Source organism: Cupriavidus necator (genome assembly GCF_013141915.1).
Lineage (GTDB): Bacteria > Pseudomonadota > Gammaproteobacteria > Burkholderiales > Burkholderiaceae > Cupriavidus > Cupriavidus necator_B.
This window is the reverse complement of sequence record NZ_SROX01000003.1, coordinates 343,757-425,452: the sequence shown is the minus strand read 5'-3', so window position 1 is coordinate 425,452 and position 81,696 is coordinate 343,757. Positions and strand designations below refer to the sequence as shown.

Genomic DNA, 81,696 nt, shown 5'->3' with positions numbered 1-81,696 from the left:
CCGAGTTTCACAAGACAATGACTCCTCAACAAAGGCGCGAACTGCAGGGGAAAGCTCTCGCTTCCGGCTAGCGATTGCCAAATCAACAGCATATTCAAAGTCCTGGATGGCTCTGTAACAAACCTCCGGCTGTAGAAAATTCCGCATGGACTCGGGTATGACAGCCACGCCGTACCCAGCCGAAGCCAGACTGATCGCAGAGATGAAATCCGGAACACGATAGTCGAGGATTGCCGAGAATCCCCCTGCGAACCCCAACGTCGTGCGCGGCCTCCGCGGCGCGGGGACCGTGTTGCCCGAAGCCGGTAATCGAGCAGTAGACCAGCCACGGATTGATCTCCGCCAGGGCCGCATAGCCCAGTCCGAGGTGCTCCATCAGACTGGCACAATACTGTTCGATCAGTACGTCGGCATCCCGGATCAGCGGCGTCAGTTGGTCGAGCGCGTCGGGCGACTTCAGGTCAATGGCAATCGAACGCTTGCCGCGATTGAGCAGCACGAAGTTTGCACTGTCCGCGTCGACCTTTGGCTCATAGGCGCATCTCGTCACCACGCACCGTGCGCTCGAGCTTGATGACGTCGGCGCCCGCTTCGGCCAGCAGCAGGGAGCACAGTGGCCCGGGCAGGAGGGTGCTGAAGTCCAGCACCTCGACACCGCTCTGTGGCTGCATCATGGCATTCCCCGCTTGACCCGGTCATCACGCTCGGCGGCCACCCGCGCACGACGCGCAGGGGCGTAGGGCTCCTGCCCCAGCGCTTCATGCAGCGCCTGGGTGACGTGGAAATGGTGGACCAGGCCGGTGCGCTCCAGCAGCGAGATCGGTCCTTCCGGATAGCCCAGGCCCAGGCACAGGGTCTTGTCGAGGTCGTCCGCGCTGGCCAGCTTCTCGTCCAGCCGGCGCAGCGCCGCATTGAAATACGGGCGGATCAGCCTGTCGACGATACGTCCCGGGAAATCATTGCACACCGCCACGACCAGGCCGGCCGCCTGGAAGGCCGCCTTGGCCGCCTGCAGCGCAGCGGGATGCGTGCCGGGCTGCCTGACCAGTTCCACGAGGGGGCTGGGTTCGCCATCGCCCAGACGGAAGCGGGCGAAGCCCACCACGTTGGACCCTTCGAGACCCCGGCTTTCGCCGGTGTGGAAGCCCAGGCATTCGGCTCCCAGCTCAATGGCGACGAACGTGCGAGACGCGTGCCCGGCGCCCCGGCTGTATGCCCGACCTGCCTTGGCGCCCAGGTAACACAGGCCTTCGCCTTGTGGCGCGGCTTGCTCCAAGAACGCGTGGGCGGAAGGAAAGGAGCGGCTCTGGCCGGCTTGTACGATCTCGTAGCGCATATCAGGCTCCAAACATCTTGGTGTCGTCATAAGTGCGAAAACCCTGTCCGGTCTTCTTGCCCAGGCGGTTGGCCGCGATCATGCGTCGCACCAGCGGGGGGCAGGCCGCGCGCGGCTCGTGGGTGAGGCCGTGCATGGCTTCACACAGCAGCTTTTGCGTATCCATGCCGACCAGGTCCAGCAGTTCGAGGGGTCCCATCGGATAGCCCATGGCTGTCTTGATGGCGACATCGATATCGGCGGGCTCGGCCACCCCTTGTTCGACCAGACGAATCGCGTCGTTGTTGAAGGGAATCAGGAAATAGTTAAGGATGAACCCCGGCGTATCCTGCGTGGCCACGGGCTTTTGTCCCATGGCCTGGGCGAAGGCCCACGCCTTCTGGAAGGTGTCGTCCGAGGTGGCCAGGCCAGGCGACATTTCGATCAGCTTCATCAACTGTGCCGGCAGGCAGAAATGCATGCCCACAAAGCAGTCCGGGCGGCCGGATCCGCCGGCGATCTGGGTGATTGATATCGTCGACGTATTGGACGCGAAGATGGTGCTTGGCTGGCAAACCTCGTTGAGCTTACCGAACAATTGATGCTTGACCGACAAATCCTCGAAGATGGCCTCGATGATAAGGTCGCACTCGGCCAGCCCAGACAGCTCCGTCGTTCCTTTCCAGCGTTGCATCGCGGCAGCGGCGGCGCCTGCCGGCAGCTTGCCGCGCTGCTCAGATCTCGTCAGGAACGCTTCCGTCTGGCCCCGGGCACGATCCAGCGCTTCCTGTCGCATGTCGAACACAATGGTCCGGAATCCCGCGCGGGCCGCAACGATCGCAATGCCCGCCCCCATGGTGCCGGCGCCCGCGACGCCGACGGTTTGAATGGTTGTCATATCCGTCTCCTATTTCCTCAGGAAGCTGCGGCCAATCAACTGGCGGTGCACCTGATTGATCTGTAACCGTCAGCGGAACCCGTCTGGCGAGTAGAGGGCGGCGATGAGAAGGTAGGAGCTTCACGATCACTGGGAGTGAAGCGATGGCCAATCAGCGGGAAGGCAAGAGCGGACGAGCCGGGGCAAGGTATGACCGCCACGATGAAGCTTTCTGGCGCGATCTACTGGCGCAATGGGGGAACAGTGGCGGGAGCATCCGCGCCTTCTGCCGGAAGCACGGCTTGGCGGTCAGCACTTTCGGTTTGTGGCGCAAGCGCTTGAGCCACGAGCAGCAACTGCCCGTGGTGCCGCCAATGGCATTGACCGCGGACACGGCATTCATCGCCGCGGCAACGGTCGCAGTACCGACTGTCGTGTCGGCGAGCGACCCACTACCGTCGAAGTCTCGCGACCAAGTGGTCGTCACGCTCGGCGGCGCGCGTATCGAGCTGAGTGGGATGCATGCCGAACGCATCGTGCGCTTCGTGCTGGGGCAGTTGGGAGGCGGCCGGTGCTGATCGGCGGCGATGTGCAGGCTTTCATCTGCCGTGACGCGGTCGACATGCGCAAGTCCATCGACGGCCTATCGTATCTGGTGGAGCCGTTGCTGGCCAAGAGTCCGCTGTCGGGGCACTTGTTTGTCTTCGTCGGCCGAGATCGATCGAAGGTCAAGATTCTGTATTGGGGGACCGCACCGGCTTCGCGTTGTGGTACAAGCGGCTTTCGCACGGCCGGTTTCCCTCGCCCGCGACACTAGCCCAGCGTGGCTTCACACTGGCCGAATTGAACGCTTGGCTCGAAGGCATCGAGATCCCGGCGGTTCGACCCCACCGCACTGTCACGGCCACGCGCATCTCGTGACTTGTAAACCTGCCGGCGCTGGCGCATCATGGCGCCATGCTTCCGGTACTGACACCCTCCGACCTGCCAGCCGATCTCGAGGCGGTACGTACTCTCGCGCTGGAGCAGAACCGGGTCGCCCGCGCGCTGTGGGAGCAACTGGAGATATTGAAGCATCAGGTCGCGCAGCTTAACCGTGCGCGGTTCGGCGCCAGTTCCGAGCGCCTGCCGGGGCAGGCCGAACTCTTTACGCAGCCGCTGGACTTGCCATCACCGCCGGCGGCGCCGCAGGTCAAGGTGACTGGCCACATCCGCAAGGGCCGTCCTGCCTTGCCCAAGGACCTGCCACGCACGCGCATCGAATACGACCTGTCCGAGGCGCAGAAGGCAAGCTTCGACTCCCTGGAGCGCATCGGCGAGGAGCGCAGCGAGACGCTGCACTACGAGCCGGCCAGGCTCAGCGTGATCGAGCACATCCGCTTCAAATACGTGGCCACGAAGGGCGGCGAGTCCACCATCGTGACGGCTGCCGCGCAGCCCTCGCCGCTGCCCAAGAGCAACGCCAGCGCAGGGCTGCTGGCCAGCATTCAGGTCGACACCTTCGTGGACCACCTGCCGATCAATCGGCAGGAAACGCGCTATGCGCGCCTGGGGGTGCACCTGCCAAGGGCCACCCTGTGCGAATGGAAGCTGGCTTCTGCCGAGCTGCTGGCAACGCTGCTGCCGCCCTTGCGCAACCACGTCCTGCGAGCGCCGCGCGTGCATCTGGACGACACCACGCTGCCATTGCTCGAACGCGGTCGCACAAGCACACGGCAGGCCCATCTGTGGGGCTACCTCGGGGCCGGGCAGCGGCAGGAGAACGGGTTGTGGGTTGACCACCCGCCGGCGGTCCTGTTCGAGTTCGCCGAGTCCCGCACCGGGACCTACCTCCTGAACTTCCTGCGCGACTACCACGGCTACCTGCAGGCTGATGCCTACAGTGGCCACGATGCGCTTTACCGTACCGGTCGGATCATCGAGGTCGGATGCTGGGCGCATTGCCGTCGACGCTTCTTCGAGATCGCCAAAGCCCAGAAGACACCAGGGCTGGCGGCGCAGGCGCTGACGTGGATCGCCCGGCTGTATGCCATCGAGGCCGACATCAAGGACAAGTCACCGGAGCACAAGCTGGCGGCGCGCCAGGCCGAGGCTGTGCCGCTGCTGGCGCAGTTCCACCAGTGGCTGCAGGGCAATGCCCACGGCCTGCTTGCCAGGCAGCCGCTGGCACAAGCCTTCGGCTATGCGCTGCGGCACTGGCAGGCGCTGGTGCGCTACACCGAGAGCGGCATCCTCGAGCCCGATAACAACCGCCTCGAGCGCGCGATCCGCCCGATTGCCCTCGGCAGGGCGAGCTGGATGTTCGCGGGCGCGGCGGGCGCACTGCTGCCACGATGTATTCCTTGCTCGGGACCTGCCGCCTGAACGGCATCGAGCCCTACGGCTGGCTCAAGGACACGCTGGAGCGCCTGCCGGCCCACCCCACAGCCAGGTCCACGAACTGCTGCCGCTGGCGCGCTAACCGCTACACTGCGCGTCATGGACATCCTTGACGCCCTGCGCCTGGCCCCAAGTGCCGACCTGTACCGCCTGTATCTGACCATCGGGCGAATGATCAACGATCCCAAGCGTATCCTCGAGGCCCGCAGGCACCTGCATATCGGCATGACCGTGGGCTACGTCGCCGACGACCTGACCCAGCCGCTGCGCCAGGGGCGCGTCCTCGAGCTGCGTCAGACCCAGGCCCTGGTCCAGGACACCAGCAGCGGCCGCCACTGGATCCTGCCCTACGCCGCCGTGCTCGCCGAGCCCACTACCGCCGCGCAGCAACCACCGCACGCTTCACCGCCACCACCGCCCCGGGCGCAGCGCGCGGACTTCCGGGTCGGCGATACCGTCACCTTCACCGACCAGCACCTCAGCGAACGCATCGGCACCATCGTGCGCATCAACCAGAAAACCGCCTCCATCGAGTGCGACCCGAACGAAGGCCACTGGCGGGTCTCCTTCGCGCTACTGCGCAAGGTCGTCGACCTGTAGCCCCCACCGCTTACCGTCGCTCGCCAGACGGGTTCCGCTGACGGTTACATTGATCTCTTCCCAGATCTGGGTAATTTTGGCGTCGCGCAGGCGCTCAACGCGATAGTCGTGGTTGTCAATAGCCGTAGCCGCCGAACAACTGCGGCGCGTCGGTCGTGATGCGCATGGCAGGCGGATCTGAATCTCTTCGCCATAACGGAGATCCGCAGTATGGCAATGGCGCCCCCGAACCGCGATCACGGAGACAAGCTTGTATCACCCCGCTGCAGTGCCCGGGTATCCGAGGACATGCGACCACTTACCCGCGGGATGACGGGCTTCCGTCACGCGTCTGTGCGACGCGCCGCTTGCCTTACGCGTCGGCCGCGGTGGGATCCTGTCCCGCCAGTGTGCGCGGCAGGGCAAAGAGAATCAGCAACGCTGCCAGAAGGGTGAATGCGGCAACCGCATAGAGCCCGAGGGTCGTGTCGCCGGTCAGGTCTTTGACCTTACCCACCAGATAAGGGCTGATCATGCCGCCAAGATTGCCCACGGAATTGATCAACGCAATACCACCGGCTGCAGCCGTACCACGGAAGTACTTGGGAGGAAGCGTCCAGAACACCGGAAGACATCCCATGATTCCCACGGCGGACAATGTCAGGGCCGCCAGTGCGATTCCGGTGTGCGCACCAAATGCCGCAGAAATGATGTAGCCAATTCCCCCGGCTAGCACGGCAAGGCCCAGATGCAAGCGGCGCTCCCCTGTACGGTCCGACCGATGCCCAATCCACACCATCCCGATACCGGCTGCTGCATATGGGATGGCGCTCAACAATCCGACGACCTCGGTGCTGGCAATCCCCGTGTTCTTGATCAATTGCGGCATCCAGAACGTCAGCCCATACATGCCCATCAGGATGAACATATAAACGACTGCCAGAAAAATGGTGGCCGGTTGACGCAGGGCGAGACCGAACTTGTGTACCGATGTTCCGGTTGCATCGCCGGCCAAGTTGGCTTGCAGAACCCTCTTCTCCTCCTCGGACAGCCATGTCGCCAGAGCTGGCTTATCGGTTAGGCAGAACAGCACCACGAAGCCCAACAATGCGGTTGGTATTCCCTCAAGCAGGAACAGCCACTGCCACCCTGCCCAATCATTGATTCCTGCAAAATTGGTCATGATGATACCGGCAAGCGGCCCGCCCAATACGCCGGAAATCGGGATCGATGTCATGAAGTAGCCGGTGATACGCGCGCGCCGCGGGGCGGGAAACCAGTACGTGAAGTACAGGATTGCGCCCGGCAGAAAGCCGGCTTCAGTTGCACCGATCAGGAAGCGCAGGATGTAGAACCATGTTTCATTGGTGACGAACATCATGGCGGCAGAGGCGATGCCCCACGAGATCATGATGCGCGCAATCCATCTCCGCGCTCCAGTCCGGGCGAGTATCAGATTGCTAGGTACCTCAAATATGAAGTAGCCCACAAAGAAGATGCTGGCGCCCAGCCCATAGGCCGCGTCCGAGAACCCGAGATCGGCCTGCATCTGAAGCTTCGCGAAGCTGATATTGACTCGATCTAGATATGCAAAGACAAAGCAGACCGCCATCAGCGGAATGATTCGCCACATGACCTTGCGATAGGCGACGGTCTCCAGACTGACCAGCCCACTTGGGGATAGCGCTTCTATTCGTTGCATATGAGTCTCCTTGCGGACCGGCGGTCCGCGCATGATGGATGAGTAGCCGGCGGCGTGGTGACCTCACCAGACCCGGCAACAACAATCACTCCACCGCACGTGGCGGGGTGACCGGCGCTTCTGTCGGCGCCTTTTCGACGACAAGGTGAGAAACGCAGACAACGAGATCGCTCGGCCTCGGCACCAGGCGCCTACAGGTGACCGCTTCTCCAGCGTGAGAATCGCTGCAGATCAACGGATACCCATCGTTTGCGACGCCCGATCCCGGCAATGTCACGGCCTGCCTTGACCACCCGAAGTGCCAGCGAACGAAAGCAGGATAGGCGGCCAGATCGCCTGGCCGCCGACGGACCTACTGTCGTCGGCGGCGTTCGGCTTCATCCCATGCCATCAAAGCCTGATAGTCAGGAACCAGACTCAAGCCCTTCTGCATGTCTGAGGAAACCACCGATTGTGAGGTCACGACGTCGATCAAGGCCGGAGCATTGGCGAGTGCGCGCTCCAATGCGCCCACCATATCTTCTGGCTTCTCCACGCGTTCACCATGGGCGCCGAGTGATCGCGCCAATCCGGCGTAGTCGGAATGACGTAGGGTCGTCCCCACGACACGTCCGCCATAGTTCATTTCCTGATCGATTCGCTCAAGGTTCCAAGCCGCATTGTTGGAGACAATGAAGACCACCTTGGCGCCATGCCTGACCGCTGTGTCGATCTCCATCGCGTTGATGCCGAACGCGCCGTCTCCATTCACCGAGATCACTTGACGGCCGGGTTGCGCAAGCGCTGCGGCAATGGCAAACGGAACGCCCGCGCCGAGGCACCCAAATGCCCCCGAATCCATGTAAGTATTGGATTGCAGCCCGGTTCGCGCGAAGCTCAACAAGTCTCCGCCATCGGCAACGCCAATGTAGTCCTGAAATGCCACTTCGGCGATGGCATCGAAGATCACCCGCGGGTGGATCTTCCCGTCACTGCCGAGCGTTTCGCGTTGCTCCAGCGCAGCCGCTCTGGCCACCCGCGACAGATGCCGGTCGCGCACATTCGCGGCCCACGACACATCCACGGCTGCGGATCGACCGTCCGCCAGAGACAGCATCGATTCGATGGTCTCTCGTGCGGAAGCCAGAATTTCAGGACGCCCGCGCCGGTTGTCGAACAATTCACCAGGCGCGTCGGCAATGCGAATGAAGCGCGCATGCGGGAACACCGCGGGAGAACCATAGCCGAGTTGGTAGTCCAGCTTTCGACCGACCAGCAGCACCACGTCGGCGTCAGTCATCACCTGAGACCGCGCCGCGCCCACCGACGCCGGGTGGTCATAGGGCACGACGCCACGGCTCTCTTGCGTGTCGAGATACAGAGCGCCGGTGGCTTCCAGCAAACGGACGATCGCGTCCCCAGCGCCTTTCGCACCACGGCCGGTAATAACTACCGGTCGCTTTGCCGCCCAGAACACCTCCATGGCTTCGCGCGTCGCGACGGGATCCGGGTACATGGGCCGTCGCGGCGTGGGTTGCATCCAGTCATCAAGAATCAGTTGTGGCAGTATCGGGGTGCGCAGCACATCAGTAGGTACCTCAATGTATGCCGGTCCCGGTTCACGCACATAGCCAGCGGCACAGGCGAAGGCCTCATTGAATTCGCGCACGACATGGTCGGCGATGCGAGCCGTCCGCGAATAACGCGTGACGGGCTTCAGGATGTCGACGTGAGGGATGTCCTGCAACGGCCCCATATTTGACTGCTGCTGCGACGGGCAACCGCCGATTAACAGTACAGGTACACGCGATACAAAGGCGTTCGCCATAGCCGTAACGGTATTGGTGACGCCGGGACCGGCGGTGGCCAGTGCTACTCCAATCTGTCCTGTCAACTCCGCATGAGCATGCGCCATATAAACCGCGGCATCCTCGTCGCGCACATCGACAATCTGTATCCCGGTTCGACCGATATGGTCCCACAGCGGTTGCAGATAGCTGCCCTGCAGGCCGAATACACGATCGATACCCTGTGCCTTCAGAAATTTGGCGATCCAGGCAGCACAACTATTAACGTCCTGATTGACGTCCTGATGCTTATTGAGACTCATGACTACTCTCCTCGTGCGTCAATGATTGCCGTCGCGCTCGGCAAACCTTGTTCTTAATAGACGATGTTGAATTTTTCCGGTCGCGGTTCTGGGCATTTCGCCGTCACAGATGAACGAGACGGAGCGCGGCCTCTTGTAGCCCGCGATTCGGTCCTTGCACCAGGCAATCACCTCGTCAGGCGTCAGTGTTTCCCCCACGCGAGGGACCACCACCGCGTGTACCCGCTCCCCCCACTTCTCATCGCTCAAACCGATGACAGCAACGTCTCCGACTTTCGGATGGGCGGCAAGCATGGTCTCGACCTCTGAGGGATAGATGTTTTCCCCGCCAGAGATGATCATGTTGCTCTTACGGTCAACAAGATGAATGTAGCCGTCCTCATCTCTGAATCCGAAATCCCCTACGGTGCAGTATTCCCCACGGAAAGCATCTTGCGTCTTCTCTGGCAGCCCCCAATAGCCGTCGAATAAGTAGGGGTTGCTTGCATAGAGCTCGCCGGGCTGACCATCGGGAACCTCGTTGCCGTCTTGGTCAAGGAAGCGGATTCTCCGGCCTCCCACGCATTCCCTCCCAACAGAGCCGAGCTTCGAAAGCTGCTCATTCGGGTGAAGCATCGTCACCCAACCGGTTTCGGTGGATCCGTACATTTCGTACAAGCCGGAATTCTTGAAGTATTCGAGAATCTCCAGCTTGGTTTCGCGACGAGCTGGAGCTGATGAAATCATCAGCTTTCGGACTCGACTCACATCGTAGTGATTGCGAATCTGCGGCTCCAAACCGAGCATCATGGTGTAGTGCGTCGGCACCAGAGAGGTGAATGTACTCTCGCCTGTCGAGAAGGTTTGTAGCAGGTGCTCGGGATCAAAGCTCTTGCGACTGTAGACCGTACAGGTGGCGCCTGCATAGAGAAAGGCGCCGAAGAAGTACAAGGAGTTAGCGTGGCAGAGTGGCATGACGAGCAAGGCGCCGTCGTCATGGCTGAGCCCCATCTCAGCCAGCGTGGCAAGCGAAAGCGATGCGCTGCCCGCATGGCTTCGGAGCGCACCCTTAGGCTTGCCTGTAGTCCCCGACGTGTACATCAACGTCCAGGGATCATCCGCAGCGAGCAGTGATGCCGGCTCGGTGTCCGCTGCTGCAGCGATCAATGCTTCGTATTGACTAAAGCCGGCTGCTGGTTGACTGCTCCCAAAGACGATGCAGTTCCTTTCAGGCAAGGACAATTCCCTGCGCGCGTCTTCGAACGGCCCGAGCAATTCGGCTTGCACGAGAAATGCTCGCGCATCGCAGTTTTGCGCGATATAGGCAATTTCGGTACCAACTAGACGGAAATTGACCGGCACTGCGATGAGTCCCGCAATCGCCGTTGCGGCATAGATTTCTAACCACTCGATGCTGTTGTATGCGAGGACACAAACGCGATCCCCCTTCTTAAGCCCAAGCCCCAACAGCGCGTTGGCCAGCTTGCGGGACCGCTGATGCCACTGGCGAAACGTCAGACTTCGCTCGAGATCCTGCGCGCCGATCTTATTCGGCGTGCGCTGAGCGTGAAGGGACAGCATTTGGGGAAGACTTGCGATCGTTGCCATTTCATTGCTCCGCTGACGCACCCATCGTGACAAGGACTATTTGGCGTCGCGATCGCTCGGGCAGGTGATCACTTCCGTTATGTGTTTGTCGGACATGGGTCGTTAGACGCCATGCCATAGGACCTGATTGCATTGACTGGTCTCCTTTCAGGTTTCCGCATTAGTCGTTCGACGCACCTGTTAAAACTTGGCCCTACACGGTGCTGATTCCGCGCGTGCGGTCGCGGCTGTTCGCACTGGCGGGGTTCGGCTCTGGGCTGCGGCTTATTGCTGGCTCCAGAATCCGGGGTTCTGGATTCTGGGTTCTGGATCCAAAGAATAGGACAATGCATCGCCCTTGTATTTATGGGTTTACCCTTCTGCCGGAATCGAAATGGCGCTGCACTCACATTCAACGTTTGACGGTTGCTAGTGCGCGATGTACTCTGGATCCAGAGTACAAGGTACAAACTTGGAGGCCAGTGTGATCAAGCTGCAGAAGATTTCTGCCAGACCGGACTATGTGGAGGAGGTGTACAAGACGCTGTTGGATGCCATCAGCGATGGATCCCTCGAGGCCGGAACCCGCCTGAAGCAAGAGGAAATCGCGGAACAGATGCAGGTTTCCCGCTCGCCAGTGCTGAAGGCCCTCCTTCTGCTGAAGAAGGACGGCTTTGTGCAGGACGTCCCCGGTCGAGGTGTAGAGGTTGCGCCCATGGACGCCACCGCTATTTCCAACCTTTACATGATCCGCGGCGCCCTCGACGCGCTTGCCGCCCGCCTTGCCGCCGAGCGCCGCTATGAGATCGATCCCAAGCTCCTCGCGGCTGGACGACGGGTTATCAAGGGCAAGGACGTCAAGGCCATGGTCGATGCGGATATGGCCTTCCATCGGGCGATTTACGACGCATCCGGCAATCCCCTCATTGCAGAGAGCGCCGAGGTCTACTGGGCCCATCTGCGACGCGCAATGGGTGCCGGCTTGCAGTTCGCCACGCAGCGCGAACCGATTTGGGATGAACACGAGGCAATTGCCAAGGCAATTGCAGCAGGTGACAGCGCGCGCGCGGCCGAACTGAGCGAACTCCACACCACCCGCGCGCGGGAATTGGCCGTTCGGCTCAGCCAGTCTCAGGCGGAGCAGCGGTTGGCGATTGCGTAGCCGGACGCCATCGCGCATGGCCCACAGCTTGCCATTTGCTCAGCGGAAAGCGATTTGCGGCGAGCAGTGAAAGACGTTCGCGAAGCGACTCTCATCAAGGTCCCGTCTGCGAACCAGGAAGTTAGCAAGTACATGGGGGGAGCCTGAAGGCGTGATGACAAGCTTCACAGTTGCTGGCGGGCGCACACGTTTCCGCAGCGCCACACCGGGACGAGTAGGGCTTTCCAGTTGCTTAGCATATCCTTGTCATCGTGCTGTCGCGCCCCCCGCCGAAGTGAGATAGCCCTGTTGGTCAGCTTTCGGCTACCCATATTGCCTTCGCCTGTCTACTGAAGGCTCGGCCCTCGGATCTTCCACCCCAATGACACTCGGTTCCATAGTTTGTACAAATTTTCCGAGAGATTCTGCTCGAACATGGCGATGGTTTCGTCATCGCTGGACCATCTCGACGCCAACCAAGTGGTGTTGACGGGGTAATTACGATTCTTCAAGGCACTCCGTCTTGATGTCCGGACACAGTTGGACTCACAGGACCGCACAGGCGTGCGTGTCCGTTCCCGCCTTGCGGGCCATAATGTTCCAGCCGTCAGGCAGTACGATGCCATTCTTTACTGCGGTTAGTTCCGCGACGATCGAGACAGCGATTTCGTGAGGGGTCTTGCTTCCAATGTGAATCCCGATCGGTCCATGCATGCAGCGAGCCTGGTCTTCTGTGACGCCGAACTCAAGCAGGCGCTCACGTCTCATCCGGTTATTTGCGCGCGAGCCGATCGCACCGACATAAAAGGCGTCCGATTGCAACGCCTCCATCAACGCAAGGTCGTCGAGCTTAGGATCATGCGTCAGGGCAATCACCGCTGTCCTACGGTCAGGCCCCATGGCGATGACCGTGTCGTCCGGCATGGTTCTCACCAGCGTCGTTCCCGCCACGTCCCAATCGCCGACGTACTCGTCGCGAGGGTCGCAAACTGTCACCTGGTACTCCAATGCAACCGCCATGCTCGCCAGGAAGCTAGACAATTGCCCTGCGCCGATCAACAAAAGCCGGTACCGTGGGCCGTACACCGTCACGAGGTGCTGCGCATCGAGACTCAGGACATCATCGGGTTGCGCCGGTCGGAAGCAAATCGCACCAGACCTTAAATCGAGCACACGAGCAAACAGTTCGCGACGCTCTACCCGTTCTAGCATTTCTCCGATGCGGGCCAAGTCGCGATGCGATTCAAGTACGAGTTGAATCGTACCGCCGCAGGGCAAACCCATTCGCCGCGCCTCTTCCGCATTAACACCGTAGGTCACGATCTCCGGCGTGTCGAAGGAGAGGAATCTCTTGGAATTCTGATAGATCAGGTCATCCTCAATGCAGCCACCTGACACCGAGCCAGACACACGACCGTCGTCGCGCAGGGCCAGCATTGCCCCGATCGGACGCGGGCTGGAACCCCAGGTCCTGGTGACGGTCGCCAACGTTACTCCATGACCAGCCTCCAACCAGGCCTTAGCGTCTTTCAGTACTTGCAGGTCAATACTGTCCATGTAGGCTCCTTGGCGCCTCGTTCCGGCCGCAGGCCCCTAACGGAGCAACGTGAATGCCGTGGCAGCAGCCGCGCTCAAGCCAATGATCCAAGGAAGCAGGCGGGCGTAGGGGATGCCGCTGCTCGTTCGTGCAATGGGCGCCGCCATGACCTCTTCTGCCGGAGTAGTGACGGCCGGCGCTGCGGCTGCCAACGTCTGCTCGAAGGCAGTAAAGAAATCGTCAGCCATCTTCCTGGCCGCGCTGTCAACCAGCCTGGAGCCAATCTGCGCGAGCTTGCCTCCGATTTGAGCCTTGGCGGTGTATTGAACCCGCGTACCCTGTTCCTCGGCGCACAGCACGACATCAGCGCCACCCTTGGCGAACCCAGCTGCGCCACCCTGCCCTTCAAAAACGAGTGAATACGAGGTCGGCGCGTGTGCGTCGACAATGGTCAACTTGCCCTTGAAGCGAGCGCTGACAGGACCGACCCTCGCTGCCACCACAACTTCAAATGCGTTATCGGAAGTTGCGGAGATACTCTCGCAGCCTGCGATGCAGGACTTGAGGATCTCCGGGTTATTCAATGCATCCCAGACGGCTTGCTGCGGGGCATTTACATGCTGATGGTTCGAAAGTTCCATGGTCAGACAACTCAAACGTTAATGCGATAGGGAGCGGGCCGTGGCTGCGCCCAATCTCCCCGGATCAAACCTCAATCCTGAGGCGCGCGTGGCTGAGCGGCGCAATCAGCCATTTTTGCACTGCGCTTCCCGTACAATCCGGCGAATACGGCTAGGGGTAAGCGGGACCTCGGTCAGTTCCACACCGTACGGTCGCAGCGCATCCTCAACGGCTTGCACCATCACCGGCGGTGCAGCCATGCGTCCGCCCTCGCCGCCACCCTTAATACCGAATTCCGTGTAGGGCGACGGCGTCTCCACGTGACCGACACGCAGATTCAAAGGCACCTCATGCGCAGTTGGCATGTGGTAGTCCGCAAAAGACGCCGTGAGCAACTGGCCATTGCTGTCGTAGTGGAATTGCTCATACAGGGCCGTGCCGATTCCTTGAGCCGCGCCGCCTCGCACATGGCCATCGAGCGTCATGGGGTTAACCACAGTGCCGCAATCGTGTACAGCGACATAGTCAAGGATGGTCACTTTCCCAGTCTGCGGATCAACCTCGACCGCAGCCGCGTGTGCCATATGCCCCATGATCGGGTAGAAGATGCCAAGATGGCTACGATCGGACGCCGGCATGGTTGTCAGCGGATGGTCGTAAACCGAGGTTGTTTCCAGGCCGCTGGAGAATTCTGGCGTATCCGGGAAGTCCAGACGGAAATAGTGGATAGCCGATGCAAGTTCCGCAATCGTCTTGCCCGATCCCGGGATGCCCTTGATGATAACGCGACCGCCGGACAGTTCCAGGTCGTCGCTACTGCATTCCAGCATATGTGCGGCAAACCGGAACATTTTGTTGCGCAGCGTCCTTGATCCCGCCACGACGGCCCCTGCAACCATCACCGTATATCGACTGCCGCCCGGCCCTGTACCGTTGAACCCCGCGTCCGTATCAGCGTAGCTGACCGAGATGTCAGACGGCTCAACGCTGAGCGCCTCCGAAACAATCTGCGTCACCACGGTCTCGGGACTGTTGCCCCAGAATGGCGCGTTCAGCTTGACAAATACCTTACCGGTGGGATCGATCCGCATCGACACCGCCTCGGGCGAACTGGTCAGCGCGAATCCAGGCTGCTCCGGAGGATTCAGCGACCAGAACTCGGTCGAACTGAACACGCTGCGCTCCTGGCAGGTCACCACGCCGATGCCGATGTACTTGCCTTCCTTGCGCGCGGCTTCCTGCCGGGCACGCCATCCCTCATAGTCGAACATCCTGAGCATCTCTTGCATGACCGCCTGGTAGTTGCCGCTGTCATACACATTGCCCGTGGGAATCACGAAGGGAAATTCCTCCGGGCGGATCAGGTTGCGCCGGCGGATCTCGACCGGGTCCAGATTTAGCTCTCGCGCGGCAGCATCCACCATCCGCTCTATCACGAAGTTGGATACTTCCGAACCAAAGCCACGATACGCGCCCTGCTGGCACTTGTTGGTCAGCACTGCGATGATTCTCGCCTGCACACTATTGATACGATAGGGCCCAACGATCTGAGAGAATGCATTGCCGTGTGTCCCATACCCATACTGCAGGTAAGCGCCATAATCATCCATGACTTCATAGCGAAGGGACAGGATAGTGCCATCGCGTTTGACCGCAAGCTCGGCTTCGTAGACACGGTCGGAGCCGTGTCCGTCAGCGTTGGTCATATTGTCGAGGCGGTCCTCGATGAACTTTACCGGCTGACCTGCAATGCGTGCCAGCCCCGCCGTCAGAACAATAACCTTGTGCAGGAACAGCTTCGAGCCGAAGCTGCCACCGGCAAGCGTCGGCACGATATTGAGCTGCGTCGAAGGGACGCCGAGAGAAGCTGCGCAGAGCCACCCGACATAGGTATACATCGACGTGTTGCAGTGGACCGTAAACTTCCCGGTGCCGGGATCGTACTCCGCAACCGCGCCGACAGTCTCCAGTGGCTGCGGCCCCGACCGGTTCCACCGCAGGCGACGCTTGATAACTAGATCGGAGCGAGCGAAGTCGTCGTCAACGGGACCGAACGCAAAGGTACGGTCCATCGCGACATTACTGTCACCCAGGTCCGGGTGGAGAACGGCTTCACCCTTGGCATGCAACGCCGCCTCGAAATCTGCAACGACCGGCAGCTCCTCGAAATCCACATCAATCAGTTCGAGTGCATCCTCCGCGATGTACCGGTCCACCGCAACGACAGCGGCAACCGCTTCGCCGACATGGCGCACCCGGTCGATGGCGATCGCGTGCTGAACGACAGGCGGGCTCGAGAATGTCACCGTCGGTCCAGTCGTTTCCGCAAACTCCTTGCCGGTGACGACGGCGATCACCCCGGGCAACTCGCGCGCACGACTGACGTCGATCGATTTGATACGGGCGTGAGCGAACGGGCTTCGCAGCAACGCAACATGAGCCATGTTCGGCAGCACGATATCGTCGACGTACTTACCGCGACCAGTGAGCAGTCGCGGATCCTCGACTCGCTTCATGCTCTTGCCGATCCAGCGCAAATTCTGACGAGGCGCTTCCGATTGCCGCGACGCCGGGATTTTTACGTCCGGGATATATCGCTCGGTCATGGCTGCACTCCTTGTTGTTGGCGCATGGTTTCGGCTGCCGACATGATGGCATCGACGATCGTCTGATAACCCGTGCATCGGCAGAGGTTGCCCGAGATGGCTTCTGCGACTTCTTCACGCGTGGGATTGGGATTGACACTCAGCAGCTCCTTGGCGGTCATGAGCATCCCCGGCGTGCAAAAGCCACATTGCAGGCCGTGCTTTTCCCAGAACGCCTGTTGCAACGGATGCAACTTCTCGATCGTGCCGAGGCTTTCGACTGTTTCTACAGCCGCCCCTTGCACCTGTACGGCGAACGTCAGGCACGAGCGTACCGTCTTGCCATCAAGCATGACGTTACAGGCGCCGCAGACCCCATGCTCACAGGCGACGTGTGTTCCGGTCAGATGGCATTCATTACGAAGAAAATCGGAAAGCAGCATACGGGTCGGTATGCTCCGCTCATAAGTTTTGCCGTTAACGTTGACGGCAACATCGATCTTGTGGACTGTCATGGCTTCAACTCCAGTGGTGCGTTGCAGTCAGGCATGCCCTTGGGCGCGCTCCGCCGCCCTGGCGAGCGCTCGGGCGGTCAGCGTACGAATCAGGTCGTGGCGGTACTGCCTGTCCGCATGGATGTCTTCGATAAGGTCGAACCCTTCACTAGCAAGCGCAGCGACGCGGTCGAACAACTCCGTTGACGGCGACTGGCCTGTCAGAGCTTGCTCGACCGCAGGCAGACGCCGCGCCCGGTCTGACACACCCGCGTAGGCGACCGACGCTTCCTCGATACGTCCACCGCGAATATCGAGCAGCGCGGCGACTAAAGTCATGGCGAAGTCGCCCTGGCGCGCCGACACTTCCTCAAACGCGTAACCGCGGCGGCTCGCCGGCACCGGGATTTGCACCTCGACCAATATTTCATTCGGTTCAAGTGCCGTGGCATAGATGCCCTGGAAAAAGTCCTCGGCCGCAATGCGGCGTTCGCCGCCAATGCCTCGAACCACCATAGTGGCCCCTACAGAGAGCATGACTGCCGGCATCTCCGAAGCCGGATCGGCGTGGCACAGATTTCCACAAAGGGTGCCGCGGTTCCGAACGGTTCCGTGCGCGACGTAGTGATAGGCTTCGCTCATCAAAGGACAGCATTCCTGGACTAGCGCTGAATCCTTCAGATCGGCGTGCCGCATTAACGCGCCGATACGGAGGATATCGCCGTCGCGACGGTGATAATCCAGTTCGCTCACGCCATTGATGTCAATCAGCACATCGGGCCGGGCCATCCGAAAGTTCATCATCGGCACAAGGCTTTGCCCGCCAGCAATTACCTTGGCGTCCGGGCCGGACTGTGCCAGCAGCCGCAGGGCGTCATCCAGCGTGCCGGGCCGGCGGTATTCAAAGGATGTGGGTTTCATATGTATTTCCAGGTCGTCGACTAGAGGCCAGTTGCAGATGTGGCCCGACGAATACATGAGGTTCCTGCTCTCGCGCCGATGACAGACGGTCACCGTTGCTGCTGCGACGCATGAGCCAACTGAAGGGGCGACCTAGGGACGCCTGACGAAATTAGAGGTGGAAGCGAGCGGCATCGAGGACGGAATGCCGTTCCACGGATGCAAAGGGCGGATGGGCAACATGTTGTCTCCTTTTGTCTTTATCGTTCGATAATTCTTGGTCGAAGCGCACACATTGTCAAGTGATAAATTACGAGAAGAAAGAAAGACAATATTTGATGCAGCTAGGTCCATGCTGGGGCGTGAAGTAAATCGGTTTCCGCCTTCCTGACAGCCCCCTCGCTCTTGCTGCGCTTCCCTAGCAGAGACATCCCTCTTCCATAATTCGAAGCGTGGGACATTTCTGTCTCCCAACCGGACACTTATGTCCGCCGGCTGTCTTCTGGGATTTGCTTAGGCTCACTTCAGAGCTGAGTTCGACAGCATTAATTACGGGATTACCCTCGAAAATTGCACCTAATCCTCCTTGGCACAGAACTTGATCATGCATCACCGCAATCGCAGCGCCGAACACACCAGCTGCGCATTGCTTGCGGCATGGCTCGCACCCCAAAGCCTGGCTCTGGGCGGCTGTGCAACAGAAATATTTACGCCCCTTCGACAAGGTCATCGCGACCGAACCGAACACATCAAAGAACTGGCGTCGCTCTGTCGCACGCCAACACAGGAGACGAAGTATGAGTCGTTGCGCAAAGCATTCTGCCGCCACGGTGTCAGCCCTGCTGGCCCTGGGCGCCACATTCAACGCCAACGCGCAATCTACTGTCACGCTGTATGGCGTGGCAGATATCAACGTCGAGTTTGCCAACCACGTCGGCAGCGTACCGTCGGCATCCAATCAATTCACTTCCGGCACCGGGGATAATGTCTACCGCATGAACTCTGGCGGCGTCGCCGGGTCGCGATGGGGCCTGCGAGGTGTTGAAGCACTGTCTGGTAGCTTGAACTCAGTCTTCGTGCTCGAAAGTGGCTTTGCCATCGATACTGGAGTCGGTGAACAAAGTGGACGGCTTTTCGGACGGCAGGCATACGTCGGACTGCAGGACCAACGCTATGGCCAGCTATCTTTTGGCCGGCAGTACACCTCTGCCTTTGATGCGCTGGCAAACTTCTCACCAATGGCATTTGCTACGCAGTATGATCCGGTTGTTGCACTCACCGGCCCAAACTTCCGGGAAGACAATTTGCTCAAGTATTCCGGCACATTCGGTCCGGTTACGGCGGTTGCGCATTGGTCCTTTGGTTCGGGCGTTGCCTTGCCACAAGTCGTAGCGCCCGGTGTCGCACTAGGCGGCAATGGCGAAGCGCCTGGGCACTTTCGGCGTGATACGGCGTATGGCGCCGGGCTGAACTATTTCGCCGGGCCGCTTGGCCTGGCGATCAGCTACGATCAGCTCAATCCGTCGATGGGTATCACTGGCGGCTCCATTAGCAGCGGTTCCTTCAAGAAAGCAGCTACTGCCGTCAGCTATAGCTTTGGCGCGGCGAAACTCATGGGGGGTTATCGCTGGGGACAAAACAAGGCACCCAATGGGGACACGCTTCAGCGCGACGATCTATACTGGATCGGTGGAACCTTTCAAGTCACACCCGCATTGAGCATTGCGCTCTCATACAACTACCAGAATCTGAAGAGACTCCTGGACAGCACGTCTTCACCGAATCCTTGGCAAGTAGGCTTTCTTTCCAGCTACTCGCTTTCCAAACGGACTGACCTCTATCTCACCAGCGCATTCTCGAAACATGCCGGGCTAATGCTTGACTCGGCCGCGACAGTGTTCGCAAACAGCCTCGCGCTCGGCAACAGCTACGCGCTTGCCACAGGGAAGGACAACATGTTCGGTGCTGCCGTGGGAGTCCGTCACACCTTCTGAGAGCCAGTTTGAAAGTTCAAGGATGGGCGGCTCTGCGCAGTAGAAGTCCGCCCATTGCAATATAGACCATGGCCTCGAATACGCCGGGACGCCGCTCATAGTCCCTGACCAGTGCATGTAGCGCAATGCGATGTTCCGTAAGCAGGGAACTGCCAGCGACCTCCTGCGCCAGGCCGTGCTTGAACGAATACTCTATCTCGGGAAAGGGGGGCAGGTCGTAGATGAACTCGCCCTCCAGGCAGGAGGGCGAGTTCATCTTCCGGCTGCCCGACAACCTGCCGGATCAGGCTCAGAGGGAACCGCTTGCCGATCACCGCAAGCGTCTGCAACAGTGCCCTCTCCGCGATGGAAAGCCGGTCGATGCGGGCGGCAAGCACCCCTTCTTTGTCGGAATATGCAAGCTGGGGAGCGTCTCCTCGATCTGGTAACTTTCGGGCACGCCCACCAGCGCGTTCTCCTCGGGACCAGAGTCCCGAACAGTGCGAGGATCCCGTCGCCCAGGGACTTGGCGACGTAGCCTTCGTAGTGATGCACGGTCTCCATCATGAGGCCACCACGGTCAATGAGATGGCGTGCTTCTTCGGGATCCAAGTCGTGGATCAACGCCGTCGATCCGGCCATGTCGGCAAATAGTGCCGTGATCGTTTTGCATTCGCCCGCGCGCTCCCCCTCGCTTCCAGCGTTGCCTGTTCGGGCAAGGTGCGCTCGGCCAGGTGGGGTGGCGTGTAATGAACCGGGGCAAACTCCGCAAGTGGAGTTGCACTTGGAGGCGCGCCACACTCACTGCAATACTTGGTTATTGGGCTCGACTCTAGTGTCCTGTCCCGTAAATAACTGGCATTAGTCTTGCATACCGTTTCGGCATTCTGGGAACGGAGATATCGAGATGATTACGGGCAGACCGAAGGCCGAATTGGTGTTGAGCGAAGACGAACGCGCGCAGTTGCAGGCGTTCGCGCGCAGCCGGTCGTTGCCTGCTGCGTTGAGCAATCGGGCGCGCATCATCCTCTGCAGCGCCGACGGTGAGCTCAATAGCGCGATCGCCGAGCGGCTGAAGATGGGCAACGCCACGGTCGGCAAATGGCGTGCGCGCTTCATTGCACGCCGAATCGCCTGTCTGTATGACGACGTTCGCCCGGGGGCCCCTCGCACGGTCGACGACGAACGGGTGGCGCAATTGATTCAGACCACCCTGCATACGAAGCCGGCCACTGGCTCGACACACTGGAGCGTGCGTGCTGTCGCGGCCGAGACCGGCATCTCCAAGAGCAGCGTGCAGCGCTACTTCCAACTCTTCGGGCTGCAACCTCATCGTACCGAAGGCTTCAAGCTGTCTACCGACCCGTTCTTTGTCGAGAAGCTGCGCGACGTGGTGGGCTTGTACCTGAGCCCACGTGACAACGCGCTGGTGCTGTGCGTGGATGAGAAAAGCCAGTGCCAGGCACTGGAGCGCACGCAGCCGATGCTGCCCATGGGATTCGGCTACGTCGAGGGCGTCACGCACGACTACAAACGTCATGGCACCACCACGCTGTTTGCGGCGCTGAACATCCTGAATGGAGCCGTGCTGGCGCGATGCAAACCGCGCCATCGCCATCAGGAGTTCCTGTCGTTCCTCCGAGAGATCGACCAGGCCGTGCCCGCCGAGCTGGACATTCACTGCATCGCCGATAACTACGCTACGCACAGCCACCCGAAGATCAAGACCTGGCTGGCAGCGCGTCCGCGTTGGCACATGCATTTCATCCCGACCTACAGTTCCTGGCTCAATCAGGTCGAACGTTTCTTCTCCCTCATTACCGATAAGGCTATCCGCCGCGGCTCGTTCACTAGCGTCAAGCAGTTGGTCCAACGCATCGATCATTTCGTGACCGCTTACAACGCGGACTGCCAGCCGTTTCGCTGGACTGCCACTGCCGACTCGATTCTCGAAAAGTTGCACCGACTTTGCTCACGTATTAGTGGGACAGGACACTAGTTGCCACAGCGTGGACAGACGCATGTCAGCTTGGCGCGGCACTCTTGAATTTTGCCGCAATTGGATTCTCGAACCGACATTTTGTGAAGCACATATCACTCTCCACCACTTCGGCCCGCCTTATAGGCCACTAGACGCCCAATTGATTCCGGTTTCAATCAGTGCTTGGGTGCCCGATCTGCTGCGGCCCGCTGACCTGCTCAAAGAACCGCCCCGCCCTGCGAGAGACAAGCCGAAAAAGCCCGTCACTTGAATACGGCAACGCTATGGCCGAGTTTCACAAGACAATGACTCCTCAACAAAGGCGCGAACTGCAGGGGAAAGCTCTCGCTTCCGGCTAGCGATTGCCAAATCAACAGCATACTCAAAGTCCTGGATGGCTCTGTAACAAACCTCCGGCTGTAGAAAATTCCGCATGGACTCGGGTACGACAGCCACGCCGTACCCAGCCGAAGCCAGGCTAATCGCAGAGATGAAATCCTGAACGCGATAGTCGAGAATCGCCGAAAATCCTCCGGCGGATCCCAACGCCGACAGTACCTCTCCGAAGCCCTCCTCCTCGTCGAACTGCGGCGAAACAAAGGACTGATCTTTCAGGTCACTGGCAACCAATCTTGGCTTCCTCGCCAGCGGATGGCTCTCCGCCATGGCAACGACCACACGTTCACTCTGTATGAGCGTTGCCGTCAAGCCCGCCGGATACTGGCGCCGCAGCCGCACAATGCCGACATCAATCTCGCCGCTATCCAGCGCTTCAAACTGCCGTGGCGTATCCATGGCCACGACCTCAACGCGCACATTTCCATGGGAAACGCGGAAATGGCGCATTAATCGCGTCAGCACACCGCTGCTCACGCCAGAAGCTACATATGCGATTCGGACAATGCCCGCAAGGCCTCGTGCCGCCAGCCGGCCGACCTGATCGGCTCGTTCCAGATGTCGCAACGCCCCCACGGCTTCCGCATGGAACAGACGCCCCGCATCCGTGAGCGTCACCGGTTGCCGTTTGTTCCGATTCAGCAGGCGAACTCCCATGTCCTGCTCCAACCGCTGAATCTGCGCACTCAGGGCGGATTGCGCCACATCGAGGCGATCTGCCGCCTTGGCGAAGTGCAGCTCCTCGACCACGGCAGTGAAGTATCGCAATTGCCGGGCATCGATCATTTGATCTCCATCTCCGAATAAAGATTATGTTCGGGCCGCTGGATGCCGACCAGGAAGCAGGCTGAAATGGAGTCCCGAACTTAGAAGGAGACCCCAATGAACGCACCGCTCGCAGACGCGATTCTCTCCACCCCCGAGCAACCCCTCTTCCATCTGTTGCCCCACGCCGATCACCATCGCCTCATGCATGTCACGGCCGACGAGGCCGCACTTTCCGGCTTTCTTGACGACGCCCGACATGTCGATGTCCAGAATCTCGAGTACGTCCCGTTCATGCGCTACCACCTCGCCAACCTGCTGGTCCAGCGCCTTGGCAACGGCTTCGCGCAAACCTTGATTGACTTGGTCAAGAACCGCCGCCACGGTGGATTCACGATGGGTCTCCAGGGCCTTTCGGATGACTCTGCAGACTTCGTCCGGCTCGGTACGGCCGTGTGCCATATCCTCGGCCCCAGCAATCACGATGCAATGTCCGGGACATACTACGCCCGCTTCATCGTGAAACACACGGACGACAGCGACTCCTACCTGCGCCAGGCCTATCGCCTGTTCACGATGCACACTGACGGGACGTTTGTCAGTGAGGCGACAGACTGGCTGCTGATGATGAAATTTTCCGAAGAAAATGCCATCGGTGGGGAATCGCGTTTCTTGCATCTTGATGATTGGGACGAGATCGAGCAATTCGTCAATCACAAACTTGGGACCAGGCCCTTCCAGTACAAGGCGCCAGGCTCCAAGAATGTCTCCGATAGAGTCGAGCGCCCCATTTTCTTCCAGAGCCAGTTCGGACTGTCGATGTCGTTCATTGATCAGTTCGTCCAGCCCGCCGACCGCGACGAAGCGGCCTTTCTCCATGCGTTGTCGGCCTCCATGGAGGCGTCCGCCGGCACGAAGGAAGTCTCCCTTCCGGTCGGCGACCTCGTCGTGCTGAACAACTATTTCTACCTCCACGGTCGGGCGCCTTTCAAGAAGAATGAGTCGCTGTTCCGTGAACTGATGCGACAACGCGGCACCCTCGCATCATGAGATGGGCTGGCGCTGTTAATCCCGTATTGCGATCGTGTCGATGCGGATGCCGCGCCACTCGAACGAGCAGAATGCAGGAAGACAAATGAAACTCCACGAAGGCACAAGAATTCCGGAGGGGCTGCCTGCCACGCAGCGCCATCTCGCCGCCTATGCGGCGAAGAAACATCTCCCTCCCAAGCTGCAGAAGATCCTTTCCCTGGCCGACTTCGAAGCCGCCGCGCGCAGCCATCTGCCACGGCCGTTGTTCGGCTACATTTCCGGCGCCGCCGAGGACGGCATATCCCTCAATGCCAATCGAAACGCATTCGAGCAGCTTAGATTTCTCCCCAAGGTCTTGATCGACGTATCCCATCGATCGCAAGACACCGCCATATTTGGCAAGACCTACGCATCTCCATTCGGCATTGCACCGGTGGGCATCAGCGCCATCTCGGCATATCGGGGCGACATCGCGCTGGCGCAGGCGGCGCAGGAGGAGAACATTCCGGCGATCATGAGTGGCTCGTCCCTGATTCCGATGGAAGCCGTCCATGCCGCTGCCCCCGGCACATGGTTTCAGGCCTATCTTCCCGGTGATACCTCGCGCATCGACGCGTTGATAGACAGAGTCGGCGCAGCAGGCTTCTCGACGCTCGTCATTACCGTCGACATCCCGGTATGGGCGAACCGCGAGAACAACGTACGGACGGGGTTCTCGTTGCCGTTGCGCCCCTCCCTCCGACTCGCAATGGACGGACTGGCCCACCCCCGCTGGCTCGCTGGAACCTTCTTGCGAACCCTCATCGCTCATGGCATGCCCCATTTCGAGAACTCCTTCGCGACCCGCGGCGCGCCCATGCTCTCGGCTTCGGCAATACGTGACACGACTGGCCGGGACCACCTGTCCTGGGCGGACATTGCGCGGATCCGCCAGCGCTGGACCGGAAACCTGGTCATCAAAGGCATTCTTCATGCTGACGATGCCAGGCACGCCGTTTCGCTTGGTGCGGATGGCATCATCGTCTCGAACCACGGTGGACGCCAACTGGATGGCGCAGTCGAACCCCTGCACGTACTGCCGCATATCTGCGATGCGGTCGGAGACCAGACGGTCGTGATGATGGACAGTGGCATCCGGCGAGGTGGCGATGTCCTCAAGGCGCTGGCGCTGGGCGCTCGCTTCGTCTTCCTGGGTCGACCATTCATGTATGCAGCGGTTGTCGGTGGCATACATGGTGTAAGACATGCTATCAGCCTGCTCAGGGAGGAAGTCGATAGGAACATGGCTATGCTCGGCACGCCAACGATTGCGCAGGTTCATCGCGACGTGCTTGCCTGAGCCTAACATGGGGTCGCGCAGACCGCGTGGCCCTTCGTACGCTACTCGATGCGTAGTGAGGCGGCCGGCTTGAACCGCCGACCGCCCCGCGCCACCATCACGACAGCGTGTAGGCCGTCTTGACCGCAGTGTAGAACTCGCGCGCATAAGTACCCTGCTCGCGTGCCCCGTAGCTGGATCCTTTGCGACCCCCGAAAGGCGAGTGGTAGTCGACCCCGGCAGTCGGAACGTTGACCATCACCATTCCTGCGACCGAGCGCCGTTTGAAGTCAGTCGCATACTTCAGGGAGTTTGTGCAGATGCCGGACGACAGCCCAAAGTCGGTGTCATTGGCCACGGCCAAAGCTTCCTCATAGTCTTTGACTCGAATCACCGTCGCAACAGGGCCAAAGATTTCCTCGCGATTGACACGCATATCATTGCGTGTCTCCGTGATCAGTGCCGGAGAAAGATAGAAGCCTGGGGTGTCGCGCTCAAGACGTTCGCCACCAGAAACCAGGCGCCCGCCCTCCGAAACTCCCAGGTCGATGTATTGGCAGTCCTGTTCAAGCTGATCCTGCGACGCCACCGGCCCGATATCGGTCCCGTCTTTCAACGCATGGCCGATGCGAAGTTCGGACATGCGCCTTGTCATCGCCGCCACGAAGGCATCGTGGATACCCTCCTGCACCACGAGGCGGCTGGACCCTGTGCAGCGCTGCCCGGTCGAGTAGAACGACCCCTGAATGGCGACGGAGACCGCAACGTCCAGGTTGGCATCATCGAGAATCACCAGCGGGTTCTTGCCGCCCATTTCCATTTGCACCTTTGCGCCACGCTGAACACACGTGACTCCGAGGTGCCGGCCCGTATCGACCGAGCCCGTGAAGCTGACGGCCCTGACCTTTCGCGAAGCTGCGATGGCCTGACCAACACTGGAACCAGGTCCCATGACCAGATTGAAAACGCCCGCGGGCAGTTTTCCTGCGCGGACGATAATTTCCGCCAACGCCCAGGCGCTTCCGGGCACCAGATCGGCGGGCTTGAATACGACGGTGTTGCCGTAGGCCAGCGCGGGAGCAATTTTCCAGGCCGGAATAGCAAGCGGGAAGTTCCAGGGTGTAATGATCCCCACAACGCCCTCGGGTTCGCGCGTCACTTCGACGTCGACACACGGGCGAATGACCGGCAGTTTTTCTCCGCTGACGCGCAACGCTTCGCCTGCAAAGAACTTGAAGATGCGACCAGCACGCACTGCTTCGGCAACGCCTTCGCCACGGGTCTTTCCCTCCTCGCGCGACAATAGTTCCCCCAACGCTTCGCACCGAGCCAGGAGCTCCGTGCCAACTCGATCGAGCGCATCGGCTCTTTGCTCTGCCGTCCACCTTTCCCAAACGCCTCGGACGTCAAAGGCGGCGTCAATGGCTTGCTCGGCTTGCTTGGCGTCGGCGCGGGTGTAGGCACCAATTACGTCGTCGGTATCAGAGGGGTTGATGTTCTGGCCGGTTCTCGGGCCTTCGACCCACTCGCCGCCGATGTAGTTTCTGTGAATGGATGTCGTCATATCAGTGATTCAGTAGGCTGCCTCGTACAGGGCCAGCGCCTGGTCGTATTCGATCTCGCGGGGATTGTGGACCAGTAGGCGCCGAATATTCATCACGTCCCGGGCCAGCATCGGGATGTCCTCCCCCCTTACCTTCACCTCGCGCAGGCTGTGCGCATACGGCATGTCGGAGACCAGTTTGCAGATGGCGTCGACAAAGTTTCTCGCAGCGTAGGTGTCGGTGGTCGATTCGAGTTCCGGCAGCAATGCGCGTCCCATCCGCGCGTAGATGGCGCTTGCCGATTCGAGATTGAATCGCAGCACATGGGGCAGCATTAGCGAGTTGGAGAGCCCGTGCGGCACGTGGTAGTGAACCCCGAGCGGATAAGCTAGTGCATGGACGGCACCGACGGAGGAATTGGCGAAGGCCATGCCGGCAAAAAGGGAGCCGAGCAACATTTGTTCCCGAACATCGAGGTTCTTGCCGTCGTGGATCGCCAGCGGAAGATTGCGGTAGAGCATCTTCAACGCCTCTATCGCCAGCGCATCCGACAACGGGTTCTTCTTCAGATGCGTGGTGAGGGTCTCGATGGCATGAACCATGGCATCCACGCCGGTCATGGCCGTCACCGCCGGTGGCAAGCCGACGGTCAATTCGCAATCGAGCAGCGCGAGATCCGGCAGGAGCAGCCCTGCGACAATCGGCTTCTTCTCATGCGTGGGTGTAGTCACCACGGAAATCGGCGTAACTTCGGAACCAGTGCCCGCCGTGGTCGGGATCTGGATCAGCGGCAGCCGGGGCCCGCGCGCCAGACCCACACCGTAGATCTCGTCCATCGCCTGAGGGGTACGGGCGAGCAAGGCCACCAGCTTGGCCGTATCGAGCGAACTGCCCCCACCGAAGCCGATCACGCCATCGGCGCCGGCCTGCCTCGCGCTGTCGGCGGCATTAATGATGGTGGCCTCTGGCGGATCGGCCAGCACATCAGCGTATACCGTGACCTCCACTGACGCGTCTCGTAGTGCCTCGATAGCCGATGTCGTCAGACCGGCCTTATGTAGTCCGCCGTCCGTGACCAGGAAGGCGTGCCGCATTCCGTGTTCGCGGGCCAATGTGCCAAGATGACGGATTGCGCCGCGCTGACACGTAATCTTTGGGGTGGTGTGGAAATCAAATTGACTCATGTTTGGGTTTCTCCTCGGCATCTCAGTGGACCCTCAACGGCTTCGGTAAGCCAACATGCGCCCGCCATGTTCTGCGTCAAGCGCCGCATGCGAAGGCGGCATTCCGACTGGCGCAATGCATGGTGAGATGCGACCGCAGGGTGATGTGCCACGTGAATGCGGTGCCGTCTGATCAAGACCAGACAGCACCGCCCGCGGGGCAAAGCGGATTGACCTGGCGCTGCTCACGCCAGGCAGACTTGCCGACTTACCTGGCCGGCTCAGCTCGACAGCACAAAGCCTTCATAGCCGTTCCGGGCGTTCTCTTCGCACTTCTCCAGATACAAAGGCAGGCCACCCGGGTAGTTGAGCATCTCGCGCTTCTTGCCAGGAATGTTGGCGCCCATGTACCACGAGTCGGTCTGGACGAACAGCGACTTGGATGCCACGTCATTCACGTGCTCGGCCCAGGATTCGTCGGCTTCCGTCGTCGACTCGATGCGCTGGTATCCGTTGTCCCGCAGGTGCTCGAGACACTGAATGACCACATCGCCCTGTATTTCGGCAGCGGTCGGCCCGTTCAGGAAGCCTGTGGGAGCATGGGGGCCATACACGAAAAGCAGGTTCGGGAAACCAGCGGTTGCCAGGCCCAGGTTAGCGCGAATGCCGTCTTTCCAGCGATCATTGAGCGTCGAACCATCGGTGCCGCGAATATCGATGCTCAGGATGCCGCCGGTGACCGCATCGAAGCCGGTGCCGAGGACAAGAATATCGAGCTCGTGCTCCGCCCCGTCGTTCATGACCACCGCCGTCGGTGTGACGTGGTGGATGGGGTTCTCGCGAATGTCCACCAGTGTGACGTTAGTCTGGTTGAAGACCTCGTAGTAGCCGTTTTCCAGGCACGGCCGCTTGGTGCCAAATGGATAGGGTGCGGTGTCGGGAGCCATCTTACTGGCGATTTCCGGGTCGTTGATGCGCGCACGCGTCTTGTCCCGCCAGAAGGCGTACGCCGTGTCGTTGGCCTCCTTGTTTGACAGCACGTCGTTGAACGTCGCCAACCATGGGTGGAATCCCGCTTTCGCCCAGACCGCCTCATAGGTTGCCTGACGCTCCTCCGGCGACACTTCCATGGCGCCTACAGGCAGGAAGTCCATATCGAATCCGGCGAATGTCCGTCGACGCAAGGCATATCGTTCGGGATAGGCTTCCTTCATCCTCGCTTGCATCTCGGAATTGGTTTGGCGAGGCCCCATCGGCAATGCCATGTTCATGGTGCGCTGGAAGACGGTCAGGTGGGATGCTGTCTTGGCCGCCTCCTGAATAACCTGCACCGCACTAGCACCGGTACCGATGACACCCACGCGCTTGCCCTTGAAGTCCAGCCCCTCCTGCGGCCAGACGCCGGTATGCGGCTTCGGACCGGAAAAGGACTCCAGACCATCGATCTTCGGAATATACGGCTTCGCGGCAAAGCCCGTGCACAGGATCACATAGCGGCCCTGGAACTGCTCGCCGCCGGTCGTCTCCAGCGTCCACTGCTTCTTTGCCTCATCAAAGTTTGCAGATGCCACGCGCGCGTTGAATTGCATGTCCTTGCGCACATGCCATTTGGAATCGACATAGTGGAAGTACTCGCGCAGCTCTTCCCAACCCGGGAAGAGTTCCTTCCAGGTCCAGTCCTTCCACAGGGTCTCATCGGAAAATTCGTAGATCGGGACCTGAGTGTCCACCCGGGCGCCCGGGTAGCAGTTCCAGTACCAGATCCCACCGATGTCCGGCGCGGCTTCAAGCAGGCGCACCTTGAAGCCGCGCTTGCGAAGGTTGTAGAGCTGGTAGACGCCCGAGAAGCCTGCGCCCACGATCAGGACGTCATAGTGGTCGCCCGCTGCATGACTGGCGGAAGGAGTCGTTGCTGAGGAAATAGCGCTGTTCATGATGAAATCTTCGTATAAGGCGATTGTCGAAAGTTCGTGGTTGGCGTTATCCATTCATGCCAATCCGATGCGGGGGCGCACCCACTGCGCCATCCTCTGGATGACGTCATCCGCTTCGGGCGCCACGCCGGCCAGGAACTGGAAGACGTGCTGCATATCGTCGTAGCAATCGAACTTCACCTCGACACCGGCCTGCTTTGCCTTCTCGACGATGCGAATGCTGTCATCGAGCAGCGTCTCCGCATTACCCACCGTCAGGTAGATCGGGGGATATCCGCTGTAGTCGGTGTAGAGCGGGTTCGCCAACGGGTCGTAGCGGTCTCCCTCCGGACCGATGAACAGCGGCCCCAGAAACTCCGTGGTGTCCTTCGACACAAAGGCATCCCGATGTGCGTTGGTCTCGTAGGTTTTCCCGGAGATATCCCAGCCCGCCCACGGCGAAATCGGCATGGTGGCCGCCGGCAGCGGAAGATCGCGCGCACGTGCTGACGCAATGGTTGTCAACGCAAGTGCGCCGCCTGCCGAATCCCCCACCAATGCAATATGCCGGGGCTTCAGGCCCTGATCCTTCAGGAGCCATTCATAAGCTGTCGTCATGTCATTGACCGGACCCGGGTGCGGATTCTCCGGAGCCCGGCCATAGTCGACAATCAGCGCCCGGCAGCCTACGGCCTTGGCAATGTGGGCGAACATCTTCCTGTGCGTGTACATCGATCCGACGACATAGCCACCTCCGTGCGAGCAGAGCAGTGCGCGGTCCGGATCGCACCCTTTGGGAATGGCCCACATTGCCGGCACGCCTGCGGCATTGACTTCGATGTAGTCGACACCACCAGGTTCGGCGGTGACATCGCCCCAATGGGAGAACAGTTGTCGCACTTCTTCCAGCGACATGTCGGGCTTCTCGCTCATTGTCTTGACCCAACCTGCATACAAGGTCTTGAGCGCTTCAGATTCAACGCTAGCCATACGTCTCCTTTCAGTCTTGTGAGTAGTAGTCAGTTCCCTTTGCATCGGGTCGGCGCGTCGCGAACCGCCGCCCCCAGATGCATTGGTGTTACCTGTAGATGCGACATCACGGGCAAACCTCATAGATCAAGTTCTGTGCCACCCGGTTTTGGCACAGAAAGCAAGGGTTTTCCCTGTGAAAATGCGCTGATTTCAAGTGGACGTGCCGCATCTGTCCGAGGCCGGTCGGACAAAAATGTCTCGCGAGTCTTGGGACAGGACACGCCGGCTTTGGAGCGAGTGGACTTGCTAGCGGCATGGCTGGCGCACGACCGCAGGTTGCAGGCCTCATCGCAGTGGATCGTGTGGACGCCCGCCTGGAAACGAGAAGTCGATGGGTGCCGATTTCGTGCTGGATCCGACGAAACGCAATGTGGTGCGCGACGTCATGGAGCCGAAGCAAGGCGCTGGCCCGGTCGTCGTGCCCGGGCGGCTAGGAGCGCATGTGCCGAATGCGCAATGTCGTTTTCAGCCAGCGCATCTGGCTTCCTTGCCTCGTCACGCACAAGTACTCGCTGGACGATGTGGTGGTGCACACGAGTTTGCCCGCAGCTTCACCCGGCTGCGACAAAGCCTGGCGAATCGTCCCCCTTTCTTCCCAAACGGAGTTGTGTAATGATCTAAAGATAAAGAAAAGGCTGCCTGGAAAGGCCCGGTAACTGGTCTCGCACTTCAGACTGTGCAGCCAGAAGGAGACAAGCGGTGACTTCAAACCAAAGCCCCTACTTCGGCTTCGACAAAGATGCCCGTGGCGTGCGAAGCCTGTGGGAACGCTTCAATGCAGGGCTGATCGATATCAGCGACCGGCGGCCGCCCTACCAGCAGTTTCTGCTCAACGAATGGCAACGCTGCACCACGCTCGGCGTCGACGTTGCGTTAACGGTAGCCCAGCGACTCAACGAGGAAGAGTTCCGGCAGCGTCTCCAGTCGGGCCAGCGCCTGCTGAACGCCTCTGTGCCAGTCATCCAGGATGTAGGGCATTTTCTCGATGAGATTCCCGGCCTGATCATCCTTACTGAAGCCACGGGATGTGTCCTGCATATCACGGGCGCTCCCAGGATCCGCGAACAGGCTGCCACTCGCTCGGGCATTGTGGAGGGCTCCAAATGGAACGAGGCTTCCGCAGGCACGAACGGAATGGGCACCGCGCTTGCCACGGGGCAGCCAGTCCATGTCTTTGCCACGGAACATTTTTGCGAAGGCTGGCATTCGTGGTCGTGCGCCGCGGCGCCGATATTCGACATTGACGGGCGCACCGTCCTTGGTGTCGTTGACTTCACTATTGAAGAATCCGCCTTCCGCGACCAGGCATTGGCATTGACTGTGTCGATGGCCAACTCGATTCAAGCGCGCATGGTCATGTACAGGGAACTGGAGCGTAGCCGGCTGATCTCAGCGTTCGGCGAAACGGCGCGCCGCTACCCTCACGACGAAATGTTAGCGCTGGATCACGTCGGACGCGTGGTTGCTCACTCGCCAACCGATCGCTGCAGCAAGATCGTCGCAGCCTGGGGGGCGGGATCGCTGCAGGTCACGCCGGTCAGGCAAACGATCGACGTTTCTTCGCCTGAATCCGGCGAGAGAATTGGCGCGATTATCCTGCTGGCCAGCGAGCCGCAAATCCGCTTGCCTACTTCCGAACGCGCGCCCTTTCCGCAAAGCGATGCGGATCCCGTCAGGCGGTTCGGCCAGTTCCTGACCCGCGACCCGGAAACCCGGCGCATGCTGGACGAACTCCAGCGCGTGGCAACGACGGACGTCAATGTGCTGATCATTGGCGAAACCGGCACCGGCAAGGAATTGCTGGCGAGACATCTGCACGCGTGCAGTCACCGCTCCAATGAGCCCTATCTGCCAGTCAATTGCGGCGCCATCAGCGCGGAGTTGATGGAAAGTACGTTTTTTGGCTACGTGAGAGGCGCGTTTTCCGGCGCCGATCCACGCGGCCGCGCCGGATACTTCGAATCAGCGAGGGGTGGCACCCTGTTTCTTGATGAGGTCGGCGAACTGCCGCTGGCAATGCAGGCCGGCCTGCTTCGGGTATTGGAAGATGGCTCGTACCAACGGGTCGGTTCGTGCGAATCGCAGCGCGCACAGTGTCGGATCATCGCGGCTACCCACCGGAATCTGGAGCAGTTGGTCGCCGAGGGACAATTCCGCCAGGACCTCTACTTTCGCCTGAAGATCGTGCAGAAGACCGTCAAGCCACTGAGGGCGCGCCCTTGCGATATCCCCCCTTTGATCGAACAGTTTGTCGGCGCCATGCGCGAGAAGCACAGGATCGCTGCCGTCGACATCACGCCAGAAGCCCGCGCGGCACTCGAACGCTACACTTGGCCAGGCAACGCCCGCGAGGTGCGCAATGTCATCGAGGCGGCGCTGCTGTGTTCTGAAGGGCCCATCGATATTTCCTGCCTGCCGCCTGAAGTCACGCAACCACCTCAGCAAACCGAGAGGCTAGAAGCCGGCCCGAAACCGCCACCAACGGACAACCTGTCTTCCATGCAGGATTATGAGCGTCAACTGATCATCGGGATGCTGCGCAAGTACCGGAAGGCCAACTACGCTGCCAAGGCGCTCGGCATCGCACGTTCCACGCTCTACCGAAAATTCGCCGAGCTCAATATCGATCCGGGTCAGTACACGTCGGGCCAGGACGATTAATTCGTACTGCATGCGTCCATATCACCCCAAGGTCAGGCTTGCAGACCGTTGAGACGCATCTTCCTTTCCCCTCGCCAAGCCAACTCGCGCGGCACATCTTCGCGTGATTGCGGCGTGCACCCCTTTCCCTTAAAGCTGTTCGGCTCTCTCACGCAGGCTCGCCTGTCACGGAAGACATTCGAAGGACAGCGGGGTCTCATCGATCGGTCGGATTTGTCCGGCGCATCTCGCCCGGACAGGGTGCAAGCCTGCTTCAACACAGCAATTAGACCCAATTTCCCCGGGAATACCTGCAAGCACCGTCTCAAGCGACGACGGCACGGAACTTGATCATGAATGCCGGCAATCAAGGCGCTGGTGCATCACCACCATGGATTGCACAGGGCTCGATCTGAAACACCAGCCTCACGTTCGGATCCGCTGACCACCATGTCAAGCCGCTTGCAACCCGGGAGGCGTCCACATACGCACTTCCGTAATGCGTGCGTATGACAAACTGGCTTAATCGGCAGACTATCGCACGGATGTCCTCTGGCTTGCCAAGCCAATGCCGGTGACCATGCCCTGGTTAGCTTTTCGGTGAAGAGGAACCGCCCGAAGTCCGGTGTACACGAACCGCCTCGGCAAGACTTTTAACGTAGTCGTCGGAAATGTCGTGCTCAACTAGGGATTCGTCGAGCTGCAGCAAATAGTCGCGATTGCTTCCAAGATGCCCATTTGCGGTCGCAATCATCGGAGCGGTTGTCGCGATCGACGAATCATCCTCGTACAAGGCGTGCGCCGTATCGGCGACAAACGTGATAGCGCTCACGGTCTTGCCATCGGCCAGCTTGACCTCCCCCCACGTCGGCTGATAAACACCGCCCACCATTTCTCGCACCCACACCATCATGAGTTCGTGAACCAATTCATCCTCTCTCAGCCTGAACGCCACACCAACCGACTCTCCGGCCAGCTCGAGCCCCAGCATGCGACCAGGGTGCGTGCTGGTTCCGCGTGCCGTGACGAGGCGAATGCAGAAGCTACGGTGCCAGCCATGCAGCGTCGCCCGTTGCTTCTCGGCAAAGTGGAATAGTGGATTCCAGATCAGCGAGCCGTATGCGAACACCCAGACCGGTTCCTCAGGTTGCGGACGTCGCGCCAGGGTTTCGCGCATTGAGGTTTCGATGCGCTCCCGGGACCAGCGGAATTGCTCCGGCAGATCCTGAAACGATTCCAGGTAAGCACCTGTGCTAATCAGCTCTCTTGTCAGCATGATTGGATTCCTGCCCAAGTCTGCACTGAATCACGCCATTCAATGCAGACGAAGGAGGCAAGTATTAACCGTTACGCCACTCGATTGCGCTCGTGTTCGCCTGTTCTCTTTGGCGGCTCCGAAGGCCCTGTTCGGTCCATTCCGGCAATCATTGTCGTTGAATTCATGGATGGCAGACTGCCGACGGCGGCCACTTCAATGCGCTCTAAAACCACAACACTAAAATTGGCAATTGCGAGTGCGCCAACTACAGCGAGAACAGCGGTCTTTGAAAATTTCTTCAGGTTGCTAAAATTCATGATCATTAATCTCGATTGCTCCCGGTACCAGGTCGATGAGGTGTTCCTCCTTTCCTGTTGAACGGAGGATCATTGCATCAGGCAGCATGCGCCGGGTAGTCGGTGTAGCCTTTGGCGGAACCGCCATACCAGTCTTCCGGGCTGGATTGTGCAAGCGGAATGTCGTGCTTCAGTCGCGACACCAGGTCCGGGTTGGCGATGAACGCACGGCCGAATGCAACCAGGTCTGTCGTGCCTTCGCTCACCAGTTGCTTTGCCTTTTCCGGACTGATACCGCCGTTGACAATCAGCGAGCCGGAGTACGCTGGCCGCACGATCTCGAGGATATTGGGCAAGTCTGGACGGTCGAACCAGCCATTGGTATCCGCGATGTGAACGTAAGCCACGCCAAGATCCTGAAGCATGGCTGCGACATATTGGTACGTGCCCACTGGATCGAGGTCACGCACATTGTTGTATGCCGCGAATGGGGAGATTCTCACCCCGATCCGATCTATCGGCATCACTCGCGAAACCTGCTCGATAATCTCGCGCAAGAAGCGGGCACGATTTTCGACGGAGCCTCCGTATTCGTCGTCCCGTTGGTTGGTCGTTGCGGACAAGAACTGATGTGGCAGATAGCCGTTGGCCGCATGGACTTCGACACCATCGAAGCCGGCAGTGCGCGCATTGGCGGCAGCATACCGATATTCCTGAATGGCGGCCTTCACCTCCTGCGTACTCATTGCGCGCGATGGGGTGGCATGGATCCTGGTGTATACGCCGTTCTGCAGTTTTCCCCAGACATGAAGCTGGTGCAGGTCATCGTTGACAGCCGAGGGAGAAACCGGCGCATTCCCGTTCAGGATCGCGAAAGAGCTCGCTCGACCGGTGTGCCAAAGTTGCGCTACGATGCGCCCGCCCGCCAGATGCAGGCTTTCCACGATGCGCCGCCACGCTTCGGTCTGCTCCGGGCTGTACAGGCCAGGCGATCCCTCGAAGGACTGGGAGTTGCGGGTCACATTGATCGCTTCGGAGATCAACAGCCCTGCACCGGCGCGCTGAACGTAGTACTGCTCCATCAATGCGGAAGGGACATCGTTTGCATCCGCTCTGGAGCGGGTCAGCGGCGCCATCACGACACGGTTGGCGAGCGGGATCGCGCCGAGTTGGTAGGAATCAAATAGGTTTGGCATGTGCGCTTTCTCCTGAAAAGACACGGGGTGTTCGGCGCGAAAGGAATACCCTGTTCGCTGCCTGAAAACGAAACGCCTCGATAAAGGCGAGCGTGGTGCAACGGGTAGCCATACTCGGCTGGCTTCCGCTCCTTATGCCGCCTTGCCTGGGCCGGACGACATCTCGGTGCGTCGGTTGATGGTGCGGTAGTCAGCTATTCAATGCTGCCCACCAACCCCGCTGTTGAATGACTGCAGTGTCAGGGATCTGATGTTGGTGATATAGAGGGATGGTGTCCCGGAATACGGGACAATGGATCCCTAATCGGCAGCTGGTTTGCGTTCCGGAACTATGACCCTTCCACACCGTTTAGCGCGCACCAGGTTCCACTTGGCAGGCGCGTCCAAGCATTCGTGTTTGAACTTGGTGGGGTGTTTAGACCTGATCGAGGCGCCGCTGTGAATCGTTGCCGATACGCTGAAGCGAAGAGCGAAACCGCAAGGCTGCCTGACGAAAGGCACGCACATGACCGACTGGGGAATCCTCATCGGCAATCGAGTGATGAGGATCGCCTGGTGTGAAGAAGGCCTGGTAAAGTCGGACCGGCAGAAACAATTCACTGGCGCAAAGCCGGAAGAACAGCCATACCAAGTTCTTCCACAACGCCCAAAAGAGGCCGCGGACCGGGGGCGAGATGCAGCATGGCGTGGGCGACACCATTGGCCTCCAGTCGCTTCAGATAATCGATCAATGCCCAGCGGCCAGTTCGCAGGCCCAGTTCGATAGGTACTGCCTCGGTCGAAGGGTCGTCGACCAGGTCCAGGTGTATGGACTGAACGAACGGCTTTGGCATACCAGGGGACCGTTCTCGTAGCGCGGATTGCCAGAGGCCAATGCGCCCCTGCTGGCGAACTTCCTCTCTGTGGTACGTGGCCCATGCGTCTGCATGGGCTGCGATCCATTGCAAGGTTTGCCGGGCTGAACCCACCGCCATCATCGGCACGCGAGCAGCCGGCGGCACAGCAAGATCGTAGCCATCGGTGGCGCTCAGCAAGGCGGCACGATCGGCCTGCGAAGGCGACAGCGCCGCCCTGACGATCGCCCATCGCGTCCGGAACGCTTCTGCCCTTTGTTCAGGGTCGAGGCCAAACGCCGCAAATTCGGCCTCCCTGTCACCGGAGCCTAAGCCCAGGATAAAGCGGCCCTGCGACAGCCGGTCCAGCGACAGGGCGGACTTCGCCAGGTGGATCGGGTGTCGCAGTGGAAGCACCGCTGCGGCCGTACCGAGTGCAATCGAACGGGTTACCCCGGCAAGGAATGACAACCACACGAACGGGTCATCCAGCGCCGCGGCTTCCATGGTGGATCCTTGCGGGATCATCAGAGGTACGTCGCGGGCCCAAAGCGCAGCGAACTGGAGGGCGTCGGCGCGTGCGGCCAGGCGCAGCTCAGACTCGATGTCGGCCATCTCACCGGGCTTGCGCCCGAGCGGGGTCATCAAGCCTACGGTCAATTGCCCGGCGGCAAGGGTGCGCTCATAAGCGTGATTGAGTAGGTCCATGGCTCGTTCCCGATCGTGACGTGGCTTTCGGTGCCCCCGATTTTGGCGCTACGCTCGACAACCGGAGACTCGGTGAAGCATAGGTGTGATTCGCGCACCTGGACAATATCTGTACGCGAGGCGCTCCCGCCGTTGCACGTGTCCAAATCAGACGCTGAACCAGCCCGGCACGTATGCCATCTGGCCAATCCGCCATGTCTCGCCATCGTCCTTGATCAGCTGTATGCGATAGTGCGCGCCGTAGAGCGGTTTGTTCTCCGGCGTTGTCGTCCGCCCGGGCATAACGCGTCCCAACAGGAGCGCCGCGCTGCTCCCGTCGGACTGGATCTCGACCTGCAGCGGCTCACCATAATGCTGCATCCACGGCCACGGCAGGCGGAACGCCTTGAGCGTTGCCATCAACTCGCGGCGCCCTTTCAGATGTCCCATGGGCGTCAGTTCAGCCTCGGCATCCTCGCTGAAGCATTGACCGAACAACACGAAATCGGCTTGATCCAGGGCCCAGGCATAGCGGAACCAAGCCTCGGCGGCCGCCTCCTCGTTGCTGGTGGCCAATTCCGACACCGGGATTCGATGCCACGGTGCATCCAGCTCGCTGACGACGACGGCAGGCGGATCGCCGGGCTGCCATGCCCTGTCGGTCGGCGGCAGCTGCCAGCCCGTCAGCCTGGCCGACTCGCCATGGACCCAATGGAGCTGGATCCTGATTTCGCGTATGCGCGCACGGCTTCCCTGGCTCTCGAAAGACAGGATCACCACGCCGCCGAACGCTACCGCTTCAGCGTTGCCGGCAGATTGCCGCGCCTCGCCATGAAAATAGGCGCTGACCATGCTCTCGCTCCCATATGCCCGAGGAACACGATTGGTCGCGGCGATATGCACGGCCTCCAGGCCTGGGAAGTCGCTGGCCAGCGCCCCAAGGACATCATGGGCTCCCCGGAAATGGCCACGGTGGCTGCTGAACAGCTCGACTGCATCGGCCAGCAGATCTTCCGCAGGCATCGACGGTCTTCCGGCCCACGTATCGCAGAAGGCAGCAAGCAGATCCAGAAGTTGATGACGTGTAACAGTGGACGACATTGATTTCTCCATTCAGTCGGCCCGGAAGTGGGGCAGGACAAATTCCGCCAGTTCCTCCAGCACCTCTGCCGCGGGCCGGCGCAAGGGCTTGAGGTTAAGCGCGACGTGGCTGACGCCCTGAGCCTGCTGCCTTCGCCACAGGGCGATCAAAGCGTTGCGGCCGGCGCGGATGCCGTTGCCGACGTACTGCAACGGGGCGTTGGGGTTCTCGGACAGGTCGAAGAACGCGGCATAGCCGTATGGCCGCAGCCACCCCTCCTCATGGCTGGCCCGCCAGCTTTCCAATAGCTGCGGCATCCGGTCGAGGTCGCTCAGGTGCCAGATCCAGCCATCGCTGTGCCTGGCGATCCAGCCGAGATCCTGGCGGGCCCGGCCGATCACCAGCATGGGCATGCGCCCACCCACCGGCTTCGGAATCAGATCGATCTCGCCGCGGAAGGTGCCGTAGTAGCTAGTGGCCGCGCGCGGAAAGGACTGCTCCGTAACCGTCTTGATCAGACCGAAGGCTTCGCGGAAGCGGTCCCCGCGGCTCTCGTAGTCCGCCCCGAACGCCGGATATTCGATGGCGCGGTCACCAGTTGAAAGCCCCAGCAGCAAGCGGCCTTGCAGCAGCTGATCAGCGGATGCGGCTTGTTTGGCGACGATGAGCGGGTCGCGCAGCGTCAGGATGATGCCGGCTGTGCCCAGCGCGATCTTTTTGGTGTGAGCAGCGAGAAAGCCCAGATACACCATCGGGTCCAGCATCTGCCCGGTATCCCCGAAGTTGGGGTCGTAGAAGGGAACATCGCGCATCCATAGCGCAGAAAATCCCGCCTCGTCAGCCATCGTGGCCAGGCGCTGATGGTCTTGCAGAGTGGGGAACGGCGACGATGGATAGCCCTCCAGGGGCATGATGAAGCCAAACGTCAGCCGGCCAGGCTGGAAGACCCGGCGGTATCCGGGGTGGGCCTGCAATTCCGCAGGCACTGGACCGATTGAAGGGTTATTCATAGTGATGACTCCGCTAAACGGCGAGCGGCACGCTCCGAGGTCTGCGTTGACCCAATGCCTTGGTAGCAACTCGGCCCGCCGCATTAGCCCGCATTGCTCTGCCTTGTGGACAGGTAGCAAGGATAAGGCGATGATTGGGGATTTGGATTCCCGTGTCAGGGAACGCTGATGCCCCGCTGTGGGTGTGAGGACACAACACCATGGAGCCCAACCGATTCGGCGACATCGCCGCGTTCGTGGCGGCAGTAAAGGCTGGCAGCTTTACCGCCGCCGCCGATTCGCTCAGCCTCACCCGTTCAGCCATTGGCAAGAGCATCGTGCGCCTGGAGGGGCGACTGGGCGTGCGCCTGCTCAACCGCACCACGCGCAAGCTGAGCCTGACTGACGAGGGCCTGGTGGTATATGAACGCTGGCGCCAGATCCTGGAAGACCTCGAGGAGGTGGATGCCACCATGGCACTGCGCCGCGGCAGGCCAACCGGCACCCTCAAGCTGACGGCACCCTTGTCCTTCGGACAGCGCCACATCCTGCCGGTCCTTGATGCCTACCTGAAGCAGTGGCCCGAGCTGCGTGCGGATATCTCGTTCACCGACCGCTTCGTGGACCTCATCGAAGAAGGCTTCGACATTGCCATCCGTATCGGCATCCCGAAGGATGACTCGCAGATCCTCACTCGCACGATTGCCGAGCAGCAGTTCCTCACGTGCGCCTCACCGGAGTATCTAGCCCGGCGTGGGGTGCCACAAGTTCCGCAGGACCTGGCCGGTCACGACACCATTGTCTTCCAGAGCGCGGAGCGGCCACGTCCGTGGCGCTTTGACACGCCTGAAGGCCACTATCTGTTTGATGGCCCGGGACGCCTGAGCATCGACAGTTCGGAGGCGATGCGCGAAGCGGCGCTGGCTGGCTTCGGCCTGGTCTGCCTGCCGTCCTATCTCACGGGCGCCGACGTTCGCGCGGGCACGCTGGTGGAAGTGCTTGGCGCGTATCGCACAACGCCTGACCCCATCCGGGTCGTTTATCCCAGCAAGCGCCACCTGTCGCCGCGCATCCGGGCGTTCATCGACCTGCTGGTGGCACGGTGGGAAGCTGGTGTGCCATGGGAGCCTGGTACACAGGCCAATACCTGACTCGCGCCACTTTGCTGAACAGCGGGCTGCAGGAGAGTGTTGGGGGGTGGGATTGGGGCCCATGAGGACCGAGTGCCGGTCTCGCAAAGCGGTTTATCTCCACACGGGATTCAATGAGACTTACGACATCCCAATCCCCAGTGGTCCTCTGCCATGACTGTCCCAGCCTCTGCCACCCCAAAGGCGTTGCCTGCCGAGCTGCCGAGCCCGCACCCGGCCCTGCAACAGCATCCGGGCTTCCAGCGCCTGTTCCAGCCAGGTGCCCTGACCATCGGGCTGATCCTCCCGCTCGAAACCCATCCGGGACGGCCCGCGCCGACCATGCGCGGCCACGTGCAGATGGCCCAGCGCGCCGAGCAGCTGGGTTTCGGCGCACTTTGGATGCGCGACGTACCCTTCTTCGATCCGAATTACGGCGATGTGGCACAGATTTTCGAGCCAATGGTCTACATCTCGTACCTGGCTGCTGCGACCGAACGAATTGCCCTGGGTACCACTGGCATCGTGCTTCCAACGCGCGAGCCGATGAACCTGGCCAAGCAGGCGACGTCGCTGGACCAACTCAGTGGTGGCAGGCTGGTGCTCGGGCTGTCCTCAGGCGACCGCTATAGCGATTACCCGATGTTCGGCATCGACTACGAGAGCCGCGGCGAGCGCTATCGCGACGCCTATGGCGTCTTCCGGACGCTGTCTGAAGAAAGCTTTCCGAGCTTTCAGTCTGCACGCTTCGGAGGATCGCCTGGCGCCCTCGACCTGGTTCCCAAGGCGCCGTTCGGGCGAGTTCCCGCCATCGCCGTGGGCCAGGCACAGCAAAGCATGGAATGGCTGGCGCATAACCTGGACGGATTCCTGGGAGGAGCGCCCGCTCCGTACGGGCTGGCACAGCTCGGCGAAGAGTGGCGCAAGCACGTGCACGCTGCGGCGGGTGAGCAAGCCTTCAAGCCTTTGGGGCTGGGAGGCTACCTCGACCTGGCCGAAGACCCGGATGTGCCGTTCCAGCGCTTCCCTGGCGGTTTCCGCGCCGGACGCAACGGGCTGCGTGACTATCTGGAACTGGCTCAGGCAGCCGGCATTTCCCACGTTGCCCTCAATCCGAAGGTCAGCCGCCAGCCCTATGGCGAGATCCTGGACGAACTGGCGGAGTACGTGTTGCCACACTTCCCTTCGCATCCGTGAACCGGCAGCACGCACGCCAATACTCGCACCTGCTACCCGGAGCCCTTGCCATGACATCCCTCTTCGATCCTTATGACCTTGCCGGCCTGCAGTTGCCAAATCGCGTCGTCATGGCGCCGATGACACGCGCCCGGGCAGTCGACACCGTCCCGCCGACGGATATGGCCACGTATTACGCCCAGCGTGCCAGCGCCGGCCTGATCATCACCGAAAGCGCCCAGGTCTCGGCTCAGGGCCGCGGCTACCTGTACACGCCAGGGATCCACACGCCCCAGCAAATCGCAGGATGGCAGCGCACCACCGACGCAGTGCATCGCGCCGGCGGCCGGATCTTCATCCAGCTCTGGCATGTCGGGCGGGTCTCGCATGTTTCGCTACAAGCGGACGGCAATGCACCGGTCTCTTCGGTGGCGGTAACGGCAGCCGATACCCAGGTACTCGCCTACGACACCAACGGTCAGCCGGCCCAGGTGCAGGTCAGCGCGCCGGCGGCCCTGGACCTGGCCGGCATCCGCGGCGTGATCGAGGACTTTCGCAACGCCGCACGCAACGCCATGGCCGCTGGCTTTGACGGCGTCGAAATCCATGCGGGTAACGGGTTCCTGTTCGAGCAGTTCATCAATGCCGGCCTGAACACCCGCACCGACCAATATGGGGGCGCGTCCATCGACAACCGGCTGCGCCTCCTGCTGGAGACCGTCGATGCGGTCGCCGGTGAGATTGGCAATGCGCGCGTGGGCGTGCGCGTGTCGCCGCAGGCCCGGCTTAACGACCTGCATGCGTTCGAAGAAGAGGAAGCGACCTGGCTCGCTTTGGCCGAGGCATTGTCCCGCCGCAGCCTGGCTTACATGCACGCGAGTCACCTCGAATCGCCCGCATTCCAGCAGGCTTTCCGCAAGGCCTACCAGGGCACGCTAATGCTGGCAGGCGGTTTCAATTCGGAAAGCGCCCGAGAGGCCCTGGACGCAGGGCAGGCCGATGTGATTGTGTTCGGCCGGCCGTTTATCTCGAATCCGGACCTGGTGGAGCGCTTGCGCAACGATTGGCCATTGGCGGAAGCCGGGCGTGAGGCCTTCTATGGTGGCGGCGCCCGTGGGTACATCGACTACCCGGCTTACGATCCGGCCAGAGCACCGGCAAACGAGCCGACCCATGAAAGACAGGCCAGCCACCGCCAGGCATGACAGGCGGACAAGGCATAGCGCCGCCTCAGACTTGCTCACCAAAACCAGGGGCGTGGGCCGCTGCCCTGCCCCTTGCAACCTCTCAATGGAGTTCCTATGACCGCCCTGTCCGTCCTGGATCTGGTAATGATCGGACAAGACAAGAGTCTTGCCGAGGCCGTGGATGAGTCGCGCCAGCTGGCCCGGCATGTCGAGCAGCATGGCTTCCGTCGCTACTGGGTCGCGGAGCATCACAATATGCCAGGCATTGGCTCGGCCGCCACCTCGCTGATCATCAGCGATATCGCCTCGGCCACGTCGTCCATCCGTGTCGGGTCCGGTGGCGTCATGCTGCCCAACCATGCACCGCTGGTTGTCGCCGAGCAGTTCGGCACCCTGGAAGCGCTATATCCAGGTCGAATCGATCTTGGCCTCGGACGCGCGCCAGGCAGCGGCGGCCCGACGGTTCAGGCGTTGCGACGCGGCGCCAGGGAACGCGACTTTGCGCAGGATGTCGTCGAGTTGATGGACTATCTGGCCGACAACGGCAAGCAGCCGGTGCGCGCGGTTCCGGAACGGCATGACGTACCGCTCTGGATTCTCGGCTCCAGCATGTACGGTGCCGATCTTGCGGCAAAGCTCGGCCTGCCCTATGCATTTGCTTCGCACTTCGCGCCGCGTTACCTGCACCAGGCGATCACCCACTACCGCAACAACTTCCGGCCCTCGCAGCAACTCGCCACGCCGTACGTCATGGTCGGCGTGAATATATTCGCGGCTGAGACAAACGAGGAAGCGGAGTACCTGGCGAGTTCGCACCAACAATGGATGCTGAACCTGCACATGGGGCGCCTTGGCCTGTTGCCCAAGCCCGTGGAGGACTACGTGCGGCGCTTGCCCGATCACGAGCGCGAAGTCCTGGACCAGGTCATGGCCTGCACCGTGGCCGGCGACAAGCCGACCGTCGGCGCGTGGATTGAGAAGATCGTTGACCAGACCGGTGCCGACGAGCTGATGATCGACTGCCGCATCTACGACCCGCAGGCGCGGATGCGCTCGCACCAGTATGCCGCGGAGTCCATGGGCGACCTCCTCAGCCGCTAGTCCATGGGCGACCTCCTCAGCCGCGTAGGACCTGACGCTTTGCAACTTGCCAAGCTGCAAAGAGCGGATGCCAGTAGCGGAGAGGGAACAGCGCAAACCCATCGGATTGGATCGTCCCGCACTTCCTTCGCAGAGACTGCACAATGCACACAAGGCGTCAGAGGGTGACTTGTAAAGGGAACCTGTAGCGTGGCTACCCGCCATTGTCCCCCTGTAGACCTCGGTGGGTGGCATGACGGTAAATTTTCCGATCTCCTGAATCAGAGACTGCTCGAACTCTCGAATCGTCAATACCACTTTAGCGTCGGTATTGGGGTAAATTGGCTCACGTTCAGCGGCATCGCTAAGAGGCGACGCGGCCAGCGTATCAATGACCGCGGTGCCGGCCTCCCATGAAGGCGGCTGCATCGGCGGCGGTCATGCCCCAATTGTCGCGCGCGCCGAGGTTGGCGCCGCTTGAGACTAGTAGATCTACGATTTCAGTCCTGTCGAACATCGCGGCGACCATTAGCGCAGTGCGGCCGTCTGGCGACGCGCCTTCGACGTCGGCGCCATACGCCAGCAGTACTTCAATTACGTCCTTGAAGCCCTTGTAGGCCGCTCCGGCAATTGGTGTCTGGCCAGCCGCGTTACACATGTCAGGCGAGGCTCCGGCATCAAGCAAAGTGCGCAGGGTGTCCACCTGTCCGTGGTAGGCGGCCAGCATCACAAGGCTGTCGCCCTTCTCGTTGCGCAGGTCCGGCGACAAGCCGCGCGCAATCAGGGCAGCAAGCGAACCCGCATCCCCTTGGCGCACCAGGTTGAAAACCTCGGCCAGCGCGGCGACCACGCGAGCCTCTTCCTCAGGCGTCATGTTCCGTTTCCAGTCTGATATAGCTTGGGTCATTATCCTTGTTCTCTCCCCCGCAAGGCGGGAGAGAGCTGTACAGGTCAGACGCAGGGCCGTTCTTACCTTTGGCTTTCGATACGTTCAATCGCCGCAGCTACGCCGGCACCGTAGGCCGGGTCGGCGGCCGTGCAGTGGTCGATGTGGCGTTGCTGAATGTGCTTCGATACACCCTTGATCGAACGAGACGTGTTGTCGAACAGTGACTGCTGCTGCGCTGGCGACATCAGGCGGAACAGCGCCCCCGGCTGAGAGAAGTAGTCGTCGTCCGCGCGATGGTTCCAGTGGTCGGCCGCGCCTTCCAGCGTCAGCGGCGGCTCGAGGAAGTCGGGCTGGTCAGCCCACTCGCCCTTCGTATTTGGCTCATACGCGATGGTGCCACCCTGGTTGTTGTCCGTGCGCATCCGGCCATCCCGGTGATAGCTGTTGACATACTTCGCGGCCTTCGGCGAATTCACCGGGATCAGATGGTGGTTGACACCCAGACGATAGCGCGCGGCGTCGCCATACGAGAACAGACGGCCCTGCAGCATCTTGTCCGGAGAGAAGCCGATGCCAGGAACAATTGTCGACGGTGCAAACGATGCTTGCTCGACTTCGGCGAAGTGGTTGTCCGGATTGCGATTGAGCTCCAGCATGCCAACTTCGATCAGCGGATAGTCCTTCTTCGGCCAGATCTTGGTCAAGTCGAATGGGTTGTACGGCACCTTGCTGGCATCGGCCTCGGGCATGATCTGCACGCAGAGCTTCCAGCGCGGGAAATCGCCACGGTCGATGGCTTCGTACAGGTCACGCTGGTGATACTCGCGATCCTGCCCCGTGACTTCGGCAGCCTCGGCGTCGGTCAGGTTCTGGATGCCCTGCTGGGTCACGAAGTGAAACTTTACCCAGTAGCGCTGCATGTCCTGACTAATGAAGCTGTACGTGTGGCTGCCGAAGACGTGCATATGACGCCAACTGCGCGGGATGCCGCGGTCGCTCATGACAATGGTGATCTGGTGCAGCGCTTCGGGCAGGCTGGTCCAGAAGTCCCAGTTGTTCTCGGCGCTTCGCAAGCCGGTACGCGGGTCGCGCTTCACGGCGTGGTTCAGATCGGGGAACTTGAGCGGATCGCGGAGGAAGAACACTGGCGTGTTGTTGCCCACCAGGTCCCAGTTGCCTTCTTCCGTGTAGAACTTGATCGCAAAGCCGCGGATGTCCCGCTCGGCATCGGCCGCACCACGCTCGCCGGCCACTGACGAGAAGCGCACAAACACTTCCGTCTTCTTGCCGATTTCCGAGAACAGGTCGGCACGCGTGTACTTGGCGATGTCTTTCGTAACCGTGAATGTGCCGTAGGCGCCGGAGCCTTTTGCGTGCATGCGGCGCTCGGGGATGACCTCGCGGTCGAAGTGCGCCAGTTTCTCCAAGAGCCAGACATCCTGTAGCAGTGCAGGTCCGCGCGCACCGGCAGTCTGGATATTTTGATTGTCGGCGACAGGAGCGCCAAATGCGGTCGTGAGCTTCTTCATGTTGGGGTTCCTTTGGTGCATGGCGCGACCTCATTGGCTCGCGCCGGATGTTTGTGGGCGTGCTGAATGCGGGCAGAGTGCTCCCTATTTAGTCGAACCGCAGCCACAAGAACTCCTCCGCCTGAAAATCAGTACGTTAGACGCTAACGGTACAGTGATACCGCCCGAAGCGCTGATAGCAATGTATGAGCGGCCGTGACTAGAATAGTCCAACTCCATCGAGCGCGGTATCAATGTTGATGGCACGAGATAAAAGATGCGATACGGACGAGGAGCGTCCGCGCATAGCTTTTGAGCTCTCCGTGTTGTCACGATCTCGGTGTATTCGTTGTGGACAAACTGTAGTAGCCGACGACATGTATTGCACGGCTCCAGTTTTCAATCCTGGAGTGCATCCGCATGATCGGTGGCACGGTGCAGCCCCCTAAGATCGTCGAAGTACTGTAGGTACCAACGCCATGATTACGCCGACCCAAAGGGGTAAACCACTAGCCCACAGAGCTACCCTGCCTCGAAAGCGCATTCTACAATTTATCCATCGATCACCATCTTGCATTGGCGAGAGCCGCTGAACGGGACCTGCCCGGACAGCACCATGATCATTCCCCACCTGAAACCATTGCTGGCAAGAACGAACCAGGAACCAGGATGGTTGGCGCTCGCTCGATAAGTGGTCGATCGATAACTATCAAGCGTCATTGACTCAGAGGCATGCTGATTGCCGCTGGAGACGCCGATCGTACGACGGGCTGCCCTGGCCCGTAGTGCGATCAGAATGCCCCGCCAACAGGAGACCCGCATGGCAACCATGAAAGCAACTGTGTTCGTAGAGCCTGGCCGTATCGCACTGGAGGACAAACCCATTCCCGACGTCGGTCCGACCGATGCGCTGATCCGCATTACCACTACAACCATTTGTGGTACCGACATCCATATCCTGAAAGGCGAGTATCCCGTCGAGAAGGGCCTGACGCTGGGGCACGAGCCGATCGGAATCATCGAGAAACTCGGCTCGCAAGTGAAGGGCTATCATGAGGGCCAGCGCGTGCTGTGCGCGGCGGTCACCCCGTGTGGCCAGTGCTCGTCATGCCTGATGGGGTTCCATTCCCAGTGCGGCAGCAATTCCGCCAGCGGCTGGAAAGTCGCGGGGGGCTGGAAGATCGGCAACTACCTCGATGGCTGCCAGGCGGAATACTTTGTTGTACCGGACGCGCAAGCCAACCTGACCGTGATCCCCGACAACCTCACCGACGAGGACGTGCTACTGGTGCCGGATATCGTCAGTACCGGCTTTTCCGCTGCCGAATCTGCCGGTGTCAAGATCGGCGACGTTGTGGTCGTGGTGGCGCAAGGGCCTATCGGACTGTGCGCGACAAGCGGTGCGCGGCTGATGGGCGCCGGCCTGATCATCGCAGTCGATCCGGTCGAGGACCGCCTGCAGAAGGCCAAGACAATGGGTGCAGATGTCCTGCTCAATCCAACGAAGTGCGATGTCGTCGAGGAAGTGATGAAGCTTACGCAAGGCGTGGGCGCGGATGTCGCGCTCGAATGCCTGGGCAGGGATGAGACGATCGCTACCTGCGTCAACGTGACACGCCCGGGCGGAACGATCTCAAGCGTCGGCATCTATTCCAAGAGCATCCCCATCCCGCTCGACGGGTTCGGGGCCGGCCTTGCGAACAAACGCATTGTGACTTCCACCTGCCCAGGCGGCAAGGAACGCATGCGGCGGCTGCTGAATGTGGTATCGAGTCAGCGTATCAAGCTCGATCATCTCGTCACGCACACCTACTCGCTCGATGACGTCGTTGCGGCATACGAACTATTCGGTCATCAGCGCGATGGAGTCGTGAAACTAGCACTGAAGCCCTGACGGGCAAGGCCCCTTCCAGCAAGTGCCACGCAAGAATGAGAAACCCGCCGGCTGGCGGGTTTCTCATTGGCGAGAAGCACTACTATGCTGAACTACCCGGCTCTGGCGCCTTCGATATGTTCGTAGTGGATATCGAAAGCCTTGTTGGTAATGAACAGGAACGTCACGTCATTGTCCTCGGTCGCTCCATGGAACATGGTGGTGCCCTCCTGGAACCACACAAAGCTCCCCGGGCCGAACTCTCCGGCATGCGTCTTCAGGATCCCGTCCAGAACGTAGATACCATGAGAGCAATTGTGCCAGTGAGACCGATTAATGAAGCCTGCCTTGTAGCAGATCTTGGAAATGGAGACGCCGGTTTCATCGTCGACATGGCAGGTCTTGACCGGCAGCTTTGCGCCTAACTCAGGAATTTCAAGGAACTCCCAGGGCACTCTGTTGGTGTCCACTGATTTGATTGGCATGTTCATATGTCAGCTATTTATTGGGTCGTGTACCGGAAAGGCAGGGGTATTCACGCCGCCTGACTTTGGTCCAGTTCGGGATAATCCACGTAGCCCTCCGCGCCGCCACCGAAGAAAGCGGCAGGGTCGGGCGTATTCAGCGGATGGTCGCCACGCAGCCGTTCAGGCAGGTCGGGGTTGCCGATGAACGGACGACCGAACGCAATGATGTCGGCACGGCCATCCGCGACGGCTCGTTCGGCGCTCTCACCGTCATAGCCGCCCGCCAGCATCAACACCCCCTGATAGGTCTTGCGCAACTGTCGGATGATGGCGTCCCAGCGAGGATCAACCTGCTCATCCCGCACAGTGCCGACGATGGCGGGCTCCACGAGGTGCAGGTAGGCGAGCGGCCAGTCGTTGAGGCGCCCGACGATGTAGCCGAAGGTGTCCTCCGGCGTCGCATCGCCCATGCCCATGAAGCGACCCATTGGCGTCAGGCGTACGGCCACGCGCTCGGCACCAATCTCCGCACTGACCGCGTCAACCACCTCGAGCAGGAAGCGCGCGCGGTTCTCGATGCTGCCGCCATAGTTGTCCTGCCGATGGTTACTGGCGGAATTGATGAACTGGTCGAGCAAGTAGCCGTTGCCTGCATGGATTTCCACGCCGTCCATCCCCGCAGATATGGCATTGCGTGCAGCCTGGCGGTAGTCCGCCACGATGTCTGCAATCCCCGCCGCCGTCAGGGCTTGCGGCACCGGTATTTCGGCCCAGATGCCATTGCCGTCCGCATCGGTTACGAAGGTCTTGCCAGGAACAGGCAAGGCGCTGGGGGCGACCGGCAACGCGTTGCCGGGCTGGAACATGGGGTGCGAAACCCGGCCCACGTGCCACAGCTGCAGGAACATCCTGCCCCCTTCAGCGTGAACGGCATCGGCCACGGCCCGCCAGCCATCGATCTGCGCCTCGGTATGGATACCGGGTGTCCAGGCGTAGCCCTGACCTTGCGGCGAAATCTGGGTCGCTTCCGAGATGATCAACGCCGCCGATGCACGCTGCCGGTAGTACGTCGTGTTCATGTCGGTCGGTATGTTGCCGGGCTGGCCCGCACGCGAACGGGTAAGTGGCGCCATCGCCACGCGATGCGGCAGGGACAGCGGACCGACCGAGATCGGACGGAAGAGATGAGTAGTCATGGATGGACTTCCTGATGCGTGGAGAAGTGCTTTCGATCCTGTTGCGCCGCGAGCTCCCGGTGATGGTGAGGCGGCGAACGATACGCGCGGAGCTTCGATGTCCTGCGAGCAATTGGCCCGACAGGGCTCCGGTGCCTTGAAGCGTAGGCAAGCCGCCCTTCGCTGAGAATGGGTTCGTAGCGCAAGTCTGCGTTGCGCGCGGCGCAACGTCTGGCTCAAGTCAGCCCGGGCGGCACACATGCCCCACCCTGTTCTCCCGCAAAGACGTGCCGCCAGGCTCAGAAAACCCTGTCCGCGGCACGCCTGGAGAATGGGCAGCGCGCGCAAGATGGGCTGGTGGCCGCTGCTTCCTTACGCGTAGCGCCGCGGAGCGCGCCCCGATGGATCATGAAGCAGCATGTGAATCCGCTTCCCCTCTTTCCTTTACATGCGTCGACGAACGGCCCCTGCCGAAGGAGGAGGCGGGCCCGCCATAGGCTGCGCTAGCGCGGCTTCCTGTGGTTACGAAGTCCGTATGACTCCCGCAACCTGTCGGTTGTCGCTGTGGTGTCAGGGAGAGACTGTTCCCCGGTCGGCCAGACAGCTTCCGGGTCAATACCATCAACACGATGAAGCCACAGGCACCGACCACCGAGATGAGAATCAGGCCATATGTGTAGCTTCCCGTCTTATCCCTGATGACTCCCATAAGCAGCGAGTGCGCGAAGCCGGAGATGTTGCCAAGCGAATTGATCATCGCAATGCCTCCCGCCCCGATCGAGGCGCCGAACAGCAGTGGCGGCAACGTCCAGAACACCGGCAGTGCCGCCATGACCCCGAAGGCCGAAACGCTGATGAGGACGATCTTGAGCCAGGGAGACGGCGCCATCGTGGACGCAGCAAGACCCACCACGGCAATCATCAACGGGATGAGGACATGCTGCCGGCGTTCCCCCAACCGATCGGAGCGCCTGCCCCAGACCACCATGCCAATGGCTCCGACGGCAAACGGCAACGCCGTAGCCACGCCGGTCTGCATCACGGACAGATTTGCATCTTTCAAGATCAGGGGCAGGAAGAAGGCCATGCCATAAGAAAATCCCGTGATGCCGAAGTAGACAAAGGCGAGCAACCAGACCCGTGGATTCTTCAGGATATCGACCAGCGTCTCCTTCTGCCCTCCACTCGCCTGCTGCCGTTCTGCGGCCAGTGCCTGCTGCAACCACCGCTTCTCTTCGGGATCCAGCCATTCAGCTTGGTCCGGCGTGTCACGCAACACCCTTAGCACAACGAAGGCGAGGAAGATCGCGGGCACGGCTTCGATCAGGAACATCGTCTGCCAGCTTTTCAGCCCCCAGAGTCCAGGGCTGTTGATCAGAAAGGCGGAGACCGGCGCACCGACCACGCTTGCCAGCGGAATCGCCACCATAAAGCTGCCGACGAAGGTTGCCCGCCATTTGCCCGGCACCCATAGCGTCAGAAAAATGAGGATGCCTGGGAAAAACCCGGCTTCCGCCGCACCAAGCAGCAGGCGGACCACGTAGAAGCCCGTCTCGCCCTGCACGAATGCCGTGGCACCGGACAGCAGTCCCCAGGTGAGCATGATGCGGGCAATCCAGCGTCTCGCGCCGAACCGCTCCAGGGCCAGGTTGGACGGAATCTCGAAAGCAAAGTACGTAATGAAGAACAGGCCCGCACCCAGCCCGAAGGCCGCCGTCGTCAAGCCGATATCGTGGTTCATCGTCAATGCCGCGTAGCCGACATTGACGCGATCCAGGTGCGCAACCACATAGCAGATCAGCAACAAGGGGAGGAACCGGATGAGGATCTTGCGCATACAGCGCTGATCGACTGGGGTCATGTCTCTTCCATCCTTATATAGTTATGCGTTGTACCAGGCGAGCAGGCGTGCGCGGTTGACCGCCTGCCTTGCTCGCTTTCGCAATTCGGGGCGATACACCTTTCGTACAGACTTTCGGAAGCCGGAGAGGCCCGGCGCTGCGCGACGCCAGGCGTCAGCTGTCGTATCTCGGAGCGTCGTCCTTGATCAATCTGATCGCTGCGTCAAAGCCGACCTGATGGTAGCTTTGCAGGCCACCGGTATCGATGGCGAGGTTGTCGGCAATATCGAGTTCTGCAAACTGCTGCGCGGTGTGCTGCCTCACCGCGACAGGCGGATATGTCAGCCTGGAGCCGCCGGCAAGTGCCGCCACTTGCGCCTGACATGCACGCTCCAGATAGTAGATGACAATAAACGCCTCCGCGACCGTGGTTCCCGCCGCCAGCAGTCCATGGTTGCGCAGGACCATTGCCTTGTTGTTTCCAAGGTCAGCTACCAGCCTGGCCCGCTCCGCTTCGTCTGACGCGATTCCTTCATACTCATGGTAAGAGATTCGCTCGTAGAACTTGAGCGCGTGCTGACTAATGGGCAACAACCCCTGTTCCTGTGCGGATACTGCGATACCTGCGGCGGTATGGGTATGCACGACACAGGAAATATCATGGCGGGCCATGTGGACTGCGGAATGAATCATGAAGCCCGCGGTATTCACCCGCTGCGGTCCCTTGCTTCCGCTCTCCAGGATCCGGCCATGCATATCGATCTTGACCAGACTGGAAGCCGTGATTTCATGGAACATCAGGCCATACGGATTGATCAGGAAATGATGTTCATCCGTGCCGGGCACCCGCGCGCTGATGTGCGTATAGATGTGATCCGTCATTCTGTGATGGGCTAGGATTCGATAGAGCGCTGCGAGTTCGCAGCGCGTCTTCCACTCGGCATCGCTGTAGTTCGAACGCATGGGTATCTCCTGTCTGTTGTTGTTGGCCTATCGGGCCCGAGCCAATCAGCAAGGCCTATGCCAGCAGCAGAACAACGGACCCCGATGCCACGGCGCAATTAAGCGTTTGCATAAGACCAACTGGAACAGCCGTTGGCAGCGCGCAGCGAAATGCCCGCGCGAGAGACACTTTGTCTTCGACATGTTCGTCGCGACGACACGGCATACGCCCGCAGCACCCTCGGCCTCATTCACTTATCAGAAGCGAATCGGATACGCCGTGTAGGAAATCTCGAGTTGCAGGAATGTTGTCGTAAAGCACAGCGCGGACTTGGCCACGCCTCTGGGGGACATCCTCCTGGAGGAGGAGGCATCAGGATCGCAAGCCTGGAGAATCAGCTTGAATGTAACCCGCAATGCGAGGTACACAACGGGCAATTAAGCCGCGGCCCTGTCCCTGTGAGTCGGGCCAGGTATCTCGCCCAGAAAGTCGAGGAAGGCCGCAATACGGCGGGAGCCGCGCTGGTTAGGCAGATACAGCGCTGTAATTGCCGAGCTGGCACGATTGGGATTGACCGTCCAGTCATCGAACAATGACGTCAGCTTGCCAGCCTGCACGTCCTCATCGACCATCCAATCCGGCAAAAGGCCGACGCCGCCGTCGGCGAGCGCCAGCTCGCGCAGCACCTCGGCATTGTTGCTGCGGAATCGCCCTGAGACAGGCACCTGAACCTCCTCGCCCTCGCGATGGAATGTCCAGACTTGAGGATGGGCCCCGTAGTTGAAGCGCAGACACGAATGGTTTGCCAGTTCGATCGGCGATGCCGGGATTTCACGCTCAAGCAGGTATGCCGGGCTGGCAACGACCCTTCGCCGGAATACGCCAACCTGGCGCGCCACGACATCGTCGTACGATGCCGCGCTGCCGAGCCGGATCGACACGTCGATGCGCTCGCCGATCAGATCGACGATCTCGTCGGTCATTGTCACCTCAAGTTCCAGCTGGGGATACTTGGCCATCAGGCCGCCGAGGAACGGGGCAATGCAGCGACGTCCAAATGCGACGGGCAAAGATACGCGCAACTGACCGACCGGCGTATCGCCCCGGTCAGCAATCAGTGAATCCGCCTCAGCCACGGCTTCAAGGATCTTGCGCGCCCGCTGGTAGTAGGCTGCACCGGCTTCGGAGACTGTTACCTGCCGCGTCGAACGGTTCAGGAGCACGGCGCCGAGCTCCTCCTCAAGTCCATCGATGGTGCGCGTGACCGACGAGGTGGCCAGGTTCAGCCGCCTGGCCGCTGCCGAAAATCCCTTGGCATCCACGGCCTCGACAAACATCTTCAGTGCCAGCAGCTTATCCATGCCATGCGTCTCCGAGCTTGCGCCTGCTCAGGTGCGCGCCTGCCGCAGCTTGCGCATGGCTGCCGGCGCGCCGTTAAGGAACATATCAACCTGCTGCCGCACGGCCGCATCAATATCCACCGGTACCTTCAGACCATACACCCACCTGCGCAACCCGAGATAGAAGATCGACGCATGCAGACTCCAGATCATCTCGATTTCCGCCTCCAGCTCCGCCGCATTGCGCGGCTCGCCGATGCCGAACTCGGCCCGCACCTCGGCCAGCACCGGGAGGAAGACTCGGTTGCGCAATTTGCTGAGATACTTGTTGTTGATCCCTTCCCGCGTCAGGCCGGCGAAAATAAAGATCCGGATCCACTCCTCGCGCAAGATCACCGACGCGTAGTCGACATAAAAGGCAGGCAGGCGCTCGACGAGCGGCACGGACCGATCGGCAATCTGCCGCTCCCACTCCCGGCGCCACTGGAATACCTCGTTGTAGACGCGGTCGATCAGCGCTTCCTTGTTTTCGAAGTAGCGGTACAGCAGCGGCTGGGTCACACCGATCTGCTTGGCCAGTTCACGCGTGCTGCCGGAGAAGCCATTGCGCGTGAAGTGCTCGATGGCCATGCGGACAATCTGCTCTTCCCGCTCCTCTGGTGGAAGCCGTCTACCGGTCTTCTCGGGCGCTTCCCCCCTCGCCCCTGTTTCCCCTCGCTCCATGCATCCCCCTGGCACCAGACAATGGCGTGTTACGCCTCCATTCTACCAATCAGGCGATAAATTGTAAGGCAAAGGCAGGGGCGAACCATTGGCCCTCCGATTGCGAAGAAGATCTCACGTTCCACTTCTGACGAGGCCCCGCGAAACCTATCAAGTCCCCGGCGAATGTATCACGCGGCACCAAGAAACCTACCTGGCATTGACTGCCAACGTTTCTGACATTTCTGGCATCAGACACCAAGCAACCAATCAATTTACCACAACAAAACAAGCAAATTGCTACCAAAAGCGCATACAATGCTTTCTTTGAATTGTGGCCTGACAAATCCGGCCAACGAAGGACTGTAGTGAGATGGAAGCAGTAGAGGGCCAGAACGTTGGAAGACGCCCGGCACAGGTTCAGCAACTTGCGGAGTTGAAGCGGGGAGCTAGGGACAGCGTGCCCATGCTGGTTGGCTTTGTTCCCTTTGGCCTCGTACTCGGCGCACAGGCGGCTCGCCACGGCCTGAACCCTGCGGAAGTCTCCCTGATGACCGGCCTGAACTTTGCCGGCGGCTCGGAATTTGCCGCAATCGCCTTGTGGGCGTCCCCGCCCAGCGTTCTTCTGATTGTTGCGATCACCTTGCTGGTCAATAGCCGCCATCTCCTGATGGGCGCAGTGCTCGCACCATTGCTTCACCACCTGCCTCGGCGCAAGGCACTAGCTGCGCTGTTCGTGATGTGCGACGAAAGCTGGGCGTTCGGGCTGGCAGATGCAAAACAACGCGCCCAACGCCAGCGAACGCCCGTGTTGCCCGTGTTGAGCCTGCCGTATTACTGGGGCGTCGCAGCCCCGTTCTATCTGACATGGGTCGGGTGCACTGCCATCGGCGCGGCAGTTGGACCGATACTTGGTGATGTTGAGGCCTACGGCTTCCACATGGCTTTCCCTGCCGTGTTTCTGGTGCTGATGCGTGGCATGTGGAAAGACCTTCGCACAGCCAGGCCATGGCTTGTCAGCCTGGCCGTCGCGGCGATTACACATCTTCTGGTGCCTGGCGCCTGGTATGTGTTGGCCGGTGCCTTGTCCGGCGTCACCGCCGCATACTGGATGGCTGATCGCAAGGAGGCGAAGCAGTGACATTCCTTACACTTGCCACGATCTTCGCTATGGCCTCGGTCACTTATCTGACGCGTATCGGAGGGTACCTCCTGCTGCACAACAGGAAACTGAGTCCGCGCGCTGCCGCCACGCTGGAAGTCGCACCGGGATGCGTACTGATTTCAGTCATTGCGCCATATTTTGTATCGGATCGCCCCGCCGACCTCGCAGCCCTCGCACTGACTTTAGCGGCCGCCACGCGGCTCTCGATCCTTCCTACCGTCGTGATCGGCATCGCTTCTGCGGGGACACTGCGATATTTGCTCGGCTAATTGACGCACGACGCAAGTAACGGCGCCTCACCCCTGATGGGCCAGGTGCTGATGAACGAACGACACCGCCATGGCGCCCTCGCCCACAGCCGACGCAACCCGCTTGATCGAGTTGTGCCGAACGTCGCCTGCTGCAAACGAGCCTGGCACGCTCGTCTCGAGATAAAACGGCGCTCTTTGCAGCGGCCACGACTCGGGGGCACGTCCATCCCGCAACAAATCAGGCCCCGTGACCAGATACCCGGCGGCGTCCCGCACGATGTCGGTATTGCGAGCCCATTCGGTATGTGGTGCCCCGCCGATACACACGAAGATGCGCGTGGCGGCAAGTGTTTCCGTCCCGCCGTTCACGCGATCGCGAACCGTTACCTCTCGCAAGCGATGGTCCCCGTCGACAGCAACCACTTCGCAGTTGCTGACGACACGCACGACACTCGATCGCTCGATCTTCTTCACGAGATAGTCCGAGAGCGTTGCGGCCAGCGACGGGCCTCGCACAAGCATCACAACCTCGTCGGCGTACTCGGACAGGTGCATGGCCGCCTGACCGGCGGAGTTACCTCCGCCTACCACATAAACCGTTTCACCTTTGCATATGGGTGCTTCGCTTGCGCCCGCCCCGTAGAACAACCCCGCGTGCAAAAAGCGGCTCTCGTTCGGCAGGTTCAACCTTCGCCATTCGATGCCCGTCGCGCAGATGTTGGTCTTTGCCCTGAGCTTCGAGCCATCGGCCATGTCGACGATGATTTGACCATTCTCGAACGTAGCATTGACACCCTCGCGCATCTGGAGAATCTCGGCACCAAATCGAACGGCTTGCTGGCGGGCGCGTTCCGCCAGCTCGGCACCACTGATGCCTTGCGGAAAACCCATGTAGTTCTCGATCAGCGATGAGCAGCCCGCCTGTCCACCTACCGCGTGACGTTCGATAAGAACGGTCTTGAGCCCCTCGCTTGCAGCGTAAACGGCCGCACTCAATCCGGCTGGGCCCGCACCGTAGATGGAAACGTCGTATTCTCGCAGCCGCGGTACCTGCACCCATCCCAGTCGCGCGGCGACCTCCTTGACGCTCGGATCAAACAAGCGCGTTCCGTCCGGAAACTCACAAACGGGCAAACGTGTATCGTCCAATCCACGGATGCCGGGTATCGTCCTGGCGTCCTCATCCGACTGCAAAGGCCTCCAGTCGAACGCGACAACACTACGGTTCAGGAAGTCCCTCAACTCGAAGGCCTTCTTGCTGTCCGTCGCGCCGGTAAGGACAACTCTCGCACGCCGTTCGGTGTCATCAGTCTTCATGGCTTCTGGCCCTCCGTCACTCGTCTGATCAGACCGAGCAATACCGCTCCTGGATTTCCTCGTCGCCCAGCATTGCTTGCGCCGTACCGCTGTAGACTACCTCGCCCTGATCCAGAATATAGGCGCGGTCGGCAATTCTCAAGGCCAGGCCCACGTTCTGTTCGATGAGGAGAATCGTGACTCCGGCGCGCTTCAATGCCGCGAAATACTCGAACATTTCATCCACGAGAACTGGCATGATCCCTTCGGACGGCTCGTCGAGCAGCACCATCTTCGGCTTCGATGCCACTGCCCGCGCAATGGCAAGCATTTGCTGCTCACCGCCAGACATTGTCACTGCCTGCTGGTCGAGCCGCTCCTTCAGTCGAGGAAAAGTCTCGGCAATTTCATCAATGACATCCGACTCTCGTGTACGGTGCGGCGACGCGAGCAGTCCGAGTCGAATGTTTTCCCGAACAGTGAGACCAGGTACGATGCGACGCTCCTCCGGGACGTAGGCGAGTTGCCGCAAGTATCTCTTATGCGCAGGCTGCCCCAGGAGTTCAACGCCTTCAAACTTTACCGACCCGGTGACCTTGGACATGAGACCAGCGATGGACTTCACGGTAGTGGTCTTACCTGCCCCATTGCGGCCGATAAGACAGACCAGCTCGCCCTCACCAACCTTGAGGTCGACACCTTGCAATACGTGACTCGACCCGTACCAGGCGTTGAGATTCGCAACTTCCAGCATGATGTGCCCTCAATGGTTGCCTTGTCCAAGGTACACGCGCTTCACCAAATCATTGGCCCGGATATCATCCGGCGTACCTTCCGCGATCAGTTCACCGTGATGCAGGACTACGACACGCTCGCTGATCCCCATGACAAGCTTCATCTTGTGCTCGACAAGCACGACCGTCCGCTGTTCCACGAGTCGGCGGATAAGTCCCATCATCACCTTTGTTTCCTCCGGGCTCATTCCCGCGGTCGGCTCATCCATCAGTAGCAACTTCGGTTGAGCAGCAAGAGCGACGGCGATCTCGAGGCACCGTTGCTGCCCATGCGCGAGTTCCCTGGCGAAGCTCTTTGCGCGGCCAGAAAGTCCCACTGTCTCCAGCAGGACGCTGGCTTGCTCCGTCAGCCCCGACAAGGCTGAGCGTCGGCGCCACATACCGTAGCGCGAAACGTGCGCTTGCAAAGCAATCCGTACGTTTTCGAGCACGGTGAAGTTCGGAAAAAGGCTGGTGATCTGAAACGACTTGGCGATCCCGATATGCGCGAACTCGTGTTGCCGCATGCCGGTGATATCCCTGCCCATGAACAGAATCCGACCTTCACTAGGCGCGAACGCACCGGACAGCAGGTTGAAGTAGGTACTCTTTCCAGCGCCGTTAGGGCCGATGATAGACGTCAGCATTCCGGGGCGAATGCTCACGCTCACATCAGTGAGCGCCTTGAAGTCACCGAAGCGCTTGCTGACCCCTCTGGTTTCAATAATGGCGTCAGCGCTCATGGTGCACCTTCTCCAGAAACGTGCCCCAGACGCCCTTTGGGAAGAAGAGCACGAAGACCACGAAGACCGCCCCGACAATCAGCTGCCAGTGCTCAGTCCAGCCTGAAGCAAAATCCTGAATAAGCAGGAACAGCGCCGCGCCGACGAACGGACCGAAATAAGTGCCCATGCCTCCGAGCAGGCACAACATTACAACCATCCCGGACGTCGAGTAATGGAGTGTTTCAATGGGAACACTTCCGAGATGGATAGCGTTGAGCGCTCCGGCAAGGGCGCAGAAGGCGGCGGAAAGGACGAATGCCAACAGCTTCGTGCGTTCAATATCGAAACCACAGGCACGGGCGCGAGCTTCGTTCTCGCGGACGGCTTCGATAACGCCACCCAGAGGAGATGCGAGGATGCGAGAGAGCACCCAAAGAGAGACCGAGACGAGCGCGAAGATGAAGTAGTACTTCTGCAACGGATCGAGCAGGTCCAGACGGAATCCAAAGAGATCCAGCTCGGCAATGTTCACGCCTCGCAATCCGTTCTCCCCCCCGGAGCTTGGCATCTGATAAACCAGGAAGTAAACACATTGGGACAGCGCCAGCGTCACCATCGCAAAGTAGATGCCCCTGGTCCGAATGGCCAGGAGTCCCATCACGAGGGCTACCATGCAGCCAGCGACCATGGCCGCGGGAATCGCCGCCCACCATGCCAATTGGTACTGTGCGATAAGAATGCCCGCCGAATATGCACCGACCCCGAGGAATGCGGCATGGCCAAACGAAAGGAGACCGGTGTATCCGAACAGCAGGTTGAAGCCGACTGCAAACAGTCCATAGATCAGAACGTTGATGGCCAATGAGTGGTAGGGCACCAGCCATGGAAATGCCGCGAAGAAGACGACAGTCGCCAGGACGCGGTGCATCGCGACAACCCTGCACATCTGGCTTGCAAGTCCGGTAGCTTCATTCCTTAGGCGAATGGCGCCATGAACATGGAAGTTCTTCATGTCATCAATCCTGTTCGGCCGAAGAGTCCTTGCGGCCGGATGAGAAGCACTGCGGCCATGATCACGAACATGGACACCTTCGCTGCCTCAGGGAAGAAGAGTACGGCCATGCTCTCCACAACGCCGACAAGCAAGCCCGCCACGACGGCACCCATCAAGGACCCCATCCCGCCCACAACGGTAACAACGAAAGCTACAGTGAGAACGGACGTCCCCATTTCCGGCGATACGCCTTGCAACGGCGCCGACAGGACGCCAGCCAGCGCCGCAATGCCAGTACCCATCCCGAACACGATCAGCCAGACACGTGAGACGTCGATGCCAAGTACGCGAACAATGACCGGGTCACGGGCTCCTGCCCGGACAATCAGGCCGAATGGCGTCCGCTCGATCAGCAACCACAAGGCGAGCAGCAGAAGCGAAACGACGCCGATCACAAACAATCGGTAGGTAGGAAAATCGGCAAAGCCAAGATTAGTAGCCCCTTGCAGGACTTCCGGGGTGTCGAACGGCAGCCCGGCCTTTCCGAACCAGATACGTATGGCCTCGACCATGATGTATGACAAGCCGAAGGTGAGCAGAAGCGGGTAGTCGATACCGCGACCATACAAGGGGCGAATCAGCCATCGCTCGCATAGCATGCCAATGGCCGCAACGGTCAACGGAGCAACTACGAGCGCAGCCCAGAAGCTTCCTGTCTTTTCGACAGCCAGCAGCCCAACATAGGCGCCTATCATGTAGAAGGCGCCGTGCGCAAAATTGACAACTGTCAGCATCCCGAAGATAAGGGACAGGCCGACCGCCAGCAGCACGTAAATTGCACCTAGCGCCAGCCCTGTAAAGAGCTGCAGTGCCAGTAGATCTAATGAGATTTCCATCGCTTTCCCGCCTCTCGCCGTGCGCCCGCTACGACAGCCCTAAAACTTCCTCTGGCGACGCTGCAGGTGCAAGGCGCTAGCCACGATCAGTGACATCATGCTCCGTAGGGACGACCAGCGTTGTAACGGATCGCCCCATACCGACCTGCCGATAGCTCAGCCCTTGAAGCCGAGTTCGGTGCACGGACGCAACAGCTTCTCGCTGGCTGGTTCGACGTGCAAAACCTTGAACACGTCGTCGGGATTGGCCGCTTCCTTGGAGTTCGACTGGATCACAAGTACCGACTGAACGGATTGCTGGTCACAGGGTCTGTAGTACTGCTGCCCCTTGTAGGTGTCATATTTCAGGTTGCGCAGCGCCGTCGCGACCTTTTCCGTCTCGCTGCTACCGGCGGACTTGACCGCCAGGAGCAATGACTTGACGGCCGAGTATGCCATCGCGCCATAGTCAGACGGGTAGCGTCCCTCGTTCTTGGCCCGGAAAGCCGCATTGAAGGCTTTCGCGGATGACGTTGTCGCTTCCATCTCCCAGAAGTACTGCGTCCCGCCAATGACACCTTCATATGTGTTAGCCCCGCCTGCGACGCGAGAGGTGTAAGTCATCACGGGGGTGACGAACTTTATGGACTTCTTCATGCCGTAGTCCGAGGCCTGCTTGATGGAGATCTGGTTATCGCGGCCGAAGTTGTTGAATATCAGCACATCCGGCTTGAGTGCCATCAGCCGTGGCAGAAAGGTGGAGTAGTCCTGTTGCCCAAGCGGATGCCGCACTTCGCCAACCACCTCGGCGCCAAGGTCTTTGGCCACTCGCGTGAAGCCGCGCGTCATCTCGTGGCCATAGGCGTAGTCAGCGGTCAGGAAGGCAATACGCATCCCCTTCTTGAAGACATAGCGGCCCACGGCCTGCGTCGTCATGTGGGGATTCATTGCCTCATGAAACGTGTAAGGGCTCGCATCGGTCGCCTCATTAATGACGTCGGACTGACTGATCGAGATATAGATGACCTTGCGCTGCTTGGTAACGTTGTTGATGGATAGCTGCGTCGCGGCAGAAAGACCACCTACGATGAACTGCGCACCGTCCTTCTCGAGCAATTCCAGGGTCCGCGTGGCTGCCTCACCGGGATTGAGCTTGTCGTCACGCACCAGCAACTCGGCCTTGCGGCCGTTCAGACCGCCGGCATCATTGAATTCCTTGACGGCCAGCTCGGCATTTCGCACCTGGTCCTTTGCCTCCGCGCCGTAGGGACCGGTAAGCGGTACAGGAAGCCCAATCTTGATCGTCTGTGCTTGCGCACCCACGGCGAGCAAGCCAGCGAACACCCCAATACAGAAGCGACGAGCGGTGCGCTGCGCACCCATGACTGCATGTCCCATGAAGGTCTCCTGTTAGGCCGCAGCTATTCGATGCAGCCCGGTTCTTTGTTTAGCTATCGATAACTTTGATATACGTCAAATTGCTTGTCAAATGATAAATACGAAGGGAAAACCCGGAGAAGTACACCTGGTCTGAGGACGCCTTGGGCAAGGCTGCCGCTGTGATTGTGACCTCCCGTCTACCCTGCCAACGGATCGCTTTTCAGTTTGCGCAGCAGCAATCAGACTGACGAACTCGCCGGCTTCCACGCTTCGGCGTCTAAAGGTGCACCCCAGGTCATTTATCGGCCGAAAATAATCAGGAAGTTAGGGTATGTCCCACCCTAGAGGTTCTTGGCCTCCAACAGCTTCCGCCCTACTATTTATCCATCGATCACTGATCGGTTGATAATTTACAGGAGGCTTCGATGGCACTGGCCAAACTAGCACACTATTCGATACGCACCACGGACCTGGAGCGGTCCTGCGCGTTCTACGAACGCGTCCTGGGGTTCCGGCGCGGCTATCGACCACCCTTCGACTTTCCCGGCGCATGGCTCTATATGGGTGACGACGAGAGCGACTACGGGACGGTTCACATCATTGGCGTGGATCCGGACAACCCTTCCGGCCTGTCCGCCTATCTGGGCGACAAATCCCTGCCCGCGTCTGGCACCGGCACGCTGGACCACATCGCCTTCCTGGCCACGGGCGTCGAGCAGATGTGGGCGACCCTGCGTGCTGAAGGCATCTCCTGGCGTGATCGCACGGTACCAAGCCTCGGCCTGCATCAGGTTTTCCTCGAGGATCCTTCCGGCGTCACGATCGAACTCAACTACCCCGCTGCCGAAGTGGCAGGACTGGCACTGCCCGACAGTGCACAAGCAAAGACTGGAGCACTGGCATGAATACCGTATTGCACAACAAGCCGAAGGCGATTGTCGTAGGTGGATCGCTGGGCGGGCTGTTTGCGGCCAACATGCTCAGCCGCAATGGCTGGAATGTAGAGATCTTCGAGCGCACGCCCGAAGCGCTGACTGGGCGCGGCGCCGGCATCGTCACGCACCCGGAATTGTTCGACGCGCTGGCATCGGCGGGCGTGGTGGTCGATGAAAGCATTGGCGTGCACGTCAATACCCGAATCACGCTCTCCCGGGAGGGTGTGTCGCTTGCCGATCGGGACATGCCTCAGACGCTGACCGCCTGGGGCAAGATGTATGACGTGCTCGGCAAGGCTTTCACGGGCACCTATCGGACGGGCGCGTTCGTGACGTCCGTCGATACGTACCGGGACCACGCTACGGTGACGCTGCAGGACGGTTCGACCCACCGGGCCGATCTGGTTATCGCCGCCGACGGCTTCCGTTCCAGCGTGCGCGAACAGCTCTTGCCTTCGGCCGGCCTGGAATACGCCGGATACATTGCGTGGCGCGGCCTGGTCGACGAGTCACAGCTTTCGCCCGACACTCACGCGGCGATCTTTGACAAGTTCGCCTTCTGCCTGCCTCCGCGCGAGCAAATCCTCGGGTATCCGGTGGCGGGTGAAGCCAACAGCACCGAACCTGGGCAGCGTCGCTACAACTTCGTCTGGTATCGCGCGACGCGCGAGGACGACGAATTGCCCGATCTGCTGACTGACGCCAGCGGCAAGCGCTGGCCCAACGGCATCCCGCCGGGCCTGATTCGCCCCGACGTGATCGCCGACATGGAAGATGCGGCGACATCCTTGCTCGCCCCGCAGTTTGCCGAGGTCGTCACCAAGACAGCCCAACCACTGTTCCAGCCGATCTTCGATCTGACGGTGCCGCGCATGGCTTTCGGCAGGATTGCCTTGCTCGGTGACGCCGCTTTTGTCGCCCGCCCTCACTGCGGCATGGGCGTCACCAAGGCTGCGGGAGATGCGATGGCAATCGTGCGCGCCCTCAGCGAACATTCGACCGTCGAGACGGCCCTCGACGCGTACAGTACCGAGCGCGTCCAGTTCGGACATGCGATTGTCGAGCACGCGCGCCACCTCGGCGCCTACATGCAGGCCCAGCTCAAGAGCGATCAGGACCGCGAAATGGCCGAACGTTATCGCACACCGGAGGCGGTCATGCGCGAGACAGCAGTATCCCGTCAGTTCTGACGCAGATCCAGACAACAGGCATATGGAGACAATGTCATGACCCACACCGCCCCCTTTCCTTCGGCGCCAGGACTAGCCCGCATCGACGGCTCGGTGGACCCGCACCCGATGCTGAGGCAACCGCGCTTCGAGCGCTTGCACCGCGCGCGTCGCGCCTTCTCCTGGACGCTCACCGCTGTCATGCTGCTGGTCTACTTCGGTTTCATTCTCACGCTGGCCTTCCGCCCGGACTTGCTTGCCGTGCCGCTGACGCCGGGACAGCCGATGACGGTGGGCATTCCCATCGGCTTTGGCATGTTTGCCTTCACGTTCGCGATGGTGGCAGTCTACGTGTACCGCAGCAACACCGTCTACGACAAGATGATCGACGAGATCCGCCAGGGAGAGCCGTCATGAAACGCGTACTGACTGCAGCCGCTGCCCTCACGGCTGCCACTCCCGTGCTGGCAGCCACCCCGCCGGTTGGCCAGGGCCTGAACCTGATCGCCATTGCCATGTTCCTGGTGTTCGTAGCCGCGACGCTTGTCGTGACGCGGTGGGCGGCAAAGCGCAATAACAGCGTCGCCGACCACTACGCCGCGGGCGGCAAGATCACCGCCATGCAGAACGGCTGGGCCATTGCCGGCGACTATATGTCCGCCGCATCGCTCCTCGGCATTTCGGCGCTCGTCTTCACCAGCGGCTATGACGGCCTGATCTATTCGATCGGCTTCCTGGCAAGCTGGCCGATCATCCTGTTCCTGATCGCGGAGCCGTTGCGCAACCTGGGCCGCTATACGCTCGCCGATGTGCTCTCGTACCGGCTCAAGCAGCGACCCATCCGGGCGTTCTCGGCGTCGAGCTCGATCGTGATCGTCCTGCTCTATCTGGTGTCGCAGATGGTGGGCGCGGGCAAGCTGGTGGAGTTGCTGTTTGGTTTCAGCTACACCTCGGCCGTGGTGCTGGTCGGCGTGCTGATGGTCGTGTACGTGTTCTTTGGCGGCATGCTGGCCACCACCTGGATCCAGATCATCAAGGCCGTCCTGCTGCTTGCCGGTTGCGCCTTCATGGCCTTCATGGTGATGAGCCGCTTTGGCTTCAACCTGAACAGCCTGTTCGAGCATGCCGTCACCACGCATGGCAAGCATGACGCCATCATGCGTCCAGGCGGTCTGGTGTCCGACCCGGTGTCGGCCGTGTCGCTCGGCCTGGCGCTGATCTTCGGCACCGCAGGCCTGCCGCACATCCTGATGCGCTTCTTCACCGTCAGCAATGTCAAGGCCGCGCGCAAGAGCGTGCTCTATGCCACCGGCATCGTCGGCACTGGCTACGCCATGATCATCGTGATCGGCTTCGGCACGATCGCACTGGTCGCCGGCGATCCGCTGTACCACAATGGCACAGGTGCCGTGATCGGTGGCGTCAACATGGTGGCCGTGCACCTGGCCCATGCGGTCGGCGGCAACGTGTTCCTCGGCTTCATCTGCGCCGTGGCGTTCTCGACTATCCTTGCCGTCGTTGCCGGGCTCGCCCTGGCTGGCTCTTCCGCCATCTCGCATGACCTCTATGCAACGGTCATTCGCCAAGGCAAGGCATCTGAGAAGGATGAGATGCGGGTCTCGCGTACCACTACGCTGGTGCTGGGTGTGCTGTCGATCCTGCTCGGCATCCTGTTCGAGAAGCAGACCATCGCCTTCATCGTCAGCCTGACGTTCTCGATTGCCGCCAGCTCCAACTTCCCGGTGCTGCTGCTGTCGATCTACTGGCGGGGACTGACTACGCGTGGCGCCGTAATCGGCGGGACGCTGGGACTCGTCACGGCTGTGGTTCTCACGATCCTGAGCCCAACGGTCTGGGTGCAGGTACTGGGCCATGCCTCGGCAATCTACCCGTACGAGTATCCGGCACTGTTCTCCATGCTGGTCGCGTTCGCCGGCATCTACGCCTTCTCGGTGACGGACCGTTCGGCAAGAGGCGCGTGGGAGCGTGCGGCGTATCAGAATCAGCGCGTGGCTTGTGAATTGGGGATGGGGACCAAGGGGACGGCCGAGGCGTAAGGGCATGACTTCTACCCTCTCCCACCTGGGAGAGGGGCCCTTAACCGGAGCATCCGCGGCATGGTCGGGTTCCCACGGGCGCGATCCGCGGCAAAGTCGGGCCATACATCATGGAAACAAGCAAAGTAGCGGATTGGGATAGCGCCTCCGACAAAGTTGCCCGTCGGCTCCTGCCCGCGGAACGGCAACAGCAGATTGTCGAAAAGGCGATCGAACACTTTACCCGGAGCGGCTTCGGAGGCAGTACGCGCGATCTCGCCAGGCAGATCGGGATCACCCAGCCGCTGCTCTATCGGTACTTCGAGAACAAGGAGGCCCTCATCGAGCGCGTGTACAACGAGGTCTTCCAGTGGCGTCCCGAATGGGAACAGCAGATCGCCGACTGTTCGCTCCCACTGATCGAGCGGCTCTATGCCTTCTATATCGACTACTCGTCAGTGATCCTGCGCGAAGAATGGATCCGGCTGTTCATCTTTTCCGGCCTGACCCACGAGGGCATCAACGACAGGTACATGGACATGCTGCGCAGCAAGGTCTTCCTGCCGGTCCTGGCTGAGATACGCGAAGCGTTCGGCATTGCCGCGCCGCGCAATGCCGCGGAAAACGATGCCGCGATCGAGATGGTCTGGAGCCTGCACGCGGCAATCTTCTATCTGGGCGTGCGCAAGTGGGTGTATGGACTCAGTGTGCCGGACGACATGGAAGCGGTCATCCGACAAAAGGTCGACATATTCTTGTGCGGTGCCCCGGCTACCTTGCGCAAAATCCAAGGCGCCACGATTTAGCGCAACGCTGGAACTTCCCTGCCGCGGGCTGACTCGAGCATGTGGCCACCTCGGCGGTCACATGCAGCCTCGACGGCTTTGATACGGCGAGATCTGCATCGCGCCACGCAATGCAGCTTCAAAGGAGGATCGTGGACGTCTGCTTGATCCGCTGCATCGGGATTTCGCTCTTGACGTTCTGGACGGCCTTCAACCGGGCAAGATGGGTCATCTGAAACTGCCGGTACGCGTCCAGATCCTGGCTCACGACGCGCAAGAGAAAGTCGCAGTCGCCCGCCATCAGGTGACACTCCGTCACCTCGGGCATGTCCTTGATGGCTGCCACGAAGCTGTTGACCGTCTCCTCGTCCTGCCCCTTGAGCCAAACTCGCACGAAGACCGTCAGGCCCACGCCCACCTTCGCCGGGTTCACAACCGCAACGTAGCGCTCGATAACTCCCGCCTCCTCCAGCAATCTGACGCGCCGCAAACAGGGCGAAGGAGACAGCCCCACCCGCTTGGCCAGATCCACGTTCTGCAAACGTCCATCCTCCTGCAAGGCGTTCAGAATCCGGCGATCGATGTTGTCGAGCTTCATGTTCTCACGGCGGGCAGGATGGGCCTGCTTGAGTGTTCGTGTGGCACGCCATGCTAGCACATCGATTCGTTGCACTTAGTCGCCGTGAATGACTGGTCTCGCAGGCTAAGGCGCCCAACTGTCTTCCGCGTGCACAACCGCGGACAGTCATTGTCCTCTGCGCGTACATGCCAACGCCACAAAAGCGCCTCTGCACACGCCGCCTGAACGTAGAGAGGACGATCCCAGGCTGGCATGCATAGTGCTCAGCCAATCGCTCGACCCGACAGACGGTGCGGAAGCAATGCCTTCCGCTCCGATCCTCGGAGCGTCATGCATACAACCTGGAGACATACGCATGGAATACGTCCGCCTCGGCACGACCGGCCTGAAGGTTTCGCGAATCTGCCTCGGCATGCTGACATTCGGGAGCCCTGAGTGGCGTCCCTGGGTCATGGATGAAGACGCATCCCGGCCGCTGGTCAAACGCGCGGTCGACCTTGGCATCAATTTCTTCGACACCGGCGACACCTATTCGGGCGGCATGTCGGAGGTCCTGACCGGCAAGTTCCTCAAAGAGATGTTTCCGGGGAGCCGACGCGAAGAAGCCGTGGTCGCTACCAAGGTCTACGAGCCGGTCGATATTGCCTACGAGGGCGTCAAGATGGCCTCGTTCGTGCGCCGGCCGAACAGGGATGGCTTGAGCCGTAAACGCATTTTCCATGCGGTCGACGCTTCGTTGCAGCGCCTGGGTACCGACTACATAGACCTGTACCAGATCCACCGTTACGACACGCAGACGCCGATCGAGGAAACGATGGAGGCCTTGCATGATGTGGTCAAGGCCGGCAAGGTCCGCTATCTCGGCGCCAGCAGCATGTGGGCGTGGCAATTTGCGAAGGCCCAGCAGGTGGCGAAGGAAAATGGCTGGACCCGGTTCGTCAGCATGCAGAACCACTACAACCTCTTGTACCGGGAAGAAGAGCGCGAAATGAATCCCTTGTGCAAGGACTCCGGTGTAGCCCTGCTGCCGTGGAGCCCGCTCGCCCGCGGCTTCCTCGCGGGCAACCGCAAGCGTGAGGGGTTCGGAGACACCGAGCGCGCAAAGACCGATCATCTGGCCAAGAAATTCTATTTTCGGGAATCGGATTTCAATGTCGTCGACAACCTCACCCGGATGGCCGGCCAGAAGGGCATCAGCAACGCGGAACTGGCCTATGCCTGGCTACTGCACAAGGGCGTGACGGCTCCCGTCATCGGCATCAGCAAGGCGGCCCAACTGGACCAGGCGGTGGCCGCGCTGGAAGTGAGGCTCACACCCGAAGAAGTTCGGCACCTCGAGGAAGGATATGAACCGCATCCGGTGCTGGGACACGTTTAGGACCTGGCACTGACAGCCCGACGCCGCCGCGACCGGCCGGCCTGATGCCGGCCGTTCTTTCCAGCCTTTTTTGAGTGGCGCGCGCCGCGCGCCAGGACCGATGTCCTCGCGGCAAACATGTACGTGGACACAATTGTCATCCTGACAACGCTCCGACCCCAGAAGGCACGCCTGTTTGCCCTTCAGTTGCGTCGTCGCGGACATGGCATCGATGTTGCGAGGCTTCCCCGGCGGAGGGATTTCCGGTGAGCTTCTTCCGTCCTAACTATCCAACATCCACTCCAACAATGGAGGAGACATGACGACATCGCTTCAGTCCATTCCCGGGGCACTTAGTCCCGATGCGGTTGATGAGAGCATCGCAGAACAGCAGCGCATCGTATCGAAAGTCATCCGAAAGATCATGCCTCTGGCATTGATCGGGATCTTCGTGTCCTATGTCGACCGCACCAACCTCTCCGTTGCCGGCCCCGACATGCAAGCCGCGCTCGGCCTGACGCCGGCAATGTTCGGTCTGGCCTCGGGACTCTTCTTTATCGGTTATGTGCTGTTCGAGATCCCATCGAACATTGCTCTGCAACGTTACGGCGCCAAGCTTTGGATCGCCCGGATCATGGTCACGTGGGGCCTGATCTGCATGGGCACATCCCTGGTCACCGGTGCCACGTCGCTCTATATCTTCCGCCTGTTGCTTGGGGTCGGCGAAGCCGGCTTTTACCCCGGCATTCTCTTCTATCTCAGTCTGTTCGTGCCGATCCGCTATCTGACCAGGGCATTTGCGGTATTCCAGATCGGCATTCCCATTTCACTGGCGCTGGGCAGCGCCATGACCGCCGCCCTATTGACCATGGACGGGATCCTTGGCGTTTCCGGCTGGCAGTGGGTCCTGATCATCGAGGGCGCCCTGGCCGTGGTGGTGGGCATCATCACCTGTTTCGCCATGGCCAGCACCCCTGAGAAGGCGCGATGGCTGACGGCCCGCGAGAAGCAGACGCTCATCGCGGCGATCCGCAGCGACCGGAACAGCGGGGCCGATGACAGTCACGGCCTGAGCGCCATCGCCTCGGTCATGAAGACCCGCGCGGCGTGGTACTACTGCTTCCAGTACACGTCCATGCTCATCGGCTTCTACGCCGTCACCTACTGGCTGCCGCAGATCATCAAGCTGCGCTTCTCGGTCAGCGCGGTCCAGGCCGGACTGCTCTCGGCGGTGCCCTGGGTGTTCTGCGCCATGGCGCTCTTCACGCTGTCGCGCATTCCGCCGCGCGAAAAGAATCGCGCCGGCGTGCTCAGCGCCATCCTGATGCTGGCGGCGATCGGATTGACCATGTCCGCATTCGCGCAGAGCGCTATCCTGGCGTTCGCCGGGCTATGCATGGCTGCCTGCATGCAGGCAGCCGTGCCCCTGTTCTACAGCTTTCCGTCACAGCACTTTGCCGGCGCACGGGCGGCCGTTGCTCTGGCGCTCGTGAATTCCGTCGGCAATATCGGCGGCTTCTTCGGCCCATACATCCTCGGCGTGTTCCGCCAGACCTTCCACACCGACACCGTTGGCCTGGTGTTCCTGGCAGGAACGTTCGTGATCGCCGCGTGCATGGCATTGGGGCTGCCCCGGCAACTCAGGTCGGCCGAAGCGCAAGCCGGAGCACGCGCATGAGCGGGATCCTGGCTATCTGGAATGACTGCAATGCGTCGCGCGCAGCAGCCTACGAATCCTGGTATCAGGAGGAACACCTGCCGGAGCGGCTTGGCATCGCCGGCTTCCTGACGGGTCGCCGGTTCGAAGCCATCTGCGCTTCGCGGCAGTTCCTGACCACCTACGAGGTGGTCCATCCCGAGGTGCTGAGGTCGGCGGCATATCGCGAACGGCTCGCCCACCCCACCGCGCGCACCATCTCCATGATGCAGGACGGCTTCACCAACATGTCCCGCACGGTCTGCGAGCGGCGCGATCTCCGCGGGGCGAGTCGCGGCAGCGTGGTGCTGACCGTTGCGCTGAATGCAGCCGATGCCTACCCGCGGCTGCGCGACGCCGTTGGCATGCTGGAGGTCGACGCGGCGCACACGCATTCCGAGATGTGGATCTCGGCGGAGCCCGACACGAAGGAGATCTCCGCAGAAGAAGCACTGCGCGGCGGTGACGTGAAGATCAACGCCTGCCTGGTGTTGGAATACCTGCGGCCCGAAGTGGCAAATCGCGTGGCGAACACGCTGCGCCGGCAGTTCCCGGACGCCTACGTCGGCACCTATCGTCTGCTGTGCTCACTGAACCAGGAGGACTTGTAATGCGAATTCTGCTGATCCAGGGTGCCAACATGGAGTATCTGGGTTTTCGCCAGCCGGAAATCTATGGCACCACCACCGCCGCCGAACTGGACGACATCCTGCGCGCGGACGCCGTGGGGCTCGGCATGCAACTCGACATCCTCTACACCAACGTCGAAGGTGAAGCCATCAGCGCCATTTATCGCGCCACACGCGAGCAAGTAGACGGTCTTGTCATGAATCCCGCGGGCTTTCTCTATGCGGGTCATGCCTTGCGCGATTGCCTGAAAGCGGTGCCGCTGCCCTACATCGAAGTGCATATGAGCAATATCGACGCCCGCGGCATGCATTCTGTTACCGCTTCCGAGAGCGCAGGCATGGTGACAGGGCTTGGTGTCGACTCCTACCGGCTTGCGCTGGTTGCCATCCAGAAGGTCATTCACAAGAGGAACAAACATGCCTGAAGCGAAACCAAGAACGGCGCTGGTTACCGGGGCGGCCGTTGGCATTGGCCTTGCCATTGCCGAACGCTTCGAACGGGACGGCTGGACCGTATACCGATTTGACCGCATGCCGCAGGATCGCGAGCGCGCCGTAAGCGGTGATGTCCGCTCCGAAGCGGACTGGCAAAGGCTGGCAGATCGTATCGGTACCGAAGTCGGGCAACTCGACGTGCTGGTGAACAATGCCGGCATCCTGCGCGAGGCGCCATTGGAGGACACCAGCCTGGCGGACTGGAACGAAGTCATCGGCGTCAACCTGACCGGCGCCTTCCTTGGCTGCCGGACCATGCTGACGCTGCTGAAGCGCAGCGACTCGCCGTGCATCCTCAATGTGGCCTCCATCGACGCGCTGCGCGGCAGCCTGCGTCACAGCGCTTACGCCGCCAGCAAGGGCGGCGTGGATTCCCTGACCCGCGCCCTGGCACTGGAACTGGCCAACGACGGCATTCGCGTCAACGCGATCTGCCCCGGCACCGTCGATACCCCGATGTTCCGCAACATTCATGGCAACACCGCGGATCGGGCCCAGGAGCGGCTGGCGTTGCATCCCCTGAAGCGAATCTCGACCGCGGAAGACCAGGCAGCGGCGGCGGCCTTCCTGTGCAGCGCGGAAGCCGCCTTCATCACCGGAGCGTCCCTGAGCGTCGACGGCGGCCGGGCCATTCGATAACCAGCAAAAGACACCATGACACAACCAAGGAAGACCGCACTGATTGCCGGCGCCACCGGCGTGGTAGGACGGAACCTGCTGCGGCTGCTTGCCGCCGACCCGGAATGGGATGTGATCGCCGTTTCGCGTCGCGAGCCAGATATCACCGGCGAGTACCGCCACATCCCGGCCGACCTGCTTGACGCCGGCGATACGAAGGCCAAGCTCGGCGGGCTGCGGGAGGTCACCCATATCTTCTTCTCTGCCTACATCGAGAAGGCCGGCTGGGCCGAAATGGTGGCGCCGAACATGGCATTGCTCGCGAACCTGATGGATGCCATCGAGCCGGTGGCGGACCGGCTCCAGCACGTCAACCTGATGCACGGCACCAAGTGGTATGGCAATCATCTCGGACCGTTCAAGACGCCCGCAAAGGAAACCGACCCGGGTCACATGCCGCCCAACTTCTACTATGACCAGCAGGCATTCATCGCCCAGCGCCAGAAAGGCAAGGCGTGGACGTGGTCTGCCGCGCGCCCCCACGGCATCTGCGGCTTTGCCATCGGCAACCCGATGAATCTCGTCATGGTCCTCGCCGTGTACGCCACTATCTCCAAGGCACTGGGGCTGCCGTTGCGCCATCCGGGCTCCGAGGCCAACGCGCGCGCGCTGTACAACGTGACCGACAGCGGCTTGCTGGCACGCGCCTGCAAGTGGATGGCAACCGATCCGGCCGCTGCCAACGAGCCGTTCAACATCACCAACGGCGACATTTTCCGGTGGCAGGACTTGTGGCCCGCCATCGCGCGCTACTTCGACATGGAAACCGCTGCGGCCCAGAAGATCGATCTGGTCCACATGATGGCCGACAAGGGACCGCTCTGGGAGCGACTGGTCAGGGAGCACGACCTGCGGCCGATCCCGTACGAGCAACTGGTGGGCTGGAAGTACGGAAACTTCGTCTTCACCCCGGAGTTCGACGTCATTTCGTCCACCACCAAGGCTCGCCAGCATGGCTTCAGCGAAGCCGTGGATTCGGAGCAAATGTTCCTGCGCCAGTTCGACGAACTGCGCGCAAACCGGATCATTCCGTAGGCGGGCACTAGCGACGCTTGCACCGCCGGCCCGCGCAACCGCCTAGCGCGGCGCCGGCACCTCGCTCTTTTCTTCCTCCATCATGCTCAGGCGCTTGTAGAGGTACGAACGCGAGATCCCAAGTTCTTCGGCGACGCGCTTCTTGTTACCACCGGTACGGCGCATGGCTTCCAAAATCAACGCCGATTCCAGCCGTTCCTTCGCTTCACGGATATCGGGCTGCCGCGACTTTTCCGCGGCGCCCGCCGGGGCTCCGCTCTGGCGCCACGCCAGCGTCTGCTCAGCGCCTTCCATACTGCCGAACTCTGCGACCGACAAGACCGGTCCGTCGCAGAAGATTGCCGCGCGCTCGATCGCATGTTGCAGTTGCCGGATATTTCCCGGCCAGGCGCGCGACTGGAGGAAGCGGATCGCGGATTCGGCAATCGACTTCTTCGGCGCGCCGTGCCGGATCGCAAACGCCTCCAGGAAGGTATCGGCCAGCTCCGGAATGTCCTCCAGACGGTCGCGCAATGCCGGCAGCCGCAGCGTCACCGCGCTGATCCGATAGAACAGGTCCAGCCGGAAGCTCGAGTTGGCGATCATCGCCTTGAAGTCCCGATTGCTGGCCGATATCAGGCGGAAATCCGAATGCCGGGCGCGATCGCCCCCGACACGCTCGAACTGGCCATCCTGCAGCACGCGAAGCAGCTTGACCTGCATGTCGATCGGCATGTCGCCGATTTCATCGAGAAACAGCGTGCCGGTATCGGCGGCCTCGAACTTGCCCTTGCGGCCTTTTCGGTCCGCGCCGGTGAAAGCGCCGGGCTCATAGCCAAACAGTTCGCTCTCGACCAGGTTGGGCGGCATCGCCGCCGAGTTCACCAGCACTAACGGCTTGTCGCTGCGCGGGCTTAGCATATGGATCGCGTGCGCCACCATCTCCTTGCCGGTCCCGCTCTCGCCCGCCAGCAATACCGGCACATCCAATGGCGCCACGCGCAGGATGTCCTCCTTCAGCCGTCGCACGGCATCGCTGCTGCCCACGATCTGATCCAGGCCGTAGCTCCGGTTGCGGATCCCGGACAACTCCCGGCGATAGAAATCGAGTTCCTGCTTGACCTTGGCAAGCTCCACGGTGAGTTCGCGCATGGCCTCGGGCCCCTTGAACATCACCTGCCCGATGGCTGCCACGACGCGCTTGTTGCGATCGAAGATCGGCAGCCGCGACACCACGCGCGTCACGCCGTTCATCTCCTGCAACTGGGCCACCTGCCCCTTGCCGGTCGCTACCACCTCCTGCAGCTTCGTGTTCTCGATCACCGATGTCACATCCCGCCCGATCGCCTCGCCATGCTTGAGGCCGAAAAAGCGCTCATGGACCGGGCTCATGTAAGTGATGCGCGCCGACGTATCCACCACGACCATCGCCTTGTAGGGATCGGTAATGAAATGCCTGAGGATGTCCGGCGCCGCATCCACGCTTGCCAGGAACTCGCTCAGCTCATCGCCTTCCTGCACGGCAAAGATCAGGAAGCACACTGAATCGCGCGTCGGGATCGCCGCGACCGTCAGTGGGCGCTCCAGGTCGGCCATGGCCGACATCCGCCTGAGCGGCACGCGGTCGCGGTTCTGCCAGAGCCGGCCCAGCGACTTGGCGACCAGCGAATCCCTGCCGAGTCCGCTGGCGAATGTTGTGTTGCCCTCGGCATCGAGTACGAGGACGCCCTCTGATTCTCGTTTCATGTCTCCACCACGGTTCGTCTGTTTTACGGAACGCTGTGTATTCGGCGACTACACAATTGCCTTCTCGATGGCAGGCAAGGACACTGCAAAGACAGTCTCATTCTAAGCAGTTTCCCCCCGGTTCGTCGGCCTTCCGATCCGCCCGCAAGGCCGCTAACGCAGGCAGTGCCTAAGCCCCCAGGCAATCACTCGCGTAGCCGCAAATTTCGCGCCATGTGTTGGCACACGCTTTGCAGTATGTCGGTCACTTGCGTAGATCCGACCTGAAATGGACACACTGAAGACACTCCCGTTCCAGACACCCGGCGCAGGCCTTTCCTGCCTGCGGGGTATTCGCGTGCTCGACTTCACCACCTCGGTGGCTGGCCCTTATGGCACGCTCCTGCTCGCCGACCTGGGGGCCGAGGTCGTCAAGGTGGAAAAGCGCCATGGCGGCGACGATACACGCAGCTGGGGGCCGCCGTTCCTGGACGGTGAGTCCCTGTGGTTCCTGAGCATGAACCGCAACAAGCAGAGCATGACCATCGACCTCACACGCCCGGAGGGCCAGCGGGTGGCGCATGAACTGGTGCGCCATGCCGACGTCGTCGTCCTCAACACCGCCCAGCGTGTGCAGGAAAAGCTCGGCCTCGATTACACGACGCTCAAGGCCATCAACGGCAGGCTGATCCATGTGTCCGTGACCGGGTTCGGGCTCGAGGGCGAACGCGCCGACCTGCCATGCTACGACCTCATCGCAGAGGGCTACTCAGGAGTCATGCACCTGACCGGCGAGGCGGATCGCCCGCCCCAGAAGGTCGGCACCCCTGCCGCCGATCTGCTGTCCGGCCAGGACATTGCCATGGCCACGCTGGCCGCGCTGTTCGAACGGGAACGCACGGGGGCCGGAAAGCAGATCGATGTGTCGATGGTGGCGACGATGGCGCGGTTCATGGCGCCGCGGATCGTGCCCTATCTGGGTTCCGGCGAGGCGCCGAACCGCTCGGGCGGGACTGATTCCGTGATCGCGATCTATCAGGTCTTCGATACCGCGGATTCCCCCATCACGCTGGGACTCGGCAACGACGCCATCTGGCAGCGCTTCTGGACGGCGGTCGGGCGTCCGGACTACGCGCGGCAACCGGGATTCGAGACCAACGCCCGCCGGCGCGAGGCGCGCCAGGCGATCGTGCAGGCCATTGCCGAACTCCTTGCGACGCAACCACGCCAGCACTGGCTTGCGCTGTTTGCGCAACACCGCATCCCGTCCGGCCCCATCAACAGCATTGACCAACTGGCCGACGACATCCCGCTGCGCGAGAGCGGCATGTTCTTCGCCACCCAGGGCATTACCGGCCTGGTGCCGCAGGTTGGCCTGGGCATCCGCTTCGACGGCGCCAGTGCCGTGCTCCGCAACCCGCCGCCGGCGCTGGGCGAGCACACCGAACGCATTCTCAGGGAAGAACTTTCCATGTCCGCGACATGCATCGCGGGCCTCATCGACTCAGAAATCGTCTAAACAGGAGACACGATGTCCTATACCGAAATTCTCTACAAGGAAGACGGCCCCATCGGCACGATCACGCTGAACCGTCCCCACGACGGCAACATGTTCACCGAGACCATGTGCCACGAGATCCGTGACTGCATCAACGCGATCCGCCGCGAAACCCGCACCCGCGTCATCGTGATCACCGGCGCGGGCGACAAGTTCTTCTGCACTGGCGGGCGCAAGGACGGCATGCAGGACACCACGCTCTACGCGGGCGTGCTGCCGACGCTGGAGATGTACGAAAGCATCGACCGCCTGCAGAAGCCGGTCATCGCCTCGGTGAACGGCTTTGCCGTCGGCGGCGGCAACGTGCTGCAGGTGGTCTGCGACCTGACCATTGCCAAGGAGTCGGCCATCTTTCGCCAGGTCGGTCCGATGGTCGGCAGCTTCGATGCGGGCTATGGCACCTGGTATCTGGAAGACCTGGTGGGAAAGAAGCGCGCCAAGGACATCTGGTATCGCAATCCCAAGATGACGGCACGCGAAGCCATGGAAATCGGGCTGATCAATCGCGTCGTCCCGGATGAGCAACTGGCCGAAGCCACGCGCGAATATGCGCTGGAGGTGGCCGAGCGCGGCGCGTTTGCGCTCGCCTCGCTGAAGAGCGCGTTCAACGCGCGTCATGGCGGTGTCAGCGGGCTGTCCCGCATGGCGCATGACCTGCTGCTGCGCGGTTATCTCGACACCAGCGAACACGACGAACTGGCGGCGGCGTTTGCCGAACGCCGCAAGCCGGATGCTTCCAAATTTGGCCATTGATGCCCGGGTGAAGATCATGCAAAACATCCTGACGCTGCACAATCCGCAGAATGCACGGGACTACTACCTGTCGGGGATCTGGCAGCAGGAGACCCTTTACACGCTCGCCCGTCGCCATTCGCGGGAACGCCCCACGTCGGCCGCCCTGCGCGACGCGGATGTCCGGTTGACCTGGCGCGAAGTGGTCGACTGGGTCGATAGCGTAGCCGAGGCGCTGCACAGGCAGGGCCTGAAACCTGGTGACCGGGTCGGCATCTGGCTGCCCAACGTGGTACAGGCAACCATCGTGTTCCTGGCCTGCTCGCGCAATGGCTACGTCTGTTGCCCGTCACTGCACCAGAACTACACCGTCGACGAGATCTGCACGCTGCTGAACCGCATCCAGTGCCGGGCCCTGTTCGCAATGCCCGGCTACGGCGCCGATTCGGACCACAACTCGATCTTCGGCCGCGCCGCCGACATTCCGACGCTCGCCGCCATGTTTGCCATGCCCGGCCAGGCCAATGGCGACTTCACCCTGCCCGCCGACGCCCATCCATTCCCGGATCAGCTGCCGCCCTCCGCACTGTCGACGCCGGACCTGAACCCGGACAAGATCGTGTATCTGGCCTTCACGTCTGGCACCACAGGCCTCCCCAAGGGTGTGATGCACAGCGACAACACGCTGCTGGCCAACGGACGCGCACTGGTCAACGACTGGGGTCACTCGGCCGATACCACGGTTCTGACGCTGAGCCCGATGAGCCACCACATTGCCACCGTGGCCCTGGAACAAGTGCTGGTGGCAGGCGCGGAGCTGGTCATGACCAACCTGCGTGCCGGCAAGCATGCTCTCGATTGGATCCTGGAAACCGGCGCCACGTATGTGATGGGGGTGCCGACCCACGCCATGGACATTCTGCAGGCCGTGCGCGACCGCAAGCTGACGTCCCTCGGCGAAGTCCGCACCTTCTACATGGCGGGCGCGGCAATCCCGCGTGATGTGGCGCAGAAGTTCCTGACGCTCGGCGTGACGCCGCAGAACGTCTACGGCATGACCGAGAACGGTTCGCACAACTACACCATCCCGTCCGATACCGCGGACACCATTGTGTCGACATGCGGGCGCGCGTGCCGCGGATATGAGGTCCGCCTGTGGAAGCAGGACAACTGGGACGTCGAGGCCGAAGTGGGCGAGATCGGTGAGATCGGCGGGCGCGGCGGCTTGCTGATGCTGGGCTACTTCAGCAACCAGGTCGCCACGGAAACGTCGTTCAACATCCATGGCTGGTTCATGAGCGGCGACCTCGGGATCATCGACGAGAACGGCTGCATCGTGATCGTCGGGCGCAAGAAGGACCTGATCATCCGCGGCGGCCACAATATCCACCCCGCCCGTATCGAGGAACTGGCCATGCGGCATCCCCTGGTGGAGCGCGCAGCGGCCTATCCCGTGCAGGACGAACGACTCGGCGAGAAGGTCTGCCTGTCGGTTGTGCTCCGCGCGGGTCAAACGCTGGAACCGGCTGACATGCTCGCCCACCTGGCGAGCTGCGGCCTGTCGAAGTACGACATGCCGGAGTACTTCCTGGGCCTGGACCAGTTCCCGCTGACACCCAGCGGCAAGATCCTGAAACGCGATCTGGTCGAGATGACCATGCGTGGCGAACTCAAGCCGCAGGCGGTGCGCTACAAGGCCAGCGCTACAGCAGGAGCATGACCATGTCCATCGATATCAAGTTTGACGGCCCGTACGCGATCCTCACGCTCAACCGGCCCGAAGCCCGCAACGCCTTGCAGTTCACGATGATCGAAGCACTGTCGTACACGCTCGATCAGGTGGCAGCCTCCGGCGCTCGCGCGCTCATTGTGACTGGGGCCGGGCCGAAGGCGTTCTGCGCCGGCGCCGACATCAAGGAACTGATGGACCGCAGCCTGATGGCACAACGCCAGGGCGCACAGCTGGGTCAACGTATCTTCGACAAGCTGGCCAGCCTGCCGATTCCGTCGGTCGCCGTATTGCATGGCTATGCCTTTGGCGGCGGGCTGGAGCTGGCCATGGCCTGTACCTTCCGTATCGCGACGGTACATGGCCGAATGGGTCTGCCGGAGATCAAGCTCGGTCTGATCCCTGGCTACGGTGGCACGCAACGTTTGCCACGCCTCGTTGGCGAAGGCCGTGCGCTGGAGATGGTGATGTCCGGACGAACAGTCGACGCGATCGAAGCCGAGCGCATCGGATTGGTGAACCGTGTGGTGGCCGCCGGCGACCCGGCCGAACTTGGCAAGGCTTTCATGTCCGAGTTCATCGGCTATAGCCGTTGCGCCTCTCAGTTCGCAAGAGAGGCAGTGGTACGCGGCATGGAGACCACGCTCGACGCCGGACTCGAGATCGAGGCCGACCTGTCCACGCTGGCCTACCAGACGGATGACTCCGTCGAAGGCATGCGCGCCTTTATCGAGAAACGCACACCGGAGTTCAAGGATGCCTGATCTCACCCAGGGCGCCGTCATCGTGACCGGCGGGAGCCGCGGCATCGGTGCCTCCATTTCCGTGGAGCTGGCACGCGCCGGCCTGCACGTTGCCTGCCTTTCGCGTTCGGGCGAACTTCCTGACGCCGGCTCGCTCGATGCCGATGCACAGAAGCGGCTGGCGGCAATACACTGCGATATCACCGATGCCGCTTCTGTCGACGCGGCATTCGCCGAGGTGCCCACTCTGTTCGGCAAGCCGATCGTCGGCCTGGTCAACAACGCGGGCATCCACCTGCAGGGGCCGTCCGCATCGTTCCCGATCGCCGACTTCGAGCGCGTGATGCAAACCAACGCCTCGTCGGTCCTGCTCGCCAGCCAGGTGGCCTACCCCTACCTGCGCGAGGCCGGCTCGGCGCTGATCGTCAACATTGGCTCGTTCTACGACAAGCTCGGCGTGCGCGGCAATGCCGCCTATTGCGCATCCAAGGCTGCCGTCGGCGCGATCTCGCGCTGCCTGGCCGTCGAATGGGCGCGCGATGGCATACAGGTCGTCAATATCGCGCCTGGCTATATCGAGACCGATCTGAACCGCGACGAGTTGAACGAAGGTGCGCTCCAGGCATTCCTCAAGAAGCGCATTCCCGTCGGAGGCCCCGGGCAGTCCGACGATATCGGACGGCTTGCCGCCATGCTGTTCCGGCTGCCCGGCCGCTTCCTGACCGGCGAGACGCTCTATGTCGATGGCGGCCAGGGCATGGCGCTGTAGCACTAGTCCACTGAATCATTGAAATGGGAGGCGAAGGACATGTCAGGCGGGATGCAGCGCAGGCGCAAAGCGCAGCAATAGCACGGCTATTGCGAGCATTTGCAACGACGCGATGCGCCCGCATGACATGGCAGGCGCCGACCAATTTCAGTGATTCAGTGGACTGATCCGGGCGGTTCACAGCCCACCAACGGAGGAAGACATGAACATGCTGGACCGGATGGACGCGCGGCTGCCGCTATCGTCCGAGGAACGCATGCTCCTCGACAGCGTCAAGGAGCTTTGCAACACCCAGATCGCGCCACGGGCGGCCGAGTACGACCGCACCGGGGTGTTTCCCTGGGAGAACGTGAAAGCCATCAATGAACTGGGCCTGAACGCCATGTTCATCCCTGACAACTATGGCGGCGCGCA

General features: G+C 60.9%; 75 protein-coding genes and 3 pseudogenes (1 of these 78 running past the window's edge). 36 read left to right on the top strand and 42 right to left on the bottom strand.

All coding sequences use genetic code 11. The features are described from left to right. The 5 genes and pseudogenes from E5S69_RS32355 to E5S69_RS09795 form a co-directional block, all read right to left on the bottom strand. A partial coding sequence (locus tag E5S69_RS32355) for a LysR substrate-binding domain-containing protein (protein WP_236901261.1) occupies positions 1–354 on the bottom strand: 354 nt, incomplete at its 3' end. Beyond that, a pseudogene (locus E5S69_RS32925) lies at positions 317–499 on the bottom strand (CoA transferase); the annotation flags it as partial. The gene E5S69_RS32355 and the pseudogene E5S69_RS32925, both read right to left, overlap by 38 nt. A 31-nt stretch (positions 500–530) precedes the next feature. Next, on the bottom strand, positions 531–674 hold the full coding sequence (locus E5S69_RS32920; RefSeq protein WP_412459401.1) for a CoA transferase: 144 nt from the start codon (positions 672–674) through the stop codon (positions 531–533). Next, positions 671–1,336 (bottom strand): 3-hydroxyacyl-CoA dehydrogenase family protein, encoded by a 666-nt coding sequence (locus E5S69_RS09800; RefSeq protein WP_058697600.1) that lies wholly within the window; start codon positions 1,334–1,336, stop codon positions 671–673. Before E5S69_RS09800 ends, E5S69_RS32920 begins: the two co-directional genes overlap by 4 nt. Before the next feature lies 1 nt (position 1,337). Continuing rightward, a complete protein-coding gene (locus tag E5S69_RS09795) occupies positions 1,338–2,213 on the bottom strand; it encodes a 3-hydroxyacyl-CoA dehydrogenase family protein (protein ID WP_058697599.1) in 876 nt (291 codons plus the stop codon). A gap of 143 nt (positions 2,214–2,356) precedes the next feature. Between E5S69_RS09795 and tnpA the strand changes: the two genes are divergently transcribed. Genes tnpA through E5S69_RS09770 form a run of 6 tightly spaced genes read left to right on the top strand, consistent with a single transcriptional unit; the run spans position 2,357 to position 5,171 of the window. Continuing rightward, a complete protein-coding gene (gene tnpA / locus E5S69_RS09790) occupies positions 2,357–2,770 on the top strand; it encodes an IS66 family insertion sequence element accessory protein TnpA (RefSeq protein WP_058697598.1) in 414 nt (137 codons plus the stop codon). Further along, the gene (gene tnpB, locus E5S69_RS32915) at positions 2,764–3,009 is read left to right on the top strand and encodes an IS66 family insertion sequence element accessory protein TnpB (protein ID WP_058697597.1); all 246 of its coding nucleotides are present in this window, start codon (positions 2,764–2,766) and stop codon (positions 3,007–3,009) included. The genes tnpA and tnpB (E5S69_RS32915) overlap by 7 nt, the downstream gene beginning before the upstream one ends. Further along, positions 2,934–3,113, top strand: coding sequence for an IS66 family insertion sequence element accessory protein TnpB (gene tnpB / locus E5S69_RS32910; RefSeq protein ID WP_338404736.1), 180 nt, complete (start codon positions 2,934–2,936; stop codon positions 3,111–3,113). The genes tnpB (E5S69_RS32915) and tnpB (E5S69_RS32910) overlap by 76 nt, the downstream gene beginning before the upstream one ends. Before the next feature lie 36 nt (positions 3,114–3,149). After that, the gene (gene tnpC, locus E5S69_RS09780) at positions 3,150–4,556 is read left to right on the top strand and encodes an IS66 family transposase (protein ID WP_081050229.1); all 1,407 of its coding nucleotides are present in this window, start codon (positions 3,150–3,152) and stop codon (positions 4,554–4,556) included. Further along, on the top strand, positions 4,526–4,684 hold the full coding sequence (locus E5S69_RS32345) for a transposase domain-containing protein (RefSeq protein WP_081050228.1): 159 nt from the start codon (positions 4,526–4,528) through the stop codon (positions 4,682–4,684). Before tnpC ends, E5S69_RS32345 begins: the two co-directional genes overlap by 31 nt. After that, positions 4,671–5,171, top strand: coding sequence for a hypothetical protein (locus E5S69_RS09770; protein WP_058697594.1), 501 nt, complete (start codon positions 4,671–4,673; stop codon positions 5,169–5,171). Before E5S69_RS32345 ends, E5S69_RS09770 begins: the two co-directional genes overlap by 14 nt. A gap of 352 nt (positions 5,172–5,523) precedes the next feature. Here E5S69_RS09770 and E5S69_RS09765 read toward each other — a convergent pair whose 3' ends face one another. From E5S69_RS09765 to E5S69_RS09755, 3 genes are all read right to left on the bottom strand, one after another. Next, complete coding sequence (locus tag E5S69_RS09765; protein ID WP_058697593.1) at positions 5,524–6,852, bottom strand: MFS transporter; 1,329 nt, start codon at positions 6,850–6,852, stop codon at positions 5,524–5,526. Positions 6,853–7,204: 352 nt separating this feature from the next. Then, positions 7,205–8,941: a thiamine pyrophosphate-binding protein gene (locus E5S69_RS09760; protein WP_058697592.1), complete on the bottom strand. Its 1,737-nt coding sequence runs from the start codon at positions 8,939–8,941 to the stop codon at positions 7,205–7,207. An 18-nt stretch (positions 8,942–8,959) separates the two neighbouring features. Beyond that, a complete protein-coding gene (locus E5S69_RS09755; RefSeq protein ID WP_058697591.1) occupies positions 8,960–10,528 on the bottom strand; it encodes a class I adenylate-forming enzyme family protein in 1,569 nt (522 codons plus the stop codon). Positions 10,529–10,991: 463 nt separating this feature from the next. Here E5S69_RS09755 and E5S69_RS09750 point away from each other — a divergent pair, with 463 nt between their 5' ends. Beyond that, on the top strand, positions 10,992–11,669 hold the full coding sequence (locus E5S69_RS09750; RefSeq protein ID WP_233528044.1) for a GntR family transcriptional regulator: 678 nt from the start codon (positions 10,992–10,994) through the stop codon (positions 11,667–11,669). Positions 11,670–12,194: 525 nt separating this feature from the next. On the opposite strand, the gene E5S69_RS09745 is transcribed toward E5S69_RS09750, so the two are convergent. From E5S69_RS09745 to E5S69_RS09725, 5 genes are all read right to left on the bottom strand, one after another. Next, positions 12,195–13,205, bottom strand: a complete 1,011-nt coding sequence (locus E5S69_RS09745; protein WP_058697589.1) for an XdhC family protein — start codon at positions 13,203–13,205, stop codon at positions 12,195–12,197. A gap of 36 nt (positions 13,206–13,241) precedes the next feature. Continuing rightward, positions 13,242–13,826: a CoxG family protein gene (locus E5S69_RS09740; RefSeq protein WP_070940825.1), complete on the bottom strand. Its 585-nt coding sequence runs from the start codon at positions 13,824–13,826 to the stop codon at positions 13,242–13,244. Between the two features lie 105 nt (positions 13,827–13,931). Beyond that, positions 13,932–16,412: a xanthine dehydrogenase family protein molybdopterin-binding subunit gene (locus E5S69_RS09735; protein ID WP_058697588.1), complete on the bottom strand. Its 2,481-nt coding sequence runs from the start codon at positions 16,410–16,412 to the stop codon at positions 13,932–13,934. Further along, positions 16,409–16,906 carry a (2Fe-2S)-binding protein gene (locus E5S69_RS09730; RefSeq protein WP_058697587.1) on the bottom strand — a complete coding sequence of 166 codons (498 nt, stop codon included), beginning with the start codon at positions 16,904–16,906 and terminating at the stop codon, positions 16,409–16,411. Before E5S69_RS09730 ends, E5S69_RS09735 begins: the two co-directional genes overlap by 4 nt. 27 nt (positions 16,907–16,933) lie before the next feature. Further along, complete coding sequence (locus E5S69_RS09725) at positions 16,934–17,806, bottom strand: FAD binding domain-containing protein (RefSeq protein ID WP_058697586.1); 873 nt, start codon at positions 17,804–17,806, stop codon at positions 16,934–16,936. Between the two features lie 776 nt (positions 17,807–18,582). Here E5S69_RS09725 and E5S69_RS09720 point away from each other — a divergent pair. Beyond that, positions 18,583–19,779, top strand: a complete 1,197-nt coding sequence (locus tag E5S69_RS09720) for a porin (protein WP_058697585.1) — start codon at positions 18,583–18,585, stop codon at positions 19,777–19,779. A gap of 16 nt (positions 19,780–19,795) precedes the next feature. Here E5S69_RS09720 and E5S69_RS09715 read toward each other — a convergent pair. Together E5S69_RS09715 and E5S69_RS09710 are read right to left on the bottom strand one after the other, a co-directional pair. Then, positions 19,796–19,891 (bottom strand): annotated as a pseudogene (locus E5S69_RS09715) (IS5/IS1182 family transposase); the annotation flags it as partial. 359 nt (positions 19,892–20,250) lie between these two features. Then, positions 20,251–20,579, bottom strand: a pseudogene (locus tag E5S69_RS09710) (adenylate/guanylate cyclase domain-containing protein); the annotation flags it as partial. An 86-nt stretch (positions 20,580–20,665) separates the two neighbouring features. On the opposite strand from E5S69_RS09710, the gene E5S69_RS09705 reads away from it, so the two are divergent. Beyond that, the gene (locus E5S69_RS09705) at positions 20,666–21,757 is read left to right on the top strand and encodes an IS630 family transposase (RefSeq protein ID WP_058697583.1); all 1,092 of its coding nucleotides are present in this window, start codon (positions 20,666–20,668) and stop codon (positions 21,755–21,757) included. 264 nt (positions 21,758–22,021) lie between these two features. Here E5S69_RS09705 and E5S69_RS09700 read toward each other — a convergent pair whose 3' ends face one another. Next, positions 22,022–22,921 (bottom strand): LysR family transcriptional regulator, encoded by a 900-nt coding sequence (locus E5S69_RS09700; protein ID WP_058697582.1) that lies wholly within the window; start codon positions 22,919–22,921, stop codon positions 22,022–22,024. Positions 22,922–23,017: 96 nt separating this feature from the next. Here E5S69_RS09700 and glaH point away from each other — a divergent pair, with 96 nt between their 5' ends. Continuing rightward, positions 23,018–23,950 carry a glutarate dioxygenase GlaH gene (gene glaH, locus E5S69_RS09695; RefSeq protein WP_058697581.1) on the top strand — a complete coding sequence of 311 codons (933 nt, stop codon included), beginning with the start codon at positions 23,018–23,020 and terminating at the stop codon, positions 23,948–23,950. Between the two features lie 85 nt (positions 23,951–24,035). After that, the gene (locus tag E5S69_RS09690) at positions 24,036–25,271 is read left to right on the top strand and encodes an alpha-hydroxy acid oxidase (RefSeq protein ID WP_058697580.1); all 1,236 of its coding nucleotides are present in this window, start codon (positions 24,036–24,038) and stop codon (positions 25,269–25,271) included. 97 nt (positions 25,272–25,368) lie between these two features. Here E5S69_RS09690 and E5S69_RS09685 read toward each other — a convergent pair whose 3' ends face one another. The 4 genes from E5S69_RS09685 to E5S69_RS09670 all read right to left on the bottom strand — a co-directional run bounded on the left by E5S69_RS09685 (position 25,369) and on the right by E5S69_RS09670 (position 30,860). Then, positions 25,369–26,814, bottom strand: coding sequence for an aldehyde dehydrogenase family protein (locus tag E5S69_RS09685; RefSeq protein WP_058697579.1), 1,446 nt, complete (start codon positions 26,812–26,814; stop codon positions 25,369–25,371). A gap of 9 nt (positions 26,815–26,823) precedes the next feature. After that, positions 26,824–27,978, bottom strand: coding sequence for an iron-containing alcohol dehydrogenase (locus tag E5S69_RS09680; protein ID WP_116318645.1), 1,155 nt, complete (start codon positions 27,976–27,978; stop codon positions 26,824–26,826). Between the two features lie 260 nt (positions 27,979–28,238). After that, on the bottom strand, positions 28,239–29,945 hold the full coding sequence (locus E5S69_RS09675; RefSeq protein ID WP_199414555.1) for a flavin-containing monooxygenase: 1,707 nt from the start codon (positions 29,943–29,945) through the stop codon (positions 28,239–28,241). Continuing rightward, the gene (locus E5S69_RS09670) at positions 29,946–30,860 is read right to left on the bottom strand and encodes an alpha/beta hydrolase (protein WP_058697577.1); all 915 of its coding nucleotides are present in this window, start codon (positions 30,858–30,860) and stop codon (positions 29,946–29,948) included. A 741-nt stretch (positions 30,861–31,601) separates the two neighbouring features. On the opposite strand from E5S69_RS09670, the gene E5S69_RS09665 reads away from it, so the two are divergent. Further along, entirely contained in the window at positions 31,602–33,563 is a 1,962-nt protein-coding gene (locus E5S69_RS09665) for a sigma-54-dependent Fis family transcriptional regulator (protein ID WP_058697576.1), read from the top strand. Positions 33,564–34,131: 568 nt separating this feature from the next. Here E5S69_RS09665 and E5S69_RS09660 read toward each other — a convergent pair. The 6 genes from E5S69_RS09660 to E5S69_RS09635 form a co-directional block, all read right to left on the bottom strand. Beyond that, positions 34,132–34,818 (bottom strand): gamma-glutamylcyclotransferase, encoded by a 687-nt coding sequence (locus E5S69_RS09660; RefSeq protein WP_058697575.1) that lies wholly within the window; start codon positions 34,816–34,818, stop codon positions 34,132–34,134. Positions 34,819–34,889: 71 nt separating this feature from the next. Then, positions 34,890–35,117 carry a hypothetical protein gene (locus tag E5S69_RS09655; RefSeq protein ID WP_143010701.1) on the bottom strand — a complete coding sequence of 76 codons (228 nt, stop codon included), beginning with the start codon at positions 35,115–35,117 and terminating at the stop codon, positions 34,890–34,892. A 77-nt stretch (positions 35,118–35,194) separates the two neighbouring features. Continuing rightward, complete coding sequence (locus E5S69_RS09650) at positions 35,195–36,292, bottom strand: alkene reductase (RefSeq protein ID WP_058697574.1); 1,098 nt, start codon at positions 36,290–36,292, stop codon at positions 35,195–35,197. A 596-nt stretch (positions 36,293–36,888) separates the two neighbouring features. Beyond that, positions 36,889–37,833, bottom strand: a complete 945-nt coding sequence (locus tag E5S69_RS09645) for a TIGR03571 family LLM class oxidoreductase (protein ID WP_058697573.1) — start codon at positions 37,831–37,833, stop codon at positions 36,889–36,891. A 147-nt stretch (positions 37,834–37,980) separates the two neighbouring features. Then, complete coding sequence (locus E5S69_RS09640; protein WP_081050243.1) at positions 37,981–38,913, bottom strand: nuclear transport factor 2 family protein; 933 nt, start codon at positions 38,911–38,913, stop codon at positions 37,981–37,983. Positions 38,914–38,925: 12 nt separating this feature from the next. Beyond that, positions 38,926–39,903 carry an LLM class oxidoreductase gene (locus E5S69_RS09635; protein ID WP_058697571.1) on the bottom strand — a complete coding sequence of 326 codons (978 nt, stop codon included), beginning with the start codon at positions 39,901–39,903 and terminating at the stop codon, positions 38,926–38,928. Positions 39,904–40,103: 200 nt separating this feature from the next. Here E5S69_RS09635 and E5S69_RS09630 point away from each other — a divergent pair, with 200 nt between their 5' ends. From E5S69_RS09630 to E5S69_RS09615, 4 genes are all read left to right on the top strand, one after another. After that, positions 40,104–41,033: a LysR family transcriptional regulator gene (locus E5S69_RS09630; RefSeq protein ID WP_058697570.1), complete on the top strand. Its 930-nt coding sequence runs from the start codon at positions 40,104–40,106 to the stop codon at positions 41,031–41,033. A gap of 153 nt (positions 41,034–41,186) precedes the next feature. Next, a complete protein-coding gene (locus E5S69_RS09625; protein ID WP_058697569.1) occupies positions 41,187–42,209 on the top strand; it encodes an LLM class oxidoreductase in 1,023 nt (340 codons plus the stop codon). A 50-nt stretch (positions 42,210–42,259) separates the two neighbouring features. Beyond that, positions 42,260–43,393 carry an alkene reductase gene (locus E5S69_RS09620; protein ID WP_058697568.1) on the top strand — a complete coding sequence of 378 codons (1,134 nt, stop codon included), beginning with the start codon at positions 42,260–42,262 and terminating at the stop codon, positions 43,391–43,393. Between the two features lie 96 nt (positions 43,394–43,489). Beyond that, positions 43,490–44,476: an LLM class flavin-dependent oxidoreductase gene (locus tag E5S69_RS09615; protein ID WP_058697567.1), complete on the top strand. Its 987-nt coding sequence runs from the start codon at positions 43,490–43,492 to the stop codon at positions 44,474–44,476. 367 nt (positions 44,477–44,843) lie between these two features. Here the strand turns inward: E5S69_RS09615 and E5S69_RS09610 are convergent, their stop codons facing one another. Next, the gene (locus E5S69_RS09610) at positions 44,844–45,329 is read right to left on the bottom strand and encodes an ankyrin repeat domain-containing protein (RefSeq protein ID WP_199414554.1); all 486 of its coding nucleotides are present in this window, start codon (positions 45,327–45,329) and stop codon (positions 44,844–44,846) included. Positions 45,330–45,424: 95 nt separating this feature from the next. Then, positions 45,425–46,873 carry a catalase gene (locus E5S69_RS09605; protein WP_058697566.1) on the bottom strand — a complete coding sequence of 483 codons (1,449 nt, stop codon included), beginning with the start codon at positions 46,871–46,873 and terminating at the stop codon, positions 45,425–45,427. A gap of 799 nt (positions 46,874–47,672) precedes the next feature. Between E5S69_RS09605 and E5S69_RS09600 the strand changes: the two genes are divergently transcribed. Next, a complete protein-coding gene (locus E5S69_RS09600; protein ID WP_058697565.1) occupies positions 47,673–48,746 on the top strand; it encodes a zinc-binding dehydrogenase in 1,074 nt (357 codons plus the stop codon). Between the two features lie 92 nt (positions 48,747–48,838). Here the strand turns inward: E5S69_RS09600 and E5S69_RS09595 are convergent, their stop codons facing one another. From E5S69_RS09595 to E5S69_RS09570, 6 genes are all read right to left on the bottom strand, one after another. Then, positions 48,839–49,216, bottom strand: coding sequence for a cupin domain-containing protein (locus tag E5S69_RS09595; protein ID WP_058697564.1), 378 nt, complete (start codon positions 49,214–49,216; stop codon positions 48,839–48,841). A gap of 44 nt (positions 49,217–49,260) precedes the next feature. Further along, entirely contained in the window at positions 49,261–50,388 is a 1,128-nt protein-coding gene (locus tag E5S69_RS09590; protein ID WP_058697563.1) for an alkene reductase, read from the bottom strand. 385 nt (positions 50,389–50,773) lie between these two features. After that, positions 50,774–52,228 (bottom strand): MFS transporter, encoded by a 1,455-nt coding sequence (locus E5S69_RS09585; protein WP_070940824.1) that lies wholly within the window; start codon positions 52,226–52,228, stop codon positions 50,774–50,776. 154 nt (positions 52,229–52,382) lie between these two features. Further along, on the bottom strand, positions 52,383–53,177 hold the full coding sequence (locus E5S69_RS09580; protein ID WP_256333795.1) for a class II aldolase/adducin family protein: 795 nt from the start codon (positions 53,175–53,177) through the stop codon (positions 52,383–52,385). Between the two features lie 411 nt (positions 53,178–53,588). After that, complete coding sequence (locus tag E5S69_RS09575) at positions 53,589–54,512, bottom strand: LysR family transcriptional regulator (RefSeq protein WP_058697561.1); 924 nt, start codon at positions 54,510–54,512, stop codon at positions 53,589–53,591. Between the two features lie 27 nt (positions 54,513–54,539). After that, a complete protein-coding gene (locus E5S69_RS09570) occupies positions 54,540–55,121 on the bottom strand; it encodes a TetR/AcrR family transcriptional regulator (protein ID WP_058697560.1) in 582 nt (193 codons plus the stop codon). A 445-nt stretch (positions 55,122–55,566) separates the two neighbouring features. On the opposite strand from E5S69_RS09570, the gene E5S69_RS09565 reads away from it, so the two are divergent. Both E5S69_RS09565 and E5S69_RS09560 read left to right on the top strand, forming a co-directional pair. Beyond that, positions 55,567–56,334, top strand: coding sequence for an AzlC family ABC transporter permease (locus E5S69_RS09565; RefSeq protein ID WP_058697559.1), 768 nt, complete (start codon positions 55,567–55,569; stop codon positions 56,332–56,334). After that, the gene (locus E5S69_RS09560; RefSeq protein WP_256333794.1) at positions 56,331–56,627 is read left to right on the top strand and encodes an AzlD family protein; all 297 of its coding nucleotides are present in this window, start codon (positions 56,331–56,333) and stop codon (positions 56,625–56,627) included. The genes E5S69_RS09565 and E5S69_RS09560 overlap by 4 nt, the downstream gene beginning before the upstream one ends. A 27-nt stretch (positions 56,628–56,654) precedes the next feature. Here E5S69_RS09560 and E5S69_RS09555 read toward each other — a convergent pair whose 3' ends face one another. The 6 genes from E5S69_RS09555 to E5S69_RS09530 all read right to left on the bottom strand — a co-directional run bounded on the left by E5S69_RS09555 (position 56,655) and on the right by E5S69_RS09530 (position 62,670). Then, complete coding sequence (locus E5S69_RS09555) at positions 56,655–57,926, bottom strand: NAD(P)/FAD-dependent oxidoreductase (RefSeq protein WP_058697558.1); 1,272 nt, start codon at positions 57,924–57,926, stop codon at positions 56,655–56,657. A 28-nt stretch (positions 57,927–57,954) separates the two neighbouring features. Continuing rightward, a complete protein-coding gene (locus tag E5S69_RS09550; protein WP_058697557.1) occupies positions 57,955–58,659 on the bottom strand; it encodes an ABC transporter ATP-binding protein in 705 nt (234 codons plus the stop codon). Between the two features lie 9 nt (positions 58,660–58,668). After that, positions 58,669–59,421, bottom strand: coding sequence for an ABC transporter ATP-binding protein (locus E5S69_RS09545; RefSeq protein ID WP_058697556.1), 753 nt, complete (start codon positions 59,419–59,421; stop codon positions 58,669–58,671). Further along, positions 59,411–60,415, bottom strand: coding sequence for a branched-chain amino acid ABC transporter permease (locus E5S69_RS09540; protein ID WP_058697555.1), 1,005 nt, complete (start codon positions 60,413–60,415; stop codon positions 59,411–59,413). The genes E5S69_RS09545 and E5S69_RS09540 overlap by 11 nt, the downstream gene beginning before the upstream one ends. Then, entirely contained in the window at positions 60,412–61,293 is an 882-nt protein-coding gene (locus E5S69_RS09535) for a branched-chain amino acid ABC transporter permease (RefSeq protein ID WP_058697554.1), read from the bottom strand. The genes E5S69_RS09540 and E5S69_RS09535 overlap by 4 nt, the downstream gene beginning before the upstream one ends. Positions 61,294–61,449: 156 nt before the next feature. Next, complete coding sequence (locus E5S69_RS09530; protein WP_233528042.1) at positions 61,450–62,670, bottom strand: ABC transporter substrate-binding protein; 1,221 nt, start codon at positions 62,668–62,670, stop codon at positions 61,450–61,452. A 407-nt stretch (positions 62,671–63,077) separates the two neighbouring features. On the opposite strand from E5S69_RS09530, the gene E5S69_RS09525 reads away from it, so the two are divergent. From E5S69_RS09525 to E5S69_RS09505, 5 genes are all read left to right on the top strand, one after another. Beyond that, a complete protein-coding gene (locus E5S69_RS09525) occupies positions 63,078–63,557 on the top strand; it encodes a VOC family protein (RefSeq protein ID WP_058697552.1) in 480 nt (159 codons plus the stop codon). Continuing rightward, entirely contained in the window at positions 63,554–64,777 is a 1,224-nt protein-coding gene (locus E5S69_RS09520) for an FAD binding domain-containing protein (RefSeq protein ID WP_058697551.1), read from the top strand. Before E5S69_RS09525 ends, E5S69_RS09520 begins: the two co-directional genes overlap by 4 nt. 36 nt (positions 64,778–64,813) lie before the next feature. Continuing rightward, positions 64,814–65,173 (top strand): DUF485 domain-containing protein, encoded by a 360-nt coding sequence (locus tag E5S69_RS09515; RefSeq protein WP_058697550.1) that lies wholly within the window; start codon positions 64,814–64,816, stop codon positions 65,171–65,173. Further along, entirely contained in the window at positions 65,170–66,813 is a 1,644-nt protein-coding gene (locus E5S69_RS09510) for a cation acetate symporter (RefSeq protein ID WP_058697549.1), read from the top strand. The genes E5S69_RS09515 and E5S69_RS09510 overlap by 4 nt, the downstream gene beginning before the upstream one ends. Before the next feature lie 110 nt (positions 66,814–66,923). Then, positions 66,924–67,598, top strand: a complete 675-nt coding sequence (locus E5S69_RS09505) for a TetR/AcrR family transcriptional regulator (protein WP_081050226.1) — start codon at positions 66,924–66,926, stop codon at positions 67,596–67,598. Between the two features lie 118 nt (positions 67,599–67,716). On the opposite strand, the gene E5S69_RS09500 is transcribed toward E5S69_RS09505, so the two are convergent. Further along, positions 67,717–68,175 carry an Lrp/AsnC family transcriptional regulator gene (locus tag E5S69_RS09500; protein ID WP_058697548.1) on the bottom strand — a complete coding sequence of 153 codons (459 nt, stop codon included), beginning with the start codon at positions 68,173–68,175 and terminating at the stop codon, positions 67,717–67,719. Between the two features lie 337 nt (positions 68,176–68,512). Between E5S69_RS09500 and E5S69_RS09495 the strand changes: the two genes are divergently transcribed. The 6 genes from E5S69_RS09495 (at position 68,513) to E5S69_RS09470 (ending at position 74,047) form a co-directional block, all read left to right on the top strand. Continuing rightward, on the top strand, positions 68,513–69,535 hold the full coding sequence (locus E5S69_RS09495) for an aldo/keto reductase (RefSeq protein ID WP_058697547.1): 1,023 nt from the start codon (positions 68,513–68,515) through the stop codon (positions 69,533–69,535). 298 nt (positions 69,536–69,833) lie between these two features. Continuing rightward, complete coding sequence (locus E5S69_RS09490) at positions 69,834–71,192, top strand: MFS transporter (RefSeq protein WP_081050225.1); 1,359 nt, start codon at positions 69,834–69,836, stop codon at positions 71,190–71,192. Continuing rightward, entirely contained in the window at positions 71,189–71,821 is a 633-nt protein-coding gene (locus tag E5S69_RS09485; protein ID WP_058697545.1) for a DUF4286 family protein, read from the top strand. Before E5S69_RS09490 ends, E5S69_RS09485 begins: the two co-directional genes overlap by 4 nt. After that, positions 71,821–72,264 (top strand): type II 3-dehydroquinate dehydratase, encoded by a 444-nt coding sequence (locus E5S69_RS09480; RefSeq protein ID WP_058697544.1) that lies wholly within the window; start codon positions 71,821–71,823, stop codon positions 72,262–72,264. The genes E5S69_RS09485 and E5S69_RS09480 overlap by 1 nt, the downstream gene beginning before the upstream one ends. Beyond that, positions 72,194–72,973, top strand: coding sequence for an SDR family oxidoreductase (locus E5S69_RS09475; RefSeq protein WP_171514468.1), 780 nt, complete (start codon positions 72,194–72,196; stop codon positions 72,971–72,973). Before E5S69_RS09480 ends, E5S69_RS09475 begins: the two co-directional genes overlap by 71 nt. Before the next feature lie 15 nt (positions 72,974–72,988). Further along, the gene (locus E5S69_RS09470) at positions 72,989–74,047 is read left to right on the top strand and encodes an SDR family oxidoreductase (protein WP_058697542.1); all 1,059 of its coding nucleotides are present in this window, start codon (positions 72,989–72,991) and stop codon (positions 74,045–74,047) included. A gap of 42 nt (positions 74,048–74,089) precedes the next feature. On the opposite strand, the gene E5S69_RS09465 is transcribed toward E5S69_RS09470, so the two are convergent. Further along, the gene (locus E5S69_RS09465) at positions 74,090–75,772 is read right to left on the bottom strand and encodes a sigma-54 interaction domain-containing protein (protein ID WP_058697541.1); all 1,683 of its coding nucleotides are present in this window, start codon (positions 75,770–75,772) and stop codon (positions 74,090–74,092) included. A 268-nt stretch (positions 75,773–76,040) separates the two neighbouring features. Between E5S69_RS09465 and E5S69_RS09460 the strand changes: the two genes are divergently transcribed. From E5S69_RS09460 to E5S69_RS09435, 6 genes are all read left to right on the top strand, one after another. Further along, complete coding sequence (locus tag E5S69_RS09460; protein ID WP_058697540.1) at positions 76,041–77,270, top strand: CaiB/BaiF CoA transferase family protein; 1,230 nt, start codon at positions 76,041–76,043, stop codon at positions 77,268–77,270. 12 nt (positions 77,271–77,282) lie between these two features. Next, a complete protein-coding gene (locus tag E5S69_RS09455) occupies positions 77,283–78,062 on the top strand; it encodes an enoyl-CoA hydratase-related protein (RefSeq protein WP_058697539.1) in 780 nt (259 codons plus the stop codon). 16 nt (positions 78,063–78,078) lie between these two features. Then, on the top strand, positions 78,079–79,761 hold the full coding sequence (locus E5S69_RS09450; RefSeq protein ID WP_058697671.1) for a class I adenylate-forming enzyme family protein: 1,683 nt from the start codon (positions 78,079–78,081) through the stop codon (positions 79,759–79,761). A gap of 2 nt (positions 79,762–79,763) precedes the next feature. Continuing rightward, a complete protein-coding gene (locus E5S69_RS09445; RefSeq protein ID WP_058697538.1) occupies positions 79,764–80,534 on the top strand; it encodes an enoyl-CoA hydratase/isomerase family protein in 771 nt (256 codons plus the stop codon). Then, positions 80,527–81,282 (top strand): SDR family NAD(P)-dependent oxidoreductase, encoded by a 756-nt coding sequence (locus E5S69_RS09440; protein ID WP_058697537.1) that lies wholly within the window; start codon positions 80,527–80,529, stop codon positions 81,280–81,282. Before E5S69_RS09445 ends, E5S69_RS09440 begins: the two co-directional genes overlap by 8 nt. Positions 81,283–81,484: 202 nt before the next feature. Continuing rightward, positions 81,485–81,696, top strand: partial view of an acyl-CoA dehydrogenase family protein gene (locus E5S69_RS09435; RefSeq protein ID WP_058697536.1) — the 5' end (the start) only. Its footprint extends 955 nt past the window's final position; the window shows 212 of its 1,167 coding nt (coding positions 1–212); its start codon is at positions 81,485–81,487; its stop codon lies beyond the right edge, outside the window.

Bases quoted from the DNA above. Each gene is read 5' to 3' on its own strand.
- E5S69_RS32920 (WP_412459401.1), bottom strand. From the start codon at position 674: ATGATGCAGCCACAGAGCGGTGTCGAGGTGCTGGACTTCAGCACCCTC.
- E5S69_RS09800 (WP_058697600.1), bottom strand. From the start codon at position 1,336: ATGCGCTACGAGATCGTACAAGCCGGCCAGAGCCGCTCCTTTCCTTCC.
- E5S69_RS09795 (WP_058697599.1), bottom strand. From the start codon at position 2,213: ATGACAACCATTCAAACCGTCGGCGTCGCGGGCGCCGGCACCATGGGG.
- tnpA (WP_058697598.1), top strand. From the start codon at position 2,357: ATGGCCAATCAGCGGGAAGGCAAGAGCGGACGAGCCGGGGCAAGGTAT.
- tnpC (WP_081050229.1), top strand. From the start codon at position 3,150: ATGCTTCCGGTACTGACACCCTCCGACCTGCCAGCCGATCTCGAGGCG.
- E5S69_RS32345 (WP_081050228.1), top strand. From the start codon at position 4,526: ATGTATTCCTTGCTCGGGACCTGCCGCCTGAACGGCATCGAGCCCTAC.
- E5S69_RS09770 (WP_058697594.1), top strand. From the start codon at position 4,671: ATGGACATCCTTGACGCCCTGCGCCTGGCCCCAAGTGCCGACCTGTAC.
- E5S69_RS09765 (WP_058697593.1), bottom strand. From the start codon at position 6,852: ATGCAACGAATAGAAGCGCTATCCCCAAGTGGGCTGGTCAGTCTGGAG.
- E5S69_RS09760 (WP_058697592.1), bottom strand. From the start codon at position 8,941: ATGAGTCTCAATAAGCATCAGGACGTCAATCAGGACGTTAATAGTTGT.
- E5S69_RS09755 (WP_058697591.1), bottom strand. From the start codon at position 10,528: ATGGCAACGATCGCAAGTCTTCCCCAAATGCTGTCCCTTCACGCTCAG.
- E5S69_RS09745 (WP_058697589.1), bottom strand. From the start codon at position 13,205: ATGGACAGTATTGACCTGCAAGTACTGAAAGACGCTAAGGCCTGGTTG.
- E5S69_RS09740 (WP_070940825.1), bottom strand. From the start codon at position 13,826: ATGGAACTTTCGAACCATCAGCATGTAAATGCCCCGCAGCAAGCCGTC.
- E5S69_RS09735 (WP_058697588.1), bottom strand. From the start codon at position 16,412: ATGACCGAGCGATATATCCCGGACGTAAAAATCCCGGCGTCGCGGCAA.
- E5S69_RS09730 (WP_058697587.1), bottom strand. From the start codon at position 16,906: ATGACAGTCCACAAGATCGATGTTGCCGTCAACGTTAACGGCAAAACT.
- E5S69_RS09725 (WP_058697586.1), bottom strand. From the start codon at position 17,806: ATGAAACCCACATCCTTTGAATACCGCCGGCCCGGCACGCTGGATGAC.
- E5S69_RS09720 (WP_058697585.1), top strand. From the start codon at position 18,583: ATGAGTCGTTGCGCAAAGCATTCTGCCGCCACGGTGTCAGCCCTGCTG.
- E5S69_RS09705 (WP_058697583.1), top strand. From the start codon at position 20,666: ATGATTACGGGCAGACCGAAGGCCGAATTGGTGTTGAGCGAAGACGAA.
- E5S69_RS09700 (WP_058697582.1), bottom strand. From the start codon at position 22,921: ATGATCGATGCCCGGCAATTGCGATACTTCACTGCCGTGGTCGAGGAG.
- glaH (WP_058697581.1), top strand. From the start codon at position 23,018: ATGAACGCACCGCTCGCAGACGCGATTCTCTCCACCCCCGAGCAACCC.
- E5S69_RS09690 (WP_058697580.1), top strand. From the start codon at position 24,036: ATGAAACTCCACGAAGGCACAAGAATTCCGGAGGGGCTGCCTGCCACG.
- E5S69_RS09685 (WP_058697579.1), bottom strand. From the start codon at position 26,814: ATGACGACATCCATTCACAGAAACTACATCGGCGGCGAGTGGGTCGAA.
- E5S69_RS09680 (WP_116318645.1), bottom strand. From the start codon at position 27,978: ATGAGTCAATTTGATTTCCACACCACCCCAAAGATTACGTGTCAGCGC.
- E5S69_RS09675 (WP_199414555.1), bottom strand. From the start codon at position 29,945: ATGGATAACGCCAACCACGAACTTTCGACAATCGCCTTATACGAAGAT.
- E5S69_RS09670 (WP_058697577.1), bottom strand. From the start codon at position 30,860: ATGGCTAGCGTTGAATCTGAAGCGCTCAAGACCTTGTATGCAGGTTGG.
- E5S69_RS09660 (WP_058697575.1), bottom strand. From the start codon at position 34,818: ATGCTGACAAGAGAGCTGATTAGCACAGGTGCTTACCTGGAATCGTTT.
- E5S69_RS09655 (WP_143010701.1), bottom strand. From the start codon at position 35,117: ATGAATTTTAGCAACCTGAAGAAATTTTCAAAGACCGCTGTTCTCGCT.
- E5S69_RS09650 (WP_058697574.1), bottom strand. From the start codon at position 36,292: ATGCCAAACCTATTTGATTCCTACCAACTCGGCGCGATCCCGCTCGCC.
- E5S69_RS09645 (WP_058697573.1), bottom strand. From the start codon at position 37,833: ATGGACCTACTCAATCACGCTTATGAGCGCACCCTTGCCGCCGGGCAA.
- E5S69_RS09640 (WP_081050243.1), bottom strand. From the start codon at position 38,913: ATGTCGTCCACTGTTACACGTCATCAACTTCTGGATCTGCTTGCTGCC.
- E5S69_RS09635 (WP_058697571.1), bottom strand. From the start codon at position 39,903: ATGAATAACCCTTCAATCGGTCCAGTGCCTGCGGAATTGCAGGCCCAC.
- E5S69_RS09630 (WP_058697570.1), top strand. From the start codon at position 40,104: ATGGAGCCCAACCGATTCGGCGACATCGCCGCGTTCGTGGCGGCAGTA.
- E5S69_RS09625 (WP_058697569.1), top strand. From the start codon at position 41,187: ATGACTGTCCCAGCCTCTGCCACCCCAAAGGCGTTGCCTGCCGAGCTG.
- E5S69_RS09620 (WP_058697568.1), top strand. From the start codon at position 42,260: ATGACATCCCTCTTCGATCCTTATGACCTTGCCGGCCTGCAGTTGCCA.
- E5S69_RS09615 (WP_058697567.1), top strand. From the start codon at position 43,490: ATGACCGCCCTGTCCGTCCTGGATCTGGTAATGATCGGACAAGACAAG.
- E5S69_RS09610 (WP_199414554.1), bottom strand. From the start codon at position 45,329: ATGACGCCTGAGGAAGAGGCTCGCGTGGTCGCCGCGCTGGCCGAGGTT.
- E5S69_RS09605 (WP_058697566.1), bottom strand. From the start codon at position 46,873: ATGAAGAAGCTCACGACCGCATTTGGCGCTCCTGTCGCCGACAATCAA.
- E5S69_RS09600 (WP_058697565.1), top strand. From the start codon at position 47,673: ATGGCAACCATGAAAGCAACTGTGTTCGTAGAGCCTGGCCGTATCGCA.
- E5S69_RS09595 (WP_058697564.1), bottom strand. From the start codon at position 49,216: ATGAACATGCCAATCAAATCAGTGGACACCAACAGAGTGCCCTGGGAG.
- E5S69_RS09590 (WP_058697563.1), bottom strand. From the start codon at position 50,388: ATGACTACTCATCTCTTCCGTCCGATCTCGGTCGGTCCGCTGTCCCTG.
- E5S69_RS09585 (WP_070940824.1), bottom strand. From the start codon at position 52,228: ATGACCCCAGTCGATCAGCGCTGTATGCGCAAGATCCTCATCCGGTTC.
- E5S69_RS09575 (WP_058697561.1), bottom strand. From the start codon at position 54,512: ATGGATAAGCTGCTGGCACTGAAGATGTTTGTCGAGGCCGTGGATGCC.
- E5S69_RS09570 (WP_058697560.1), bottom strand. From the start codon at position 55,121: ATGGCCATCGAGCACTTCACGCGCAATGGCTTCTCCGGCAGCACGCGT.
- E5S69_RS09565 (WP_058697559.1), top strand. From the start codon at position 55,567: ATGGAAGCAGTAGAGGGCCAGAACGTTGGAAGACGCCCGGCACAGGTT.
- E5S69_RS09555 (WP_058697558.1), bottom strand. From the start codon at position 57,926: ATGAAGACTGATGACACCGAACGGCGTGCGAGAGTTGTCCTTACCGGC.
- E5S69_RS09550 (WP_058697557.1), bottom strand. From the start codon at position 58,659: ATGCTGGAAGTTGCGAATCTCAACGCCTGGTACGGGTCGAGTCACGTA.
- E5S69_RS09545 (WP_058697556.1), bottom strand. From the start codon at position 59,421: ATGAGCGCTGACGCCATTATTGAAACCAGAGGGGTCAGCAAGCGCTTC.
- E5S69_RS09540 (WP_058697555.1), bottom strand. From the start codon at position 60,415: ATGAAGAACTTCCATGTTCATGGCGCCATTCGCCTAAGGAATGAAGCT.
- E5S69_RS09535 (WP_058697554.1), bottom strand. From the start codon at position 61,293: ATGGAAATCTCATTAGATCTACTGGCACTGCAGCTCTTTACAGGGCTG.
- E5S69_RS09530 (WP_233528042.1), bottom strand. From the start codon at position 62,670: ATGGGACATGCAGTCATGGGTGCGCAGCGCACCGCTCGTCGCTTCTGT.
- E5S69_RS09525 (WP_058697552.1), top strand. From the start codon at position 63,078: ATGGCACTGGCCAAACTAGCACACTATTCGATACGCACCACGGACCTG.
- E5S69_RS09520 (WP_058697551.1), top strand. From the start codon at position 63,554: ATGAATACCGTATTGCACAACAAGCCGAAGGCGATTGTCGTAGGTGGA.
- E5S69_RS09515 (WP_058697550.1), top strand. From the start codon at position 64,814: ATGACCCACACCGCCCCCTTTCCTTCGGCGCCAGGACTAGCCCGCATC.
- E5S69_RS09510 (WP_058697549.1), top strand. From the start codon at position 65,170: ATGAAACGCGTACTGACTGCAGCCGCTGCCCTCACGGCTGCCACTCCC.
- E5S69_RS09505 (WP_081050226.1), top strand. From the start codon at position 66,924: ATGGAAACAAGCAAAGTAGCGGATTGGGATAGCGCCTCCGACAAAGTT.
- E5S69_RS09500 (WP_058697548.1), bottom strand. From the start codon at position 68,175: ATGAAGCTCGACAACATCGATCGCCGGATTCTGAACGCCTTGCAGGAG.
- E5S69_RS09495 (WP_058697547.1), top strand. From the start codon at position 68,513: ATGGAATACGTCCGCCTCGGCACGACCGGCCTGAAGGTTTCGCGAATC.
- E5S69_RS09490 (WP_081050225.1), top strand. From the start codon at position 69,834: ATGACGACATCGCTTCAGTCCATTCCCGGGGCACTTAGTCCCGATGCG.
- E5S69_RS09485 (WP_058697545.1), top strand. From the start codon at position 71,189: ATGAGCGGGATCCTGGCTATCTGGAATGACTGCAATGCGTCGCGCGCA.
- E5S69_RS09480 (WP_058697544.1), top strand. From the start codon at position 71,821: ATGCGAATTCTGCTGATCCAGGGTGCCAACATGGAGTATCTGGGTTTT.
- E5S69_RS09470 (WP_058697542.1), top strand. From the start codon at position 72,989: ATGACACAACCAAGGAAGACCGCACTGATTGCCGGCGCCACCGGCGTG.
- E5S69_RS09465 (WP_058697541.1), bottom strand. From the start codon at position 75,772: ATGAAACGAGAATCAGAGGGCGTCCTCGTACTCGATGCCGAGGGCAAC.
- E5S69_RS09460 (WP_058697540.1), top strand. From the start codon at position 76,041: ATGGACACACTGAAGACACTCCCGTTCCAGACACCCGGCGCAGGCCTT.
- E5S69_RS09455 (WP_058697539.1), top strand. From the start codon at position 77,283: ATGTCCTATACCGAAATTCTCTACAAGGAAGACGGCCCCATCGGCACG.
- E5S69_RS09450 (WP_058697671.1), top strand. From the start codon at position 78,079: ATGCAAAACATCCTGACGCTGCACAATCCGCAGAATGCACGGGACTAC.
- E5S69_RS09445 (WP_058697538.1), top strand. From the start codon at position 79,764: ATGTCCATCGATATCAAGTTTGACGGCCCGTACGCGATCCTCACGCTC.
- E5S69_RS09440 (WP_058697537.1), top strand. From the start codon at position 80,527: ATGCCTGATCTCACCCAGGGCGCCGTCATCGTGACCGGCGGGAGCCGC.